This is a genomic window from Mycolicibacterium pyrenivorans (assembly GCF_025821625.1).
In the GTDB taxonomy this organism is placed as follows: domain Bacteria; phylum Actinomycetota; class Actinomycetes; order Mycobacteriales; family Mycobacteriaceae; genus Mycobacterium; species Mycobacterium pyrenivorans.
Genome location: NZ_JACKSH010000151.1, coordinates 1 through 115,343, shown reverse-complemented (window position 1 = coordinate 115,343; position 115,343 = coordinate 1). Strand labels below are relative to the sequence as shown.

105 protein-coding genes and 3 pseudogenes (1 of these 108 running past the window's edge) are annotated in these 115,343 nt (G+C 68.1%); 31 read left to right on the top strand and 77 right to left on the bottom strand.

Going from position 1 to position 115,343, the window contains the following annotated elements; all coding sequences use genetic code 11:
• The 11 genes from H7I57_RS18635 to H7I57_RS18585 all read right to left on the bottom strand — a co-directional run.
• Nucleotides 1–483 carry the beginning of a glutamate synthase subunit beta gene (locus H7I57_RS18635; RefSeq protein ID WP_264025209.1) on the bottom strand. 1,026 nt of this gene lie to the left of the window's left edge, so the window shows 483 of its 1,509 coding nt (coding positions 1–483); it begins with the start codon at nt 481–483; its stop codon lies off the left edge, out of view.
• Nucleotides 476–5,023, bottom strand: a complete 4,548-nt coding sequence (gene gltB, locus H7I57_RS18630) for a glutamate synthase large subunit (RefSeq protein WP_264025277.1) — start codon at nt 5,021–5,023, stop codon at nt 476–478. Before gltB ends, H7I57_RS18635 begins: the two co-directional genes overlap by 8 nt.
• An 83-nt stretch (nt 5,024–5,106) precedes the next feature.
• Nucleotides 5,107–5,514 (bottom strand): DUF2752 domain-containing protein, encoded by a 408-nt coding sequence (locus H7I57_RS18625; protein WP_264025208.1) that lies wholly within the window; start codon nt 5,512–5,514, stop codon nt 5,107–5,109.
• Complete coding sequence (locus tag H7I57_RS18620) at nt 5,504–5,926, bottom strand: TM2 domain-containing protein (protein WP_264025206.1); 423 nt, start codon at nt 5,924–5,926, stop codon at nt 5,504–5,506. The genes H7I57_RS18625 and H7I57_RS18620 overlap by 11 nt, the downstream gene beginning before the upstream one ends.
• A gap of 28 nt (nt 5,927–5,954) precedes the next feature.
• A complete protein-coding gene (locus H7I57_RS18615; protein ID WP_264025205.1) occupies nt 5,955–6,218 on the bottom strand; it encodes a hypothetical protein in 264 nt (87 codons plus the stop codon).
• A 21-nt stretch (nt 6,219–6,239) separates the two neighbouring features.
• Nucleotides 6,240–8,519 carry a prolipoprotein diacylglyceryl transferase gene (lgt, locus tag H7I57_RS18610; RefSeq protein ID WP_264025204.1) on the bottom strand — a complete coding sequence of 760 codons (2,280 nt, stop codon included), beginning with the start codon at nt 8,517–8,519 and terminating at the stop codon, nt 6,240–6,242.
• Nucleotides 8,516–9,304 carry a tryptophan synthase subunit alpha gene (trpA, locus tag H7I57_RS18605; RefSeq protein WP_275081399.1) on the bottom strand — a complete coding sequence of 263 codons (789 nt, stop codon included), beginning with the start codon at nt 9,302–9,304 and terminating at the stop codon, nt 8,516–8,518. The genes lgt and trpA overlap by 4 nt, the downstream gene beginning before the upstream one ends.
• On the bottom strand, nt 9,301–10,563 hold the full coding sequence (gene trpB, locus H7I57_RS18600) for a tryptophan synthase subunit beta (protein WP_264025202.1): 1,263 nt from the start codon (nt 10,561–10,563) through the stop codon (nt 9,301–9,303). Before trpB ends, trpA begins: the two co-directional genes overlap by 4 nt.
• On the bottom strand, nt 10,564–11,382 hold the full coding sequence (trpC, locus tag H7I57_RS18595; RefSeq protein ID WP_264025201.1) for an indole-3-glycerol phosphate synthase TrpC: 819 nt from the start codon (nt 11,380–11,382) through the stop codon (nt 10,564–10,566).
• Nucleotides 11,383–11,454: 72 nt separating this feature from the next.
• Nucleotides 11,455–12,036 carry a TIGR02234 family membrane protein gene (locus H7I57_RS18590; protein ID WP_264025199.1) on the bottom strand — a complete coding sequence of 194 codons (582 nt, stop codon included), beginning with the start codon at nt 12,034–12,036 and terminating at the stop codon, nt 11,455–11,457.
• Nucleotides 12,033–13,559, bottom strand: a complete 1,527-nt coding sequence (locus H7I57_RS18585) for an anthranilate synthase component I (protein ID WP_264025276.1) — start codon at nt 13,557–13,559, stop codon at nt 12,033–12,035. The genes H7I57_RS18590 and H7I57_RS18585 overlap by 4 nt, the downstream gene beginning before the upstream one ends.
• 32 nt (nt 13,560–13,591) lie before the next feature.
• On the opposite strand from H7I57_RS18585, the gene H7I57_RS18580 reads away from it, so the two are divergent.
• Entirely contained in the window at nt 13,592–14,065 is a 474-nt protein-coding gene (locus tag H7I57_RS18580) for a peroxiredoxin (RefSeq protein ID WP_264025198.1), read from the top strand.
• 97 nt (nt 14,066–14,162) lie between these two features.
• Here the strand turns inward: H7I57_RS18580 and hisI are convergent, their stop codons facing one another.
• The 8 genes from hisI to hisD are packed head-to-tail and all read right to left on the bottom strand — an operon-like array spanning nt 14,163 to nt 20,623.
• Nucleotides 14,163–14,510 (bottom strand): phosphoribosyl-AMP cyclohydrolase, encoded by a 348-nt coding sequence (gene hisI, locus H7I57_RS18575; RefSeq protein WP_264025197.1) that lies wholly within the window; start codon nt 14,508–14,510, stop codon nt 14,163–14,165.
• Complete coding sequence (gene hisF / locus H7I57_RS18570) at nt 14,507–15,292, bottom strand: imidazole glycerol phosphate synthase subunit HisF (protein WP_264025196.1); 786 nt, start codon at nt 15,290–15,292, stop codon at nt 14,507–14,509. Before hisF ends, hisI begins: the two co-directional genes overlap by 4 nt.
• The gene (locus tag H7I57_RS18565; RefSeq protein WP_264025195.1) at nt 15,289–16,107 is read right to left on the bottom strand and encodes an inositol monophosphatase family protein; all 819 of its coding nucleotides are present in this window, start codon (nt 16,105–16,107) and stop codon (nt 15,289–15,291) included. The genes hisF and H7I57_RS18565 overlap by 4 nt, the downstream gene beginning before the upstream one ends.
• Nucleotides 16,104–16,832 (bottom strand): bifunctional 1-(5-phosphoribosyl)-5-((5-phosphoribosylamino)methylideneamino)imidazole-4-carboxamide isomerase/phosphoribosylanthranilate isomerase PriA, encoded by a 729-nt coding sequence (gene priA / locus H7I57_RS18560; RefSeq protein WP_264025275.1) that lies wholly within the window; start codon nt 16,830–16,832, stop codon nt 16,104–16,106. The genes H7I57_RS18565 and priA overlap by 4 nt, the downstream gene beginning before the upstream one ends.
• Nucleotides 16,833–16,873: 41 nt before the next feature.
• Complete coding sequence (gene hisH / locus H7I57_RS18555) at nt 16,874–17,494, bottom strand: imidazole glycerol phosphate synthase subunit HisH (protein WP_264025193.1); 621 nt, start codon at nt 17,492–17,494, stop codon at nt 16,874–16,876.
• Nucleotides 17,491–18,117 carry an imidazoleglycerol-phosphate dehydratase HisB gene (gene hisB, locus H7I57_RS18550; protein ID WP_264025274.1) on the bottom strand — a complete coding sequence of 209 codons (627 nt, stop codon included), beginning with the start codon at nt 18,115–18,117 and terminating at the stop codon, nt 17,491–17,493. Before hisB ends, hisH begins: the two co-directional genes overlap by 4 nt.
• A gap of 8 nt (nt 18,118–18,125) precedes the next feature.
• A complete protein-coding gene (locus H7I57_RS18545) occupies nt 18,126–19,253 on the bottom strand; it encodes a histidinol-phosphate transaminase (RefSeq protein WP_264025192.1) in 1,128 nt (375 codons plus the stop codon).
• Nucleotides 19,250–20,623: a histidinol dehydrogenase gene (gene hisD, locus H7I57_RS18540; protein ID WP_264025191.1), complete on the bottom strand. Its 1,374-nt coding sequence runs from the start codon at nt 20,621–20,623 to the stop codon at nt 19,250–19,252. Before hisD ends, H7I57_RS18545 begins: the two co-directional genes overlap by 4 nt.
• 35 nt (nt 20,624–20,658) lie before the next feature.
• Here hisD and H7I57_RS18535 point away from each other — a divergent pair, with 35 nt between their 5' ends.
• A complete protein-coding gene (locus H7I57_RS18535) occupies nt 20,659–21,042 on the top strand; it encodes a nitroreductase family deazaflavin-dependent oxidoreductase (RefSeq protein ID WP_264025188.1) in 384 nt (127 codons plus the stop codon).
• 13 nt (nt 21,043–21,055) lie between these two features.
• Nucleotides 21,056–21,694, top strand: a complete 639-nt coding sequence (locus tag H7I57_RS18530; protein WP_264025187.1) for a LysE family transporter — start codon at nt 21,056–21,058, stop codon at nt 21,692–21,694.
• Here H7I57_RS18530 and H7I57_RS18525 read toward each other — a convergent pair whose 3' ends face one another.
• The 4 genes from H7I57_RS18525 to nadA are packed head-to-tail and all read right to left on the bottom strand — an operon-like array spanning nt 21,695 to nt 25,695.
• Nucleotides 21,695–22,168: a hypothetical protein gene (locus H7I57_RS18525; RefSeq protein WP_264025186.1), complete on the bottom strand. Its 474-nt coding sequence runs from the start codon at nt 22,166–22,168 to the stop codon at nt 21,695–21,697.
• Nucleotide 22,169: 1 nt separating this feature from the next.
• The gene (nadC, locus tag H7I57_RS18520; protein WP_264025185.1) at nt 22,170–23,027 is read right to left on the bottom strand and encodes a carboxylating nicotinate-nucleotide diphosphorylase; all 858 of its coding nucleotides are present in this window, start codon (nt 23,025–23,027) and stop codon (nt 22,170–22,172) included.
• Nucleotides 23,027–24,655 (bottom strand): L-aspartate oxidase, encoded by a 1,629-nt coding sequence (locus H7I57_RS18515; protein WP_264025184.1) that lies wholly within the window; start codon nt 24,653–24,655, stop codon nt 23,027–23,029. The genes nadC and H7I57_RS18515 overlap by 1 nt, the downstream gene beginning before the upstream one ends.
• Nucleotides 24,652–25,695, bottom strand: a complete 1,044-nt coding sequence (nadA, locus tag H7I57_RS18510; protein WP_264025183.1) for a quinolinate synthase NadA — start codon at nt 25,693–25,695, stop codon at nt 24,652–24,654. Before nadA ends, H7I57_RS18515 begins: the two co-directional genes overlap by 4 nt.
• Nucleotides 25,696–25,769: 74 nt before the next feature.
• Here nadA and H7I57_RS18505 point away from each other — a divergent pair, with 74 nt between their 5' ends.
• Together H7I57_RS18505 and H7I57_RS18500 are read left to right on the top strand one after the other, a co-directional pair.
• Nucleotides 25,770–26,447, top strand: coding sequence for an NUDIX hydrolase (locus tag H7I57_RS18505; RefSeq protein WP_308204381.1), 678 nt, complete (start codon nt 25,770–25,772; stop codon nt 26,445–26,447).
• A gap of 42 nt (nt 26,448–26,489) precedes the next feature.
• Nucleotides 26,490–27,842, top strand: coding sequence for a lipase family protein (locus H7I57_RS18500; protein WP_264025181.1), 1,353 nt, complete (start codon nt 26,490–26,492; stop codon nt 27,840–27,842).
• Here H7I57_RS18500 and H7I57_RS18495 read toward each other — a convergent pair.
• The 3 genes from H7I57_RS18495 to bioB are packed head-to-tail and all read right to left on the bottom strand — an operon-like array spanning nt 27,778 to nt 29,709.
• Nucleotides 27,778–28,434: a DUF2567 domain-containing protein gene (locus H7I57_RS18495; RefSeq protein WP_264025180.1), complete on the bottom strand. Its 657-nt coding sequence runs from the start codon at nt 28,432–28,434 to the stop codon at nt 27,778–27,780. The two genes, H7I57_RS18500 and H7I57_RS18495, sit on opposite strands and share 65 nt — an antisense overlap.
• Nucleotides 28,431–28,703, bottom strand: coding sequence for a biotin synthase auxiliary protein BsaP (bsaP, locus tag H7I57_RS18490; protein WP_264025178.1), 273 nt, complete (start codon nt 28,701–28,703; stop codon nt 28,431–28,433). The genes H7I57_RS18495 and bsaP overlap by 4 nt, the downstream gene beginning before the upstream one ends.
• 10 nt (nt 28,704–28,713) lie before the next feature.
• Entirely contained in the window at nt 28,714–29,709 is a 996-nt protein-coding gene (gene bioB / locus H7I57_RS18485) for a biotin synthase BioB (protein ID WP_264025177.1), read from the bottom strand.
• Nucleotides 29,710–29,807: 98 nt separating this feature from the next.
• On the opposite strand from bioB, the gene H7I57_RS18480 reads away from it, so the two are divergent.
• Nucleotides 29,808–30,380 (top strand): TetR/AcrR family transcriptional regulator C-terminal domain-containing protein, encoded by a 573-nt coding sequence (locus H7I57_RS18480; protein ID WP_264025176.1) that lies wholly within the window; start codon nt 29,808–29,810, stop codon nt 30,378–30,380.
• 4 nt (nt 30,381–30,384) lie between these two features.
• Here the strand turns inward: H7I57_RS18480 and H7I57_RS18475 are convergent, their stop codons facing one another.
• From H7I57_RS18475 to H7I57_RS18460, 4 genes are all read right to left on the bottom strand, one after another.
• Nucleotides 30,385–30,906, bottom strand: a complete 522-nt coding sequence (locus H7I57_RS18475) for a 2'-5' RNA ligase family protein (RefSeq protein WP_264025175.1) — start codon at nt 30,904–30,906, stop codon at nt 30,385–30,387.
• Nucleotides 30,906–31,586, bottom strand: coding sequence for a dethiobiotin synthase (gene bioD, locus H7I57_RS18470; protein ID WP_264025174.1), 681 nt, complete (start codon nt 31,584–31,586; stop codon nt 30,906–30,908). The genes H7I57_RS18475 and bioD overlap by 1 nt, the downstream gene beginning before the upstream one ends.
• Nucleotides 31,583–32,725: an 8-amino-7-oxononanoate synthase gene (locus H7I57_RS18465; RefSeq protein ID WP_264025173.1), complete on the bottom strand. Its 1,143-nt coding sequence runs from the start codon at nt 32,723–32,725 to the stop codon at nt 31,583–31,585. Before H7I57_RS18465 ends, bioD begins: the two co-directional genes overlap by 4 nt.
• 112 nt (nt 32,726–32,837) lie before the next feature.
• The gene (locus H7I57_RS18460) at nt 32,838–34,139 is read right to left on the bottom strand and encodes an adenosylmethionine--8-amino-7-oxononanoate transaminase (RefSeq protein ID WP_264025172.1); all 1,302 of its coding nucleotides are present in this window, start codon (nt 34,137–34,139) and stop codon (nt 32,838–32,840) included.
• Nucleotides 34,140–34,162: 23 nt separating this feature from the next.
• Here H7I57_RS18460 and sucT point away from each other — a divergent pair, with 23 nt between their 5' ends.
• The 4 genes from sucT to treZ are packed head-to-tail and all read left to right on the top strand — an operon-like array spanning nt 34,163 to nt 42,538.
• Nucleotides 34,163–36,355: an acetyltransferase SucT gene (gene sucT, locus H7I57_RS18455; RefSeq protein ID WP_264025171.1), complete on the top strand. Its 2,193-nt coding sequence runs from the start codon at nt 34,163–34,165 to the stop codon at nt 36,353–36,355.
• Complete coding sequence (glgX, locus tag H7I57_RS18450; protein WP_264025170.1) at nt 36,355–38,505, top strand: glycogen debranching protein GlgX; 2,151 nt, start codon at nt 36,355–36,357, stop codon at nt 38,503–38,505. The genes sucT and glgX overlap by 1 nt, the downstream gene beginning before the upstream one ends.
• A 3-nt stretch (nt 38,506–38,508) precedes the next feature.
• The gene (gene treY, locus H7I57_RS18445; protein ID WP_264025168.1) at nt 38,509–40,815 is read left to right on the top strand and encodes a malto-oligosyltrehalose synthase; all 2,307 of its coding nucleotides are present in this window, start codon (nt 38,509–38,511) and stop codon (nt 40,813–40,815) included.
• Nucleotides 40,808–42,538, top strand: a complete 1,731-nt coding sequence (gene treZ, locus H7I57_RS18440; protein ID WP_264025167.1) for a malto-oligosyltrehalose trehalohydrolase — start codon at nt 40,808–40,810, stop codon at nt 42,536–42,538. Before treY ends, treZ begins: the two co-directional genes overlap by 8 nt.
• Nucleotides 42,539–42,591: 53 nt before the next feature.
• Here treZ and ilvA read toward each other — a convergent pair whose 3' ends face one another.
• The gene (gene ilvA / locus H7I57_RS18435) at nt 42,592–43,881 is read right to left on the bottom strand and encodes a threonine ammonia-lyase IlvA (RefSeq protein ID WP_264025165.1); all 1,290 of its coding nucleotides are present in this window, start codon (nt 43,879–43,881) and stop codon (nt 42,592–42,594) included.
• A gap of 42 nt (nt 43,882–43,923) precedes the next feature.
• Nucleotides 43,924–44,361 carry a nitroreductase family deazaflavin-dependent oxidoreductase gene (locus H7I57_RS18430; protein WP_264025163.1) on the bottom strand — a complete coding sequence of 146 codons (438 nt, stop codon included), beginning with the start codon at nt 44,359–44,361 and terminating at the stop codon, nt 43,924–43,926.
• An 80-nt stretch (nt 44,362–44,441) separates the two neighbouring features.
• On the opposite strand from H7I57_RS18430, the gene H7I57_RS18425 reads away from it, so the two are divergent.
• Nucleotides 44,442–44,669 (top strand): hypothetical protein, encoded by a 228-nt coding sequence (locus H7I57_RS18425; RefSeq protein ID WP_264025162.1) that lies wholly within the window; start codon nt 44,442–44,444, stop codon nt 44,667–44,669.
• A 10-nt stretch (nt 44,670–44,679) separates the two neighbouring features.
• Here the strand turns inward: H7I57_RS18425 and H7I57_RS18420 are convergent, their stop codons facing one another.
• The 6 genes and pseudogenes from H7I57_RS18420 to lspA form a co-directional block, all read right to left on the bottom strand.
• Entirely contained in the window at nt 44,680–45,876 is a 1,197-nt protein-coding gene (locus H7I57_RS18420; RefSeq protein ID WP_264025161.1) for an MFS transporter, read from the bottom strand.
• Complete coding sequence (gene dnaE, locus H7I57_RS18415; RefSeq protein WP_264025160.1) at nt 45,873–49,424, bottom strand: DNA polymerase III subunit alpha; 3,552 nt, start codon at nt 49,422–49,424, stop codon at nt 45,873–45,875. Before dnaE ends, H7I57_RS18420 begins: the two co-directional genes overlap by 4 nt.
• A 71-nt stretch (nt 49,425–49,495) precedes the next feature.
• Nucleotides 49,496–50,158, bottom strand: a complete 663-nt coding sequence (locus H7I57_RS18410) for a TetR/AcrR family transcriptional regulator (protein ID WP_264025159.1) — start codon at nt 50,156–50,158, stop codon at nt 49,496–49,498.
• Nucleotides 50,159–50,212: 54 nt separating this feature from the next.
• Complete coding sequence (gene rarD / locus H7I57_RS18405; protein ID WP_264025158.1) at nt 50,213–51,103, bottom strand: EamA family transporter RarD; 891 nt, start codon at nt 51,101–51,103, stop codon at nt 50,213–50,215.
• On the bottom strand, nt 51,100–52,029 hold the full coding sequence (locus H7I57_RS18400) for an RluA family pseudouridine synthase (protein WP_264025157.1): 930 nt from the start codon (nt 52,027–52,029) through the stop codon (nt 51,100–51,102). Before H7I57_RS18400 ends, rarD begins: the two co-directional genes overlap by 4 nt.
• Nucleotides 52,029–52,744, bottom strand: a pseudogene (gene lspA / locus H7I57_RS18395) (signal peptidase II). Before lspA ends, H7I57_RS18400 begins: the two are co-directional and overlap by 1 nt.
• A gap of 42 nt (nt 52,745–52,786) precedes the next feature.
• Here lspA and H7I57_RS18390 point away from each other — a divergent pair.
• Nucleotides 52,787–53,689 (top strand): asparaginase, encoded by a 903-nt coding sequence (locus tag H7I57_RS18390; protein ID WP_264025156.1) that lies wholly within the window; start codon nt 52,787–52,789, stop codon nt 53,687–53,689.
• Here H7I57_RS18390 and H7I57_RS18385 read toward each other — a convergent pair whose 3' ends face one another.
• Nucleotides 53,690–55,057 (bottom strand): DNA polymerase IV, encoded by a 1,368-nt coding sequence (locus tag H7I57_RS18385; RefSeq protein ID WP_264025155.1) that lies wholly within the window; start codon nt 55,055–55,057, stop codon nt 53,690–53,692. It abuts the gene before it with no gap.
• A gap of 39 nt (nt 55,058–55,096) precedes the next feature.
• On the opposite strand from H7I57_RS18385, the gene H7I57_RS18380 reads away from it, so the two are divergent.
• Nucleotides 55,097–55,330 carry an RNA-binding S4 domain-containing protein gene (locus H7I57_RS18380; RefSeq protein ID WP_264025154.1) on the top strand — a complete coding sequence of 78 codons (234 nt, stop codon included), beginning with the start codon at nt 55,097–55,099 and terminating at the stop codon, nt 55,328–55,330.
• An 8-nt stretch (nt 55,331–55,338) separates the two neighbouring features.
• Here H7I57_RS18380 and ileS read toward each other — a convergent pair whose 3' ends face one another.
• Both ileS and H7I57_RS18370 read right to left on the bottom strand, forming a co-directional pair.
• Nucleotides 55,339–58,515 (bottom strand): isoleucine--tRNA ligase, encoded by a 3,177-nt coding sequence (gene ileS, locus H7I57_RS18375; RefSeq protein ID WP_264025153.1) that lies wholly within the window; start codon nt 58,513–58,515, stop codon nt 55,339–55,341.
• Nucleotides 58,516–58,773: 258 nt separating this feature from the next.
• A complete protein-coding gene (locus H7I57_RS18370; protein WP_264025152.1) occupies nt 58,774–59,376 on the bottom strand; it encodes a hypothetical protein in 603 nt (200 codons plus the stop codon).
• Nucleotides 59,377–59,511: 135 nt separating this feature from the next.
• On the opposite strand from H7I57_RS18370, the gene H7I57_RS18365 reads away from it, so the two are divergent.
• Together H7I57_RS18365 and H7I57_RS18360 are read left to right on the top strand one after the other, a co-directional pair.
• Nucleotides 59,512–59,886 carry a helix-turn-helix domain-containing protein gene (locus tag H7I57_RS18365; RefSeq protein ID WP_264025151.1) on the top strand — a complete coding sequence of 125 codons (375 nt, stop codon included), beginning with the start codon at nt 59,512–59,514 and terminating at the stop codon, nt 59,884–59,886.
• 15 nt (nt 59,887–59,901) lie between these two features.
• The gene (locus H7I57_RS18360) at nt 59,902–60,636 is read left to right on the top strand and encodes a hypothetical protein (RefSeq protein WP_264025149.1); all 735 of its coding nucleotides are present in this window, start codon (nt 59,902–59,904) and stop codon (nt 60,634–60,636) included.
• 3 nt (nt 60,637–60,639) lie between these two features.
• Here the strand turns inward: H7I57_RS18360 and lipL are convergent, their stop codons facing one another.
• The 4 genes from lipL to mutA are packed head-to-tail and all read right to left on the bottom strand — an operon-like array spanning nt 60,640 to nt 67,141.
• Complete coding sequence (gene lipL, locus H7I57_RS18355; protein WP_308204377.1) at nt 60,640–61,935, bottom strand: esterase/beta-lactamase LipL; 1,296 nt, start codon at nt 61,933–61,935, stop codon at nt 60,640–60,642.
• 51 nt (nt 61,936–61,986) lie between these two features.
• Complete coding sequence (gene meaB / locus H7I57_RS18350) at nt 61,987–63,006, bottom strand: methylmalonyl Co-A mutase-associated GTPase MeaB (protein ID WP_264025148.1); 1,020 nt, start codon at nt 63,004–63,006, stop codon at nt 61,987–61,989.
• Nucleotides 63,007–65,259: a methylmalonyl-CoA mutase gene (gene scpA / locus H7I57_RS18345; RefSeq protein ID WP_264025146.1), complete on the bottom strand. Its 2,253-nt coding sequence runs from the start codon at nt 65,257–65,259 to the stop codon at nt 63,007–63,009. It abuts the gene before it with no gap.
• A 1-nt stretch (nt 65,260) separates the two neighbouring features.
• Nucleotides 65,261–67,141 carry a methylmalonyl-CoA mutase small subunit gene (mutA, locus tag H7I57_RS18340; protein ID WP_264025145.1) on the bottom strand — a complete coding sequence of 627 codons (1,881 nt, stop codon included), beginning with the start codon at nt 67,139–67,141 and terminating at the stop codon, nt 65,261–65,263.
• A 110-nt stretch (nt 67,142–67,251) separates the two neighbouring features.
• Here mutA and H7I57_RS18335 point away from each other — a divergent pair, with 110 nt between their 5' ends.
• Complete coding sequence (locus H7I57_RS18335; protein WP_264025144.1) at nt 67,252–67,989, top strand: TVP38/TMEM64 family protein; 738 nt, start codon at nt 67,252–67,254, stop codon at nt 67,987–67,989.
• Here H7I57_RS18335 and H7I57_RS18330 read toward each other — a convergent pair.
• From H7I57_RS18330 to H7I57_RS18320, 3 genes are read right to left on the bottom strand one after another with little or no spacing between them, the layout of a single operon-like run.
• Nucleotides 67,976–68,338 (bottom strand): DoxX family protein, encoded by a 363-nt coding sequence (locus tag H7I57_RS18330; RefSeq protein WP_264025142.1) that lies wholly within the window; start codon nt 68,336–68,338, stop codon nt 67,976–67,978. The genes H7I57_RS18335 and H7I57_RS18330 overlap by 14 nt on opposite strands.
• On the bottom strand, nt 68,335–69,555 hold the full coding sequence (locus H7I57_RS18325; protein ID WP_264025141.1) for an SPFH domain-containing protein: 1,221 nt from the start codon (nt 69,553–69,555) through the stop codon (nt 68,335–68,337). Before H7I57_RS18325 ends, H7I57_RS18330 begins: the two co-directional genes overlap by 4 nt.
• Before the next feature lie 14 nt (nt 69,556–69,569).
• On the bottom strand, nt 69,570–70,004 hold the full coding sequence (locus H7I57_RS18320; protein WP_264025139.1) for an NfeD family protein: 435 nt from the start codon (nt 70,002–70,004) through the stop codon (nt 69,570–69,572).
• Nucleotides 70,005–70,063: 59 nt separating this feature from the next.
• On the opposite strand from H7I57_RS18320, the gene H7I57_RS18315 reads away from it, so the two are divergent.
• On the top strand, nt 70,064–70,921 hold the full coding sequence (locus H7I57_RS18315) for an Rv1486c family protein (protein ID WP_264025138.1): 858 nt from the start codon (nt 70,064–70,066) through the stop codon (nt 70,919–70,921).
• Between the two features lie 4 nt (nt 70,922–70,925).
• On the opposite strand, the gene H7I57_RS18310 is transcribed toward H7I57_RS18315, so the two are convergent.
• From H7I57_RS18310 to H7I57_RS18270, 9 genes are all read right to left on the bottom strand, one after another.
• Nucleotides 70,926–71,948: a ferrochelatase gene (locus H7I57_RS18310; protein ID WP_264025137.1), complete on the bottom strand. Its 1,023-nt coding sequence runs from the start codon at nt 71,946–71,948 to the stop codon at nt 70,926–70,928.
• Nucleotides 71,945–72,754, bottom strand: coding sequence for an NADH-dependent enoyl-ACP reductase InhA (inhA, locus tag H7I57_RS18305; RefSeq protein WP_264025136.1), 810 nt, complete (start codon nt 72,752–72,754; stop codon nt 71,945–71,947). The genes H7I57_RS18310 and inhA overlap by 4 nt, the downstream gene beginning before the upstream one ends.
• A gap of 18 nt (nt 72,755–72,772) precedes the next feature.
• Entirely contained in the window at nt 72,773–73,540 is a 768-nt protein-coding gene (gene fabG1 / locus H7I57_RS18300) for a 3-oxoacyl-ACP reductase FabG1 (RefSeq protein ID WP_264025135.1), read from the bottom strand.
• Nucleotides 73,541–73,611: 71 nt separating this feature from the next.
• Nucleotides 73,612–74,619 carry a VWA domain-containing protein gene (locus H7I57_RS18295; protein ID WP_264025134.1) on the bottom strand — a complete coding sequence of 336 codons (1,008 nt, stop codon included), beginning with the start codon at nt 74,617–74,619 and terminating at the stop codon, nt 73,612–73,614.
• 49 nt (nt 74,620–74,668) lie between these two features.
• Entirely contained in the window at nt 74,669–75,577 is a 909-nt protein-coding gene (locus tag H7I57_RS18290) for a DUF58 domain-containing protein (protein ID WP_264025272.1), read from the bottom strand.
• A gap of 82 nt (nt 75,578–75,659) precedes the next feature.
• Nucleotides 75,660–76,829: a chaperone MoxR1 gene (gene moxR1, locus H7I57_RS18285; RefSeq protein ID WP_264025132.1), complete on the bottom strand. Its 1,170-nt coding sequence runs from the start codon at nt 76,827–76,829 to the stop codon at nt 75,660–75,662.
• Nucleotides 76,830–77,003: 174 nt separating this feature from the next.
• On the bottom strand, nt 77,004–77,693 hold the full coding sequence (gene ripB, locus H7I57_RS18280) for an NlpC/P60 family peptidoglycan endopeptidase RipB (protein WP_264025271.1): 690 nt from the start codon (nt 77,691–77,693) through the stop codon (nt 77,004–77,006).
• Nucleotides 77,693–79,120, bottom strand: a complete 1,428-nt coding sequence (gene ripA / locus H7I57_RS18275) for an NlpC/P60 family peptidoglycan endopeptidase RipA (RefSeq protein ID WP_264025131.1) — start codon at nt 79,118–79,120, stop codon at nt 77,693–77,695. Before ripA ends, ripB begins: the two co-directional genes overlap by 1 nt.
• 218 nt (nt 79,121–79,338) lie before the next feature.
• Nucleotides 79,339–79,902 (bottom strand): Rv1476 family membrane protein, encoded by a 564-nt coding sequence (locus tag H7I57_RS18270; RefSeq protein WP_372510271.1) that lies wholly within the window; start codon nt 79,900–79,902, stop codon nt 79,339–79,341.
• 173 nt (nt 79,903–80,075) lie between these two features.
• Here H7I57_RS18270 and acnA point away from each other — a divergent pair, with 173 nt between their 5' ends.
• Nucleotides 80,076–82,904 (top strand): aconitate hydratase AcnA, encoded by a 2,829-nt coding sequence (acnA, locus tag H7I57_RS18265; protein ID WP_372510270.1) that lies wholly within the window; start codon nt 80,076–80,078, stop codon nt 82,902–82,904.
• 4 nt (nt 82,905–82,908) lie between these two features.
• Nucleotides 82,909–83,472 carry a TetR/AcrR family transcriptional regulator gene (locus H7I57_RS18260; RefSeq protein WP_264025128.1) on the top strand — a complete coding sequence of 188 codons (564 nt, stop codon included), beginning with the start codon at nt 82,909–82,911 and terminating at the stop codon, nt 83,470–83,472.
• Between the two features lie 4 nt (nt 83,473–83,476).
• Here H7I57_RS18260 and H7I57_RS18255 read toward each other — a convergent pair whose 3' ends face one another.
• The 14 genes and pseudogenes from H7I57_RS18255 to H7I57_RS18190 all read right to left on the bottom strand — a co-directional run bounded on the left by H7I57_RS18255 (nt 83,477) and on the right by H7I57_RS18190 (nt 96,748).
• Entirely contained in the window at nt 83,477–83,665 is a 189-nt protein-coding gene (locus tag H7I57_RS18255; RefSeq protein ID WP_264025127.1) for a helix-turn-helix domain-containing protein, read from the bottom strand.
• Nucleotides 83,666–83,785: 120 nt separating this feature from the next.
• Nucleotides 83,786–85,423, bottom strand: a complete 1,638-nt coding sequence (locus H7I57_RS18250) for an ABC-F family ATP-binding cassette domain-containing protein (RefSeq protein ID WP_264025126.1) — start codon at nt 85,421–85,423, stop codon at nt 83,786–83,788.
• A 15-nt stretch (nt 85,424–85,438) separates the two neighbouring features.
• Nucleotides 85,439–86,269, bottom strand: a complete 831-nt coding sequence (locus H7I57_RS18245) for an enoyl-CoA hydratase (protein WP_264025125.1) — start codon at nt 86,267–86,269, stop codon at nt 85,439–85,441.
• Between the two features lie 29 nt (nt 86,270–86,298).
• A complete protein-coding gene (gene trxA / locus H7I57_RS18240; RefSeq protein ID WP_264025124.1) occupies nt 86,299–86,673 on the bottom strand; it encodes a thioredoxin in 375 nt (124 codons plus the stop codon).
• 78 nt (nt 86,674–86,751) lie between these two features.
• On the bottom strand, nt 86,752–88,335 hold the full coding sequence (locus tag H7I57_RS18235) for a glycoside hydrolase family 16 protein (RefSeq protein ID WP_264025123.1): 1,584 nt from the start codon (nt 88,333–88,335) through the stop codon (nt 86,752–86,754).
• Between the two features lie 536 nt (nt 88,336–88,871).
• Nucleotides 88,872–89,408, bottom strand: coding sequence for a hypothetical protein (locus H7I57_RS18230; protein WP_264025122.1), 537 nt, complete (start codon nt 89,406–89,408; stop codon nt 88,872–88,874).
• 24 nt (nt 89,409–89,432) lie between these two features.
• Nucleotides 89,433–90,149 carry a flavodoxin family protein gene (locus H7I57_RS18225; protein ID WP_264025121.1) on the bottom strand — a complete coding sequence of 239 codons (717 nt, stop codon included), beginning with the start codon at nt 90,147–90,149 and terminating at the stop codon, nt 89,433–89,435.
• Nucleotides 90,150–90,258: 109 nt separating this feature from the next.
• Entirely contained in the window at nt 90,259–90,606 is a 348-nt protein-coding gene (locus tag H7I57_RS18220) for a metal-sulfur cluster assembly factor (protein ID WP_264025120.1), read from the bottom strand.
• A 146-nt stretch (nt 90,607–90,752) separates the two neighbouring features.
• Nucleotides 90,753–91,187, bottom strand: a pseudogene (gene sufU, locus H7I57_RS18215) (Fe-S cluster assembly sulfur transfer protein SufU); the annotation flags it as partial.
• Between the two features lie 3 nt (nt 91,188–91,190).
• On the bottom strand, nt 91,191–92,474 hold the full coding sequence (locus H7I57_RS18210; protein WP_264025117.1) for a cysteine desulfurase: 1,284 nt from the start codon (nt 92,472–92,474) through the stop codon (nt 91,191–91,193).
• 14 nt (nt 92,475–92,488) lie between these two features.
• Entirely contained in the window at nt 92,489–93,259 is a 771-nt protein-coding gene (gene sufC, locus H7I57_RS18205) for a Fe-S cluster assembly ATPase SufC (RefSeq protein WP_264025116.1), read from the bottom strand.
• 2 nt (nt 93,260–93,261) lie between these two features.
• A complete protein-coding gene (gene sufD / locus H7I57_RS18200) occupies nt 93,262–94,437 on the bottom strand; it encodes a Fe-S cluster assembly protein SufD (RefSeq protein ID WP_264025269.1) in 1,176 nt (391 codons plus the stop codon).
• Nucleotides 94,438–94,442: 5 nt separating this feature from the next.
• On the bottom strand, nt 94,443–95,882 hold the full coding sequence (sufB, locus tag H7I57_RS18195) for a Fe-S cluster assembly protein SufB (protein ID WP_264025114.1): 1,440 nt from the start codon (nt 95,880–95,882) through the stop codon (nt 94,443–94,445).
• A 68-nt stretch (nt 95,883–95,950) separates the two neighbouring features.
• Nucleotides 95,951–96,748, bottom strand: coding sequence for a helix-turn-helix transcriptional regulator (locus tag H7I57_RS18190; protein ID WP_264025112.1), 798 nt, complete (start codon nt 96,746–96,748; stop codon nt 95,951–95,953).
• Between the two features lie 81 nt (nt 96,749–96,829).
• Between H7I57_RS18190 and mptB the strand changes: the two genes are divergently transcribed.
• Genes mptB through H7I57_RS18175 form a run of 3 tightly spaced genes read left to right on the top strand, consistent with a single transcriptional unit; the run spans nt 96,830 to nt 100,262 of the window.
• The gene (gene mptB, locus H7I57_RS18185; protein ID WP_264025111.1) at nt 96,830–98,548 is read left to right on the top strand and encodes a polyprenol phosphomannose-dependent alpha 1,6 mannosyltransferase MptB; all 1,719 of its coding nucleotides are present in this window, start codon (nt 96,830–96,832) and stop codon (nt 98,546–98,548) included.
• A complete protein-coding gene (locus tag H7I57_RS18180) occupies nt 98,545–99,483 on the top strand; it encodes an ABC transporter ATP-binding protein (RefSeq protein ID WP_264025109.1) in 939 nt (312 codons plus the stop codon). Before mptB ends, H7I57_RS18180 begins: the two co-directional genes overlap by 4 nt.
• Nucleotides 99,480–100,262, top strand: coding sequence for an ABC transporter permease (locus H7I57_RS18175; RefSeq protein WP_264025108.1), 783 nt, complete (start codon nt 99,480–99,482; stop codon nt 100,260–100,262). The genes H7I57_RS18180 and H7I57_RS18175 overlap by 4 nt, the downstream gene beginning before the upstream one ends.
• Here H7I57_RS18175 and H7I57_RS18170 read toward each other — a convergent pair.
• Nucleotides 100,176–100,862 carry a hypothetical protein gene (locus H7I57_RS18170; protein WP_264025107.1) on the bottom strand — a complete coding sequence of 229 codons (687 nt, stop codon included), beginning with the start codon at nt 100,860–100,862 and terminating at the stop codon, nt 100,176–100,178. The genes H7I57_RS18175 and H7I57_RS18170 overlap by 87 nt on opposite strands.
• A gap of 204 nt (nt 100,863–101,066) precedes the next feature.
• On the opposite strand from H7I57_RS18170, the gene H7I57_RS18165 reads away from it, so the two are divergent.
• Nucleotides 101,067–101,648 (top strand): TetR/AcrR family transcriptional regulator, encoded by a 582-nt coding sequence (locus H7I57_RS18165; protein WP_264025106.1) that lies wholly within the window; start codon nt 101,067–101,069, stop codon nt 101,646–101,648.
• Between the two features lie 20 nt (nt 101,649–101,668).
• Nucleotides 101,669–102,637 (top strand): COX15/CtaA family protein, encoded by a 969-nt coding sequence (locus tag H7I57_RS18160; protein WP_264025104.1) that lies wholly within the window; start codon nt 101,669–101,671, stop codon nt 102,635–102,637.
• Here the strand turns inward: H7I57_RS18160 and H7I57_RS18155 are convergent.
• Nucleotides 102,587–103,525 carry an ATP-grasp domain-containing protein gene (locus H7I57_RS18155; RefSeq protein ID WP_264025103.1) on the bottom strand — a complete coding sequence of 313 codons (939 nt, stop codon included), beginning with the start codon at nt 103,523–103,525 and terminating at the stop codon, nt 102,587–102,589. The two genes, H7I57_RS18160 and H7I57_RS18155, sit on opposite strands and share 51 nt — an antisense overlap.
• A 56-nt stretch (nt 103,526–103,581) precedes the next feature.
• Between H7I57_RS18155 and H7I57_RS18150 the strand changes: the two genes are divergently transcribed.
• Complete coding sequence (locus H7I57_RS18150; RefSeq protein ID WP_264025102.1) at nt 103,582–104,556, top strand: quinone oxidoreductase family protein; 975 nt, start codon at nt 103,582–103,584, stop codon at nt 104,554–104,556.
• On the opposite strand, the pseudogene H7I57_RS18145 reads toward H7I57_RS18150, so the two are convergent.
• From H7I57_RS18145 to H7I57_RS18135, 3 genes and pseudogenes are all read right to left on the bottom strand, one after another.
• Nucleotides 104,557–104,715 (bottom strand): annotated as a pseudogene (locus H7I57_RS18145) (dicarboxylate/amino acid:cation symporter); the annotation flags it as partial. It lies immediately after the preceding gene.
• 88 nt (nt 104,716–104,803) lie between these two features.
• On the bottom strand, nt 104,804–105,751 hold the full coding sequence (locus H7I57_RS18140; RefSeq protein WP_264025100.1) for a DUF1254 domain-containing protein: 948 nt from the start codon (nt 105,749–105,751) through the stop codon (nt 104,804–104,806).
• Between the two features lie 2 nt (nt 105,752–105,753).
• A complete protein-coding gene (locus tag H7I57_RS18135; RefSeq protein WP_308204376.1) occupies nt 105,754–106,695 on the bottom strand; it encodes a heme o synthase in 942 nt (313 codons plus the stop codon).
• Nucleotides 106,696–106,891: 196 nt separating this feature from the next.
• Between H7I57_RS18135 and tkt the strand changes: the two genes are divergently transcribed.
• Genes tkt through pgl form a run of 5 tightly spaced genes read left to right on the top strand, consistent with a single transcriptional unit; the run spans nt 106,892 to nt 113,300 of the window.
• Complete coding sequence (tkt, locus tag H7I57_RS18130; protein ID WP_264025099.1) at nt 106,892–108,985, top strand: transketolase; 2,094 nt, start codon at nt 106,892–106,894, stop codon at nt 108,983–108,985.
• 24 nt (nt 108,986–109,009) lie between these two features.
• Nucleotides 109,010–110,125, top strand: coding sequence for a transaldolase (gene tal, locus H7I57_RS18125; protein ID WP_264025097.1), 1,116 nt, complete (start codon nt 109,010–109,012; stop codon nt 110,123–110,125).
• A gap of 9 nt (nt 110,126–110,134) precedes the next feature.
• Complete coding sequence (zwf, locus tag H7I57_RS18120) at nt 110,135–111,664, top strand: glucose-6-phosphate dehydrogenase (RefSeq protein ID WP_264025096.1); 1,530 nt, start codon at nt 110,135–110,137, stop codon at nt 111,662–111,664.
• The gene (gene opcA / locus H7I57_RS18115; RefSeq protein WP_264025095.1) at nt 111,661–112,572 is read left to right on the top strand and encodes a glucose-6-phosphate dehydrogenase assembly protein OpcA; all 912 of its coding nucleotides are present in this window, start codon (nt 111,661–111,663) and stop codon (nt 112,570–112,572) included. The genes zwf and opcA overlap by 4 nt, the downstream gene beginning before the upstream one ends.
• The gene (pgl, locus tag H7I57_RS18110) at nt 112,569–113,300 is read left to right on the top strand and encodes a 6-phosphogluconolactonase (RefSeq protein WP_264025094.1); all 732 of its coding nucleotides are present in this window, start codon (nt 112,569–112,571) and stop codon (nt 113,298–113,300) included. The genes opcA and pgl overlap by 4 nt, the downstream gene beginning before the upstream one ends.
• Here the strand turns inward: pgl and H7I57_RS18105 are convergent.
• Nucleotides 113,268–113,666, bottom strand: coding sequence for a DUF6632 domain-containing protein (locus H7I57_RS18105; RefSeq protein WP_264025093.1), 399 nt, complete (start codon nt 113,664–113,666; stop codon nt 113,268–113,270). The genes pgl and H7I57_RS18105 overlap by 33 nt on opposite strands.
• Nucleotides 113,667–114,092: 426 nt before the next feature.
• On the opposite strand from H7I57_RS18105, the gene H7I57_RS18100 reads away from it, so the two are divergent.
• Nucleotides 114,093–115,316 carry an ISL3 family transposase gene (locus tag H7I57_RS18100; protein WP_443678336.1) on the top strand — a complete coding sequence of 408 codons (1,224 nt, stop codon included), beginning with the start codon at nt 114,093–114,095 and terminating at the stop codon, nt 115,314–115,316.
• Nucleotides 115,317–115,343 lie beyond the last annotated feature (27 nt).

Sequence of the window (115,343 nt, the reverse complement as noted above, 5' to 3'; positions counted from 1 at the left end):
GCCGACGACCGCGACACGCTTGCCGGTCGAGATGGCCGCGGGCTGCGGCTCGATGATCCCGTCCATCCACGCCTGGTCGGCGATCGTCTGCTCGATGCGCTTGATCGTCACGGCGCCGCCGGTCTGCTCCTCGGCGATCGACAACACGCACGCCGCCTCGCAGGGGGCCGGGCACAGCCGGCCGGTGAACTCCGGGAAGTTGTTGGTCGCGTGCAGCCGGTCGCTGGCCGCATCCCACCTGCCCCGACGGACCAGGTCGTTCCACTCCGGGATCAGGTTGCCCAGCGGGCAGCCCGCAGTCCCGGAGTGGCAGAACGGGATTCCGCAGTCCATGCAGCGGCGGGCCTGCTGGGAGACCTCACCGGCCCGTTGATGAGGATCCTGCTGCTCGTAGACCTCCCGCCAGTCCCCGACACGTTCGTCGACGGGACGTTTGGTGGCCTCGACCCGGTGCACCTCGAGAAATCCATGTGGATCAGCCACGGCTTGCCTCCATGATCGCTGCGTCGACGTCGCGCCCCTCGGCCTTGGCCATCCGGGTCGCCTGCAGTACGCGTTGGTAGTCGCGCGGCATCACCTTGGTGAACTGCGCGCTGCGCCTGGGCCAGTCGGAGAGCACCGATGTCGCGACTGTGCTGCCGGTGTGGTGCGCGTGCCTGGCGACGACGTCGCGCAGCCACACCAGGTCCTCGGGGTCGAGGCGCTGCAGTTCCACCATGTCGGTGTTGACCCGCTTGGGGTCGAGGCCCAGGACGAACGCGATACCGCCCGACATGCCCGCCGCCATGTTGCGGCCGACCTTGCCGAGCACCACGACGCGCCCGCCCGTCATGTATTCGCAGGCGTGGTCCCCCACGCCCTCGACGACCGCAAGCGCGCCGGAATTGCGGGCGGCGAACCGTTCGCCCGTCCGCCCGCGCAGGTAGACCTCACCCGACGTCGCGCCGTAGAGCAGCGTGTTGCCTGCGATGACGTTGTCCTCGGGCAGGAACAGCACATCATCCTGTGGCTTCACGATCACTTTCCCGCCCGAAAGCCCCTTGCCCACATAGTCGTTGGCATCACCGATGAGTTCCAGCGTGATGCCGGGGGGCAGGAACGCACCGAGCGACTGGCCCGCAGAGCCGGTGAGGTTGACATGGATGGTGTCCTCGGGCAGGCCCTGGGCCCCGTACCGTCGGGTCACCTCGCTGCCCAGCAGCGTTCCGACCGTGCGGTTGACATTGCGCACCGGCAGTTCCAGCCGGACCGGGTGCGCGTCTTCCAACGCACCTTCGGCGAGCTGGATCAGGGTCCGGTCGAGCGCGTGGTCGAGGCCGTGGTCCTGACCCCGCATCCGCCTGCGATGCGTCACGTCCGCGCCGTGGGCGTCGGTGGGCACGGCGAAGATCGGTGTCAGGTCGAGCCCCTTGCTCTTCCAGTGCGCGACCCCCGTGGCGGTGTCGAGCACCTCGGCGTGCCCGACTGCTTCGTCGAGGCTGCGGAAACCGAGCTCGGCCAGGTACCTGCGGATGTCCTCGGCGATGAACTGGAAGAAGTTCTCGACGAATTCGGGCTTGCCGTTGAACCGCGCCCTCAGCTCGGGGTTCTGCGTCGCCACACCCACCGGGCAGGTGTCGAGATGGCACACCCGCATCATGATGCAACCGGCGACCACCAGGGGCGCGGTGGCGAAGCCGAACTCCTCGGCGCCCAGCAGCGCCGCCACGATCACGTCACGGGCGGTGCGCATGCCGCCGTCGCACTGGACGGTGATCCGGTCGCGCAGACCGTTGAGCACCAGCGTCTGCTGGGTGTCGGCCAGGCCGATCTCCCAGGGCGCCCCGGCGTGTTTGAGGCTGGTCAGCGGCGCCGCGCCGGTGCCGCCGTCGTAGCCGGAGATGAGCACCACGTCGGCGTGCGCCTTGGAGACCCCGGCCGCGACGGTGCCCACGCCCACCGAGCTCACCAGCTTGACGTGGATGCGGGCGTCGGAGTTGGCGTTCTTGAGGTCGTGGATCAGTTGCGCGAGATCCTCGATCGAGTAGATGTCGTGGTGCGGCGGCGGGGAGATGAGCCCGACGCCCGGGGTCGAGTGCCGCGTCTTGGCGATGTTGGGATACACCTTGTAACCCGGAAGCTGGCCGCCTTCACCGGGTTTGGCGCCCTGAGCCATCTTGATCTGGATGTCGGAGGCATTCACCAGGTAGTCGCTGGTCACGCCGAAACGGCCCGAGGCGACCTGCTTGACGGCGCTCCGCCGCTTCGGGTCGTACAGCCGGTCCACATCCTCCCCGCCTTCGCCGCTGTTCGATCTGCCGCCGAGCTTGTTCATCGCGACAGCCATCGTCTCGTGCGCTTCGGCGGAGATCGACCCGTAGCTCATCGCCCCGGTGTTGAACCTCGTTACGATGGACTCGACCGACTCGACCTCCTCCAACGGCACCGGAGGGCGGAGGTCCTTCTTGAACTCGAAGAGTCCGCGCAGTGCGCCGCCCTCGCGGGCCAGGCGGTTCACCTCGTCGGAGTAGTTCTGGAATACCTCGTAGCGACCGGTACGGGTGGCATGCTGCAGCAGGAAGACCACTTCCGGTGTGAACAAATGCAATTCGCCCTCCCGACGGAAGGCGTACTCACCGCCGACCTCGAGACGCCGGTGCACCCGTTCGGTGGGGTTCTCCGGGTAGGCGCGGCGGTGCCGCAACTTGACCTCTTCGGCGATCACGTCCAGACCGATCCCACCCAGCTGGGTGGGGGTGCCGGTGAAGTACTCGTCGATGACCTCCCTGTCGATCCCCACCGCCTCGAAGGCCTGTGCGGCGGTGTAGGAGGCGACCGTGGAGATGCCCATCTTGCTCATCACCTTCATGACGCCCTTACCGAGCGCGTTGAGGTAGTTACGCATCGCCGTGGCCGCTTCGATGCCGGTGAGTTCGCCTTCGCGGATCAGGTCCTCGATGGACTCGAAGGCCAGGTACGGGTTGACCGCGGCGGCGCCGAAGCCGATGAGCATCGCGATGTGGTGGACCTCGCGGGCGTCACCACTTTCGACGACGAGAGCCACCGTGGTGCGTTCCTTGGTGCGAACCAGATGGTGGTGAACCGCCGACACGGCGAGCAGCGAGGGAATCGGGGCCCTGGTGTGATCGGAGTCGCGGTCGGAGAGGACCAGTGTCCGTGCACCTTTGGCGATGGCTTCGCAGGCCCGCAGCCTCAGGTCCTCGAGTGCTTCTGCCAGTCCGTCACCGCCGCGTTCGACGTCGTAGAGGGCCCGCAGGACCGCGGTGCGCAGCCCGGGCTGTTCGCCGTCGTCGTTGATGTGGACGATCTTGTTGAGTTCGTCGTTGTCGAGAACCGGCCAGCGCAGCACGATCTGGCGGCACGAGGCCGCGGTGGGTTCGAGGAGGTTCTGCTCGGGACCCATGACGCGCGACATCGAGGTCACCACTTCCTCGCGGATGGCGTCCAGGGGCGGGTTGGTCACCTGGGCGAAGAGTTCGACGAAGTAGTCGTACAGCAGCTTCGACCGCTGTGACAGCACGGCCGCAGGGGTGTCGGTGCCCATCGACCCCAGGGGTTCGGTCCCCGAGGCCGCCATCGGGGTGAGGAGGATCCGCAGGTCCTCCTCGGTGTAGCCGAAGGCGACCTGGCGGCGGACCACCGACTCGTGGTTGGGCTGAACCCGCGCGCGGTCGGGCAGCGTCTTGAGGTCGAGAAGACCCGCGTGCAGCCATTCGCCGTAGGGTTCGGCTCCGGCGAGCTGCTCTTTCACCTCGTCGTCGGACACGATGCGTCCCGCCGCCGTGTCGATCAGGAACATCTTGCCCGGCTGTAGGCGCCCCTTGGCCACGATCTGGGCCGAGGGCACGTCGAGCACGCCGCTCTCGCTGGCAAGGATGATCCGGTCGTCGATCGTACGCCACCAGCGTCCCGGCCGTAATCCGTTGCGGTCCAGAACCGCTCCGACCAGGGTTCCGTCGGTGAAGGTGACGCAGGCGGGTCCGTCCCACGGCTCCATCAGCGAGGCGTGGAACTGCCAGAACGCCCGCTCGGCGGGGTCCATGGTGGTGTTGTTCTCCCACGCCTCGGGGATCATCATCAACACGGCGTGGGGCAGGCTGCGGCCACCGAGATGTAGTAGCTCCAGCACTTCGTCGAACGACGCCGAGTCGGAGGCCTCCGGCGTGCAGATGGGCGAAAGTCTGCTCAGGTCACCGGGAATCCGTGTGCTGCCGAGCATGGCTTCGCGGGCGTGCATGCGGTTGCGGTTGCCTCGCACCGTGTTGATCTCGCCGTTGTGGGCGACGAATCGGAACGGGTGGGCCAGCGGCCAGGACGGGAACGTGTTCGTCGAGAACCGGCTGTGCACGATCGCGATGGCGCTGACGCAGCGGTCGTCGCGGACATCCGGAAAGTACTGCGGCAGCTGCATTGTCGTGAGCATGCCCTTGTAGACCATGGTGCGGCTCGATAGCGACGGGAAGTACACCCCGGTGCGCTCGGCACGCTTGCGCACCGGATACACGCGGCGGTCGAGATCGATGCCTCCGAGCTTGCGGTCGGGCGCGGCGACGAACAGTTGGGACATGAAGGGCATGCAACCGAGCGCGGTGGTGCCCACCTCGGCGCCGTCGGGGTCGACGGGAACGTCGCGCCAGCCCAGCACCTCCAGGCCCTCTTTTTCGGCGATGGCTGCGACGGACCCTCGTGCGGCGGCGCGGGCGCCGGGCTCCATTGGCAGGAAGCAGATGCCGGCGGCGAAGGTGTTGGCGCCTTCGGCGGTGGGGGCCGGGAGGTCGAAGTCGACGACCGCGCGCAGCAGGTCGACGGGCAACTGGATGAGAATGCCTGCCCCGTCACCGCTGTTGGGTTCGGCTCCCGCCGCTCCGCGGTGTTCCAGGTGCTCCAGTGCGATCAGACCGTCCGCGACGATGGAGTGCGAACGCCGACCTTGGATGTCGACGACCATGGCGACACCGCACGAATCCGACTCGTTGTCGGGGTCGTACAGGCCTTGGCGTTCGGGCAATGCCGAAAACAGCATGGACATGGGCCTCCGCAGTCCTGAAATTCCTGTTCAGGGACTGCATCGGCCCGTTGATCGAGTGTATCAGCGCAGGTCGGCGGCTACCCGTCGAGAACGGTGGGGACCAGGGGAAACCCAGGGAGATTTCGCACAACCGTCCACGTCACGGCTGCGGCGATGATCACAACGAACGCCGAGGTGTTCAGCACCGGTCTGCCGCCCTTGTTGCGCACGAGCACCCAGGTCAACAGCAGCGGCAGGCCGATGAGGAGGAAGGCGTTGTCGACGAACGCGGCGGCCAGGTCGCCGTGGAGGAGGTCGTGGGTCATCCGCAGACCGCCGCATGCCGGACAGTTCCAGCCGGTGAGGGCCTGGAAGGGACACGGCGGAAAAATGAAGCTCGGACTGTGCGGGTTCCCGATGCCGACGTAGGCGAGCCCGCCCACCACCACCGCGCCCGCACCGAGCGCGCCGGCCAGTCGCTTGTTGGTTGTGCGGTTAGGTGCCATCGCGCAGGGGACGTCCGTCCGGATCCCGCACCTTGTCGGTGAGGATCAGAACGGCGTCGATGATCCCCCAGATGACGGCGCCGATACCGCAGGTGATCAGCCCGACGACGAGTTGCGCGATGCCCAGGCCGGTATAGCCGAGGTAGATGCGCCCGATGCCGACCAGGCCGAGCAGCCCGAGCAGCTGAAGGAGCCCGCCGACCACCTTGGACTTCTCCGAGAACGGTTCACCGGTCATGGGGTGACGGCCATACGGCGCCATCGGATCCGAGTAGGCGGGCGGGTACTGGCCCACGGGCGGCGGAAACTGCCCGGGCGCCGGGTACTGGCCTGGCGGCGGATAACCCGACTGCTGCGGCGGGGGCGGGTAGGAACCCTCTCCCTCGTTGCCACTGAACTGGGGCTCGGTCATTCCCACAGCATGCCAGACCACGAACCGCTCAGAAAGGAGGCGGCTCATAGGTGGCGGCTAGCCAGGCTTGGTGTTGGCGTTCGAGTTCGGCGTTGATGTCGAGACGTCGCTGGCGTTCCCGCTGAATGCGGGCACCTCGGTCCTGACCGCGGGTGCGTCGCCGGGTCGGCATCCTCATCGCCGGCTTCGACGACACCCTCGCCGCGGTAGTTGCTGTGGCGGCCGAGGCCTCACCGGTGGGCTGGCCCAATGCCGGGAACAGCGTCGCGCCGTGCGCCTCGCTGACATCCACCCCGCGGGCGAGGACCTCGCGTCAGCGGTTCCGTCGGCGGCGCAACCATTGGCGGACCTTACCGCCGGACTGCAAAACGCTGCTGCTGAACGCAGATTCGGGGCTGCTCTCGGAACCAGGCTTGGCGGCGGAGGTCTCGGATTGTTCCGGCCGGACTCCGCTGTCGGCGGCGTTCTCGTCGGACTCGGCTTCTGCAGCGGGTACCTCGGCCGCCGGGGCACCGTCGGCCGCCACCTCGTCATCCTCAGAGTCATCGCCATCCGCGCTGACAGCGGCCTCAGTATCGTCGACTTCCTCGGCAACGGAATCGGAGTCCTCGTCGTCGCCTCCGGGCTCTTCAACCTCAGCAGCCAGCGCCTCGGCCACCGACGCACCTTCAGCCGCCACCTCATGCGCCTCCGGCGCGTCCGCGACGGCCTCAGCCACCTCATCACCCTCTACAGAGCCCAGGCCCTCAGCATCGGTATCAGCCTCCGCAGTCTCGGACTCATCGGCATCCCCGGTGACGGCTTCGTCCTCCGTGTCGTCGACTTCCTCGGCAACGGAATCGGAGTCCTCGTCGTCGCCTCCGGGCTCTTCAACCTCAGCAGCCAGCGCCTCGGCCACCGACGCACCCTCAGCCGCCACCTCATGCGCCTCCGGCGCATCCGCGACGGCCTCAGCCACCTCATCACCCTCGACAGAGCCCAAGCCCTCAGCATCGGTATCAGCGCCTTCGGCTTCGGGCTCTTCGGCGTCGGGTTCTTCGGCTTCGGCTTCTTCGGCCCCGACGTCGGTGGCCAGCGCCTCCGCTGCCACCTCTCCCTCGACTGCCACCTCATGCGCGACCGACGCATCCTCGGCCGCCTCTGCCGCCTCATCGCCATCGACCGCGCCGAGGCCCGCAGGCTCGGTCTCCGGCTCCTCGGTCACCTCCGAGTCGACGTGGGCCGACGCGGCAGCAGCCTCGTCCACGACGACCGAGTCATGAGCGACCGACGCTCCCTCGGCCGCCTCGACTGCCTCGTCACCCTCGACCGAACCGAGACCGCCCGCTTCGGTCGCCAACTCGGGTGGAGCGCCCTCAGCCGGTTCGGCGGATTCGGCGGCTTCGTCGACCTCGACCTCGGACGCCTCGGGCTCGACCTCGACCGCAGCGGCCAGTGCTTTGGCGTCGGCCTCGCCCATGACGGCGGCATCGTGAGCAGCCGACGCACCGTCGGCAGCCTCGACCGCTTCGTCACCCTCGACCGAACCGAGGCCGCCAACCTCATGCCCAGACTCAGCAGGCTCCTCGACATCCGCCGTCAGAGTTTCGGCCTCAGCCGCCTCGACGACCGACCTCTCGTCATCCTCGCCCGCAACCTTGGCAGCGGCGACGACACCGGTCGTCGACGCGCCGACAGCCAATCCCTTGACGAAGTCCTCGACTTCGCCTGCCTCGCCGGCCTCGGCGTCTCGGCGACCCTTGAGCGTCGCCGGATCCTCGCGACCCTTGGGCGCAACCATGATGTACACGACCGCACCGATGAACACGAACGTCGACGTGAACGAATTGACCCGAACGCCTGCCAACAGCGTCGCGGCGTCGCTGCGCATCAGCTCGATCCAGAACCGCCCCACGCAGTAGCCCGCCACATACAGTGCGAACAGCCGGCCGTGCCCGATCCTGAATTTGCGGTCGACGATGATCAGCACCGCGAAAACCAGCAGATTCCACAGCAATTCGTACAGGAACGTCGGATGGACAACCTCGATCAGCTGACCCGTCGACACCCCGTTGAGTGTGTCCAGGACGCCGGCGGCATTGCGTCGCTCGTAGATCTCCAAACCCCACGGCAGCGTCGTCGGCCTGCCGAAGAGCTCCTGGTTGAAATAGTTGCCGAGCCGTCCGATCGCCTGCGCGAGAATGATCCCCGGCGCGATCGCATCGCCGAATGCAGGCAGCGGTATCCCGTGCCGCCGGCACGCGATCCACGCCCCGATGCCGCCCAGCGCGACAGCACCCCAGATGCCGAGGCCGCCGTCCCAAATCCTCAGGGCGGCGGCGAAACCGGCTCCGTCATCACCGAAATAGGTGCTCCAGTCGGTCAGGACGTGATAGACGCGGCCGCCGATCAGGCCGAAAGGCACCGCCCACAGCGCGACGTCGTAGATGACGCCGGGTTCACCGCCCCTGGCCACCCATCGCCGATCACCGATCACCATCGCGGCGATGATCCCGACGATGATGAACAGCGCGTATGCGCGCAGCGGCACACCGAAGAACTCCCAGACACCCTGGGAAGGGCTCGGGATGTATGCCAGAACCGTGGTCGTCACGCAGTGATCCTCTGACGCACCCCGTCAGCGAGTTCCTCGGTCAAGGACCGAAGCGCGGGGATGCCGTCCTTGAGCGCGGACACCAGCGCCGAGCCGACGATGACGCCGTCTGCGTAGGCGCCGATCTCTGCCGCCTGCTCGCGGGACCGCACCCCGAGTCCGACGCCAACCGGGATGTCCGAGATCGCCCTGACCCGGCTCACGAGCTCAGGTGCGGCGTTCGACACCGCGTCCCGCGCGCCGGTGACCCCCATGGTCGACGCCGCGTAGACGAACCCGCGCGACGCCTGCACCGTCTCGGCCAGTCGCTGCGGTGTCGACGACGGCGCGACGAGGAAGATCCTGTCCAGGTCGTGCGCCTCCGAGGCGGCCAGCCATTCGTCGGCCTCATCCGGAATCAGATCCGGGGTGATCATCCCGAGCCCGCCGGCCGATGCCAGGTCGCGCGCGAAAGCGTCAACGCCCTTGCGTAACACCAGGTTCCAATAAGTCATCACGACGGCACGGCCGCCGGCGTTGCTGATCACCTCCACCGCGGTGAGCGTATCGCGCACCCGCACACCGCCGGCCAGTGCAGCTTCGGTGGCCGCGGCGATGGTGGGACCATCCATGCCCGGATCGGAGTACGCGATGCCCACCTCGACCAGATCGCAACCGGATTCGACCAGCGCGGTCATCGCCGAGATGGAAGTCTTGACGTCGGGAAAGCCCGTGGGCAGGTAGCCGATCAGCGCCGAACGGTCCTCGCGGCGGCACGAATCGAACAGACCTGCCAGCCTGCTCATACCGGACCGCCTTCGAGCAGACCGAACCATCTGGCTGCCGTCTCGACGTCCTTGTCCCCGCGGCCCGACAGGTTCACCAGGATGATCGAACCCGCGCCGAGCTCGACACCCAGCTTCAACGCACCCGCAACGGCGTGCGCAGACTCGATGGCCGGGATGATCCCCTCTGCGCGGCTCAGCAGCGACAGCGCGTCCATCGCCTCGGTGTCGGTGATCGGTTCGTAGCGCGCCCGGCCCACGTCCTTCAGCAGCGCGTGCTCTGGGCCGACGCCCGGATAGTCCAAACCCGCAGAGATGGAATGTGATTCGACGGTCTGGCCATCCTCGTCCTGCAACAGGTACGAGTAGGACCCTTGGAACGCCCCCGGGGATCCGCCGGTGAACGTCGCTGCATGACGACCGGTTTCGACGCCGTCGCCCGCCGCTTCGTAACCGACCAGGCGCACGCCGGGATCGTCGATGAAGGCGTGGAACACGCCGATGGCGTTGGAGCCGCCGCCGACACATGCGACCACCGCATCGGGAAGCCGGCCCGCCTGATCCAGGATCTGAGCCCGGGCTTCGAGGCCGATGACCCGCTGAAAATCGCGCACCATCATCGGGAACGGATGCGGGCCCGCCGCCGTGCCGAAGCAGTAGTAGGTGTCGTCGGCGTTGGTGACCCAATCCCGGAACGTCTCGTTGATGGCGTCCTTCAGGGTTTTGGACCCCGACTCGACCGGCACCACCGTCGCACCCAGAAGCCGCATCCGGGCCACGTTGAGCGCCTGCCGCGCGGTGTCGACGGCACCCATGTAGATCACGCATTCCAGACCCATCAGCGCGCACGCGGTGGCCGTCGCCACCCCGTGCTGGCCGGCGCCCGTCTCGGCGATCACCCGGGTCTTGCCCATCTGCCGGGCAAGCAGGGCCTGGCCCAGCACATTGTTGATCTTGTGAGATCCGGTGTGGTTGAGGTCTTCTCGCTTCAGGAAGATCCTGGCGCCCCCAGCGTGCTCGCTGAGCCGCTCGGCCTCGTAGAGCGGCGACGGCCGTCCGGTGTAGTGCCGCTGGAGGCGATCGAGCTCGTCGAGGAAGGTCTGGTCACCGCGCGCCTTCTCGTATGCGGCGGTCACCTCTTCGATGACGGCCATCAGCGCCTCGGGGACATACCGTCCGCCGTACACACCGAAGTGCCCACGGGCGTCCGGGTCGTGGGCGGTGGGTTCGGCGACCGCCGCACTGGCGCGCGGGAGTTCGGGGCCGGGGTTGTTGACCACTTAACGCGAGGGTTTCGGGCACGACGGATGCGTGCCGGCAGTGACCAGGTCGGCGACGGCGCTACGGGGGTCACCGCTGGTGACCAGTCCCTCACCCACGAGGACCGCGTCGGCGCCCGCACCCGCGTAGGCGAGCAGGTCGGCAGTGCCGCGCACCCCCGACTCCGCGATCCGGATGACGTTGCTCGGCAGTCCCGGCGCGATCCGGGCGAAGCTGTCCCTGTCCACCTCGAGGGTCTTGAGGTCGCGCGCGTTCACCCCGATCACCGACGCACCGGCCTGCAGAGCCCGGTCGGCCTCTTCCTCGGTGTGCACCTCGACCAGCGCGGTCATGCCCAGCGATTCGGTGCGCTCGAGCAGCGACACCAACACCGGCTGCTCCAGCGCCGCGACGATCAGCAGAAGCATGTCGGCGCCGTGCGCCCTTGCCTCGTGGATCTGGTACGGCCAGATAATAAAGTCCTTGCGTAGCACCGGGATCGACACCGCGGAGCGCACCGCGTCCAGGTCGTCGAGTGACCCGCTGAAGCGGCGCTCCTCGGTCAGCACGCTGATGATGCGCGCACCGCCGCTCTCGTAGGCGCGGGCGAGTTCCGCGGGGTCACCGATCGGAGCCAGCTCGCCGCGTGACGGACTGGCCCGCTTCACCTCGGCGATCACCCCGATACCGGGCGCGCGCAGTGCGGCCATGACGTCCAACGGCTTGCGTGCGCGCTTGGCCTGCTCTTTGACCTCGGCCAGGCTGACGACGGCTTCGCGAGCGGCAACGTCGGCACGGACTCCCTCGAGGATGGAGTCGAGCACCGTCGCCGAACCCATAGGTGTCGCTTCCCTTCCCCTGACGGCCGCTTGATTCTTAACGAAGGGTAGTCGCCACCATGCCACTGTCGATCACCGCCCCTTGTTGTCCGGGTTGGTCGGGTCCCGGCCCTCGTCGAGGGCATCCCAGAGCATCCGCTCCGACATCGCGGCCGCGGGCGCGTCGGTCTCCGCCGCGGGACGACGGGTGTAGCGGGCGGCGTTGGAGCGCGCCCCGGTCGCCGAACGCATGAGCAGCACAGAACCGGTCAGCGACACGATCGCGGCGACCAACGTCAGGGCGGCGCCGACGTAGTGCCGCTCGGTGTCCAGCAGGTCGGCCACCGGCACGTCCGCCAGCTGGGCGGCACGGACAGCGACGTCGGCGACGACCCACAGGCTGATCGCCAGGTACCCCATTCCGGCACTGGCCGCCGCCACCAGGAGCGCGAGGATCCGCAGCGGCCAACCGTGCACTGCCAGCGCCGCCACCGCGGCCGCCGCCACCAGCAGCGCCAGCGGGATCAGGGCTGTCGACCAGGTGGCACCCGACAGGTCGGCGGTCTTGGGCTGCCCCAGGCCGTCGAACGAACTGATCTGGACCCACGTCAGCCGCGACGCCACCCACAGGCCCGCCGCGGCGAGCACGAGGCACAGTTGCGCGAGACGGATCACGGCTCGCTCAGCGTCTCGGCCGCCGCGATCGCGCTGAGCACGGCACGGGCCTTGTTCGCGGCCTCGTTGTATTCGTACGGCCCGTTGGAGTCGGCGACGACGCCGCCGCCGGCCTGGACGTAGGCCGTTCCGTCGCGCATCAGCGCGGTGCGGATCGCGATCGCGAAGTCGGCGTTGCCCGCGAAGTCGAGATACCCCAGAACCCCGCCGTAGAGGCCGCGGCGCGTCTTCTCGACCTCCTCGATCAATTCCATCGCCCGCACCTTCGGCGCCCCCGACAGCGTCCCGGCCGGGAAGCACGCGGTCACCGCATCAAGCGCGGATCTGCCGTCGGCGAGCAGCCCCGTCACCGTGGACACCAGGTGCATGACGTGGCTGTAGCGCTCGATGTGGCTGTAGTCCTCGACGCGCACCGTGCCGGGCGTGCAGACCCGGCCCAGATCGTTGCGCCCGAGGTCGACGAGCATCAGGTGCTCCGCGCGCTCCTTCTCGTCGGACAGCAGCTCCTTTTCGAGCAGCAGGTCCTCCTCTTCGGTATCGCCCCGCCAGCGGGTGCCGGCGATCGGGTGCGTGGTGGCACGCCCCTCCTTGACAGTGACGAGCGCCTCCGGGCTCGACCCGACGATCGAGAAGTCCAGTCCCCCAGCATGATCGGGAACGTTGAGCAGGTACATGTAAGGGCTGGGGTTGGTGACCCGCAGCATCCGGTAGACATCGAGGGGATCAGCGTCGGTGTCCATCTCGAAGCGCTGCGACGGCACCACCTGGAACGCCTCGCCCGCCTCGATGTCACCGACCAGCTTGTCGACGATCGCGGTGTATTCCTCGACGGTGCGCTGGGAGCGGTGCAGCGGAGCCGGCCTGCTGAACGTCGCCACCGTCGAGGTCAGCGGCGCCGCCAGCGCGGTCGTCATCACGTCGAGCCTGGCCACCGCGTCGTCGTAGGCCCAGTCGACGCGTTCGTCGGTGCCGTTCCAGTTGACGGCGTTGGCGATCAACGTGATGGTGCCCTCGTGGTGGTCGACCGCGGCGATGTCGGTGGCCAGCAGCAGCAGCATGTCGGGCAGACCCAGGTCGTCGGTGGTCAGCTCGGGCAACCGCTCCAGCCGGCGCACGAAGTCGTAGGCGAAGAAGCCGACCAGCCCGGAGGACAGCGGCGGCAGCCCCGGCAGCGCCGCGGTCTCCAACAACGCCAGCGTCGTCCGCAGCGCGTCCAGCGGGTCACCGCCCGCGGGCGCGTCCTGCGGGGTGACACCCAGCCACACCGCCTCGCCGTCGCGCACCGTCAACGCCGACGGGGCACCCGCCCCGATGAACGACCAGCGCGACCAGGACCTGCCGTTCTCGGCCGACTCGAGGAGGAACGTGCCCGGTCGGTTCGCGGCCAACTTGCGGTACGCCGACAGCGGTGTCTCGCTGTCGGCGAGCACCTTGCGAGTCACCGGAACCACCCGGTGCTCGGCGGCCAGCGCCCGGAAATCCTCACGCGACGTCGTCACGGAGAGGTTGGCGGTCGTCTGCACCCCGTCATCCTCCCAGAAGTACGGTTGTCCCCATGACACAGGTCAAACGTGGTGATCGGGTGGCGGAGTTCGAACTACCGGACCAGACAGGGACGACGAGGACGCTGACCGAACTGCTCGCCGGCGGACCGATCGTGCTGTTCTTCTACCCTGCGGCGATGACGCCGGGGTGCACCAAGGAGGCGTGCCACTTCCGGGATCTGGCCGGCGAGTTCACCGCCGTGGGCGCCGGCCGGGTGGGCATCAGCGCCGATCCGGTCGACAAGCAGGCGAAGTTCGCCGATCAGCAGCAGTTCGACTATCCCCTGCTGTCCGATACCGAAGGTGCGGTGGCCACGCAATTCGGGGTCAAGCGGGGCCTGCTCGGCAAGCTGATGCCGGTCAAGCGGACGACGTTCGTCATCGACACCGACCGCACCGTGCTCGAGGTGATCGCCAGCGAGTTCAGCATGGACACCCACGCCGACAAGGCACTGGAGGTGCTGCGCCGGCGTCAGTCGGCGTAGGAGCATCGCCGCATCACCTGGTCCGGCGAAACTGAACTTGTTGCTTGTTTTCCGGGGCACGATTTGAGCAACAACATCAGATTCGCCGGAGGGTCGGTCAGGACTCCGGGCTCAGCAGCAGGTCCGCGTCGAAGCAGGTGTGATTACCGGTGTGGCAGGCGGCGCCGACCTGGTCGACCTCGATCAGCACCGTGTCGCCGTCGCAGTCCAGGCGCACCGAGTGCACATGCTGCGTGTGCCCGGAGGTCGCCCCCTTGATCCACTGCTCCCCGCGGGAACGCGAATAGTAGGTCGCCTCACGGGTTTCCAACGTGCGGGCCAGTGCGTCGTCGTCCATCCAGGCGACCATCAGCACCTGTCCGGTGGCACGCTCCTGCACCACGGCGGTGAACAGGCCGTCGGCATTGCGCTTGAGCCGCGCAGCGATCGCCGGGTTCAGTGTCACCTCACCACGATCCCTTCCGCCGCCATCGCCGCCTTCACCTGCCCGATGGTCAGCTCCCGGAAGTGGAACACGCTGGCCGCCAACACGGCGTCGGCACCTGCGAGCACCGCGGGGGCGAAATCCTCCACCTTGCCGGCGCCGCCGCTGGCGATGACCGGCACCGACACCGCTCCGCGCACCGCACGCAGCATCTTCAGGTCGAATCCCGCCTTGGTGCCGTCGTAGTCCATCGAGTTGAGCAGGATCTCGCCCACCCCGAGTTCGGCGCCACGCGCCGCCCATTCGACCGCGTCGATGCCGGTGCCCTGGCGGCCCCCGTGGGTGGTCACCTCCCAGCCCGACGTGGTGGGCTCGGCCCCTTCGGGAACGGTCCGGGCGTCGACCGACAACACGATGCACTGCGAGCCGAACTGCCGCGACAACTCCGAGAGCAATTCGGGGCGCGCGATCGCGGCGGTGTTGACCGCGACCTTGTCGGCCCCGGCGCGCAGCAGGACATCCACGTCGGCCACCGAGCGCACCCCGCCGCCGACCGTGAGGGGGATGAACACCTGCTCGGCGGTTCGCCTGACCACTTCCAGCATCGTGGCGCGACCCGACGAGGACGCCGTCACATCGAGGAACGTCAGCTCGTCGGCGCCCTCGGCGTCGTAGGCCGCGGCGAGCTCGACGGGATCACCTGCATCGCGCAGGTTCTCGAAGTTGACCCCCTTGACCACCCGTCCGTCGTCGACGTCCAGGCAGGGGATCACGCGGGTGGCGACGTCGCTGCTGGGCCTCACAGGTAGTCCTTCGGATCACCTGCGGACCTGACGATCTCCAGCATCTGCTCGTGCACGCCGGGCGCGGCCACCAGCGCCGACGGCGAGCTGACGGTCCAGGGCTCGCCCGCGAGGTCGGTGACGACGCCACCGGCGGCGCGCACCAACGCCACTCCGGCGGCGTGATCCCAGACATGGTGGCCGTAACTTATTGCACCGCCCAGGATTCCGGCAGCCACATAGGCGAGGTCGACCCCGGTGGCGCCGTGCATCCGCAACCGCGAACACTCGCGACTCAACCCCTCCAGGACCGCCACCCGGTAGGGGCCGGGATAGCGACCCCGCGACTCGATGTTGAAGGTGCCGATCCCGATGACGGAGTCCGAGAGCGCCGTCGGTTGCAGCTTCGCCAGCACCTCGCCGTTGCACCGCACCGGACCGCCGACCATGGCGGTGTAGCGCTGCCCCGTGAACGGCAGCCAGGTCAGCCCGAGAAGCGGCTCGCCGTCGGCCAGCAGCCCCAACAGCATGGCCGCCGTCGGCAGGCCGGCGGCATAGTTGAACGTGCCGTCGATCGGGTCCAGCACCCACACCAACTCCGCGTCCAACGGTTCACCGCCGAACTCCTCGCCGTGCACCCCGATGCCGGTCAGCCGCGTCAGCTCGGCCACCACCCGGCGTTCGATCGCCAGATCCACCTCAGTGGCGAAGTCGTTGCCCTTCTTGGCGACCGCGGAATCGGCGCGATGACCCGCGACGAACTGTGTCGAGGCGGCGTCCAGCACCCCGGCCGCGGTGGTGAGCAGCTCGGCCAGCTGCTGCGGTTCGACGGTCACGAGTTGACCGCGGCGAGTGCCTGCGGCAGCGTGAACCTCTCGGCGTACAACGCCTTTCCGACGATCGCACCCTCCACGCCGCGGTCGGTGAGTGTCGCGATGGCGCGCAGATCGTCGAGACTCGACACCCCGCCGGAGGCGATGACGGGCGCGTCGGTGCGTTCACAGACCTCGGCCAGCAGCTCCAGGTTCGGTCCGTTGAGGGTGCCGTCCTTGGTGACGTCGGTGACCACGAACCGCGAACACCGTTCGCCGTCAAGACGTTCCAGCACGGTCCACAGGTCGCCGCCGTCGGTCTCCCACCCGCGGCCGCGCAGGCGGTACTGACCGTCCTCGATCTTGACGTCGAGGCCGACCGCGATCTTCTCGCCGTGCTCGGACACGACCTCGGCGCACCACCGCGGATTCTCCAGCGCCGCGGTGCCCAGGTTGACCCGCGCGCAGCCGGTGGCCAGTGCCGCGGCCAGCGACTCGTCGTCGCGAATCCCGCCGGACAGCTCGACCTTGACGTCCAGCTTGCCGACGACCTCGGCGAGCAGTTCCCGGTTGGACCCGCGGCCGAAAGCCGCGTCGAGGTCCACGAGGTGGATCCACTCGGCGCCGTCGCGCTGCCACGCCATCGCCGCGTCGAGGGCCGAGCCGTACTCGGTCTCACTGCCTGCCTGTCCCTGCACCAGGCGCACCGCGCGCCCCTCGACGACGTCGACGGCGGGCAACAGGATCAGCTTCGGCGAGGTCGAATTCACCTGGGTGGCATTCACGCTGGTCAATTTAGCGCCCCCACCCAGTTCGACAGCAATTCGGCACCGGCATCGCCGCTCTTCTCGGGATGGAACTGGGTGGCCGACAGCGGGCCGTCCTCGACCGCCGCCAGGAACGGCACCTCGTGGGTCGCCCAGGTCAGCAGCGCGTCGGGATCGCCCTCCCACTGCTGTGCGGCATAGGAGTGCACGAAGTAGAAGCGGGTGTCGGGATCCATCCCGCGAAACAGCACGCTCTCGGCGGGAGCGTCGACGACGTTCCATCCCATGTGCGGGATCACCGGTGCGTCCAGGCGCACGACCGCACCCGGCCATTGGCCGCAGCCCGTCGTCTCGATCCCGAACTCGACGCCCCGCGCGAAGAGGATCTGCATGCCCACACAGACCCCGAGGACCTGCCGCCCGGCGTCCAACCGGTCGGCGATGATCTTGTCCCCGCCGATCTTGCGCAGGCCGGTCATGCACGCCTCGAATGCCCCGACCCCGGGGACCACGAGTCCGTCGGCGGCCATCGCTGCCGATGGATCGGCGGTGACCTCGACGTCGGCTCCGACCCGCTCGAGCGCGCGCTGCGCCGAGCGCAGATTGCCCGACCCGTAGTCCAGAACGACCAGCTTCTTTGTCACAACGTCCCTTTGGTGGACGGCACGCCGGTGACCCTCGGGTCGTACTCGACCGCCTGACGCAGCGCCCTCGCGACGGCCTTGTACTGCGCCTCGGTGATGTGGTGCGGGTCGCGGCCGTAGAGGGTGCGCACGTGCAGGGCGATCCGCGCGTTGAACGCCAGCGACTCGAACACGTGCCGGTTGACGACGGTGTGGTACGGCGCCTGGGATCCCGCGATGGTGAACTCCACCATGTAGTCCGGTTCCCCGGTGTGCACGAAATACGGTCTGCCGGAGACGTCGACGGCGGCGTGGGCCAGCGATTCGTCCATCGGGATGAACGCGTCGCCGAAGCGGCGGATGCCCTTCTTGTCGCCGAGCGCCTGTCCCAGCGCCTGACCGAGCACGATCGCGGTGTCCTCGATGGTGTGGTGGCCCTCGATCTCGATGTCGCCCTTGGCCTTCACCGTCAGGTCGAAGCTGGCGTGGCTGCCCAGCGAGGTCAGCATGTGATCGAAGAACGGCACGCCCGTCTCCACGCTGACCTGCCCGGTGCCGTCGAGGTCGAGCTCGACGGTGATGTCGGACTCCTTGGTCGTGCGCTCGATCTTGGCTCGGCGGGTGGGCCGAACCGGGTCGCCGATGTCACTGGTCACGATGCTCCTATCCGGGCGCTGGCTGCCAGCAGCGCGTCGTTCTCGTCGGCCAGGCCGATGGTGGTGCGCAGGTAGCCGGGGATCCCGACGTCGCGGATCAGCACGCCGTCGTCCAGGTAGCGCTGCCAGGTGGCGGGCGCGTCGGCGAACTCGCCGAACAGCACGAAGTTCGCATCACTCGGTATCACCCGGAAGCCCATGGCGCTCAACGCCTCTGACACCCTGTTGCGCTCGGAGATCAGGGTGGCGACGCTGGCCAGGGTGTCGTCGGCGTGGCGCAGCGCGGCGCGCGCGGCGGCCTGAGTCACCGAGGACAGGTGGTAGGGCAGCCGCACCAGCAGCATCGCGTCGATCACCGCGGGCGCGGCGATCAGATACCCCAACCGGCCACCGGCGAACGCGAACGCCTTGCTCATGGTGCGGGTCACGACGAGCCGGGTCGGGTATTCGGCGAGCAGGCCGATCGCGCTGGGCTGGGACGAGAACTCGCCGTAGGCCTCGTCGACGATCAGGAGGCCTTTGCTCTGCGAAGACACAGCATCGAGCAGCTGTCGCAGATCATCGGGGGAAGCACTCTGGCCCGACGGGTTGTTGGGACTGGCGACGAACACGACGTCGGGAGTGTGCTCCTTGATCGCCCGCGCGGCCACGCCGGCGTCGAGGCCGAAGTCCTCGGCGCGGTTGGCGACCAGCCAGGCGGTCTGGGTGCCGTCGGAGATGATCGGATGCATCGAGTAGGACGGCACGAACCCGATCGCGCTGCGGCCCGGCCCGCCGAAGGCCTGCAACAGCTGCTGCAGGATCTCGTTGGAACCGTTGGCGGCCCAGACGTTCTCGACGCCGACCCGGGTGCCGGTCTGGGCAGTCAGGTAGGCCGCCAGGTCGGTGCGCAGCGCCACCGCGTCGCGGTCGGGATAGCGGTGCAATTCGGCAGCGATCTCGCGCACCGACGCGGCGACGTCGTCGATCAGTGCCCGGGTGGGCGGATGCGGATTCTCGTTGGTGTTCAGCCGCACCGGCACGGCGAGTTGCGGTGCGCCGTAGGGCGACTTGCCGCGCAGGTCCTCGCGCAACGGCAGATCGTCCAGGGTCACCGCGGCGCCTGGGATGTCGCCTGCCGTCATCTCTCGAACCTCCGGCGCACGGCCTCACCGTGGCTGGGCAGGTTCTCCGCCTGCGCCAGGGTGATCACGTACCCCGACACGTCCTTGAGCGCCGCCTCTGTGTAGTCCACGACGTGGATGCCCCGCAGGAACGTCTGCACCGACAGGCCGCTGGAGTGCCTCGCGCACCCGGCGGTGGGCAGTACGTGATTGGAACCCGCGCAGTAGTCGCCCAGGCTTACCGGAGACCACGGCCCGACGAAAATCGCACCGGCCGAACGGATCCGGGCAGCGACGTCGCCGGCGTCGGCGGTCTGAATCTCGAGGTGCTCGGCGGCGTAGGCATTGACGGTGCGCACCCCGGCGTCGATGTCGTCGACCAGGACGATCGCCGACTGCTGCCCGCTGAGCGCGGCCGTCACGCGCGCGCGGTGCACCGTCGTCTCCACCTGCGCGGCGAGTTCCCGGTCGGTGGCGTCGGCGAGCTCGGCGCTGTCGGTGACGAGCACGCTCGCCGCCATCTCGTCGTGCTCGGCCTGACTGATCAGGTCCGCGGCGACGTGCGCCGGGTCGGCGGTGACGTCGGCCAGGATCGCGATCTCGGTCGGGCCGGCTTCGGCGTCGATGCCGACCGCCGACCGGCAGATCCGCTTGGCGGCGGTGACGTAGATGTTGCCGGGGCCGGTGATCATGTCGACCGGTGCGAGCTCGCTGCCATTTCCCGGCGCTCCGCTTGCCCCCACGCCATCGGTGTCGGTGCCGCCGTAAGCCAGCAGCGCGACGGCCTGCGCCCCGCCGACGGCCCACACTTCTTCGACCCCGAGCAGCGCGGCGGCCGCCAGGATCGTGGGGTGCGGCAGACCGTCATAGTCGGCCTGCGGAGGGCTTGCGATCACCAGCGAGTCCACGCCGGCCGTCTGCGCGGGCACGACGTTCATCACGACGCTCGACGGGTAGACGGCGTTGCCGCCGGGGACGTAGAGACCGACCCGCTCCACGGGCACCCAGCGCTCGGTGACCGTCGCACCGGGGGCCAGCGTGGTCGTGGTGTCGGTGCGGCGCTGCTCGGCGTGCACCGCGCGGGTCCGGTCGATCGCCACCTCGAGGGCGGTCCGCACAGCGGGGTCGAGTTCGGCGAGCGCCGCGGTCAGCCGCTCGGCGGGCACCCGGACATGGTCGGGCCGGACCCCGTCGAACGAGGCGCCGTACTCCAGGGCCGCCGCCGCGCCCCGCTCTGCGACCGCATCGACGATGGGCCTGACCTTCGGCACGACGGAGTCGACGTCGACTCCGCCGCGTGGCAGAGCGGTGCGGAGTCGGGCCGCCGACAGCGTGGCACCACGCAGATCGATGCGCCGCAGGAGCCCTGGCGATACATTCACGCTGTCCATTGTCCCAGAGCAGGCCAAATCGATTTGGAGGCGTCATGTCCGACTTGCCGCGGATGTTCCCGGAATGGCTGGACCGGATCCAGATCAAGTACCTCAACCCGGTGATCAAGCCGTTCGGGGGCCGGGTGCCCGGGCTTTCCGTCGTCAAACACCGAGGTCGTGCGTCCGGTCGCCCGTACGAGACGCTGGTGACCGCCTACCGCAAGGACAACGAGCTGGCCGTCGTGCTGGGACACGGCAAGACGGACTGGGCCAAGAACGTGCTGGCCGCGGGTGAGGCCGACGTCCGGCTGTTCCGTGACGAAGTGCACGTCGTGAACCCGCGAATCGTGCCGAACGGCGACGGCGTCGCCGCACTTCCCGGGTTCGCGCGCCGTCAGGCGAAGAAGATCGCGGTGTTTGTCGCCGATATCGCCTGACACACTGATCGCCATGACCTGGCAGATGTGGCTCGCCTTCTTCGGTGCGGCCATCGCGATCGCGGTGTCGCCCGGCGCGGGCGCCATCCAGTCGATGGCCACCGGCCTGACGCACGGCGTCAAGCGCGGCTACTGGAGCATTCTGGGGCTCGAGGTGGGGCTGATGCTGCAGCTGGCGCTGGTCGCAGCCGGGCTGGGCGCAGCGGTCGCCAACTCGATCCTGGCGTTCACGATCATCAAGTGGATCGGCGTGGCCTACCTGCTCTACCTGGCGTTCCGGCAGTGGCGTGCCGCGGCTGTCGACCTGAACCTCCAGGTGGACAGCGTCGTGGCAGGCGGACGGATGGCGCTGACGGTGCACGGCTTCCTCGTCAACGCCACCAACCCGAAGGGCCTGCTGTTCTTCCTGGCCGTGATGCCGCAGTTCGTCGTGCCGACCGCGCCACTGCTGCCTCAGTATCTGGCCATCGGGGCCACGATGGTCGCGGTGGATCTGGTGGTGATGGGCCTCTACACCGGGTTGGCGGTGCGCCTGCTGGCATGGCTGCGGACTCCGCGCCAGCAGACCGTCCTCAACCGCGTGTTCTCCGGGCTGTTCGCCGCCGCCGCGGTGGTGCTGGCGCTCATCCGCCGGGGTCCTGCCACCGCGTGACTATCCGCACAGCCCGGTGATGGCGGTGCCGGCAGCCTGCGCGTCCTCGAGCCTGCCTGCCTGCACGGGATCGGTGTTGGGCACTCCGGCCGTCGCCGCGGCACCGATGTCCATCAGCAGGTTGCCGAACCTCTCGATCTCACCTGCGAGGTCGCCGGGGGTGGCGGGGTCGAGACGTGCGAGCAGGTACTGCCCGCCGTCGAAGAGCGCCACCCGCGCATTGGCCGCGACCGCCAGCGCGCCCGCGATGTCATCGGATCCGCCCGGCGGCGCCACGTTGGTGTTGGTCGCCACCCCGGTGCGGACGGTGTCGAAGGCGGCGCAGATCGCGGCTTTGGCGTCGCTGCGCTCGGCCTCGGTGTGGTCCGGCCCGACGGTCGGCCTGATCAGCGCGAACGCGGCGACACCGAGGGACAGCACGGCCAGCACCAGAGCGGTGTAGAGCAGGCCGCTTCGTGGCGACGGATCGGTCACGCTACAGATCCAACCCCAGATCGAGCACCTGCACCGAGTGGGTGAGCGCTCCGACCGCGAGGTAGTCCACCCCGGTGCCCGCATACTCCGCCGCGCTGCCCAGCGACAGGCCTCCCGAGGACTCCAGCTTCGTGCCGGGAGATCGCGCGTCGCGGCGCTGCACCGCGATCTGCGTCTGCCACACCGGGAAGTTGTCGAGCAGCACCAGCTCCACGCCCTCGGCCAGCACCTCGTCGAGCTGCTCGAGCGAATCGACCTCGACCTCGCATGGCAGATCCGGTGCCGCCGAGCGCACTTCACGCAGGGCGGCCAGCACCGAGCCGGCCGCGGCCACATGATTGTCCTTGATCAGCGCCGCATCGCCGAGACCCAGGCGATGGTTCACGCCGCCGCCCACCCGCACCGCGTACTTCTGCAGCGCGCGCAGCCCGGGCAGCGTCTTGCGGGTGTCCCTGATCTGGGCCCCGGTGCCCGCGACGGCTTCGACCCAGGCCGCGGTGGCGGTGGCGATGCCCGACAGATGGCACACCAGGTTGAGCATCGTGCGTTCGGCGGTGAGCAGCCCACGCGTCGGCGCCTCGACGACCAGCGCAACGCCGCCGGCATCGAGGCGCGTGCCGTCGGCGACCCGGTGCTCGATGCGGTACCCGCCGTCGCCCAGAACCGCGTCGAGGACCAGCAACGCGACGTCGGAGCCTGCGAGCACACCGGGTTCACGGGTCACCATCGACGCGGTCGTCGAAGCGTCGGCGGGCACGGTGGCCAACGTGGTCACGTCAGGCCCGTACCGCAGGTCCTCGTCGAGCGCGCGGGCGATGACGGCACGAGCCTCGGTGAGCTCGTCCTCGGTGAGCCCCATCAGCAACTCACCGCGGCCGGGGTGATGCCTGCGCCAGCGCGCGTGCTACTGAAGGCCTGTGCCGGGTCGGTGTCGGGGAAGTCCGAGCGGTGGTGGCAGCCGCGCGATTCCGTGCGGGCCGAGGCCGCGGCGGCCACCGCACCCGCGACGGCGGTCAGTGCCGCATCTTCGAAATCGTTGCGGGACCTGATGACTCGTGGGGTTGCGGCGTCGAGCTGGTCGATCAGTTGCCGCAGGCCCTCCCCGCTTCGCACGACCGACGCGTGCCGGGTCATGGCACGCTGCAGGTCGGCGCGGGCCACGGCGGGCCACACCGGCAGCGCCGGGGTGACGATCTCGCTCGGGCCCGCGGTCTCGGCGTGCCGGGCGGCCGCATCGCCCGCGCGCCGACCGACGACGAGTCCCTCGAGCAGGCTGTTGGAGGCCAGCCGGTTGGCGCCGTGCATCCCGGTCCGCGCCACCTCCCCCGCCGCGAAAAGCCCTGCGACGTCGGTCCGCCCATGCACATCCGTCAGCACACCGCCGCAGCTGTAGTGGGCGCCGGGCACCACCGGGATGGGTTGGCGCGTGGGATCGATGCCCGCCCGCAGGCAGGCCGCCGTGACGGTCGGGAACCGCGAGGCGAAGTCGGTGATCTCGCGTGCGTCGAGATACACGCACCGCTCTCCGCTCGCCGCCAGCCGAGCCTCGACCGCGGCCGCAACCACGTCGCGGGGCGCCAGGTCGCCCATCGGATGCACCCCGGCGGTGACGGGATCACCTTGGGCATCAACCAGTTTGGCGCCTTCACCACGCAGCGCCTCGGTGATCAGCGGGCGGCGGCCACCGCTGTGGCCGCCGAAGAGCATGGTCGGGTGGAACTGGACGAACTCCAGGTCGGCCACCGGTAGCCCGGCCCACATCGCCAGCGCCACACCATCTCCGGTCGATCCGTCCGGGTTGGTGGTGGCCTCGTAGAGGTGACCGAGCCCGCCGGTCGCGAGGATGACCGACGGCGCGTGGATCACGCCGGGGCCGTCGTCGCTGAGCACCAGCACGCCGGTCACGGCGCCCGCTTCCACCAACAACTCCAGGGCGACATGGTTGCGCCGGATGTCGAGGTTGGCCGCCGCGGAATCCAGCGCGCGCTGCACCTCGGCGCCGGTGGCGTCCCCGCCCGAGTGGATGATGCGCCGCCGGGTGTGCCCGCCCTCCCGGGTCAGGGCCCACCGCCCGGGTGCCGACTCGTCGAAACGTGCCCCGTCGGCAACCAGTTCGGCCACCGCACGGTAGCCGTCGGCCACGATCGAGCGGACCGCGTCCGGATCGCAGAGCCCGCCCCCTGCGGCCAGCGTGTCGGCGACATGGGCGTCGATCGAGTCTCCGTCGTCGTGGAAGGAGTCAGGCAGGACGACGGCGATGCCGCCCTGTGCGTAGAACGTGGCGGTCTCGCCGACCTTGCTCAGCAGCACGACCTTGCGCCCACGCCGGTGGGCCGCCAGCGCGGCGGCGAGGCCGGCCACGCCGGTGCCGATGACGACGACGTCCGCGCGTTGCCTCCACAGGCCACTGCCGCCGCAGGCGGAGGACGGGCTCCTGCCGCCGCAGGCGGCGGACGGGCTCCTGCCGCCGCACGCGGGTGCGTTCATTCGCCGCCGCCGGGCTGCCCGATCTCGATCATCCGTTGCACGCTGAGGCGCGCCTTCGCGGCCGTCTCCAGGTCCACGTGGACCTCGTCGGCGCCTTCGACCAGGCAGCGCAGCATCGCCGCGGGCGTGATCATCTTCATGAAACGGCACGACGCCCGGTCGTTGACCGCACGGAAGTCCACGTCGGGGGCCGCGCGGCGCAGTTGGTGCAGCATGCCGACCTCGGTGGCCACCAGGACCTGACGGGCTCCGGTCTCGCGGGCGGCGTCGAGCATGCCGCCCGTGGACAGGATCTTGACCCGATCCGCCGGGAAGGATCCCTCGCCGGCGAGGTAGAGCGCCGACGTGGCGCAACCGCATTCGGGATGGACGAACAGTTCGGCGTCGGGGTGGGCGCGGGCCTGGTCGGCGAGCTCGTCGCCGTTGATGCCGGCGTGCACGTGGCACTCGCCCGCCCACACGTGCAGGTTCTTCCTGCCGGTCACCCGACGGACGTGGGCGCCGAGGAACTGGTCCGGGCAGAACAGGACCTCGCGGTCCTCGGGGATCGAGTTCACGACCTCGACGGCGTTGGACGAGGTGCAGCAGATGTCGGTCTCCGCCTTCACCGCGGCGGTGGTGTTGACGTAGGACACCACGACGGCGCCGGGATGCTCGGCCTTCCACGCGCGCAGTTCGTCGGCGTTGATCGAGTCGGCCAGCGAGCAGCCGGCCCGCTGGTCGGGGATCAGCACCGTCTTCTCCGGCGACAGGATCTTGGCGGTCTCGGCCATGAAGTGCACCCCGGCGAACACGATGGTGTCCTCGGGGGCGTCGGCGGCAAGCCGCGACAACGCCAGCGAGTCCCCGACGTGGTCGGCGACATCCTGGATGGCAGGCAGCTGGTAGTTGTGTGCCAGCAGTGTCGCGCCGCGGAGCTTCAGCAGTCGGCGCACCTCAGCGGCCCATTCCGCATCGCCGTCGACTCCGGAGAACCCGCCCGGACCATCGACGATCCGGTCCATCAGATGGTTAGCGGGCATCTGATCCAGCACCGTCATCGCCGCCTCCTTCACTCGGTCGAGGTTTTCGACTTACAATCGAAAACATGGTTCATATTAGCACTGACCACGAAGTGCTGGCCGCGGTGTTCCAGGTACGCCAGAGCGAGCCGCCGGCCACCGGCCGTAAACCCGCACTTCACGTGCTGTTGTGGCAACGCGCACTCAGCCCGGAGCGCGGAAAGTGGTCGCTGCCCGGCGGCCACCTGGGTGGCGACGAGGACATGACGAGCTCGGTGCGCCGCCAGCTCGCCGAGAAGGTCGACCTGCGTGAGCTCGCCCACCTCGAGCAGCTCGCCGTGTTCTCCGACCCGCAACGCGTGCCCGGCCCGCGCACGATCGCGTCGACGTTCCTGGGGCTGGTGCCCTCCCCCGCCACCCCGGAGTTGCCGTCGGACACCCGCTGGCACCCGGTCAGCGACCTTCCGCCGATGGCCTTCGACCACGGCCCGATGGTCGAGCACGCCCGCAACCGCCTGGTCGCCAAGCTGTCCTACACCAACATCGGATTCGCCTTGGCACCAGACGAATTCGCACTCTCCACGTTGCGCGACATCTACAGCGCGGCGCTGGGGCACCCCGTCGACGCCACCAACCTGCAGCGGGTGCTCGAGCGCCGCCACGTGATCACCAGGACCGGCACCACCGCGCGGTCGGGCCGCAGCGGGGGCCGCCCGGCCGCCCTGTACCGGTTCACCGATTCGCGTTACCGGGTCACCGACGAATTCGCCGCGTTGCGTCCGCCAGGGTGAGTCGGCTGGCTTCTTAACGCATTCTTAAGTAACTTGGCCTGGATGGACCTTGGCAGCGTGGCGCGGTCGACCGGACCCCAGTGGATCGGCCAGGCTCCGCACGAGCCCCTCCGACCCAAGGCACGCCCGGTCGTTCCCGCCTACGACTCCTTCTACAAGCCTCCCGCCGGCTACGAACACGCGCTTCCCGGCACGGTGCTGCGCTCCCGCGAGGTCGAACTGGCGTTCCTCGGGGTGATCCCGCAGAAATTCAACGCAACCCAGCTGCTCTACCGCACCACCGATCTCAACGGCGAGCCGCAGGCCACCGTCACCACCGTGGTGGTCCCCACCGAGAAGGCCTCCTCCGGACCACTGCCGGTCGTCTCCTACCAGTGCGCGATCGACGCCGTGGCCGGACGGTGCTTCCCGTCCTACGCGCTGCGGCGGGGCGCCAAAGCCGTCGGCGCCGTCGCGCAGTTCGAGTTCCTGCTCGTCGCTGCCGCGCTGGCCGAGGGCTGGGCGGTCTCGGTTCCCGATCACGAGGGCACCGCCGGCATGTGGGGCGCCCCCCTTGAACCCGGCTACCACGTCCTCGACGGGGTTCGCGCCGCGATCAACCACGACCCGCTCGGCCTGAGCCCGGAGTCGCCCGTCGGCCTGTGGGGCTACTCCGGCGGTGGGCTGGCCTCGGCCTGGGCGGCCGAGGTCCAGGGCGCCTACGCGCCGGAACTCAAGCTCGTCGGCGCGGTGCTCGGCTCCCCCGTCGGCGACCTCGGCCACGCCTTCAAGCGCCTCAACGGCAGCGTCTACTCGGGCCTGCCTGCGATGGTGGTGGCCGCTCTGACACACATCTACCCGGATCTGGATCGCATCATCTCCGAGCACGCCACCGACGAGGGCAAGGCGATGCTCGCCCGCATCGAGAAGATGACGACCGCGCACGCGATGCTGCGCCTCGCGGGCAAGGACATGGCCCACCTGATCGACCGGCCGCTCGAGGAGATCCTGCTGACCCCCGAGGTGCAGCACGTCTTCGACAGCATCAAGCTCGGCACCTGCGCGCCGACGGCGCCGGTCCTCATCGTGCAGGCCGTGCACGACCGGATCATCTCCGTCGACGACATCGACGAACTGACCGAGACCTACACCAACGCCGGCGCCAGCGTCACCTACCACCGCGACATGTTCAGCGAGCATCTGCTGCTGCACCCGATGTCGGCGCCGATGACACTGCGCTGGCTGCGGGACCGGTTCGCCGGGCGGCCGCTGCGCGCCCACATCGCGCGGACCAAGTGGCCGACGCTGCTCAACCCGTCGACCTACCGGGGCATGCTGACCCTGGCCGTGATCACGGCAAAGGTGATGACGGGGCGACGGGTGGAACGTCAGCCACTGTCTGAGTTCGACCAGTAGTCGGCCCGGGGTACTCGACCGGCGGCCAGGCGCAGAGATCGTCACGGGGGGTCGCGGTGACGGCCAGCAGGTACACCAGCGCCGCGACCGCCGCGGGAAGCAGCACCGTGGCGGCGATCTGCAGTGGCGAGTGGCCGAAGAACACGGCGGGCGCCTCGACTACGTAGTGCACCCGCTGCGCTTCCGAGACCGGCGCCGCTGCCACGTCGATGACCCCGTAGCGCCACCGTGCGACCAGCGCTCCGACTCCTGCGGCGACAGCCCCGGCGGCGGTGCCGCCGACCGCGAGCGCCGCCACCATCACCGGCCCGCGGTGCGCACGCCACTGCCACACCAGAACCGCCGCGACGACCGCCATCGCAGCGAGCATGCCGACCACCAGGAACGCGGACGTGAACCAGTGATCCGACTCGTTGCCCAGGTACGCCCTGATCCGGTCACCGCCGCGCGTCAACGCGACCACCCCGCGAACCGGCGGCGCCAACCACGCCCACAGCGCTCCGACGACGGCACCCGACACCGCCAGACCGACGACGACGGTCAGCGCGGCCCGCACCCGCGAAACCCGCGGCTGTTCGCCCGGCAGGCTCATCGGTACAGCTCCAGGTCCTTGGAGTCGACCAGCCCGTGCCGCGAGCATTTCGCCCACCAGCCATCCGGGCGGACCTGCACGATCATCCGGCGGCCGCATGCGGCGCAGAATCGGGGCGGTTCGAGCCCCAACTGGGCCGCGGTCGGGACGGTGCTGCCCGCGGCCGCGCCCGTGTACACGTTGAAGACCCCCGCGCCGACCGGCACGGGGAGGCCCGACTCGTGCGACACGTCCGTGCCGTCGTTGACCATCAATCTCTTTACGACCATCACCACCTGTCTACAGGCTGGCGTTGAGCGCCTTGATCGGCATCTGCAGATCGTCGAGCAGCTCGAGGTCCGCCTCGGCGGGCCGTCCCAACGTGGTCAGGTAGTTGCCGACGATGACGGCGTTGATGCCGCCCAGGATGCCCTTCTTGGCACCGAGGTCGCCCAGCGTGATCTCGCGGCCACCGGCGAAGCGCAGCATGGTGCGCGGCAGTGCCAGGCGGAACGCCGCCACCGCCTTGAGCGCCTCGGTGGCAGGCAGCACGTCGAGGTCACCGAACGGGGTGCCCGGGCGCGGGTTGAGGAAGTTCAGCGGCACCTCGTGCGGGTCCAGCTCGGCGAGGTTGGCGGCGAACTCGGCGCGCTGCTCGAGCGTCTCACCCATGCCGAGGATGCCGCCGCAGCACACCTCCATGCCCGCCTCGCGAACCATTTGCAGTGTGCCCCAACGCTCTTCCCATGAGTGCGTGGTCACGACGTTGGTGAAGAACGAGCGGGCGGTCTCGAGGTTGTGGTTGTAGCGGTGCACGCCCATCGCGGACAGCCGCTCGACCTGATCGGAGGTGAGCATGCCCAGCGAACAGGCGATCTGGATGTCGACCTCGTTGCGGATCGCCTCGATGCCCGCTGCCACCTGGGAGAGCAGTCGCTCGTCGGGGCCACGGACCGCGGCGACGATGCAGAACTCGGTCGCCCCGGTCTTGGCCGTCTGCTTGGCCGCTTCCACCAGGCTGGGGATGTCCAGCCATGCGCTGCGCACCGGGGAGGCGAAAAGCCCTGACTGCGAACAGAAGTGGCAGTCCTCGGGGCAGCCGCCGGTCTTTAGGCTGATGATGCCCTCGACCTCGACGTCGGGACCGCACCACGCCATCCGCACCTCGTGCGCCAGCGCGAGCAGGTCGTCGAGGCGGTCGTCCGGCAGCTGCAGCACCTGCAGGGTCTGGTCCTGGTCGAGGCCCTCGCCCCGCTCGAGCACCTGCTCGCGTGCCACCGCCAGAATGTCGCTCACCCGTATGTCTCCTCGTGGCTTGAACACGTCGGTGGTACCGACAATTGAACACGTCGGTGGTACCGACAATTGAACACCGTTCAGGTTAGGGTACTGCCGTGCAGCTCCACAAACGCGACGTGGTCGAGGCGGCCACCTCACTGCTGGACGAGTACGGAATCGCCGACCTGTCGATGCGCCGCCTCGCCCGCGAGCTCGACGTCACTCCCGGCGCCCTGTACTGGCATTTCGCCAACAAACAACAGCTGCTCGGCGCCGTCGCCGACCGGATACTGCAGCCAGTCGGCACTGCCGAGGGTGACTGGCGCGCCCGGATCGTGGGCAACTGCGCGCGGTTGCGCGAGGCCCTGCTGTCACACACCGACGGCGCCGAACTGGTATCGGCCAGCTTCGCCTCAGGGCAGTCGGAGGCAATGAGCGCCGTGCTGGCCCAGCTGAGCGCCGCGGCCACCGACGCGGGCGTTGCACCCGCCAACGCCGACCTGGCCGCCCGCACCGTCGTGTATTACGTGCTCGGCTTCACCGCAGACGAGCAGTCGCGGATGCAGTGGGATGCGGCAGGCGCCGACGTGGTGCAGAGCGTGTGGACCGAGAACCCCAGCGCACGATTCTCCTTCGGGCTGCAACTGCTCGTCGACGGGATCGCCGCACACAGTCGCGCCGACGCCTGAGCGGTCAGCCGACCGGGTGCACGACCTGCGCGTTGCCATCCCAGTGCCGCAGCCCCGTGATGCGACCACGAACCTCCCGAACGACCGATCGTGACCCCAGCGCCTGCGGCAGCTGATCGGGCGCCAGTCGCCGCGCCAACGTGACGTGCGGTGTCCACCCACCCGGTTCGGCATGCGCAAGCGGACCGTCCGGCATGTGCGCCAGGCAGATCCGGTGCACTTCGGCGTGAAGCGACAGCAACTCGACCGTCGGCACCACCAGGCGAACCAGCGTGACGGAGCGGCCGCCGAACACCATCGGTGCGCCGATCCGGCAGTCCAGCGGCAACCGCGCCGGCACCGGCGCCAGCGCGCCGGTCACGGCGTCGTCCATCCGTTCGGCGACGGTGAGCGTGACGTGGGGGCGATTGCTGGGCGAGGTGTGGGCGGCCTGGCTGCGCACACCCGCGGCCGTCAGGGCGTCCCACATCCCGCGCACCGCCGCCTCGGTCTCGGCGTCGAACAGCAACTCGACGGAGTGGACCATCAACCGACGAGGCTTTCGACCCACGATCGCTCGAACGCGCCGGCGCTCATCGACTCGAACATCTCCACCGACAGCGACCCTGCCAATGCGGGCAGAACCGCGCGAACGGGCGCCAAGCGGGCCAACGCCTCGCGATTCCCCGCCTCGGCCACTCCCGGCTCGGCCGGCCACGCGCCGATGACCAGGCCGGCGCTGCGAATCCGTCGGCCCGCCAGCGCCTCCAGCGTCAGCGCGGTGTGGTTCAGCGTGCCGAGGCCTGCCGTGACCACGGTGAGCACCGGCGCGCCGAGATCCCCGGCGATGTCACGCAGCGTGACGCCGTCGGCACCGATCTCGACCAGCAGACCACCTGCTCCTTCGACGAGGGTGAGCCTGCCCGGCCGGTCCACCGCGGCCACCAACTCGAGGAACGCCGCCCTCGTCGGCAACTGTGCTCCCACCCGCTCGGCGGCCGCCGACGGCGCGAGCGGCTCGGGAAACCTTGCCAAGGAATGCAGTTCGTGCACGCCGGAAAGGCGAGCCACTTCGGCGAGATCGTCGTCGCCGTCCCGGGTGCCCGTCTGCACCGGCTTGCACGCCGCGACGTCGATCCCCGCCGACCTGGCGTGGCAGGCCAGGGCCGCGGTGGCGACGGTCTTGCCGACGCCCGTGCCGGTCCCGGTGACGACCAGGACGCTCACGCCGGGGACAGCACGTCGGTGAGCACCTCGCGCGCCAGCGCCATCTCCTCGTCGGTCAGCGACGCCCGGGCGGTCAGCCGCAGCCGCGACGTACCGGCGGGCACCGTGGGCGGCCGGAAGCACCCGACCCGCACCCCGCGCTCCAGGCAGGCTGCGGCGGCGGCCAGCGCGACCTCCGGCTCACCGAGGATCACCGACACCACCGCCGAGGGCGGAACCTCGGCGACGTCACACAGCGTCGCCAGCGTCGCGGCGTGGTCGAGCACCCGCTGGGCTCGCCAAGGCTCGTCGATGAGCACGCCGAGCGCGGCCTGCGCTGCCCCGACCGCGGCGGGTGCCAGACCGGTGTCGAAGATGAACGGCCGTGCCGCATCGATCAGGTGGGCGCGAACCGCCGCCGGGCCGAGAACCACCCCGCCCTGGCTGCCCAGTGCCTTCGACAATGTCGTCGTCATCACCACGTCCGGCGCGCCGGCCAGGCCCACTTCGTGCAGGAGTCCCCTGCCGCCGCTGCCACGGACCCCCAGCCCGTGAGCCTCGTCGACGATGAGCAGCGCGCCGTGCCTGCGGCACACGTCGTGCAGCGCCCGCAGCGGTGCCAGGTCGCCGTCGGCGGAGAACACCGAGTCCGTCACCACCACGGCGCGATCCTCGGCCCGTCCGGCCAGTGCCGTCGCGACGGCGGAGACGTCGGAGTGCGGCGTCACGACCACCCGCGCCCGGGACAACCGGCACGCGTCGACCAGGGACGCATGCGTGAAGGCGTCCGATACCAGCAGTGAACCGGGCCCCGACAACGCCACCACCGCACCGAGATTGGCGGTATACCCCGACGAGAAGACCAGCGCCGACGCCGCGCCGACGAACTCGGCCAGATCGTCCTCGAACGCCTCGTGCAACTCGGTGTTGCCCGTGACCAGGCGTGAGCCGGTCGAACCGGCACCCCACGTGCGCAGTGCGGCCACACCGCCGTCGAGCACCCGCGGGTGCTGCGACAACCCCAGGTAGTCGTTGGACGCCAGGTCCAACTCGGCGCCGACCGGAGGACGGGCCCGCAGCGAACGTCGCAGCCCGCCCGCGCGGCGCTGCGTCTCGACCTCGTCGAGCCAGGCCAGCGGGGAAAGACCGACGCGGTTCACACGTGCTCCTCTCGGCGAACCGACAATTGAACGCGTCGGTCGAACCGACGATTGAACGCGTCGGTCGAACCGACGATTGAACGCGTCGGTCGAACCGACGATTGAACACCGTTCAGGTTAGAGCACCGGCGACGCCGACCATCGCCGAGGTGATCTGTGCGACCTCGTCGGCGGTGCAGATGTACGGGGGCATGGCGTAGATCAGGTTGCGGAACGGGCGCAGCCACACCCCGCGCTCCACCGCCGCGGGCGTGGCGATGCGCAGGTCGACCTGCCGATCCAGCTCGATCACCCCGATCGCGCCCAGCACCCGGACGTCGGCCACATGGGGCATCGATTGTGCCGGGGCCAGCCCCTCGGTCAGCCCGGTCTCGATCGCGCGCACCTGCGGCCGCCAGTCACCGGAGAGCAGCAACTCCACCGACGCCACGCTCACCGCACAGGCCAGCGCGTTCGCCATGAACGTCGGCCCGTGCATGAGCGCCCCGGGAGGGTTGCCGCTGATCGTGTCCGCGATGTCGCGCGTGCACAGCGTCGCCGCCAGCGTGAGGTAGCCGCCGGTGAGCGCCTTTCCGACACACATGATGTCGGGGCTGACACCGGCATGGTCGGCGGCGAACATCGCCCCCGTCCGGCCGAATCCGGTCGCGATCTCGTCGAAGATCAGCAGCACGCCGTGCTTGTCACACGCCTCCCGCAGGTCGGTGAGGTACCGCGGGTCGTGGAAGCGCATGCCGCCGGCACCCTGCACCACGGGCTCGACGATGACCGCCGCGAGCTCATCGGCGTGCTCGGCGAGCTGCTCTGCGAACGCCGCGCTGTACCCGGGGTCGTAGGCCGCGGGCACCGGCGGGGCGAAGACCTGATCGGCCAGCAGCGAGTTCTTCCCCGTCCACAGCTCGTGCATGCCGCCCTGTGGGTCACACACGCTCATCGGGGTGAACGTGTCACCGTGGTAGCCGCCCCGCCACGTCATCAGCCGACTCTTGAGGCCACGGCCCGTGCTGCGCCAGTACTGCAGCGCCATCTTGACGGCGACCTCGACCGACACCGAACCCGAGTCGCTGAAGAACACCGTCTCCAGACCGGCCGGGGTGACCTGCACCAGCAGCTGGGCCAGCCGCGCGGCCGGCTCGTGGGTGAGCCCGCCGAACATGACGTGGTTCATCGTCGCGAGCTGGTCGGTGATCGCCGCGTCGAGGACCGGGTGGCCGTGCCCGTGAACCGCCGTCCACCACGAGGCCATCGCATCGAGCACCTCGACCGGGCGGCCCTGGTGAACAAGGGTCAGCCACGCACCACGCGCAGCCACCGCCACCATCGGCGGCAGCGCGTCTTTCCCGATGGGGCTGTACGGATGCCAGATGTGGGCGGCGTCGACCGCGCTTATCTCGGCGGGCGTCAACGCAGACACCTTCGGTAGATTAACCGTCGACCATGATGACCCTTGCCCCTGCCCGGCCGGCGTCTCGCAGCACTCCGGGCGTGCCCCCGGCTGCCGCGACACCCCGGATGGGGACGCGCACGTCTGGGTTCTATCGCCATGACCTCGACGGACTGCGCGGGATCGCGATCGCCCTGGTGGCGGTATTCCACGTGTGGTTCGGGCGGGTGTCCGGCGGAGTCGACGTCTTCCTGGTCCTGTCGGGCTTCTTCTTCGGCGGACGGCTGCTGCGCGGCGCCCTGACCCCGGGGGCGGCGCTGCGCCCCGTCCCCGAGATCACCCGGCTGATCCGCCGATTGCTGCCCGCGCTGGTCGTGGTGCTGGCCGTGTCCGCGGTGCTGACGATCCTGATCCAGCCGGAGACACGATGGGAGACGTTCGCCGACCAGAGCCTGGCCAGCCTGGGCTACTACCAGAACTGGGAGCTCGCCCGCTCCGCATCGGACTATCTGCGCGCCGGGGAATCGGTCAGTTCACTGCAGCACATCTGGTCGATGTCGGTGCAGGGCCAGTTCTACATCGCCTTCCTGGTGTTGATCCTGTTGTCCGCGTATCTCTTCCGGCGCGTCCTCGGCAGGCACATGCGGGTCGCGTTCGTGATCCTGCTCGGCGCACTGGCCGTCGCCTCGTTCTGGTACGCGATCGTCGCGCACAACGCCGATCAGGCCACGGCGTACTACAACAGCTTCGCGCGGGCGTGGGAGCTGCTGCTCGGCGCGCTGGTGGGGGCACTGGTCCCGTATGTGCGCTGGCCCATGTGGTTACGCACCGTGCTCGCGGTAGTGGCGCTGGCCGCGATCCTGTCCTGCGGCGCCCTGATCGACGGCGTCAAGGAGTTCCCCGGGCCGTGGGCGCTGGTCCCGGTGGGAGCCACGCTGGTGTTCATCCTGTCGGCCGCCAACCGGCACGCCGATCCCCGCACCAACGGCCGCATCCCCGCACCCAACCGATTGCTGGCCACCGCGCCGTTCGTGGCCCTGGGCGCCATGGCGTACTCGCTGTACCTGTGGCACTGGCCGCTGCTGATCTTCTACCTCGCCCACTCCGGCGGCACCGGCGTCAACTTCATCGAGGGCGCCGCCATCCTGGCGGTCTCAGGTCTGCTGGCGTGGCTGACGACGCGGTTCGTCGAGGAACCGCTGCGGGCGCGCAGCCTGTCCGGCGACGCTCAGCTGACCGCCGTGTCCTCGGTGCCGTTGCGTACCCGGCTGCGCAGGCCGACGATCGTGCTGGGGTCGACCGTGGCCCTGCTCGGGGTGGCCCTGACCGCGACATCGTTCACCTGGCGCGAACACGTCACCGTCCTGCGCGCGAACGGCAAGGAGCTCTCCGGCCTGTCCTCGCGTGACTATCCCGGTGCACGAGCGCTGATCAACAAGGCCAGGGTGCCCAAACTGCCGATGCGCCCGACGGTGCTCGAAGCCGAGGACGACATCCCCGAAACCACCACCGCCGGCTGTATCAGCGATTTCGACAACGTCGGTGTGATCAACTGCACCTACGGCGACAAGTCGGCCAGCCGCACCATCGCGTTGGCCGGCGGGTCGCACGCCGAACACTGGATCACCGCGCTGGACCTGCTCGGCCGGATGCACCATTTCAAGGTCGTCACCTACCTCAAGATGGGGTGCCCGCTGACGACCGAGAAAAAGCCACTGGTGATGGGCGACAACCGCGAATACCCGAAGTGCCGTCAATGGAACGAGCGGGTGATGCCCAACATCATCGCCGACCGCCCCGATTACGTCTTCACGACATCGACCCGCCCGTGGAATATCAAGCCCGGCGATGTCATGCCGTCCAGTTATCTCGGCATCTGGCAGACCCTGTCCGACAACGGCATTCCCATCCTGGCCATGCGGGACACCCCGTGGCTGGTGCGCGACGGCGAGCCGTTCTTCCCGGCCGACTGCCTTGCCGACGGCGGCGACGCCAAATCGTGCGGGATCGAGAGATCAGAAGTACTGTCTGACCACAACCCGACACTCGACTACGTGGCGGAGTTCCCGCTGCTCAAGCCGCTCGACATGAGCAATGCGGTGTGTCGCCCGGACCACTGCCGAGCCGTGGAGGGAAACGTGTTGCTGTATCACGACTCTCACCACTTCACGAGCACTTATATGCGCACCATGGTCGGTGAGCTGGGCCGTCAGATCGCCGCCGTCACCCGCTGGTGGTCGGCCTGATGTCGTCCGCCGAGCCGGCACCGCTACCCACCGTCTGGCCGGGAGCGGCCTATCCCCTCGGCGCCACCTATGACGGTGCAGGGACCAACTTCTCGCTGTTCTCCGAGGTCGCCGAACGGGTCGAACTGTGCCTGATCGCCAAGGACGGCAGCGAGCAGCCCATCGAGCTCGACGAGGTCGACGGCTTCGTGTGGCACTGCTATCTGCCGACGGTGACCCCCGGTCAACGCTACGGCTTCCGGGTCCACGGCCCGTGGAGCCCGTCGTCGGGGCATCGGTGTGACCCGAGCAAGCTCCTGCTGGACCCGTACGGCAAGTCCTTTCACGGTGAGTTCGACTTCTCCCAGGCGTTGTATTCCTACGACCTCGAGGCCGACGACCTCGCCAGCGGCGGCGAGCCGCCACGGATCGACTCGCTCGGCCACACCATGACCAGCGTCGTGATCAACCCGTTCTTCCAGTGGGGCTCGGATCGCGCTCCGCGCACGCCGTATCACGAGACGGTCATCTACGAGGCCCATGTCAAGGGCATGACCCAGTCGCATCCCGGCATCCCCGAGGAACTGCGCGGCACCTACTCCGGGCTCGCGCACCCGGTGATCATCGACCACCTGAAATCGCTGAACGTCACCGCGATCGAGTTGATGCCGGTCCATCAGTTCCTGCACGACCACCGGCTGCGGGACCTGGGACTGCAGAATTACTGGGGCTACAACACTTTCGGGTTCTTCGCGCCCCATTACCAGTACGCGGCCAGCAAGCACGCCGGCGGCGCGGTCGCCGAGTTCAAGACGATGGTGCGGGCTTTCCACGAAGCCGGCATCGAAGTGATCCTCGATGTGGTCTACAACCACACCGCGGAGGGCAACCACCTCGGGCCGACCCTCAACTTCCGGGGCATCGACAACGCCGCCTATTACCGGCTGCTCGACGGTGACAACAGGTACTACAAGGACTTCACGGGCACGGGCAACAGCCTCAACGCCCGCCACCCGCACACCCTGCAGCTGATCATGGATTCGCTGCGGTACTGGGTGCTCGACATGCACGTCGACGGCTTCCGGTTCGACCTGGCCGCGACGCTGGCGCGCGAGTTCTACGACGTGGACCGGTTGTCGGCGTTCTTCGACCTCGTCCAGCAGGACCCGGTGGTCAGCCAGGTCAAGCTGATCGCCGAACCGTGGGACATCGGCGAAGGTGGTTACCAGGTCGGGAACTTCCCAGGTTTGTGGACGGAATGGAACGGGAAGTATCGCGACACTGTGCGTGATTACTGGCGGGGAGAACCCGCGACACTAGGCGAGTTCGCGTCCCGGCTAACCGGGTCGTCGGACCTCTACGAGGCGACGGGCCGACGCCCGAGCGCCAGCATCAACTTCGTGACGTGCCATGACGGCTTCACGCTCAACGACCTCGTCTCCTACAACGAGAAGCACAACGAGGCCAACGGCGAGGACAATCAGGACGGGGAGAGCCACAACCGGTCGTGGAACTGCGGGGTGGAGGGACCCACCGACGACCCGCAGATCCTGGCGCTGCGCGGCAAGCAGATGCGCAACATCATGGCCACCCTGATGTTGTCCCAAGGCACCCCGATGATCGCGCACGGCGACGAGATCGGCCGCACCCAGCGCGGCAACAACAACGTCTACTGCCAGGACTCCGAGCTGTCCTGGATGGACTGGTCGCTGTGCCAGACCAACGGCGACCTACTCGAATTCACCCGCAAGGTGGTCAAGTTGCGCAAGGACCACCCGGTGTTCCGGCGCAGGCGGTTCTTCGAGGGCAAGCCGATCCGAACCGGCCACCAGGTTCGTGACATCGCCTGGCTCACCCCGGCAGGCAAGGAGATGGACCCGCAGGACTGGGAAGCCGGACTCGGACAGTGCGTGGCGGTCTTCCTCAACGGCCGGGCGATCCCGACGCCCGACGAACGCGGCGAGCGGGTCGTCGACGACTCGTTCCTGCTGTGCTTCAACTCCCACGACGAGGTCGAGGATTTTGTTGCGCCGCAAGTCGATTACGCGCAGCAGTGGACCGCCGACCTGGACACCGCCGACCCTACGGGCAGCACCGACCTCGTGGTGTCCGCCGGCGAGAAGATCTCCCTGCAGCCGCGGTCGGTTCTCGTTCTGCGTAAGACCGCCTGACCCATGAACGTGCTGTCCACCTACCGGCTGCAGATGCGCGGTCCCGCCAGCGGCGAAGCCTTCACGTTCGCCGACGCCGAGAACCTGATCGACTACTTCGCCGACCTCGGCGTCTCCCACCTCTACCTGTCCCCGATCCTCACCGCGGGCGAGGGTTCCAGCCACGGCTACGACGTCACCGATCCCACCACCGTGTCCGCCGAAATCGGTGGGCCAGAGGGTTTCGAGCGGCTCGCGAAGGCGGCTCAGGCCGCGGGACTCGGCTTGATCGTTGACATCGTGCCCAACCACGTCGGCGTGGACGTCCCCCGGCAGAACCCGTGGTGGTGGGATGTGCTGACCCACGGCCGGGATTCGTCGTACTCCTCGTATTTCGACATCGACTGGGACGTGGATGCCGACGGGCGAATCCTGTTGCCCGTCCTGGGATCCGATGACGACGTGGCCGACCTCATCGTCGACGGCGGAGTCGACGGTGACGTACTTCGGCTCGGTGACCTGCAGTACCCGATCCGTCCGGGGACCGGCGCGGGAACCGGCGCAGAGGTGCACGACCGGCAGCACTACCGGCTGGTCGGCTGGCGCAACGGCACGTGCGGTTACCGGCGGTTCTTCTCGATCACGTCGCTGGCGGGCCTGCGCCAGGAAGTCCGCGCCGTGTTCGAGGCCTCTCACGCCGAGGTCCGCCGATGGTTCAGCGAGAACCTGGTCGACGGGATCCGCATCGACCATCCGGACGGATTGTCCGATCCCGCAGGCTATCTGGCCTGGCTGCGAGAACTCGCCGGACCCGACGCGTGGATCGTCATCGAAAAGATCCTCGCGTTCGACGAGCCGCTGGATCCCACCCTGCCCGTGGCGGGCACCACCGGGTACGACGCGCTGCGCGAGACCGGCGGGATCTTCGTCGACCCCACCGGAGCGGAATCGCTCACCGGGCTCATCGAGTCGGCGGGTGTCGATTACTCGGCGAGTCCCGCGATCGCGCGCGGCCTCAAGGTGCAGGCCGTCACCCAGACGCTGGCCAGTGAGCTGCGCCGGTTGTGTCGCGCCGCCGTGACCGCGACCGGTCGCGATCACGAACTGCTGCCCGACGCGGTGGCCGCCCTGCTCAGCCATATCGGGGTCTATCGGTCGGACTACCTCACGCTGTCCTCGGTGCTGCCCGTGGCCATCGCCGAGACCACTGCCGCGCAGCCCGAACTGGCCGATCCGCTCGCGCTGCTGACGACGGCCCTGAATACGCACCCCGAGGTGGGTGTGCGGCTCCAGCAACTGTGCGGTGCGGCCACCGCCAAGTCGATGGAGGACTGCCTGTTCTACCGGGACGCCCGGCTGGTGTCGCTCAACGAAGTCGGCGGCGAGCCGGAGCATTTCGGAGTCAGCGCCGCGGAGTTCCATCGACGCGCCGCAGACCGGGCGGCGCTGTGGCCGCATGCGATGACGACGTTGACCACGCACGACACCAAGCGCGGGGAGGATGTCCGGGCCCGCATCGGGGTGCTGTCGCAGGTGCCGTCACTGTGGGCCGAACTCGTCAAGGGTTGGGAACGCATCACCCCCTCCCCTGATCTGTTGACCGGACTCTTCCTGTGGCAGAACATCTTCGGCGTATGGCCGACCGAGGGCACAGTGAGCACCGAACTGCGCGAGCGGCTGCACGGCTATACCGAGAAGGCCATCAGGGAGGCCGGGCTGCACACCACCTGGAACGATCCTGCAGCGGACTTCGAGGCGGCGGTGCACACATGGCTGGACGCGGTGCTCGACGGTCCCGTCGCCGCTGAGCTGACCGCGACCGTCGCCAGGCTCGCCGAACACGCCCACGCCGACGCCCTTGGCCAGAAGCTCATCGCGCTGACCGCGCCCGGAATCCCGGATGTCTACCAGGGCACCGAACTGTGGGAGGACAGCCTGGTCGATCCGGACAACCGGCGCCCCGTCGACTACGCGGCCCGCCGCGAGGTGCTCGCCGCAGGTTCACACCCCAAGATGCGGGTGGTACGCGCGGCACTGCAGCTGCGACGGCGGCGTCCCGACACCTTCGTGGCCGGCGGCTACCGTCCGGTGCTGGCCGAGGGCGACGCGTCAGAACACATCGTGGCCTTCCTGCGCGGCCGAGACGTGCTGGTCGCCGTCAGCCGGTGGTCGGTCCGGTTGGCCGACAGCGGGTGGGGCGACACCACCGTCACGCTTCCCGAGGGTTCCTGGACCGACATTCTGACCGGCGCCGGCCACGCCAACCGTGTCCGGGCAGACGAGCTGTTCGGCGAGCTGCCCGTCGCACTGCTGGAGCGCACGGATGCCTGAGCACGAGTTCGCGGTGTGGGCGCCGCGACCCGAACGCGTCCGGCTCGACGTCGACGGCACCCTGCACCCGATGACCCGCACCGACGGCGCGTGGTGGCGCGCCGTCCTGGACGTGGCACCGGAGGCCCGCTACGGGTTCGTCCTCGATGACGACCCCAAGGTGCTGCCCGATCCGCGCTCCGCGCGCCAGCCCGAGGGTGTGCACGAGCGCTCGCAGTTGTGGCGTCCGGACCCCGGCGCCTGGACCGACGGCGACTGGCGGGGTCGCTCCATCGAGGGCGCCGTGATCTACGAGCTGCACGTCGGGACGTTCACCGCCGCCGGCACATTCGACTCCGCGATCGCGCGACTCGATCACCTGGTCGACCTCGGAGTCGACTTCGTCGAGTTGATGCCCGTCAACGCCTTCGGCGGCACGCACGGCTGGGGCTACGACGGAGTGCTCTGGTACGCGGTACACGAACCGTACGGCGGTCCCGACGCACTCGTCCGCCTCGTCGACGCATGCCATTCCCGTGGCCTCGGCGTGCTGATCGATGCGGTGTTCAACCACCTCGGCCCGTCCGGGAACTACCTGCCCAAGTTCGGGCCCTACCTGTCCACCGGCAGCAACCCGTGGGGTGAGTCGGTCAACATCGCCGACGCAGGAGCCGACCAGGTGCGTCGCTACATCCTGGATTGCGCGCTGCGCTGGATGCGTGACTTCCACGCCGACGGGCTGCGGTTGGACGCCGTCCACGCCCTGGTGGATACCACGGCCATCCACATCCTCGAAGAACTCTCGGCCGAAACCGACACCCTGGCAGCCGAAGTCGGACGCCCGCTGTCGCTGATCGCCGAGAGCGACATGAACGACCCTCGGCTGATCACGCCGCGGGACCGCGGCGGCCTCGGCATGACCGCACAGTGGGACGACGACATCCACCACGCCATCCACGCCGCGGTCTCCGGGGAACGGCAGGGCTATTACGGAGATTTCGGGACGCTCGAGACGCTGGCGGAGACGTTGCGGCAAGGGTATTTCCATGCGGGCACCTACTCGTCGTTCCGCCGGCGTCGGCACGGCCGGCCACTGGACACCGCGACCATCCCCGCGACCCGACTGCTGGCCTACACACTGACCCACGATCAGGTGGGAAACCGGGCGATCGGCGACCGGCCCTCCCAGAACCTGACCGCGGGCCAGCTCGCGATCAAGGCGGCACTCGCTCTCGGATCCCCCTACACCACAATGCTTTTCATGGGAGAGGAATGGGCGTCGTCGTCGCCGTTCCAGTTCTTCAGCTCCCATCCCGAACCCGAACTGGCCCGTGCGACCGCAGAAGGTCGCAAGAAGGAGTTCGCCGACCACGGGTGGGACGCCGACGAGATCCCCGACCCGCAGGACCCTGCGACGTTCGAGCGCTCGAAGCTGAACTGGGACGAGATCGGCGACGACGACCACGGCCGGATGCTCGCCTTCTACCGAGACCTGATCGCCCTGCGCCACGCCGAACCGGACCTTCGCGACCCGTGGCTGGATCACCTGCGGATCGACTTCGACGAGGATCAACGGTGGTTGGCGATGCACCGCGGTTCGCTGTCGATCGTGTGCAACCTCGGCGACCGACCCGTCGCCGTCCCCGTCAGCGGGGACGTCGTGCTGGCCTGGGGCGAGCCGGCTGTGGACGGCGTCGCCACCCGGCTGGGCGGGCACTCCGTCGCGATTCTGCGGCGAAACTGAGCTCACGATCGAACATTCCGCAGAAGCTCGCCAACAAGTTCACTTCGGCGGAATCAGGTCAGGTAGCGGTAGGTGGGCGACCCCGGCTCGAGCAACTCGACGTGGCATTCAGAGGTCTGCATCCGCGCCATCAGCCCCTCCAGGTCCGACGCCGACCCCATCTCGATGCCGACGAGCGCCTCGCCCGTCTCACGGTTGTTGCGCTTGACGTACTCGAACAGCGTGATGTCGTCGTTGGGGCCGAGCACCTCGTCGAGGAAGCGGCGCAGGGCACCGGGCTCCTGCGGGAAGTCCACGAGGAAGTAGTGCTTGAGCCCCAGGTGCACCAGCGAGCGTTCCAGGACCTCGCCGTAGCGGGAGACGTCGTTGTTGCCGCCCGAGATCAGGCAGACCACGGTCGACCCGGGTTCGACGTCGGCGTCCAGCAACGCAGCGACAGACAGCGCGCCCGCCGGCTCGGCGATGATCCCCTCGTTCTGGTACAGGTCGAGCATCGCGGTGCAGACCGCGCCCTCGTCGACCGTGGTGATCGACACCATGTCCCCCGCAGCTGACAGCGCCGCGAACGGCAGCGTTCCCACCCGCGCGACGGCGGCGCCGTCGACGAACTGGTCGACGTCATCGAGGGTCACGGGTGCTCCGTGGGCCAGCGCGGCCACCAGTGCCGCCGCACCGGCGGGTTCCACACCGAGCACCGATGTCGAGGTGGTGCGCTCAGCCAGGTAGGTGGTCATGCCGCTGATGCACCCACCCCCGCCGACCGGAACGATCACCAGATCCGGTTCGGCACCGAGTTGATCGAGGATCTCCACCGCGATCGTGCCCTGCCCGGCCATCGTGCGGACATCGTCGTACGGAGGCACCAACGTGGCACCGGTACGTGCAACGTCGTCGAGGGCGGCCTGCGCCGCCATGTCGTAGGTCTTGCCGCCGACGATCAACTCGATGAAGTCGCCGCCGTGGTACCGGATCCGGTTGCGTTTCTGCTTCGGCGTCTTGGCGGGCACATAGACACGCCCGTGGATACCCATCGACCGGCACGCCAGCGCGAAACCCTGGGCGTGGTTGCCGGCCGAGGAACACACCACCCCGGCGGCCTTCTCGTCGGGGCTCAGTTGCATCAGCAGGTTGTAGGCACCACGCAGCTTGTAGGACCGGACCGCCTGCAGGTCCTCGCGCTTGAGGTAGACCTGCGCGCCGGTGATGGCCGACAACCGCTCGCTCAACTGCAGGGGTGTCTTCGACACCACACCCGAGATTCGCCGAGCAGCGTCGTCGATGTCCGCGGCGCGCAACGGCGCCGCGGGATCGATACGGATGCTATGACTCAGCTCAGCGGACACCGCACAATGGTGCCACCGCAGGCCACCGCATCAAAAACGTATTCAGCGGACCGGCGTCAGCACGAACACCGGAATCTGGCGATCCGTCTTGTTCTGGTAGTCGTCATAGTCGGGCCAGGCCGCCACGGCGCGCTCCCACCAGAGGGCTTTCTCCTCGCCGAATACCTCGCGGGCCTCGTAGTCGCCGCTGTCCGGGCCGTCCTGCAGCTCGACGCGCGGGTTGGCCTTGATGTTGTAGTACCAGACCGGGTTCTTCGGGGCTCCACCCAGCGATGCCACGACGGCGTAATCACCGTCATGTTCGACCCGCATCAGCGGCGTCTTGCGGATCTTGCCGGTCTTCGCGCCGATCGTCGTCAGCAGGATGACCGGCCTGCCCTTGAGTTCTGTGCCTCTGGTGCCACCAGACTCCATGTACTCTTCGGCGTTTTCCCGGGCCCAATCCGACGTGCTGGGTTCATAATCTCCAGTAAGAGGCATCTAGCCAGACTAGCGAAATCGATCGCCCTCAATCCGTGTTTCGGCTGTCCGAAAACTTTCCTACGAGTTATCGTGAACCCATGACCACCGCCGAACACTTCCGCGACGCCGTAGCCCGGCCGGCCGCGACGGTGTCGATCGCCGGTGTTCCCTGGCCCACCTACAAGGCGGTTGCCCTCCTGATCGGCTTGGTGGTGTTCGCGATCGTCGCGGTCGTGACCACCACTGCGGCCCCCGCCGTCCTCGGCGGCGCCGCAGCCGCGACCACCGTCTGGCTGGTCGCGGGCCTCACCGGCCGCACCCGCTGACTCGACCCGCTCACCTGGTCTGCCGACGCACCAACGGCAGAGTGGCCATTGCGGCGACCTGCACACCGATCACCACCGCGATCAACGACATCACCGAATACGAGTACAGGAGCCCGGTGAGCGCTCCTCCCACAGCGGCCGCGACACCGATGACCGCGGCGTACACGCCGTACGCCGTTGCCCTGCGGGCCGGCTCGACGAGGTCGGCGACCACCGCGCGCAGGGTCGATTCCTGGATGCCGACCGCCGCCCCCCACACCACCGCCCCGGCGACGACCAGCGCGATGCGGTCGGTGAAGGCCAGCACCGGCACCAGGGCTGCCAGCACCGGAAGCGCGCCGAGAACCACCGCGCCGATCCGGTCATACGCCCACCCGGTGACGAGCGCCGCGACGGCATCGGCCGCCATCGCGGCGGCGTAGATCACCGGTACCACCGCGACCGCCACGATTCCCTCACTGACCTGGTGGAAGGACAGCACCCCGAACGTCGTGAACCCGACCATGGTGGCGGCCGAGAAACTCGAATACGTCCAGAAGGATCTCGGCAGCGAACGCAGAAAGCTTTGTGCAACAACAGGTTTTACTTCTGGAGCGGAGGCGGTCTCGTAGCGGGCAGGCTCCGGGACACGGGCCCGCAGCCACCCCAGAAGCACGAGGACACCCATCCCCGGGATGGCGAGCAGACCCAGCGTCGGCCCGTAGTCACCGCCGAACACGACCAGCATCGCCGCCACCGCCAGCGGCCCGGCGAACGCCCCGATCTGATCCATGGCCTCGTGGACGGCGAAACCGCGCCCGCGGCCGGTGACCGCGGTCGCGTGCGACAGCAGCGTGTCCTTGGCCGGGCTGCGCACCGCCTTGCCGACCCGTTCGGCGATGACAAGCGCCGCCGCCGCCCACAGCACGCCAACCACGCCGAGCAACGGCACAGTGATCACCGTCAGGAAGTAGCCGGCGATGGCCCACGTCCAGAATCGGCCCGTGCGGTCGGTCAGCGGCCCCGACACGACCCGCAGCAGCAGGGCCGCGGCCTCACCGACACCGGTGACGACTCCCACCACGACGGCGGTGGCGCCCAGCGAGGCGAGCAGCGGGCCGGTGATGGAGCGGGCGCCCTCGTAGACGATGTCGGCGAGCAGGCTGATGACACCGAACGTGGTGACGAATCGCCACGCGCTCAACCCCGCGGCCGGCCGGGTGTTCATCCGCCCAGGCAGCCGGGACCCAACAACTCCTTCAGATCACCCATCAACGCCGAGGACGGGGTCACCCGGAGCGACTGATCCAACTCCAGCGTGGTGATGCGCTCCCCGCTGATCAGCCGCAGATGCACCTGAGCGGTGCCCGGGTGCCGCGCCAGCACCTGCTTGAGCGCGCTGACCTTGTCGACCGTGCACTGCCGCGTCGGCAGGCTCACCGCGACCGGCCGGTTCGTCTGCGCGCTCGAAAAGTCAGGAACCACAAGCTCGTTGGCGATCAACGAGATCCGGTCGTCACGGATTGCGACCCTGGCACCGACCAGCACGACGACGTCGTCGGCGATCTCGGCCCCGAACATCGAGTAGGTCTGCGGGAAGAACAGCACCTCGATACCACCGGTGAGGTCCTCCACCTGCGCCGACGCCCACGGCAGCCCGTTCTTGTTGACCCGGCGGTTCACCGACGCGAGGATCCCGCCGATCCGGACCTGGGTCTCGTTGGCGACGTCGCCGTCGAGGATCGCCGGGATCTGCGTGTCGACCTGCGCGGCCAGCAGATGCGCGATGCCGTTGAGCGGATGCCCGGACACGTACAGCCCCAGCATCTCGCGCTCGAGGGCGAGCTTGTGCTTGTCCTCCCACTCCTCGTCGGGCACCTTGATGGTGAACACCGCATCGGTGGCGGAGTCGGCGCCGCCGAACAGGTCGAACTGACCCATCGCCTCGGCCTTCTTGGTGCCGAGCACCGAATCGACCGCGTCGGTGTGCACCAGGAACAGCCCTTTGCGGGGGTGCCCCAGTGAGTCGAACGCCCCCGCCTTGATCAGCGACTCGGTGACCTTCTTGTTGCACGGCCCGATGTCGATCTTGTTGAGGTAGTCCGAGAAATCGGTGAACTTGCCCTTCGCGGTGCGCGTGTTGATCAGCGACGCAACGACGTTCGCGCCGACGTTGCGGACCGCGCCGAGCCCGAATCTGATGTCGGTGCCCACCGAGGCGAAGTTCTGCGCCGACTCGTTGACGTCGGGCGGCAGCACCGTGATCCCGAGACGGCGACAGTCGGCCAGGTAAACCGCGGCCTTGTCCTTGTCGTCACCGACAGACGTGAGCAGCCCCGCCATGTACTCGGCGGGGTAATTGGCCTTGAGATAGGCCGTCCAGTACGACACCAGGCCGTAGCCCGCGGCGTGGGACTTGTTGAACGCGTAGTCGGCGAACGGCAGCACCGTGTCCCACAGGGCCTTTACGGCCGCGGCGGAGAAGCCGTTGGCTTTCATCCCCTCGGAGAAGCCCTCGAACTCCTTCTCCAGCACGTCGCGCTTCTTCTTGCCCATCGCCTTGCGCAGAATGTCGGCTCGGGCCAGTGAGAAACCGGCCACCTTCTGTGCGATGCGCATGATCTGCTCTTGGTAGACGATCAGGCCGTAAGTCTCGGCCAGGATCTCGCGCAGCGGCTCCTCGAGTTCCGGGTGGATCGGCTTGATGTTCTGGCGGTTGTTCTTGCGGTCGGCGTAGTCGTTGTGGGCGTTCATGCCCATCGGTCCGGGACGGTACAGCGCGATGACGGCGACGACGTCCTCGAAACCGGTGGGCTGCATACGGCGCAGCAGGTCGCGCATCGGCCCGCCGTCGAGCTGGAAAACGCCCAGGGTGTCTCCGCGGCCGAGCAATTCGTAGGCGGCCGGGTCGTCCAGCGGGACCGTCTCCAGGTCGAGGTCGATGCCCCGGTTGGCCTTGATGTTCTCGATGCAGTCCCCGATGATCGTCAGGTTCCGCAGACCGAGGAAGTCCATCTTCAGCAGGCCGATGGCCTCGCACGACGGGTAGTCCCATCCGGTGATGACCGCGCCGTCCTGCGGGCGACGCCACAGCGGGATCGAGTCGATGAGCGGCTCGGAGCTCATGATCACCGCGCAGGCGTGCACGCCCGCGTTGCGGACCAGGCCCTCGAGGCCGCGCGCCGTCTCGTAGATGGTGCGGACGTCGGGATCGGTGTCGATCAGGCCGCGGACCTCGGCGGCCTCCCTGTACCGGTCATGGGCCGGGTCGGTGATCCCCGACAGTGGGATGTCCTTGGCCATGATGGGCGGCGGCAGCGCCTTGGTGATCCGGTCGGCGATGGCGAAGCCGGGTTGGCCGTAGTGTACCCGAGCCGAATCCTTAAGCGCCGCTTTGGTTTTGATGGTGCCGAACGTGATGACCTGGGCCACCCGGTCGCTGCCCCATCTGTTGGCGGCGTAGCGCAGCATCTCGCCGCGGCGACGGTCGTCGAAGTCGATGTCGATGTCGGGCATCGATACGCGCTCGGGGTTGAGGAACCGCTCGAACAGCAGCCCGTAGGTGATGGGGTCGATGTTGGTGATGCCCATCGCGTAGGCCACCAGCGAGCCGGCGGCCGACCCACGGCCCGGGCCGACCCGGATGTCCACCGAGCGCGCGTAGTTGATCAGGTCCGCGACGATCAGGAAGTAGGACGGATAGCCCTTCTCGCAGATGACCTTGATCTCGAAATCGGCGCGGTCGGTGTACTCCTGAGGCACGCCGGTGGAGAATCGGCGCTCCAACCCGGCCGCGACCTCGCGCCGCAGCCAGCTCTCCTGGGTGTGCCCCTCGGGCACCGGGAAGACCGGCATCCGATCGACCGGCTTCCACAGATCGGCGTAGGACTGGACCCGCTCGGCGATGAGCAGCGTCGAATCGCAGGCGCCGGGCACCTGGCCGTCCCACAACGCGCGCATCTCCGCGGCACTCTTGAGGAAGTAGCCGTCGCCGTCGAACTTGAAGCGCGTCGGGTCCGACAGCGTCTTGCCCGTCTGAATGCACAGCAGCGCCTCGTGGTTCTGGGAGGCGTCGCGCGTGACGTAGTGGCAGTCGTTGGTCGCCAGCGGCGGGATGCTGAGCTTGCGGCCGATCTCGATCAGCCCCTCGCGCACCCGGCGCTCGATGTCGAGGCCGTGGTCCATCAACTCGAGGAAGAAGTTCTCCGGACCGAAGATCTCCCGCCACTTGGCCGCCGCCTCCAGCGCCTCCCGCTCGTGACCGAGGCGAAGTCGTGTCTGCACCTCACCCGACGGGCAGCCGGTGGTGGCGATGATGCCTGCGGCGTGCTCGGCGATGATCTCGGCGTCCATTCGGGACCACTTGCCCAGTTGCCCCTCGAACGACGCCAGCGACGACAGCTTGAACAGGTTCCTCAACCCGGTGGCGTTCTCGGCGACCATCGTCATGTGGGTGTAGGACCCGCTGCCGGAGACGTCGTCGCTCTTCTGGCTCGGGTCCCCCCACAGGATGCGCTTGGTCTCGAAGCGCGAGGCGGGAGCGATGTAGGCCTCCACACCGATGATCGGCTTGATGCCCGCCTCGGTCGCCTTGTTGTAGAACTCGCTGGCGCCGAACATGTTTCCGTGATCGGTCATACCGACTGCCGGCATCCCCAGCCGCTGGGCCTCGGCCAGCATCGGGCTGATCTTCGCGGCACCGTCCAGCATCGAATACTCGGTGTGGTTGTGCAGGTGAACAAAAGACCCTGAGGACCGCAAGTCTGAACCGCTCATAGGGACGCCAGTCTATGACCGGGCACCGACGGCGGTCGGCGTGTCGCGGTGCGTGTCTCGCGATGTTCGGATCAGGCTTCGACCGACGCGCCGACCCGCTCGTTCAGCAACCCGACCTCGATCACGCGGAGTAATTGCCTGGCAACCGCGGCGGCCTCGCCGGCGTCGACGAAACCGGCGTGGAAACCCATGCCCCAGAACACCGCCGCCAGCATGTCGGCCACCGCAAGGGCATCGACGTCCGGCGCCAGCTCCCCGTGTGCGATGGCCTGCACCACGATCGAGTGATAGAAGCCGTGCACCGTGGCTACGACGGCGTCCGCCGCGTCGCTGCGCCGCCCGCCCCGGTGGTGCTCCAGCCTGGCGGTCACCAGGAACCTCACCGTCGCCGTGTCGGAGATGTTCAGCTGCTGCATGGCCAGGACGAACACGGCCAACTGGTCGCGCAGGCCGTGTTCACGCTGCGCCGCGACCGCACACTCGGCCACCCGCGAGTAGGCATCCCTGAGCAGGATCTCGTAAAGCTGCTCACGGGTGGAGAAGTAGTAGTGCAGGGTGGGCCGGCTCACGCCCGCGCGCAGCGCGATCTTCTGGAATGTCGCCGCGCCGTAACCGCGTTCGACGATGACCTCGCGGGCCGCATCGAGGATGTTCCGCCGGGTGGTCTCGGCGTCGGCACCCACCGGGCGACCGCGTCCCCGGCCTTCGGGCGGGGTCAGCGGCTCGGTCTCCACGAGCAAACGTTATGGCATAGCTAACAGCTGGTCAATCAGTAACGGCGCAAATCCTCACATCGGCGCAGGCACGGCGGTGCGCCGATCGACACGCGCGCGGCGCACCGCGTCGACGGTGAACACCGCGAGCGCCACCCAGATCAACGCGAAGCCCAGCCACCGCGCCGGCGGCATCGCCTCGTGGCCGACCAGCACACCCCACGTCAGCTGCATCGCCGGCGTCATGTAGAACAGCAGGCCGAGCGAGACCATCGCCAACCGCTGCGCCGCGGCGGCGAACAGCAACAGCGGCAGCGCGGTGAGCACCCCCGACAGGACCATCAACGCGACGTGCCCGGCTCCGTGACCGGTGAACGTCGCGTGGCCGGTGACCTGCAACACGACCACATAGGCCAGCGCGAACGGCGTAGCGATCGCCGCTTCGATCCCCACGCTGACCCGCGGATCGGTGGGCACCAACTTCTTCACCGCGCCGTAGAGGCCGAAGGACAGCGCGAGGCCGAGCCCGATCACCGGCGGCGCTCCCACGTTCACCGTCAGGACCACGACCGCCACCACCGCGATCACCAGGGCGCCGAGCTGCCACCGGTTCAACGTCTCCCTGAATATCAGCAACCCGAGCGCGATCGACACCAGCGGGTTGATGAAGTACCCGAGCGCCGCGTCGACGACATGGCCGTTATTCACCGCATAGACGTAGATCACCCAGTTGACGGAGATCAGCGCCGCGGCCGCCGTCAGCAGCAGCCAGGTGCGGCCGGTGATCGCCTTGAGGTCGCCGAGCCGACGGACCGCGACGACCACGACGACCATCAGGACGAAGCTCCAGATGATGCGGTGCGCGAGCACTTCGACTGCGCCCGCGGGCTTCAACAGCGGGAAGAACGCCGGGAACAACCCCCACATGCCGTAGGCGCCGACCCCGAACAGCAGCCCCGATCTCACAGGTCGTGATTGCGCAGGACATCCAGCGCGTCCTGCAGGTCGGCCGGGTACGGGCTGGTGATCTCGACGCGCCGCCCGTCGGCGGGGTGCGTGAACGCCAGCGACCTGGCGTGCAGCCACTGGCGTTCCAGGCCGAGACGTCGCGCCAACGTGGGATCGGCCCCGTAGGTCAGGTCGCCACAGCACGGATGGTGCAGCGCGGCGAAGTGCACCCTGATCTGGTGCGTGCGGCCGGTCTCGAGCTCGATGTCGAGCAGGCTCGCGGCCTGGTGGGCCTCCAACGTGTCGTAATGGGTCACGCTGTTCCTGCCGCCTTCGACGACTGCGAACTTCCAGTCGTGGCCGCGGTGGCGGCCGATGGGGGCGTCGATGGTTCCGCTGGACGGGTCCGGGTGGCCCTGAACGAGCGCGTGGTAGCGCTTCTCGACAGTGCGCTGCTTGAACGCCCGCTTGAGCACGGTGTAGGCCCGCTCGGACAGTGCCACCACCATGACGCCGGAGGTGCCCACATCAAGCCGGTGAACGATCCCCTGGCGCTCGTGGATTCCCGACGTGCTGATCCGGAAGCCTGCGGCCGCCAGGCCACCCAGCACCGTCGGACCGTGCCAGCCCACGGTCGCGTGCGCAGCGACCCCGGGGGGTTTGTCGACCGCGACGATGTCGTCGTCGGAGTACAGGATCGCCATACCCTCGATGTCGACCGGCGTGTTCTCCACCGGCGCAGGCGCTTCCGGCAGCCGCACCTCCAGCCACGCCCCGGCGACCAGCTTGTCGGACTTGCCCGCGCGGGCACCGTCGAGTTCGACGCCGCCCTCCTCGGCCAGCGCCGCCGCCGCCGTGCGTGACAGCCCGAGCAGCCGGGCCAGACCGGCATCGATCCGCATCCCCGCCAGCCCCTCGGGAACCGGCATCGAACGGGTGGTCATCAGGTGCCGGACTCGTCGTCCGGCTGGCGCCTCCCGACCGGACCTTCGCCGTCGTCCGGCTGACGCCTCCCGACCGGTCGTCCGGCTGNCGCCTCCCGACCGGACCTTCGCCGTCGTCCGGCTGACGCCTCCCGACCGGACCTTCGCCGTCGTCCGGCTGACGCCTCCCGACGGTGTCGAAGTCGAATCCGAACAGCGACAAGCCCACCAGCAGGATCGCTCCGCCCACCACCGACGGATCGGCGACGTTGAACACCGGCCACCACCCGATGGACAGGAAGTCCACGACGTGGCCCCGCAGCGGGCCCGGAGACCGGAAGAACCGGTCGACGAGGTTGCCCATCGCGCCACCGAGGATCATCCCGAGACCGAGTGCCCACCACGGAGACACCAGCCGACGACCCATCCAGATGATGCCGAAGACCACACCCGTGGCGACCAGCGTGAGCACCCACGTGTATCCGGTGGCCATCGAGAACGCCGCACCCGAGTTGCGCACCAACGTCCAGGTCACGGTGTCACCGATGATCGATACCGGCTGACCGGGCGTCAGCAGCCGCACGGCGAGCACCTTGGTGACGATGTCCAGGACGAGCACCACCCCCGCGATGGTCAGCAGCAGGCGCAGCTGGCGCGGCGGCGGCCCGCCCGCCGCCGGACCCGCGGCGCTGTCGCCGGTCGTCGGCTCGACCGGGCTCGATGATTCATCAGTCACGCACCCATCATCGCAAAGCGGCGGTGGTGAACAATTCCACCCATGGGTCGCCTCGTCGTCATAGCCACCGGTGGGACGATCTCGACGAGCGTCGACCACCACGGCGTGAAGCGTCCGACCCGGTCCGCAGCCGACCTCACCGAGGGGCTCGACGTCGAGGTCGTCGACGCGATGTCGGTGGACAGTTCACAGTTGACCCCTCCGGACTGGGACCGGATCGCCGCCGCCGTCCGGACGGCGGCCGTCGACCACGGCGCCGACGGCGTCGTCGTCACGCACGGAACCGACACGATGGAGGAGACCGCGCTGTGGCTCGAGCTCACCTATGACGGTGTGCCGCCGGTGGTGCTGACCGGCGCCCAGCGCAGCGCCGACGCGCCCGACGCCGACGGGCCGTCGAACCTGCGCGACGCGCTCGGCGTCGCCGCCGACCCGGACACCCGCGGCATCGGAGTCGTCGTGTGTTTCGCGGGCACGGTGTTCGAACCGCTTGGTCTGCACAAGGTGGCCACCGCCGACCTGCAGGGTTTCGCGGGCCGCACGCTGGGTCCGGTCAAGGACCGCCCGTTCCTCGGCGACCTCGTCGCCGCCGAGGCACCGCGGGTGGACATCGTGCCCGCCTACCCGGGCGCCGACTCCGTCGCACTCGACGCGTGCGTGGCCGCAGGCGCCCGCGGCATCGTCCTGGAGGCGCTGGGCTCTGGTAACGCCGGCGCGGCGCTCATCGAGGGCGTACGCAGGCACTGCGCTGACGGCGTCGCGGTCGCAGTGTCGACGCGGGTTCCCGGCGGACCCGTCAGCCCCGGGTACGGGCCGGGGCGTGCCCTCGCCGACGCCGGTGCGTTCGTGGTGCGGCAGCTGCGGCCACCGCAGGCGCGGGTGCTGCTGATGGCCGCACTGGCCGCCGGGTCACCGGCGAGGGACGTCTTCGAACGCTGGGGCTGATCACGGCGCGCTCTTCAACCGCGCCAGCTCATCGACGAAATCCGGCCAGTCCAGACTGTCCACCGGATTGGCGTGGGTGACCGCAGGGTCGGTGTCGGGAAAGGTGCGCGCATGCCCGGGGCCGGTGCTGCGCGTCTCGAATCGCACGGTCATGACGCCGTGGCCGGCACCCTGGATCCACCCGTGTCCGTGCTCGGCGTGCACCACGTCGTCGCCGACGCGCCATGCCGGTTTCGCCGGTGAAGCATCGGCGGGTGTCTGCGGTGCACCGGTGCGTGCCACCTCCTCGGTCGCCATCAACTCCAGAGCCGGGAAAAGCGACTCCTGCTGATCCTCGGAGAGACCGGAAAAGCCAACGCCGACAAGCCGAATCGGTCCGATCTCGACGGGGTCGAGGAGAAGTCTGCGCGCCGTCGCGGTCAAGGTTGCCAAATCCGTCGTCGCATACGGCAGGGTCGCCGACCTGGTGAGCGTGCTCATGTCGGACTTCTTCAACTTGACGGTGACGGTCCTGGCCCCGCGGCCGTCCTTGAGCAGGCGCCGATGGGCGTGCTCGCCGATCGGACCGGCGGCGTCACGGAGCTGGTCGAGCGTCGTCAGGTCCTCGGGGAACGTCGACTCGGCGCTGATCTGTTTCGCCGGCGCGTTCTCGGCGACCGGACGGTCGTCGATGCCTCGCGCCAGCCGGTGCAGCGCGGGACCCACTGTCGGCCCGAGGATGTTGGCGACCTCGGCATCCGACAGGGAGGCGAAGCCACCGATGGTGTCGATGCCGAGCCGGTGCAGCTTCTCCTCGGCGACAGGCCCGATTCCCCACAGCTTGCGGACCGGCAGCCTGTCGAGCAACACGTGTTCCTCGTCGCGGGAAACGACTGTGATGCCGTTGGGTTTGGCCAGACCGGAGGCGATCTTGGCGGTCTGCTTGCCCGATCCCGCACCCACCGAGGCGACCAATCCGGTCACGGCGGCCACCTCCGCCCGGAGCCTCTCGCAGAACGAGGCCACCTCGGCTGACGAGGCGCCGACGAGTTCGGCGGGCTCGCCGAACGCCTCGTCAAAGGACAGCTGTTCGAGGACCGGCACCATCGTGCGCACCGTCTCGAAGACGCGGCGGCTGGCCAGCCCGTACACGACGCCGCGCGGGGGCAGTACGACCGCGCCCGCGCCGACAAGGCGACGCGCCTGATGCATCGGCATCGCCGACCTGGCCCCGAAGACCCGCGACTCGTAGCTGGCACCCGCCACCACGCCGCGTCCGCCCAATCCACCGACGAGCACCGGCCGGCCCCGCAGGGTCGGCCGGGTCAGCTGCTCCACGGATGCGAAGAACGCATCCATGTCCAGGTGCAGGACCCATCGCGCGGCCACACCCGCCGATGCTAGGCGGTGCCGGTTAGCCTGACCTGCATGCCACACCTAAGCGCCGAGACCTCAGACGTCCCGATCCGGGATGCCTCGATCCGGCTCGGGCAGTTCCTGAAGCTGGCCGGCCTCATCGACTCCGGCGCCGATGCCAAGTCCGTGATCGCCGACGGGCTGGTCAGCGTCAACGATGACGTCGAAACCCGGCGGGGCAGACAGCTTCGCCCCGGCGACGTCGTCGTGTTCTCCGGCCGGGGCGCCCGCGTCACGCCGGGGTGAGATTCCCGTCAGGCCTTGGCGATCGCGACCCGGACGCCGTCGCCGATCTCCTGGGTGCCGGCGCCGTCGGGCTCGCCGAACTCGAAGCTGGTGGCCAGGATCTCGCCTGCGATCAGATCCCGGTGGGTGCGCGCCCATGACTCGTGCTCGCCGGGCACCGAGATCACCACCGAGATCCGGTCGGAGACATCCAGTCCCGTCGATTTCCGCAACTCCTGCAGCTCACGGATGCGGTCCTTGGCCCAGCCCTCGGCCTCCAGCTCGGGGGTGACGGTGCCGTCCAGCACCACCAGACCCGCTCCGTCGGGCAGGGCGGCGGTCCAATCGGGATCGGCCGCAACCAGTTTGGAGCTGAATTCCGCGGGCAGCAGGACGGCAGGCCCGGCCTTCAGGGTGCCGTCGCTTCTGAGCACACCCTCCCCCGCCTTGACGGCCTTGATCGCCGCCTGAACGTCCTTGCCGATGCGCGGGCCCGCGGCACGGGCGTTCACCGCGAGCTCGAAACGACCATGCGCTGCGATGTCGTCGGTGAGCTCCACGGACTTCACGTTGAGTTCGTCGGCGATCAGGTCCCGATAGGGCTCCAGACGCTGTGGATCATTAACGGCCACAGTCAATTTCAACAGCGGCAGGCGAACGCGCAGCTTCTTCGCCTTACGCAGCGAGGATCCCGTCGAGGCCACCTCGCGCACCAGGTCCATGTCGGCGACCAGTCGGGGGTCCGCGGGCAGTGTGTCGGCGTCCGGCCAGTCGGTCAGGTGCACCGACCGTTCGCCGGTGATTCCCCGCCAGATCACCTCGGAGATCAGCGGCAGCAGCGGGGCGGCCAGCCTGCTGGTCACCTCAAGCACGGTGTGCAGCGTGTCGATGGCGTCGCGGTCCTCCTCCCAGAACCGCGACCGCGACCGGCGCACGTACCAATTCGTGAGGGCCTCGGTGAACTGGCGCAACTGGTCGCATGCCACCGAGATGTCGCAGACGTCCAGCGACGCGGTCAGCCCGTCGCGCAGCGCGGCGAGCTTGGCCAGGATGTAGCGGTCCAGCACGTGGGTCGAGTCGGTGCGCCAGGTGCCCTTGCTCGGTGCGTAGAGCGCCAGGAAGGTGTAAGCGTTCCACAGCGGCAGCAGCACCTGCCGGACACCCTCTCGGATGCCCTGCTCGGTGACCACCAGGTTGCCGCCGCGCAGGATCGGCGAGGCCATCAGGAACCAGCGCATGGCGTCGGAGCCGTCCCGATCGAACACCTCGGTGACGTCGGGATAGTTGCGCAGCGACTTGCTCATCTTCTGGCCGTCGTTGCCCAGCACGATGCCGTGCGAGACGCACGTCCGGAACGCCGGTCTGTCGAACAACGCCGTCGCCAGGATGTGCAGCGTGTAGAACCAGCCGCGGGTCTGCCCGATGTACTCCACGATGAAATCGCCCGGGAAATGCGCCTCTTCGCCTTCGGAGGCTCCGGCCTCTCCCGCCACCCCACCTGCGAACCACTGCCGGTTCTCGAACGGATAGTGCACCTGGGCATACGGCATCGAGCCGGAGTCGAACCAGACGTCGAGGACATCCTCGATGCGCCGCATCGTCGACCGGCCGGTCGGATCGTCGGGGTTCGGCCGGGTCAGCTCGTCGATGAACGGCCTATGCAGGTTGTCCGGTCGCACCCCGAAGTCGCGTTCGAGTTCGTCGAGGCTTCCGTAGACGTCGATCCGCGGATAGGCCGGGTCGTCGGACCGCCACACCGGTATCGGGGTGCCCCAGTAGCGGTTTCGTGAGATGGACCAGTCCCGCGCGCCCTGGAGCCACTTTCCGAACTGCCCGTCCTTGACGTGCTCGGGGTACCAGGTGATCTCCTGGTTGAGCTCGACCATCCGGTCCCGGATCTGGGTGACCTTGATGAACCACGACGACACCGCCCGGTAGATCAGCGGGTTCCGGCAGCGCCAACAGTGCGGGTAGGAGTGCTCGTAGGTGTCGTGGCGCAGCAATACCGCGCCGTTCGCCGCCGCCGCGCCCGAACCGTTCTTCAGGTCGCGGATGATCTGGGGGTTCGCGTCGAACACGTGCTGGCCCGCGTAGTCGGGAACCGTGCCGTCGAACCGTCCCTTGGCGTCGACGGGCGTGACCGCCTCGATGTCCGCCGCCTGCGCGGTGGCCATGTCGTCCTCGCCGTACGCCGGCGCCAGATGAACCAGTCCGGTGCCGTCCTCGGTGCTGACGAACTCGGCGCTGAGCACCCGAAATGCGTTGGGCGAGTCCATGAAGTACGGAAACGGGGGCGCGTAACGCACACCGAGCAGGTCACGGCCGGCGTAGGTGGCCACGATCTGCGGCTCTTCACCCAGTTCGCGGGCGTAGGCGCTCACGCGGGCCGCGGCCAGCACATAGCGCCGCCCGTCGGGCGCCTCGGCGACGACGTAGTCGACCTCGGGGTTGACCGCCACGGCCTGGTTCGACGGCAGTGTCCACGGAGTCGTCGTCCAGATCAGCAGGTAGGCACCGACCAGATCCTCTGCGCCGGTGGGGGCGCCGCCCTCAACCCGGTAGCCGACGGTCAGCGCCGGATCCTGCCGGCTCTGGTACACGTCGTCGTCCATGCGCAGCTCATGGGACGACAGGGGGGTCTCGTCGTTCCAGCAGTACGGCAGCACCCGGTTGCCTTCGTAGGCCAGGCCCTTGTCCCACAGCTGCTTGAACGCCCAGATCACCGACTCCATGAAGCCGAGATCCAGTGTCTTGTAATCGTTGTCGAAGTCGACCCAGCGCGCCTGGCGGGTGACGTACGAGCGCCACTCGTCGGTGTACTTGAGCACCGACGCCCGGCAGGCGTCGTTGAACTTCTCGATACCCATCTGCTCGATCTGGGCTTTGTCGGTGATGCCCAACTGTCGCTGCACCTCGAGTTCGGCGGGCAGGCCGTGGGTGTCCCAGCCGAAGCGGCGCTCGACCTTGTATCCGCGCATCGTGCGGTAGCGCGGCACGATGTCCTTGACATATCCGGTGAGCAGATGGCCATAGTGCGGAAGCCCGTTGGCGAACGGCGGCCCGTCGTAGAACACGTACTCCGGGGCCTCGTCGCGGCGTTCGATGCTCGCGCGAAAGGTGTCGTCGCCGGCCCAGTAGTCGAGAACCTCGGCTTCGAGCGCCGGGAATCTGGGCGCCCCGGCGCCAGGCTTCGGGTAGGCGGTCACGTGCGTACGTCTCCTGTGCCAAGTGTCGTTCAGGCACGGGGACGACGTCGCGCAGGTGCGCGAGCGCCGCGGTACCACCCCGCTTGCGCACCCGGGGTGCGCCGCTCGAAGGAAGGCGATGACGGGCCAACCCGTTCGGGTCTACTGGGCGCGGGCCGGAGCGACCTGCCCTGCGCTGTTCTTCCGAAAGCTCCCCGGTGATGGCCGGATCGACGCTGGTGACCCACAGTCTAGCGGGCCTGCCGGGTCACCCCGGAATCACAGGGGCGCCGCGGCGTCCGAGGTGATCTCGATCAGGGCCAGCGGGAACTGCTCGGCCAACTCCTCGACGCTGTAGTCGTCGAATCTGGTGGCGTCATAGCGCCAGTCGAGGTGGAGCAACCCGCCGGTGCGGTGCACCCGCAACTCCAGGAGGTGGCCGCCGTCCGTGCCGTCCTGCTCGGCGGCGACGTTCAGCGATACCTCCGCCTGCCCGGTCGGCCGTCCCGGCGCGGCCGACAGCGCGGTGTGGGCGCCCTGGAGCATCTCCGTCGGGCCCATCGGTGGCACGTCGGAACAGATCAGCGACACGGTGTGGAACAACCACCGGTGCGCGCCCGTCACGTCGACGGTCACGGCGCCCTCGCCGCGAGTGCGGCCTAGCGCCCGACCCAGCGCGGCGAGCAGGATCTCCTCGACCCTCACGCCGAGCCACTCGGTGGCGCCGTCGAGTTCAGCCGCCAATTCGCTCGTCGGTGGAATTCTCAATATTTCGAAACGCGGCGCAATTGCCTCTTCGGCGGGGCGATCAGCCACCTGCAGCGGCGCCGGGACCGGTGTGACGAAGGGCCTGACCTCGTCGGCCATGTATGGAGCGACCATGAAGGCAACGGTACAGCGAATGTCCCAGAATTGGGAGAGCACTCCCAAAACCGTGACGGCTGTGTCAATTAATGGTCGGTCGACTGTTTGCCGGCAGGGCTGCCCCGGGGCGGGAATTCGGTTTATGGTGGTCAAGTGCCACGCACCGATGAGAACGGCAGACAGCTCAAGGCCCTGCTCGATTACCTCCTCGACGGAGAGATCGATGCCAAGGACCTCTTCGATGCGCTAGGCGTCTCGAGCAGCACCTACTACCGGCGCATCAAGGAGAGCGACTACCCGAACGCCGAAGAGTTGCGCCGGGTGGCGGACCGCTTCGATCTGAGCTATCCCGACCTGCAGATCCAGTTCGGGTTGATGAGCAGGCAGGAAGTGCTCAACTACGTCAGGGCCACCGAATCCACCGATCTCACCGTGGCGACCCTGCGGGAAATCACCACGAAACCCTCCGTCAGGCACAGGCCCAAGCTGTCTGAGCTGACACCACGACTCGACGCTCCACCCCTCTAGACCAGGCGACCCCTCATGGCTTTGGCAACACTCATCGCGATCACGCTCCTGTGCATCATGTGGAGTTTGTGGATTCGCCGTGTCACCTGGTCATGCAGATGGGAGGTGGCAGCCACCCTCAACATCGCGCTGCAGGGTATCGCGGTGCTGTTGATGTCGCCGCTGGCCTCCGAAACGCTCGGTCAGTGGTTGTACTCGCTGACCGGCAAGTGGAACCTCGAGGACTACCTCGGTCACGACGCCTACATCGTCGCCGCATCAGCGGTGGTCTACAACACGCTGGGCCGACTCGAACAAGATCATGCGATGCATCGTCGGTTCAAGCAGTTCGTCGAGCGGCCCGCGACGCTGTGCATCCCGCTGCTACTGGGGGCGTTCTGGCTGGGTAACGGGGCGGCGATCTATCGTCCCGACTTCTTCGATGTGCCCACCGACTTCTGGCTGAACACCTACTGGCTGCTGCTCTGCGGGATGCTGATCTACCTTCTCGTCTACGGGTCGCGGGCATTGCTGGTGCTGCGCACCGATCCGCGGTCGCGTCAGGTCGCCAACGTCTACCTGTTCGCCTGCGCCATGGGGATCGCGGCCTGCGTGGTGCGCATCATCACCGCGTTCGTCACGCCGCTGCAGACCGTCCAGGGCAGCACGCTGGTGTGGGTCTTCGCCTGTGCGTGCGGCGCAGGCTTCGCGCTGACGTCGGCATATTCCTGGCGTATCAAGACGAAGTGGTTCACCCGCGCCAGCAGCTGACCGTCAGACCGCGGTGCGGGTGAGGTCCTCATACGGCGAGCCGAACTCCCGCACCGGCCGGTAGCCCTTCTTGCGCGCCCGCGTCACGCCCCGGCGGATCAGTGCGGCTGTCGCCACGAAACCGGCCTGGTCCGTGACGACGAACGGCGTGAGCAGCCGGTTGTGCACGAAGCCGAACGCGAGGCCGGACTGCGGGTCGGCCCAGCCCAGCGAGCCGCCGAGCCCGACGTGGCCGAATCCGGGCAGCACGCCGGGGAACGGCAGACCGTGATACCCGAGATGGAACGACAGCGGCATCACCATGGTGTGGTCGGGCCGCAGGCTCGGCCGGCCGACCAGCGCGGCGGCTGTTTCGCTCGACAGGTACTGGGTGCCATCGATGCGGCCGCCGTTGGCGATCGCTCCGTACATGCGGGCCAACGCACGGGCGGTGGCCACGCCGTTGGCCGCGGGAATCTCGCTGTCGAGCATCGGGATGTCGCCCTGTACGAACGCCTTGACCCCGGGGAAGTACATCGCGCCGAACCCGGCGGAGATCGGCAGCGCCGCCAACCGAGGTGCGACCAGGTTGAAGACCGGGTTCTGCAGTGCGCTTTGTGGGCCGATGATCTGCGCGGCGTGCGTGGGTGCCTCTGCGGGAGGACGGCCGAGGTGCAGCCCGTCGGTGTTCAGCGGCGCGGCCACCTCGGTGCGGATCAGCTCGCGCATCCCCTTTCCGGTGACCGCCCGGGCCAGGCCGGACAACAGCCAGCCGAAGGTCAGCGCGTGGTAGGCGGGCCTGCCGTGCAGCCAGCTGCGGGGCGCCGCGGCCAGGCGCTCCTCCATCCGCAGGTGGTCGACCAGATCACCCTTCGCCGCGCCGTTGAGCTGTGACAGGCCGGCCCGGTGACGCAGCGCGTCACGCACGGTGATCGTCGACTTTCCGTTCGCCCCGAACGCCTGCCAGTACTCGGCTACGGGTGCGTCGTAGTCGATCAGACCACGGTCGGCCAGCCTGTGGATGACGGTCGCGGCGACACCTTTCGTCGCCGAGAACACCATGGTGCCGGTGTCGGCATCCCAGTGCGTGGCGCCCCGCCTGTCGGACCAGCCCGTCCAGACGTCGACGACGGGTTCTCCGTCGAGGTAGACGGCCAGCGCGCCGCCGCCGAAGCGACGCCACGGGAACATCTGGGCGAACGCGCGCACTGCGCAGATGAAATTCTCGTCCGCGGCACCCTGCACGCCGCGCGGCAGGGCAGCGCCGTCGCTTCCGTCGGGGAGCTCGACGCTGTGCTCCCAGTTGCCGACTGCCGTCACAATTTGAATTTACTCCGGCGCGCGGCAAAGAAAACAGGCGTTACCGATTTGTTAACCAGCGGCCGTGGACGGCGCGTCCGCGGCCTCGAGGATCTGCTGCGCAGCAAGCGCCGGCGTCAGCTCACCGTCGCGCACCCGGCGCTCGACGTCGGCCCGGATCCGGCGGACACCGGGGCTGGACAGCACGCGGTCGAGCACGGTGTCGCGGACCATCGACCAGGTCCAATCCACCTGCTGCTTGCGTCTGCGGGCGTCGAACTCCCCTGCCTCGGTGAGCACATCGCGATGCTTGAGCACGGTGTCCCAGAGCTCGCTCAGCCCGGTGCCGTGCAGCGCACTCATCGTCAGAACCGGCGGGCGCCAGAGGGTTTCGCGCGGATAGATCAGGCGGATGGCGCCGGCGAGCTCCCGGGCCGCCGCCTTGGCCTCGACGGCGTGTTCGCCGTCGGCCTTGTTGACGACGACGATGTCGGCGAGTTCGAGCACGCCCTTCTTGATTCCCTGCAGTTGATCGCCGGTACGGGCCAGCGTGAGGAACACGAAGGTGTCCACCATGTTGGCAACCGCCACTTCGGACTGCCCCACCCCGACCGTCTCCACCAGGATGACGTCGTAGCCCGCGGCCTCCAGCAACACGATCGTCTCGCGTGTCGCCTTCGCGACGCCGCCGAGTGTCCCCGAAGTCGGCGAGGGCCGGATGTAGGCGTCATCGTGAACCGCCAAGCGTGCCATCCGGGTCTTGTCGCCGAGGATCGAGCCACCGGTGCGGGTGGACGACGGGTCGACGGCAAGGACCGCGACCCGGTGCCCCCGCTCGATCAGGTGCATCCCGAGCGCCTCGATGCTGGTCGACTTGCCCACTCCGGGCACACCGGTGATGCCGACGTGCAGCGCAGTGCCTGCATCCGGCTGGGGGGACCTCCCGCGTGCGGGGGAGAGCTCGAGCAGCAGTTCCTGAGCTTGCTGCCGGTGGTCGGCACGGGTGGACTCCACCAGCGTGATCGCCCGCGCCAGAGCCGAGCGATCGCCGTCGCGGACGGCGGCCGCCAGCTCCCTGACCGGTTGGCTCATCTAGCTCAGCGTGTAGCCGAGGCGCTCGGCCAGCTTGCCCAGCAGGCCGATCGCCGCGTCGGCGATGACGGTGCCCGGGGGGAAGATCGCCGTCGCACCCGCGGCATAGAGCTCGTCGAAGTCACCCGGGGGGATGACGCCACCGACCACGATCATGATGTCCGGCCTGCCGACCTCGGCGAGCGCGTCCCGCAACGCGGGGACCAAGGTCAGGTGGCCCGCCGCCAGAGACGACACCCCGACGACGTGCACGTCGTTGTCGGCGGCCTGGCGGGCCACCTCCTCGGGCGTCGAGAACAGCGAACCGACGTCGACGTCGAAGCCGATGTCGGCGAACGCGGTCGCGATCACCTTCTGCCCGCGGTCGTGTCCGTCCTGACCCATCTTCGCCACCAGGATCCTGGGCCTGCGGCCGTCGGCCTCGGCGAATTTCTCGACCAGTTCGGTTGCGCCGCTGACATTGCTCGCCATGCCCACCTCGTCTCGGTACACACCGGCGATGGTCCGGATCTCGGCCTGATGGCGGCCGTACACCTTCTCCAACGCATCGGAGATCTCCCCGACCGTTGCCTTGGCGCGGGCCGCGTTGATGGCCAGGGCCAGCAGATTGTTGCCGAGACCGTCGTCACCCGCGGGTCCGGAAGCGGCGGCCGCGCGGGTCAATTCGGCCAGCGCGGCCTGCGTAACGGCGTCGTCGCGATCGGCGCGCAGCCGCTCCAGCTTGGCGATCTGCTCGGCGCGCACCCGGCTGTTCTCTACCTTGAGCACCTCGATCTCGTGGTCCTCGGCCACCTGGTACTTGTTCACGCCGATCACGGTCTGCTGGCCGGAGTCGATTCGTGCCTGGGTGCGCGCGGCGGCTTCCTCGATCCGCAGCTTGGGGATGCCTTCGTCGATGGCCTGGGCCATGCCGCCGTGTTCGGCGATCTCCTGGATATGCGCCCGGGCGCGCTGCGCCAGCCGATGGGTCAGCCACTCCACGTAGTAGGACCCACCCCACGGGTCGATCGGCCGGGTGGTTCCCGACTCCTGCTGCAACAGCAGCTGGGTGTTGCGAGCGATGCGGGCCGAGAAGTCGGTCGGCAGCGCCAGCGCCTCGTCGAGCGCGTTGGTGTGCAGCGACTGCGTGTGCCCCTGGGTGGCCGCCATCGCCTCGATGCACGTCCGTGCGACGTTGTTGAACGCGTCCTGCGCGGTCAACGACCAACCCGACGTCTGCGAATGGGTGCGCAACGACCTGGATTTTGCGCTCTTGGGGTCGAACTGTGCGACGAGCTCGCTCCACAGCAGCCGGCCGGCGCGCAGCTTGGCGACCTCCATGAAGAAGTTCATCCCGATACCCCAGAAGAACGACAGCCGGGGTGCGAACTTGTCGATGTCCAGACCCGCGTCCAGCCCCGCCTTGATGTACTCGACACCGTCAGCCAGCGTGTAGCCGAGCTCCAGGTCGGCGGTCGCGCCGGCCTCCTGGATGTGGTAGCCGGAGATCGAAATGCTGTTGTACTTCGGCATTTTCACGCTGGTGTAGCCGAAGATGTCGGAGATGATCCGCATCGAGGGCTTCGGCGGATAGATGTAGGTGTTGCGGACCATGAACTCTTTGAGGATGTCGTTCTGGATGGTCCCGGCGAGCTTCTCCGGCGGCACACCCTGCTCCTCGGCGGCCGCGACGTACAGCGCGAGGATGGGCAGCACCGCGCCGTTCATGGTCATCGACACCGACACCGCGGACAGGTCGATGCCGTCGAACAGCTGGCGCATGTCGAGGATGGAATCGATGGCCACGCCTGCCATTCCGACGTCGCCGGCCACCCGTGGGTGATCGGAGTCGTAACCGCGGTGCGTGGCAAGGTCGAAGGCCACCGACAGACCCTTCTGGCCCGCGGCGAGGTTGCGCCGGTAGAACGCATTGGATTCCGCGGCGGTCGAGAACCCGGCGTACTGGCGGATCGTCCAGGGCTGGTTGACGTACATCGTCGGGTACGGACCGCGCACGAAGGGCGGCTCCCCGGGCAGGCTGGCCAGCGGGTAGCCCTGCCCGACGACCTCGTCGCGGTCGGCCGCGATGTAGACGGGTTTGACGTCGATGCCCTCGGGGGTGGCCCAGTCGAGTTGGTCGGCGCTGTACCCGTGGGCGGCGGCGGTCGCCGATATGTGGTCGGCGACGTCGGCGGGGGTGGGCGCCTCAGTGGTGTGGTCACCGCGCAGGGGCACGTCGGCGAAGCTTTGGATGGTGGGCTTCGTGGCAGTCATCTCATGCACCCAATCGGTTGAGCAGGTCCGACAACGCTTCGACCGCGTCGATCTTGGCGGTCAGGTAGCCGTCGGGCTTCGAATCGGCTTCTGCGACCGCCTTCTCGGGTCCGGCGAGCAGGATGTGGGGCACACCGGCCCGGCGGGCCGCCTCGACCGCGGCGGAGGCCTCGTTCGCGTAGCGGGCGTCGGTCCCGCAGATCACCGCGATCGCGGTGCCGCCTGCGTCCGACACCGCCGTTCCGACACCGGCGGCGTCAAGCGGACCGGGATTGATCGCCTCGATCCCGCCGGAGGCCAGCAGGTTGGCGGCGAACGTGGTGCGGATGTTGTGTTCGGCGAGCGGACCGAGCGGCAGGAGCAGCGCCTGCGGCCTTGCGCCCGTCTTCTCCAGATGAACGTCCGAGCGGTCCCGCAGCGCTTCGAAACCCGAGGCGTAGCGCCGAACCGAGGGCAGCACCTCGCCGGGCGGCAGCGGGACTTCGGCGAGGTTCGGGTATTCGTTGACACCGGTCAGGGCGGTCCTGCGGTGCGCGATGTCCGCCGCACGGCGCTCGGCGACCCCTGCGATGCGTCCGCTGATGTGGTCTCCGGCGGCTTCGAAACCGTCCTTGGCCTCGATCTCCTGGAAGTGTCCCCAGGCCTGCTCGGCCAGTTCACGGGTGAGGTCCTCGACGAACCAAGAGCCGGCGGACGGGTCGAGTACCCGGCCGACGTGGGACTCCTCGAGCAGCAGCAACTGAGTGTTGCGCGCGATGCGCCGCGCGAAACTGCGTGCGGTGCCGGGGAATCCACCCGGAATAGCGACGTCGAACGGATGCACCAGCACGGTGTCGGCGCCCCCGACGCCTGCCGAGAACGCTGCCACAGTGGTGCGCAACATGTTCACCCAGGGATCGCGCTGCGCCATCATGGCAAGCGAGGTCGTCGCGTGCACCGTCGCCGCGCCCGCGTCGGGCTCCCCCACCACGTCGGCCACCCGCGCCCAGAGTTGGCGCGCGGCACGGAGTTTCGCGATGGTCATGAACTGGTCGTCGTCCGCCGCGAACCGGAAGCTGATCTGCCCGAGAGCGGTGGCGGCAGGCAGTCCGGCGTCGACCAGCAGGCGCAGGTAGGCCACGCCCGCGGCGATCGCGGCACCGAGTTCCCACGACGCGTTGGCACCGAGGTTGTGGAACGCCGGTCCGTCGACGGTGATCGCCCGCACGTGTCCTTCGTATCCAGCGATCTTCTCCGCGGTCGCCACCACGTCGCCGAGCGCGGGAGCGGACCGTCCCGCCAGCGGCGCCGTCAACGGGTCGGCGCCGAGATCCACCGACAGCCGGGACCGCTGGTCGTCGTCGAGTCCGGTCAGCAGGGCGAGCAGCGCATCGGCGGCCGCCAGGTAGGTCTCACCGTCTCCCGTGATCTCCAGCACCACGGGTACGAGGTCGAGGAAGACCCCGTCGAGCAACCGGTCCAGGGCGGCCGGGGGCAGCGCGCCCTCGTCGCCGCCGACCCGCAGCACCAGCGCGCTGACGCCCTCGGTCAGCGCGAGCAGCACCGAGCCGTTGCCGTCGTCGGCCGTCGACCCTTCGGTGGGAAAGGCCTCGGCGACCCTCCATCCCGCCTTGACGTCACGCACGGCGTCACCGCCGCGCACGAAGGGCCACCAGCCCGGCAACTCGGGCTCGGCGAGCTCATCGACGCCGGTGTACAGGGGCCGGATAGCGAAGCCGTCATAGGTCTGCGAATCCAGCAGCCGTTCCGGCTCTGCGGGCAGATCTGCGGGGTCGCGCCGGCTGGACTTCGCCAGGACTTCCGCCACAGCGGACCGCCATCGGTCGAGATCGGAATCGACTACACCCCCGGCAGCGCCGGCGCTGGGATTCTGCACAGCCATCAGGCTAAATGATGCCCGTCACGCCGGAGTGCCCCGGTCGGGCTGATGTTCTCCGTGGCCACGCCTGTCAGACAACAGGCGTTCGCCGCGGCCCCGTACTGTTGGGAGACGTGAAGTCCGTCGTCAGCACGCTGCGCACCGTCGGTGCCGCGACGACCGCTACCTTGCGAACTCTTCCCCCGCGCCGGTTCGCAGCCATTCTGACCGCCATTGTGATCCTCATCGCAGTTGCGGTCCTCGTACCGCTGCCGACCGCGATCCAGCTGCGGGACTGGGCCACGTCGGTGGGCCCGTGGTTCCCACTCGCCTTCGTGGCCGCCCACCTCGTCGTCACGGTGTTCCCGTTTCCGCGCACCATGTTCACACTGGCCGCGGGCCTGCTGTTCGGTCCGTACCTGGGGGTCCCGATGGCGGTGCTCGCCAGCACCGCGAGCGCCTTGATCGCGCTCCTGCTGATTCGCGCGGCGGGCTGGCGCATGGACCGACTGGTCACCCACCCACGCCTGGATGCGGTCAATGCGCGGCTGGCCGAACGCGGCTGGCCGACCGTGCTGTCGATGCGGATGATTCCCGCCGTCCCGTTCTCGGTGCTGAACTACGCGGCGGGCTCGTCGGCGGTCCGGGTGCTGCCGTACACGCTGGCGACCTTCGTGGGCCTGCTCCCCGGCACCGCGGCGATCGTCATTCTCGGCGACGCCCTCACGGGCAATGTCAGCCCCCTGCTGTTCCTGGTGTCGCTGTGCACGGCGAGCGTCGGCGTCGCCGGGCTGGTCTACGAGTTCCGGTCACAGCGCAGTACCTCCGGCGACGAACCGGCCGAGCCCGCCGAACGGATCACCGCCGGTTGACCGACGGCCCCTTCACCGTCATCGCCCCGTACAGGCCGAGGAACGACGACGCCGCCACCAGCCCCGGGCTCCAGTCCCTGGCCTTGATGTGAAAGCCGACCGCCAGCACGAAGTAGACGGTCAGCATGAACGTGGTGAGCCGCGCCAACCCCGGGAACCGGTACACCGACAACAGTCCGATGGCTGCGGCCGCCTTGACGAACGGGATGACCGGCCGCAGTTCCGGTGCGAGCCCGACGTCGTCGAAGGCCTTCTCGATCGGGGCGATCGGCACCGCGCACGCCACGGCGTCGCCTGCCTGCAACGCGGCCAGTGTCGCGTAGGTCCTCGTCGAGGTCAGCACTGTCATTCGCCCGGAGCACCGTGGCGCGGCGCCGGGGCCTGCAGGTTGGTGTAGTCGGTCGCGTCCGGCTGCGACTGTTGCGTCAGCGGCGGGTACTGCCGCGGCCCGTCGAGGCCGGCCACCGGGGTGCGCGCCTCGGCCACCGCCTCGGCGACCGCCTGAGCGATCTCCGGGTCGGTCTGGGTGTTGAACCAGTCGGCCACCTCGGCCGAGTCGTCCTCCGGCTTGGGCAGATTCTCCTCGACCGGCGACGGCGTGTAGCGGAACACCCCGTCCTCACCCGGCGCGCCCAGCAGCTTGGTGAAGCCCTGCAGCGCCGCGCCGAAATCGCTGGGCACCAGCCACACCTTGTTCGCCTCGCCCTTGGCCATCTGCGGCAACGTCTGCAGGTACTGGTAGGCCAGCATCTCCGGGGTGGGGCGACCGGCCTTGATGGCGGCGAAGGTCTTCTCGATCGCCTTGGCCTGACCCTGGGCCTGGAGGTAGGAGGCGGCGCGCTCACCCTGGGCCCGCAACATGCGCGACTGCCGGTCGGCCTCGGCGGTGAGGATGGCGGCCTGCTTCGCGCCTTCTGCCGCCAGGATCTGGGACTGTTTCTGCCCCTCCGCCTGCTTGATGGACGCCTCCCGGTGGCCCTCCGCGGTCAGGATCATCGCGCGCTTCTCCCGGTCGGCGCGCATCTGCTTCTCCATCGAGTCCTGGATCGACGGCGGCGGATCGATGCTGCGCAGTTCGACCCGGGCCACCCGCAGACCCCATCGGTTGGTGGCCTCGTCGAGCACCCCGCGGAGCTGGCCGTTGATCGAGTCACGAGAGGTCAGTGTCTGTTCCAGCGTCATGCCGCCCACCACGTTGCGCAGTGTGGTGGTGGTCAGTTGCTCGACGCCGACGATGTAGTTGCTGATCTGGTAGACCGCCGCCTGCGGGTTGGTGACCTGGAAGTAGACGACCGTGTCGATGTTCACCGTCAGGTTGTCCTCGGTGATCACCGGCTGCGGGGGGAACGACACCACCCGCTCGCGCAGGTCGACCCGCGCCCGGATCTTGTCGATGAAGGGCAGCAGCAGCGTCAGCTGCCCTGACACCGTCTTGCTGTAGCGGCCCAGGCGTTCGATCACCGCGGCCTCCGCCTGGGGTACCAGCGCCACCGATTTCGCCACGACGATCACGGCGAACACCACCAATACGGCCAGCAGGACCAACCCTGCGACAGCACCGTCCACAACAGACTCCTTCTCTAGACGATCTTGGCGACCACCGCGGTGGCCCCGTCGATGTGAACGACGGTCACCTGGTCACCGGCTTCGTAGACATCGGTCTCGACGTGGGGCCGCGCCGTCCAGATCTCCCCGTCGAGCTTGACCTGACCTTCGTGGCGCGCCACCCGGTCGAGCACCAGCGCGCTCTTGCCTTCGAGGGCTTTGGCCGGATCCAGCAGACCCTTGCCCGACTGCACCCGCCGCTTGATCGCCGGGCGGACCCCCACCAGCAGCAGGACCGATACCAGCAGGAACACCAAACCGTCGGCCCAGACGGGCCACGCGAGCAGCCAGCTGGTACCAGCTGCGGCCAGCGCCCCGCCGCTGAGCATCAGCAGGAACAGGTCACCGGTGAGCGCCTCGGCGCCCGCGAGGGCCAGTGCTGCGATCAGCCAGATCAGCGGAACAGGCATGACCCGAGCCTAGCGCGCAGCCGACCCGATGCGCGGGTAACAACTACACTGCCTGCATCATGTGGTGCCCCAGTGTTTCGTTGTCGGTTTGGGCCAATGCCTGGTTGGCAGGCGCGGCCGCGCCCGACGATGTCTTGGATGCGTTATCTCAATGGACGCCAAGACATTCGGTCACGGCATACGACTCCGCCGCCGCCGACCGCACTGGCCTGCCCTGGCCGGATCTCGACGACGCGGGCGCGGTGTCGCTGCTCCAGACCATGCGCACCGCGGCCCGGGCAGCCATGGCCCAGCCCGCCATCGCGCTGGCTCTACCGGTCCCCGGAGACGTCCGGGGCCTACCTCCGGGCACCCAGTTCGGCCGCGACGCCATCACGGCAGGCGAGGCGATCATCGTCGGGCCTGCGGACTCCCCCGTCGGGCTCGTGCCCGAATTCGAATACCCCGACGCCTCCGACGCCGACGACGGGTTCGAGTTCGAGCCCGAGTTGTGTGCGCTGTCGTGGACGGTGTACTCGCTGGCCTCCAGCCCGGTGCCCGAGCAGCTCGACCTCGGCGCAGAGGAGTACGCGCTGCGCGATGCGGTACGCGCTGCGGCGGACGCCCTGGGGGCGCTGCGAGCAGGCGCCCCAGGAGGTGAGGTGGCCGATCCACGTCGGCTGGTCGAGCAGGTTCTCGACTCCACCAGTGCCCACCGGATTCCCGACCACGCACCGGCACGCGCGGTGCGTGTCCTCGAGAACGCGGCGCACGTCGACGCGATCATCACCGTCAGCGCCGGGCTCATCCCGAGCGGCCTGCAGAGTTCCTCGGAGGTTCAGCTCGCCAGCGATGCGCTGCGTCCGTTGAATTCGGTCGTGCGCTCCGCACGCCTGGCTGCGGTCAGTTCGATACTCGAATCTGCCTGGCGCGGCTAGCCTTTCAGATGGAACAGGCCGGGGTGCACAGGTCGCCGTTGCGGCTTTGACCGTAGCCGGGGACCGCGCCGGCTCCGGCGACCCGTGCCGCGGGCAGACCGAGGCGCAACTCGTCGACCAGATCCACGACCAGCGCAGCGAACCGGGGCTGCGCATTGGGCGTGGACGCCCGGGCGAACGCGATCCCCGCCTCGGCGGCCTGCTCGGCCAGTTCGTTGTCGAGGTCCCACACCACCTCGATGTGGTCGGCGACGAAGCCGACCGGGCAGACGATCACCGCCTCGGTACCGGCCCGCGCCAGCGTTTCGAGGTGATCGCCGACGTCGGGCTCTAGCCACGGCACCTGCGGCGGCCCGGAACGCGACTGCCATACCTGGTCGTACTCGCGGTAACCGGCCGCCGCGGCCACCAACGCGGAGGTGTAACCGACCTGACGCTCGTAGAGGTCCGGCCCACACCGCGACGCGGCACGCAACGGAATCGAATGCGCGGTGAAGACCAGCCGGGCACCGCCGCGCAACGGTTCGGGCAGCGTCGCGGCGGCATCACGGATGGCGTCGGCGAACATCTCGATCAGCAGCGGGTGATCGAAGTACTGCCGCAGCTTGGTCAGCTGCGGCGCGTCGGGACCGGCCGCCATCCTTCCCCGTGCGATGTCCTCCTGATACTGCGTGCAGCCGGAGTAACCACCCCATGCCGACGTCGAGAAGACCGCGGCATTGCGAACACCGTTGTCCCGCATCCGCGCAACCGTGTCCTCGACGTACGGTTCCCAGTTGCGGTTGCCGAAGTAGACGGGCAGATCCGTGCCGCGTCGCGCCAGCTCCGTCTCGATCGCCGCGATCAGCTCGCGGTTGATGCCGTTGATCGGCGACACGCCGCCGAAGTGCAGGTAGTGCTCCGCGACGGCAGCCAGCCGCTCAGAAGGGATGCCCCGTCCCCGCGTGACGTTCTCCAGGAACGGCATCACCTGCTCGGGGCCCTCGGGGCCGCCGAACGACAACAACAGCAGGGCGTCGAACTTCACAGAAGCTGGGTGCTCGCTCCGCCGTCGGCGTAGATGATGGTGCCCGTCGTCGCAGGCAGCCAGTCGGACATCAGCGCACACACCGTCTTGGCGACCGGCGTCGGATCCTTCATGTTCCAGCCCAACGGCGCGCGCTGATCCCAGCCCTCTTCGAGCAGCTGCATCTGCGCGCCGGCTTCGTCGCCCAGTGCGCCGCCGACGATCGCACTCATCGCCAGAGTCCGGATCGGCCCTGCGGCAACGAGGTTCGAGCGCACACCGACCTTGCCGGCTTCGCGGGCCACGAACCGGTTGACCGATTCCAGTGCGCTCTTGGCGACTGTCATCCAGTTGTAGGCGGGCATCGCGCGGGTCGGGTCGAAGTCCATGCCGACGATGCCGCCGCCTGGGTTCATGATCGGCAGCACGGCCTTGGCCAGCGAGGCGTAGGAGTACGCCGAGATGTGGATGCCCTTGGCGACATCCTCGTAGGGCGCGTCGAAGAACGGGTTGATGCCCATCCCGGTCTGCGGCATGAACCCGATCGAGTGCACGACGCCGTCGAGCTTGTTGCCCTCACCGATCACCTCGGTCACCCGGCCTGCCAGAGAGTCCAGGTGTTCCTCGTTCTGCACGTCGAGTTCCAGCAGCGGCGCCGGATTCGGCAACCGGTCGGCGATACGCTGGATCAGCTTCATCCGGTCGAACCCGGTCAGCACCAGCTCGGCGCCGGCCTCCTGGGCGACCTTGGCGATGTGGAACGCGATCGAGCTGTCGGTGATGATCCCGGTGACCAGGATCCGTTTGCCTTGAAGAAACCCTGTCATTATTCGTTTCCTATCCGCTCAGTGGCCCATACCCAGGCCGCCATCGACCGGGATCACCGCGCCGGTGATGTATGCGGCGTCCTCCGACGCCAGGAAGCTGATGACGCCGGCCACCTCTTCCACCTTGCCGATGCGCCCCTGCGGGATGGCCTGCAACGCCGTCTCCTGCATCTTGTCGTCGAGCGCGCGGGTCATGTCGGTGTCGATGAATCCCGGCGCAACGACGTTCGCGGTGATCGAGCGCGACCCCAGCTCGCGGCTCAGGGACCGCGCCATCCCGATCAGCCCCGCCTTGGAGGCCGAGTAGTTCGCCTGGCCGGGCAGCCCGATGGAACCGGCCACCGAGCCCATGAAGATCATCCGGCCGAACCGCTTCTTGATCATGTTGCGCGACGCCCGCTTGGCCACCCGGAACACGCCGGTGAGGTTGGCGTCGATCACCTTCGTGAAGTTCTCTTCACTCATCCGCATGATCAGCATGTCGGCGGTCACGCCCGCGTTGGCGACCAGCACCTCGACAGGTCCCTGATGTTCCTCGACTTCTTTGAAGGCACGGTCGACGGCCTCGCTGTCCGTGACGTCACACTGCACCCCGAAAAGGCCCTCGGGCGCGCCGGAGCCGCGGTGGGTGACGGCGACCTTGTGGCCGTCGGCGGCGAGCCGACGTGCGACGGCCAGCCCGATCCCCCGGTTTCCGCCGGTCACCAGCACCGAACGGGACACGAAAGGAGGCCGGCCGCCCGCGGTTTCACCGGCCGTTTCGGCGGGGTTCTCGGTCACAGTCATGCCCGTCAACTTAGTGGGTACGGCGGGTTTCTAAGAAATCGCCTTACGGTGCGAATCGACACGGGAACGCGTCAGTTCGGCAGGCGCCGGTTGATCAGCAGCGCGCCCAGCGCCGCGGCGGCCAGCACCAGGGCGCCCAGCCGTAGCCATCCCACGCTGGCGTCACCCTTGATGGTCTCGTAGCCGATCTGCTCCTGGAGGTTGGTGAACACTTCCTTGAGCTGCTCGAGGCTGGACGCCGTGAACGCCTCACCACCTGAGAGGTCGGCGATCTTCTTGAGCATATCGTCGTCCACCGGGACCGGCTGACGCTGCTCGTTGATCTCGACATAGCCGTAGGGCGTTCCGAACGACACGGTCGAGATGGGCACGCCCTGGTCTTTGGCCGTCCGCGCGGCCGTGTAGGCGCCCTTGGGATTGTCCGGGTTGGACGGGACGGTCTCCTTGCCGTCGGACATCAGCACGATCCGCGCCGGCGGCGGCTCGTCGCCGCCACCGATCACCGCGCCGACCGTCGCGACGGCCTGCAGCGCGGTGAAGATGCCCTCACCGGTCGCGGTGCGGTCGGCCAGCTGCAGCTTGTCGATCGCGTTCTTGGTCGCCTCCCGATTCGTGGTCGGCGAGACCAGCACGGTGGCGGTGCCCGCATAGGCGATCAGTCCCAGGTTGATGCCGGCCGTCAGCTGATCGGCGAACTGCTTGGCCGCCTCCTGCGCGGCCACCAGCCGGTTCGGTGCGACGTCGGTGGCCCGCATCGACTGGGACACGTCGATCACCAGCATCACCACCGCGCGGTTGCGGGGAATGCGGACGTCGTGGGTCGGACCCGCCATCGCGACGGTGAACAGCACCATCGACAGGATCAGCAGGGTGGCCGGGAGGTGGCGCCACCGACTGGGCCGCTTCGGGGCGACGCTTTCCAGCAGCTCCATGTTCGCGAAGCGCAGGACCCGCCTCTGGCGGGCCATCTGCACGACGACGTAGAGCCCGATCAGCCCGAGGACGACCAGGAAGAACAGGAAGAACCAAGGGGTCTTGAAGCCCGACAACGACATCGGTCCGAGCAACGGTAAAGTCATGTGCTACTTGTCATTTCGTTGTTGTCCGTGCCTTGACTTGGTTATCTGCTCATCGCCCGGCCAGCGCGCCACGGCGCCGACTCGCGACGAACCTGACCACGTCGGCGATCCAGTCCCGGTCGGTGCGCAGGCTCAGCAGCGGCGCGTCGCAGCGCCGCAGCGTGCGCGCCACCTCTGCCCGGTGCGCGGCGGCGGCCTTCTCGAAATCAGTGCGCAACTGCTCGTCGATGGTGAACTCGCGGGTGCGACCGGTCTCGGTGTCCTGCAGGACGACGTCTCCGATGGTCGGCAACTCGATGTCCCGCGGGTCGAGGATCTCGATGCCGAGGACCTCGTGCCGCCCGGCGATGGCCCGCAGCGGCCGCATCCAGTTGATCGGGCCGAGGAAGTCGCTGATGATGACCGCCATGCCGCGGCGCCGCTCGGGCCTGCGCAGCGAGTCGATCGCCGCGGCCAGGTCGCCGCGGACCCCGACCGGCGCCCGCGGGGTGGTCGCGATCGCGCGGAGCAACTCCTGCTCGTGCATCCGGCCCGACAGCGCAGGCACCCGACGGGTGGTCTCGCCGTTGGAGATGATCGCGCCGATCCGGTTGCCGCCGCCGCTGTTGAGGAACGCGATCGACGCGGCAGCGGCCACGGCGAGGTCGCGCTTCTCGCATCCGGCCGTGCCGAAGTCGAGGCTGGCCGACATGTCGACCACCAGCCAGGTCTCCAACTCACGGTCGGCGATCATCTGCCGCACGTGCGGATGGGTGGTACGGGCGGTGACCGACCAGTCCATCCGGCGAACATCGTCGCCGGGCTGGTAGATCCGCGACTCCCCTGGCTCCGATCCCGGGCCGGGCAGCAACCCGAGATGATCGCCGTGCAGCACGCCGTCCAGCTTCCGCCGAACCGTCAACTCGAGCTTGCGCAGCGCCGCGGTCAGCGCGGGGTCACGGATCTCCCCGCGCTTCATCGACGGCAGGTCGACCGTGCGGCTGGATCGTTTGGCGTCTGTGGGATCTGACGGAGCAGTCACTTAGTCAGCACTTACCGGGTCAGCGACCGCCGGCCGCGGCCGAGGCGGCCGGGACGGGCGGAACCGAATGACCTTGCTGCGGAATCGCGTTCACCTGAGGCAGCGCCACCGTCTGCATGATGCGGTTGACGACGGTGTCGGACGAGATCTCGTCGGCCAGCGCGTCGTAGGTCAGCACCAGGCGGTGCCGCAGCACGTCGGGGATGACCTCGACGACATCCTGCGGGATCACGTAGTCGCGGCCGCGCACCAAAGCCAGTGCACGGGACGCGGCGATGATGCCGAGCGACGCACGCGGGGAGGCACCGTAGGCGATCCACGCCTTGGCATCGGGCATCCCGAACTTCTCGGGCTCGCGGGTGGCGGTGACGATCCGCACCACATAGTCGACCAGGGCGTGATGGACGAAGTTGTTCGCCGCCACCTCCTGCAGTCGCAGCAGATCGCCGGTGTTGAGAATCGCCTTGGGCTCCGGCGGCTTCACACCCATCCGGTAGATGATCTCGCGCTCTTCCTCGGGCGTCGGGTAGTCGACGTTCAGCTTGAACAGGAAGCGGTCGCGCTGGGCTTCCGGCAGCTGGTACACGCCCTCCTGCTCGATGGGGTTCTGCGTCGCCATGACCAGGAACGGGCTGGGCAACGGGAACGTCTTGCCGCCGATGGAGATCTTGCGCTCGGCCATCACCTCGAGCAGCGCCGACTGCACCTTCGCCGGGGCGCGGTTGATCTCGTCGGCGAGCAGGAAGTTCACCACCACCGGGCCGAGCTCGATGTCGAACTCCTCCTTGCCCGCCCGGTAGATGCGGGTGCCGACGATGTCGGTGGGAACCAGGTCCGGGGTGAACTGGATACGGGCGAAGGTTCCGCCGACGACCTTGGCGAACGTCTCCACCGCCAGGGTCTTGGCCACGCCGGGAACACCCTCGAGGAGTACGTGGCCCTTGGCCAGCAGGCCGACCAGCATGCGCTCGACGAGCAGGTCCTGGCCGACGATGATCCGCTTGACCTCGAAGATCGCGCGCTCGAGGGTGTGCACCTCCTGCTGCAGACCGCCGTTGGACAGCGCAGAACCCGACGCCCCCGGGGCCGAAGAACCCGAGGCGGCGTGCGCACCTGCGGAGTAGCCCTGTGCCGGCGCCTGCCCGGGAAATCCTCCAGCGCCCTGCGGCGGCCCACTCGGTGAGGTCATCAATGTTCCTTCCACATGCGCAGTACATGCTGGTCCGTGCGGCGCGGGCCGGTTCTGGCCACGCGCTCGCCGTCAACTATTCCAGTTGGTTCGAAATCCGTCGACGTTGCCCGGGGTGAGCGGCGCTGCGCAGCGGTATTCACCACTGGTGCTCAGGTTTAACTCAGGCAACACTCAGGATTCGATAATCCGCGCCACGTACGGCTGCAGACCCGAGGTGCGCAGCGGACTGACGGTGACCTTGCCTGCGCTGCTCGCCGATTCGAGCATCTTGCCGCCGCCCAGATAGATCGCGACGTGCTGGGTGCCCCCGGGACCCCAGAACAGGAGGTCCCCTCGCTTGGCCTGCGACGTGGGAACCTTGCGGCCGGTGTTGTACTGGTCGCCGGAGTACTTCGGGATCAGTACGCCGACTCCCGCGAAAGAGAACTGCGTGAAACCGGAGCAGTCGTAGCCGACGGTGTTGGCGCCGGAGTCGACGCCCGTGCTCGGCCCGGTGGGCTTGCCGCCACCCCAGGAGTACGGGGTGCCGATCTGGGACCCACCGCGCCGGATCACGTACTCGATGGCCGCCGGCCCGCGGACCAGTCCCGGCGCCACGGTGGCCGGCGCGTCTGCCGGGGCCAGCCCGATGGTCTGCAGGAACTTGCGACCGAGGTTCATGGTGACCTGCGTGGCCTGGGCGGTGGCGGCCAGGGAGGCGTTGGCGATGGCCAGCGGATCACCGGGCGCACCTGCGCTGAGAAGCTTGGGAAGCGTTGGATCCCACTGCCCTTCGGCAGGCTGCGCAGAGGCTGGGGCGACCAGCCCGAGCAGCAGTGAGCCGGTGGCGATCAGGACGAAGACGATGCGGCGCAGAGCGATCACCACTCGATCATTCGGGTGACGAACGGCGTCATACCGCTGGTGCGCACCGGCGAGATCTTGACCACCGAGCCCGTGTAGGGCGCCTCGAGCATCTGCCCGTTTCCGAGGTACATCGCGACGTGCTGACTGGCGTTGGGGCCGTAGAAGATCATGTCGCCGCGGCGCATCTGCGACGACGGCACCTTGCGGCCCGCGTTGTACTGGGACCCGGAGTAGTGGTCGAGCTTGATGCCCACGCCGGCGAACATGTAGAGCATCAGGCCCGAGCAGTCGAACCCGACGGTGCCCGCACCCTGGTCGATGCCACGGCTCGGTCCTGCGGCGTTGCCGCCGCCCCACGAGTACGGCACACCCAGTTGCGACATACCGCGTTTGATCACGAACTCGGTGGCCTGCGGACCGGCCACCGCGGGGATCGCGCCGTTGGTGACACCCGTCGGGGTCGGAAGCAGCCCGATACTCTGCAGGAACTTGCGGCCCAGGTTGGCGGTGACCTCGTAGGACGTCGTGATGATCTTGATCACCGCGTTGATGATCTGGATCGGATCGCCGCTGACGAAGGCGCTCGGGATCTGGGGCAGGGTCATGTCCCAGGCGGTGTCCCGGTTTCCGGTGGACGGGTCGACATCCCAGTCGGCCTGGGGGCCACGGCCCGAGCCGGCAGTGCCGCCAGGGGCGGCCGCAGGCTGAGCCGGGGCGCCCGCGGGAGCCTGGGCCTGCCCGCCCGCGGCGGCGGCCAGGGTACGTGCCTGAGCCAGCTTGGCCTGGGCGGTCGCCCGCTCGCTGGCCAGCCGGTCGAGCTCGACCTGCTGCGCTTTGAACGTCTGCTGCGCTTCGGCCAGTGCCGACACCGCGGTCTGCTGGCTGGCCTCGGCGGCCTTGACCGCCTCATCGGCCTGCTGCTTGGCCAGCCTGGCGGCCGACTCCTTGTTGACCTGCTCGGTGCGGGCACGTTGGAGGTTCGCGATCACCTGCTGGGAACTGATGGACAGCGTCTGCCCGGCGGCGGCGGTGTTGAGGATGTCCACCGGATCCGACGCGGTCAGGTACGAACTCGACGGCCCGCTGACGTACATCGCGGCGGCGAACTTGTCGAACCGCTGCTGGGCGGCGGCGATCGCGGTGTTGGCGTCCTTGACGCGCAGCGCGCTGGCGTCTACCTCCTTCTGGGCGGCCGCCGCGTCGTCGCGCGCGGTCTTCACATCCAGGATCGCCTTGTTCACGCTCTCCTGTTGGGTCTGGATCGCGGCCCCGAGATCCTGCAGTTTCTGGTTGACATTGGCGACCGTGGTCACCAGCGTCGCCAGCGTGTCGGGATTGGCGGGTTCCGCTTGGGCGAGGTGCGGCGTCGTCATCACCATGCCGAACGCCAGGGACACCGCGCACAGCCGCGAAGCGGAGGCGCCGCCAGGGATGCGTCTCATTCGACTCAAATCTCCTAAGGCTCCACGCGAACGTGTCGGCACATTCTCGGGCGCCTCAGCTCAGAAGTCACATTAAGCACATCCGCAACATCAGGCCCCGATTGCACCGTACGTCACATCTGACGCTAAGGAAACTTTAGTCACAAATTACAACAATGTAATTGCAATCGGTGTTATCAAACAGTGATGTTTGAATTTGCGCGAGTGGCGGCAATCCCTCAATCGGAGCTGGTGGACGCCGTGCCCGAAACGGTTGCGCGTTTGCTTCGTATCTGCAGCAATCGGGCCCCAACGGCCGCGAGAGCGACCACTAAAACAACGACAATGGTGAATGGCGTCCAGGGAAAGTGCGGGGTCGTCAACTCGCCGACGAAATTCTTCGACGACTGCACCGGATCGCCCGTCCTGGCGAGATCCTGGCCGGCTTCCAGCGTCACCCGATCGAACGCCGGACTGTAGGTGCCCGCGAACGTCGGACTCAGCGCCAGCACCGTGGCCCCCGGGTTCGCCTGCCCCACCTCGGTCGCGATGTCACGCAGCGGGGTCTCGATCGGCGGGTTGACGTCGATGACGACGATCTTCAGATCGATACCGTCGCCGCGGGCGTCCTCGACGACCTGGCGCAGCGCGGGCACGGTGGCCTGCTGGGCAGGCGGCACGCTGACCCCGTCGTCGGCCACGTCGGATTTCACCTGCGTCATGTCGATCTCCGGCGGGACGTACGACGGCAGGATCGGGACCCGGAGAGGGCCCCAGAGAGGGACGGTGTGCGGTCCGGTCACAGCAGCACGGTACATCGTGGGTACCCCACCCGGGTGGCACCACGGGCGCGCGGAGACAAGACTGAGATCCTACGAGCCGAATACCCGTCCTGCCTTGCAGGACAAGCGTACTGTTAAGATGCGAAGCGCCGCTGACACAGCCCGTCGCGGCGATGATCGAAGCGGGAGTTGATGTGAGCAGCAAGAATTCGTTCGGAGCGCAGGACACGCTCAAGGTGGGAGACAAGAGCTACGAGATCTACCGCCTCGACGCGGTATCCGGTACCGAGAAGCTCCCCTACAGCCTCAAGGTGCTCGCCGAGAACCTGCTGCGCACCGAGGACGGCGCCAACATCACCAAGGAGCACATCGAGGCGATCGCCAACTGGGATCCGAGCGCCGACCCCAGCGTCGAGATCCAGTTCACCCCGGCGCGGGTGATCATGCAGGACTTCACGGGCGTGCCGTGCATCGTCGACCTCGCCACCATGCGCGAGGCGGTCGGTGAACTCGGCGGGGACCCGCAGAAGGTCAACCCGCTGGCGCCCGCCGACCTCGTCATCGACCACTCCGTGATCGCCGACCTCTTCGGCACCGCCAACGCCTTCGAGCGCAACGTCGAGATCGAGTACGAGCGCAACGGCGAGCGCTACCAGTTCCTGCGCTGGGGACAGGGCGCCTTCGACGACTTCAAGGTGGTGCCGCCCGGCACCGGCATCGTGCACCAGGTCAACATCGAGTACCTGGCCAGCGTGGTCATGGAACGGGATCGGGCGGGCGAAGCTGGGGGGGAGACGGTCACGGTGGCCTACCCGGACACCTGCGTGGGCACCGACAGTCACACCACCATGGAGAACGGCCTCGGCGTGCTGGGCTGGGGCGTCGGCGGCGTCGAGGCCGAGGCGGCCATGCTCGGCCAGCCCGTGTCGATGCTCATCCCCCGTGTCGTCGGCTTCAAGCTGACCGGGGAGCGCCGCGCCGGCGTCACCGCCACCGACGTCGTACTGACCGTCACGGAGATGCTGCGCAAGCACGGTGTGGTCGGCAAGTTCGTCGAGTTCTACGGCGAGGGCGTGGCGGAGGTGCCGCTGGCCAACCGCGCCACGCTGGGCAACATGAGCCCCGAGTTCGGTTCCACCGCGGCGATCTTCCCGATCGACGACGTGACAATCGAGTACCTGCGCCTGACGGGCCGCAGCGACGAGCAGTTGGCACTGGTCGAGGCCTACGCCAAGGAACAGGGCATGTGGCACGACCCGAGCCGCGAGCCGAAGTTCTCCGAGTACATCGAGCTGGACCTGTCCGACGTCGTGCCGTCGATCGCCGGGCCGAAGCGCCCGCAGGACCGCATCGCCCTTGACGACGCCAAGTCGGCCTTCCGTAAGGACATCCACAATTACGTGGAGAACGGCACCGCCGTCGCGCACTCGAACGTCGACGAGGCCGTCGAGGAGACCTTCCCCGGCAGCGATCCGGTGTCGCTGTCGTTTGCCGAGGAGGACTCGGTCGAGGTGGCCTCCGCGGCGAACGGGGCCGAGGGCAGGCCCACCAAGCCCGTCACCGTGAAATCCGACGAGCGCGGCGAGTTCGTGATCGATCACGGTGCGGTGGTGATCGCGGCGATCACGTCGTGCACCAACACCTCCAACCCAGAGGTGATGATCGGCGCGGCCCTGCTGGCCAAGAACGCCGTCGACAGGGGCCTGACGTCCAAGCCGTGGGTCAAGACCACCATGGCGCCCGGGTCGCAGGTCGTCACCGACTATTACAACAAGGCGGGGCTGTGGCCGTACCTGGAGAAGCTCGGCTTCTTCCTCGTCGGCTACGGCTGCACCACCTGCATCGGCAACAGCGGCCCGCTTCCCGAGGAGATCAGCGCGGCGATCAACGAGAACGACCTGTCGGTCAGCGCGGTGCTGTCCGGCAACCGCAACTTCGAGGGCCGCATCAACCCCGACGTGAAGATGAACTACCTGGCCTCGCCGCCGCTGGTGATCGCCTACGCGCTGGCGGGGACGATGGACTTCGACTTCGAGGCCGAACCACTCGGTAGGGACGACACAGGCACCGACGTCTACCTCAAGGACATCTGGCCGACGCAGAAGGACATCTCCGACACCATCGCCTCGGCGATCAGCCAGGACATGTTCACCAAGAACTACGCCGACGTGTTCAAGGGCGACGACCGGTGGCGCAACCTGCCGACCCCCAGCGGCGACACCTTCGAGTGGGACGCCAACTCGACGTACGTGCGCAAGCCACCGTACTTCGACGGGATGCCGGCCGACCCTCAGCCGGTGACCGACATCGCCGGCGCCAGAGTGCTTGCGCTGCTGGGCGATTCGGTGACCACCGACCACATCTCCCCCGCGGGCAGCATCAAGCCGGGCACGCCGGCAGCGCAGTACCTCGAGGAACACGGCGTGGAGAAGAAGGATTACAACTCCTACGGCTCGCGTCGCGGCAACCACGAGGTGATGATCCGCGGCACCTTCGCCAACATCCGGCTGAAGAACCAACTGCTCGACGACGTGTCGGGCGGGTACACGCGGGACTTCACCAACGGTGGCGAGCAGGCGTTCATCTACGACGCCGCGCAGAACTACGCGGAGCAGAACATCCCGCTGGTGGTGCTAGGCGGTAAAGAGTACGGATCGGGTTCGTCCCGCGACTGGGCGGCCAAGGGCACCAGCCTGCTCGGGGTACGCGCCGTGATCACCGAGTCGTTCGAGCGCATCCACCGGTCGAACCTGATCGGTATGGGAGTGATCCCGCTGCAGTTCCCCGAGGGGGAATCGGCGTCGGGTCTCAACCTCGACGGCACCGAGACGTTCGACATCACCGGCATCGAGGCGCTCAACGACGGCGAGACGCCGAGGACCGTCAAGGTAGCGGCGACCAAACAGGACGGATCGACGGTGGAGTTCGACGCCGTGGTGCGCATCGACACCCCCGGCGAAGCGGACTACTACCGCAACGGCGGCATCCTTCAGTACGTGCTGCGCAACATGCTGAAGTCCTGAGAAGGTGCCACGGGTAACCGACGATCATCTGGCGGCGCGTCGTCGCCAGATCCTCGACGGCGCCCGGCGCTGCTTCGCCGAGCACGGCTACGACCGGGCCACCGTTCGGCGCCTCGAGCAGACGATCGGGCTCTCGCGCGGCGCGATCTTCCATCATTTCCGCGACAAGGACACGCTGTTCTTCGAACTGGCGCGTGAGGACGCGGAACGGATGGCCGACGTCGCGACACGCGAGGGCCTGATCCAGGTGATGCGTGAAATGCTGGCAGCCCCGGATCAATTCGACTGGCTGTCGACCCGGTTGGAGATCGCGCGCAAGCTGCGCAACGACCCCGCATTCAGCAAGGGCTGGGCCGAACGCTCGGCGGAGCTGTCAGCAGCCACCACCGAACGACTGCGCCGTCAGAAGCAGGCAGGCCGGCTGCGCGACGACGTGCCCGACGAAGTGCTGCGCACCTATCTCGAGCTCGTCCTCGACGGCCTGGTGGCACGGCTGGCGTCCGGCGATGACCCCGAAAGGCTCAGTGCGGTACTGGACCTCGTCGAGGCGTCGGTGCGGCAGCGGTGAGGCCTCAGCGCCGGCCGCGGTGGTTGGGGCCGCCGCGGCTGCGCATCGCCGCGCCGGCCTCGCGCAGCATGCTGTGGATCGAACCGTACGAATGACCGGTCGATGCCACCAGTGAGCGGATGCTCGCCCCGCGCTCGTACTCGTTGCGCAGTTCGCTGACCAACTGGTCCCGGTCCTTATTGTCTTTCTTCATCGACACTGTCTTTCTTCATCGACGCCTCCCCGCGCTTGGTCACGGTGGCATACCCCGCGCAGGAACCGTTGACACGGCCGAAGCCGAATTCGTAAGAAGTGTTTCGCGCGACCCCGCGGATCAGGCGAGTTCGATGAGGTCGCGGTAGTCGTTGGACCAGAAGTCCTCGGTGCCGTCGGGCAGCAGCACGACCCGCTGCGGATCCAGCGCCTCGGCCGCCCCGGGATCGTGAGTCACCAGGACCACCGCCCCCAGATAGCTGCGCAGTGCGTCGAGGACCTGTTCCCGCGACGCGGGGTCGAGGTTGTTCGTCGGCTCGTCGAGCAGCAGCACGTTGGCCGTCGAGGCGACGAGCCCGGCCAGTGCCAGCCGCGTCTTCTCGCCACCCGACAGGGTGCCCGCAGGCTGGTCGAGCTGGGCACCCGTGAACATGAACGCGCCGAGCAAGCCACGAAGCTCCTGCTCACCGGTGTCAGGGGCGGCGTGCCGGATGTTCTCCCAGACCGTCGCGTTGTTGTCGAGGGTGTCGTGCTCCTGGGCGAAGTAGCCGATCTTGCAACCATGCCCGGGCTCCAGGCCGCCGGCATCGGGGATCTCGGTTCCGGCGAGCAGCCGAAGCAGCGTCGTCTTTCCCGCGCCGTTGAGTCCGAGCACCACCACGCGCGACCCGCGGTCGATCGCGAGGTCGACGCCGCTGAACACCTCCAGTGACCCGTACATCTTCGTCAACCCCTTGGCGACCAACGGGGTTCGCCCACAGGGCGCGGGCGTCGGGAACTTGATCCTGGCCACCTTGTCGGCCACCCGCTCGTCGTCCAGGGACGCCAGCATACGGTCTGCGCGTCGCAGCATATTCTGGGCGGCAACGGCTTTGGTGGCCTTGGCACCCATCTTGGCGGCCTGCGAACGCAGCGCCGTGGCCTTGCGTTCGGCGTTGGCCCGCTCGCGGCGGCGCCGCTGTTCGTCGGTGGCGCGGGCGTCCAGGTACTTGTGCCACCCCATGTTGTAGACGTCGACTTCGCCGCGGACGGCGTCGAGGAACCACACCCGGTTGACCACGTCGGCGAGGAGTTCGACATTGTGACTGATGACCACGAGGCCGCCGGTGTGGTTCTGCAGGAAGGTGCGCAGCCAGCCGATCGAGTCGGCATCCAGGTGGTTGGTGGGTTCGTCGAGCAGCAGCGTGGTGCTGGAACTGGCTCCGCCTGCCCCGCCCTCGCTGGCGGCGAACAGGATGCGCGCCAACTCCACCCGTCGGCGCTGGCCGCCGGAAAGGGTCCGAAGGGGCTGGGTGAGAACCCGGTCGGGCAGACCGAGGCTCGCACAGATACGGCCCGCGTCGCTCTCCGCGGCGTAACCGCCGAGGGCGGCGAACCTCTCCTCGAGCTGACCGTAACGACGCACGGCCTTGTCGCGGGCGGCGTCGTCGGCCACCTCCGCCATCAGGACCTGCTGCTTCTCCAGGTCGGTCAGCAAGGTGTCGAGGCCACGCGCCGAGAGCACCCGGTCGCGGGCCAGCATGTCGAGATCACCTTCCCTGGGATCCTGTGGCAGGTAACCGATCTCACCGGTCCGGGTGACGGAGCCCGCGTACGGCTCGCCCTCACCGGCGAGAATGCGCATCGTCGTGGTCTTGCCTGCGCCGTTGCGGCCGACCAGGCCGATGCGGTCGCCTGGCTGCACGCGCAGCGCGGAGCCCTCGACCGAGAGCAATGTGCGCGCCCCGGCGCGGACCTCGAGGTCCGTTGCGGTGATCACGCTCGCCTCTCCTACCTACTTGTCGTCGGTGAAGACCGGGGCGCGTTGTTGAGCGCGCGCTGCGACCGCTTCTTCGAAGTTGCCGGTGAGCAAACGAACGTAAAGCTGTCCCAGACCCTCGGCCTGCATGTGCCCTTCCAGGCTAGTGGCGTCCAGTCCACTCCACAGTGTGCGTTTGGTCAACTCGATACCCGGCCGGGAGAACGAGGCGATCCGCTCGGCCATGTCGAAGCAAACGTCGAGCAGCTCGGTGCGCTCGACCGCGCGCGACACCAGCCCGATCCGTTCGGCTTCCTCGGCGGCCACGTCACGCCCGGTCAGCATCAACTCGAAGGCCCGCGACGTGCCGATGGCCCGCGGCAGCAGAAAGGAGAGACCCAACTCACTCGCGGTCAGACCGTTGTTGATGCCCGCCGCCCGGAAGTAGGCGTCGGCCGCGGCGACGCGGATGTCGCAGGCGAGCGCCAGACACAGTCCCCCGCCGATGGCCGCTCCGTTGACCGCCGCGATGACCGGCTGGTGCATCCTGCGCAGCGCGAGGATGACGTCGTCGAGCACCTCCATGGAGCGCAGCGCGAAGGTCGCCCTGGTCAGGCCGTCGACGTGGGGCACCGAACCGGCGGATTTGTGATCGGCACCCGACGAGAATCCGCGCCCCGCGCCGGTCAGGACGATGGCGCGCACCGCGTTGTCGTGGTTCAACTCGTCGAGAACCTTCTTGAGCGGCACCATCACGTCGAAGGCCATCGAGTTCATCCGCTCTGGCCGGTTGAGCGTGACCAGCGCGACATTGGGGCGCGGTCGCTCCACCAGGACGAACTGGGCAGGCTGATCTTGCGAGGTCACGCCTGCACGGTAGCGCGTCCGATCAGGCGCTACGCCTGGCCGGGCGCCTCACCGTTGTCCTGAGCGGCGACCGCGGCGTCGATGTCGAAGTCCTTGACCTTCTGCACCAGGTCCTCCAACGCCGCAGGCGGAAGCGCACCGGCCTGGTTGAACACCAGCTTGCCCTTCTTGAACGCCATCAGGGTGGGGATGGAGCGGATATCCGCCGCGGCGGCCAACTGCTGCTCGGCCTCGGTATCGACCTTCGCGTACACGACGTCGGGGTGCTTTTCCGACGACGCGGAGAAGGTCGGGGCAAATTGCTTACACGGGCCGCACCACGACGCCCAGAAATCGACAAGCACGATCTCGTTGTCGTTGATGGTGTCGTTGAACTGTTCGGCGGTGAGGTCTTGGGTAGCCACGTCTTCCCTAACGTCGTGAGGATTTGCTCTGTTCCCAAGCATGTACCCGCCGAGCGGTGGATCGCCACATGAGGCCCGCTACAACGCGTAGGCCTTGACCCAGTCGACCTTCATCTGCGCCTCGAACGGCGCCGACGGGCTGGGATCGCCGGTCCACGGGTTGCCGACGGCGACGTTGAGGATCAGGTAATGCTCCCAGGCGCCCGAGAAGGGGGTCCAGTCGCCGCCGAGCGCCTCGTACTGGGCCTTGGTCACCCGTCCGACCTCCACACCGTCCACGTGCCAGACGATGCGGTCGGCGTACCAGTCCATGCCGTACTCGTGGAAGCCCTGCGACACGTCCACCCCGAGGTCTGCGTCGACGCCGTGCAGTTTGACGTCGACGGTGTTGTCGGCGGCCGCGGGTCCGTGGATGTTGCCGGTCCACCACCTGCGTGACGCGGGGGTACCCATACCCGGGATCTCGACAATGTCGATCTCGCCCTGCCGCGGCCAGTCGTATTCGTGGCCGGGTTCCAGGCCGACGGACCAGAACGCCGGCAGCGTGCCCTGGGTGACGGGCATCTGGATGCGGGCCACCACCCGGGTGCCCACGCCGATGGACTGCTTCCCGAACGTCACCACGCGCGCGGACGTGTAGTTGTCAGGTGTGCCGAGCCCATCCGGGGTGGCGTCCCTGCGCGCTTCGATGACGAGGTTGCCTTGGGCGTCGACGTACACGTTGTCGCCGTCGGTGTAGTACTGGTTCTCCCCCGCAGACTGACCCCACCGTCCGGTCTGCAGACCCCAGTACGTGAGTGCCTCGTTGAGGTCGGTGAAGTTCGTCTCCCACAGCAACGGACCCTGACCGGGGGCTGAGGGCCCACTGGGATCGCTCGGTTGGGGAATCACCACATCCCGGTAGATGCGGGCGCGCTTGACCAGCCACCGAGCTGCCGTGTACTTGGAGACCGGGATGTTCAGGAAGTCGGTGCCCATCTTGTTGCTGCGGATACCGATGGAGTACAGCCAGTCGACGACCATCGACCCGACGGTCACATCGGTGCTCGTCGCCGCGGCGATCAGGACCGGATCGGTTTCGACGGTGGCGGTCACGGCGGTCGTCGTCCGCAACGTCACTGCCGCGGTTGCCTGTTCGACGCTGCGTTGCGGTTTCGCCGAAATCGGTTCGGGACTCTTCTCGACCATGTCGTCATCATCACCGGCACGCGGGGCGTCGGTGTCGCTGTCGGCGGTGGTGACGGGGACCTCGGGTTCGTCAGCAGCGGGAACGTCGGCGTCCTCGCCCCTGACAGCGACCTCGCCGCCGGAGTCGGTGTCGTCACTGGAGTCGGTGTCGTCTTCGGCGTCGTCGCTGGAGTCGGCGTCGTCTTCGGCGTCGTCTGGCAGCTGAGCAGTTTCCCCGACCTCGGTGTCTGCGGAGTCGTCTTGCGAGTCAGGTTCTGGCCCTGCGCTTGTCGAGGATGTCTGGGACGAACGTACCGATTCCGCGGTGTTGGGGTTCGTCGAGGTGGACGACCCCGTATCCGCGTCGCCCGGACTGGCGCCGGCGGTCGCGGCACCAACGATGACCGCTGCACCCAATCCGGCAGCCACCACGCCACCCGCCAGCCAGCCTTTGCTCCCGGTCCCGCGGGTGCCACTTCGTCGACTGTTGACCATCACTACATCCATTTCTTCCGCTGGTGATGAGCAGGAATACCGAGAATGAATTCGGCACCGATCATCTGCTGCGCGGAGCGAACACAATTAATGGGAAGGAAAGGCTGTGAGCCACTGTCTGCCCGGAGCCACTATCAGTGATGACGCAGTGATGAACGACCTGAGTCCAGCTCCTCTCCCCGACAGCGAAGCGTATGCAGCAAACGCTAACCAATCCGCGCCGAACCCGCTTGTTTTCGTCGAAAAAGCCGAAAAGCGAACGAGCACCCGCTTATTCGCCGCACCGGTCAGCAACAATCTAATACGCGATAATCGCAATTTCAGCGCATGGCCTTTGATTTGCTGTATCCGCTAGCGTGGGAGCTTCGACAATTGATGACCGCGTGTGCGAACAGCTTTGGCACGCAGATGGCCGAACTTCTTGTCGGCGTCGAAATTGCCGGATTTCGAACGAGCAAAATGTGGGGTCCCCGCCGCTCCGTGCAGCCCTGGATCCGTTCCCGCCGAACAGAACCCGCAGCGCCGACACCGAATCGTCAAAGACTCAGGGCCGCTGCCCGGTCCGCACCGGCCAGGAGCGCGGCCTGACGCTTTGGCCACCAGAACAACTCCGCGATCAGCGCGACCAGATACAGAGCGGACGCAATGGCGCTGCCCCACGACCCGAACGCCGCGTCCCAGATCGCGGTGATCACAGCGACGACGAGGATCAAGGGAGGAAGCCACCGCCACGGTCGCGCCGCCTCGGCCGCGGCGTGCAGGCCGCGGGCGTAGTCGACGACCGACTGGGCAAGTGACTCATCCTCGATGCCCCGGCCGCATCGGGCGGCGCGAACCACCGTCATCCGTTGGGCACCGGTGAGCCTCGCCGACTCCGGCCAGAACCGCGCCATCCGGCGAGACATCCAGAGACCGTAGATACCACCGGCCACGGCGAACACGACTGCACCGACGACAGGGAGCCCCGAATCAAGCCACGCCAGAACGCCGAGACACAGCCCCACACTGCCGCCGATGGTCAACGCGCGGCGCACAGGGCCGCCTCGCCACGCCACCGCGGGAATCGTGACCACACGTCGATTGTGCGATCACGGGTGTCAGCGGTACTCGGGATTGGCGAAGTCGTAGCGACAGCCCGCATCCCAGCCCGACCGGATGTTGCCGTAGGCGGGTATCCCTCCCCCTGACTTCAACATGCGCGCCAGGTGCATCAGGTTCCAGGTCATGAACGTCGTGTTCCGATTGGTGAAGTCGTTCTCAGGGCCGCCCGATCCGGGGTCGAGGTAGGACGGCCCCGGCCCCGCCTCGCCGATCCAGCCGGCGTCGGCCTGCGGCGGAATCGTGTAGCCGATGTGCTGGAGCGTGTAGAGCACATTCTGCGCACAGTGTTTGACGCCGTCTTCGTTGCCGGTGATGAGGCACCCGCCGACGCGGCCGTAATAGAGGTACTGGCCGGCATCATTGAGCAGATGCGAGCCGCCGTACAGCCGTTCGTGCACCTTCTTCATCACCGAACTGTTGTCGCCCAACCAGATCGGGCCGGCGAGGACAAGGATGTGGGCGCCGAGCACCTTGTCGAAGATCGCCGGCCAGTCGTCGGTGTCCCAGCCGTGCTCGCGCATGTCCGGCCACACGCCGGTGGCGATGTCGTGGTCGACGGCGCGCACGACATCGACGACGACCCCATGCTTCTCCATGATGGCCGTGCTGATTCCGATCAGGCCCTGGGTGTGGCTCGGCTCCGGGGAGCGCTTGAGCGTGCAATTGATGAACAGCGCCCGAAGGCCTGAGAAGTCCAGATCGACGTCGCTCACGAGTGCAACTCCTTACGGCCCGTTCCGGCCACCCGGTGGGGTGGCGGAATCGACTGCAAGCGTTACACGCCGTCGCTGCGCCCGTACGGAGATTCCCGCGTCGGCGGACCTACACCGTGAATCCGAGAGCTCTGAGCTGCTCGCGGCCGTCCTCGGTGATCTTGTCCGGACCCCACGGCGGATTCCACACCCAGTTGATCTTGATCTCGTTCACCAGTCCGGCGCCGACCAGCGCGGTGCGCGACTGGTCCTCGATGACGTCGGTCAACGGGCACGCTGCCGAGGTGAGGGTCATGTCGATCAGCGCCACCTGCCCGGCGTCGCCCTCCTCGACACCAACGCCGTAGACAAGGCCGAGATCGACGACGTTGATCCCGAGTTCGGGGTCGACGACGTCACGCATCGCCTCCTCGATGTCGGCGAGCAGCTCGTCGTTTGGTACTGCCGTATCACTCATCAGTTCTCCTCAGGACTCTCCGATGTGCGGGCCCGCGCCAGCGCTCCATCTTCTGCGCTGGCCTGCGCCAGCGCTCCATCTTCTGCGCTGGCCTGCGCCAGCGCTCCATCTTCTGCGCTGGCCTGCGCCAGCGCTCCGTCTTCTGCGCTGGCCTGCGCCAGCGCGGCCTTGAACGCTGTCCAGCCCAGTAACGCACACTTGACCCGCGCGGGGTATTTCGAGACGCCGGCGAACGCGATGCCGTCGCCGAGCACCTCCTCGTCTCCCTCGATCCTGCCCCGTGACGACACCATCTCCGAGAACGCGGCAACCGTCTTGAGCGCGTCGCCGACGGTCTGACCGATCACCTGATCGGTCAGCACCGACGTCGACGCCTGGCTGATCGAGCAGCCCTGGCCGTCGTACGAGATGTCGGTGACGGTCTCCCCGTCGTCGGACAACGCCACCCGCAACGTGATCTCATCCCCGCACGTGGGGTTGACGTGCCGGACCTCCGCGCCGTACGGCTCCCGGAGACCGCGGTGGTGCGGATGCTTGTAGTGGTCCAGGATCACTTCCTGGTAGATCTGCTCGAGCCGCACGGCTCACGCCCTACCGAAGAAGTCCACAGCCCGACGAACACCCGCCACCAGCCGGTCCACCTCGTCGAGCGTGTTGTACACCGCGAAGGAGGCCCGCGCCGTCGCGGCGATCCCGAACCGGCGGTGCAACGGCCACGCGCAGTGATGGCCGACCCGGACGGCCACCCCGTCGTCGTCGAGCACCTGGCCCACGTCGTGCGCGTGCACACCGTCGACCACGAACGACACCGGGGAACCACGATCCACCATCGATGTGGGGCCGACGATCCGGACGCCGTCGATACCCGACAGCCCGGCGAGTGCGGCAGCCACCAGCTCGGCCTCGTGATGCTCGACGACGGTCATGCCGATGTCCTGCAGATACCGCGCGGCCGCACCGAGCCCGACGACCTGTGACGTCATCGGGGTGCCCGCCTCGAACCGCTGCGGCGCCGGAGCGTAGGTGGTGACCTCCATGGTGACCGTCTCGATCATCGACCCGCCGGTGAGGAAGGGCGGCAGCGCGTTGAGAAGCTCGCTTCGGCCGTACAGCACGCCGATGCCGGTGGGGCCCAACATCTTGTGGCCGGAGAACGCGGCGAAGTCGACGTCCAGGTCGTGGAAGTCCACCGGTTGGTGCGGCACCGACTGGCAGGCGTCCAGCAGGGTCAGCGCGCCGACCGCCGTGGCCCGCCGCACCAGCTCGCCCACCGGGGCAATCGCCCCGGTCACATTCGAATGATGGCTGAAGGCAACAAGTTTCACTCGCTCATCGAGCCTGAGCGAATCCAGATCGATACGTCCGGCTTCAGGCCCCTCGGAAATAACCGAGTACCAGCGCAGCTCCGCGCCGGTCCGCCTGCACAGCTCCTGCCATGGAATCAGGTTCGCGTGGTGCTCCAGCTCGGTCGTCACGATCACATCACCGGGGCCGATCGCCCGGTCGAATCTGTCGTCGCCGATGGCATATGACACGAGATTGATGGCCTCGGTGGCGTTCTTGGTGAACACCAACTCGTCGGGGTCGACGCCCACGAACGCCGCGACATCGGCGCGGCCCTGCTCGTAGGCGTCGGTGGACTCCTCCATCAGCTGATGGGCGCCGCGGTGAACAGCCCCGTTCGAATGGACCAGGAAGGCACGTTCGGCGTCGAGCACCTGCAGGGGCCGCTGCGAGGTTGCCCCGGAATCCAGGTATGCCAGTTGACATCCGCCGCGCATCACCCGGTTCAGGATGGGAAAGTCTGCCCGGATTCGGGCAATCCCCTCCAGATCCAGCGGTGCGTTACGGACATCAGACACGGACATCTCTGACTCCTTCTCTAGGAGGTCGATGCGGCCTGCGTGAAGCGTTCGTAGCCGTTCTCTTCGAGCTCGTCGGCCAGCTCGGGACCACCGGACTCGATGATCCGGCCGTCGAAGAACACGTGCACGAACTGCGGCTGGATGTAGCGAAGGATGCGGGTGTAGTGCGTGATCAACAGAACGCCTGCGTGCTCGGCCTCGGCGTAGCGGTTGACGCCCTCGCTGACGACCCGCAGCGCGTCGACGTCGAGACCCGAGTCGGTCTCGTCGAGGATCGCGATCTTGGGCTTGAGCAGGCCCAGCTGCAGGATTTCGTGGCGCTTCTTCTCGCCGCCGGAGAAGCCTTCGTTGACGCTTCGTTCGGAGAACGCCGGATCGATGTCGAGGTCGCTCATCGCGGCCTTGACCTCCTTGACCCAGTGCCGCAGCTTGGGGGCCTCACCGCGGACCGCGGTCGCCGCGGTGCGCAGAAAGTTCGACATCGACACACCGGGAACCTCGATGGGGTACTGCATGGCGAGGAACAGACCGGCGCGGGCGCGCTCGTCGATGCTCATCGCGAGGACGTCCTCGCCGTCGAGGGTGATCGAACCGGACGTCACCGTGTACTTCGGATGACCCGCGATCGCGTAGGACAACGTGGACTTTCCGGATCCGTTGGGGCCCATCACCGCATGGGTCTCCCCCGACTTCACGGTGAGGTTGACGCCCTTGAGGATCGGGATGTCGGTCCCGTCCTCGGCGGACACGACGCTGACGTGGAGGTCCTTGACTTCAAGTGTGGTCATGATCAGTTGCTTCTCGATTCGGTGATGGCCAGCTCTTTTTCGATGGCGTCGGTGAGGCGCTCACGCACGGCGGGCACGGCGATCTTGGCGATGATCTCGTTGAAGAAGCCGCGCACCACCAGCCTGCGGGCCTGCGCCTCCGGGATGCCCCGGGCACGCAGGTAGAACAGCTGCTCGTCGTCGAAACGCCCGGTGGCACTGGCGTGCCCGGCGCCGACGATCTCACCGGTCTCGATCTCCAGGTTGGGTACCGAGTCGGCGCGGGCGCCGTCGGTGAGCACCAGGTTGCGGTTCACCTCGAAGGTGTCGGTTCCGGTGGCCGCCGCACGGATCAACACGTCGCCGATCCACACGGTGTGCGCATCGGGCTTGTCCGAATCCGGATCACCTTGCAGCGCACCATTGTACAACACATCCGACTTGCAGTTGGGCTGCGCGTGGTCGACCAGCAACCTCGATTCGAAGTGCTGGCCGTCGTCGGCGAAGTAGGTGCCGAGCATCTGGGCGTCGCCACCGGGACCGGTGAACCGAACCGTTGCCGTGGTGCGCACGACATCGCCGCCGAGGGTGACGTTGACGTGCCCAAGGACGGCGTCCTTGCCGAGACGAGCGTGGTGCGCGCTGACGTGCACCATGTCATCGGCCCAGTCGGCGATCCAGATGACCCCCAGGCCGGCGGAGTCACCGACGATGATCTCGACGTTGTCGGCGTAGGTTCCGCTGCCGCGGAGGTCCACGACGACGATGGCCCTGGCCAGTTCCTCGACGCGGATCTGCAGGTGCCCGTAAGCCACCGCACCCTCGCCAGGGCCGTCGATCGAGATCTGGATGGGTTCGGCGACCTCGGTCTCGCGCGCCACCGTCACCACGGTCGCGGAGTTGAACGCCGAGAATGCCTGGGCCGCAACGCGGTCGGTGGGAGCACCGCCCTCGCCGAGTCGCTTGTCGCCACGGCGTACCGTCTCGACGGTAACACCGGGCTGTTCTGCGACCTCGATGTGCGCGTTTCCCGTCGCGGGCGCGGAGCCGTCGTGCAGGCCGCGGAGCCGCTTCAGCGGGGTGAACCGCCACAGTTCGTCGCGGCCGCGGGGCACCTCGAAGGCATCGACGTCGAACGAGGAGAAGAGTTCGCCCTTGTTCTTGATGATTCCTTCGGCAGCCTCAGTGAGATTGTTCAGTGCCACTAGCCGACCGCGCCTTCCATCTGCAGCTCGATCAGCCGGTTGAGCTCCAGCGCGTACTCCATGGGCAGCTCCTTGGCGATCGGCTCCACGAACCCGCGCACCACCATCGCCATGGCCTCGTCCTCTGTCAGGCCGCGGCTCATCAGGTAGAACAACTGGTCGGCGCTGACCTTCGACACCGTCGCCTCGTGCCCCATCGTGACGTCGTCCTCGCGGATGTCGACGTACGGGTAGGTGTCGGAGCGGCTGATCGTGTCGACCAGCAGCGCATCGCATTTCACGCTGGACCGCGAGCCGTGCGCGCCCTTGTTGATCTGAACCAGGCCACGGTAGGACGCCCGCCCGCCGCCGCGGGCCACCGACTTCGACACGATGTTGGACGACGTGTTCGGCGCCAGGTGCAGCATCTTGGCGCCGGTGTCCTGGTGTTGCCCTTCGCCGGCGAATGCCACGGAGAGCACTTCACCCCTGGCGTGCTCACCGGTCATCCACACCGCCGGGTACTTCATCGTGACCTTGGAGCCGATGTTTCCGTCGACCCACTCCATGGTGGCGCCGGCTTCCGCGCGCGCCCGCTTGGTGACCAGGTTGTAGACGTTGTTCGACCAGTTCTGGATGGTGGTGTAGCGGCAGCGCCCACCGGGCTTGACGATGATCTCGACGACCGCCGAGTGCAGCGAGTCGCTCTTGTAGATGGGCGCGGTGCAGCCTTCGACGTAGTGCACGTAGGCGTCTTCGTCGACGATGATCAGCGTCCGCTCGAACTGGCCCATGTTCTCGGTGTTGATGCGGAAGTAGGCCTGCAACGGGATGTCGACGTGCACGCCCTTCGGCACGTAGATGAACGAGCCGCCGGACCACACCGCGGTGTTGAGCGCGGAGAACTTGTTGTCACCGGCCGGGATCACCGTGCCGAAGTACTCCTTGAACAGCTCGGGGTGCTCCTTGAGCGCGGTGTCGGTGTCGAGGAAGATCACGCCCAACGCCTCGAGGTCCTCGCGGATCGAGTGGTAGACGACCTCCGACTCGTACTGCGCGGCGACGCCGGAGACGAGGCGCTGCTTCTCCGCCTCCGGGATGCCGAGCTTGTCGTAGGTGTTCTTGATGTCGGCGGGCAGGTCGTCCCAGGTGGCGGCCTGCTTCTCGCTCGAGCGCACGAAGTACTTGATGTTGTCGAAGTGGATGCCATCGAGGTCGGAGCCCCAGTTCGGCATCGGCTTCTTGTCGAAGGTGCGCAACGCCTTCAGGCGGATGTCGAGCATCCACTCGGGCTCGCTCTTCTTGGCCGAGATGTCGCGGACCACGGCTTCGGACAGCCCCCGCTGCGCGCTGGCACCTGCGACGTCGGAATCAGCCCAGCCGTAGCCGTACTTGCCCAGGGAGGCGATCGTCTCCTCCTGGGTCAACGCCTCGGGCTTAACCTCCGGTGTGAGTGTCATTGCGACGCACTCCTTTTGCTCTTGTCGGTGGCTTCGGCGCGGGCTGTGTGCCGAAGCGGTAGCGCTGTCTAATGACCGGCCGGACTCAGCGGGACATGGGTAGTGCAGGCACAGTCGCCGTTGACGATGGTGGCCAGTCGTTGAACGTGAGTACCCAGGACTTCGGCCATCGCTTGCTGCTCGGCCTCGCACAGCTCGGGGAACTCCTCGGCCACATGCGACACCGGACAGTGATGCTGACAGATCTGGACGCCGTGCACGGGCCCGCCCACCCGTGTGGTGGTGGTCGCGTACCCGGCGCCGGTCAGGGCGTCGGCGATCCGGTCGGCCGCCGCCTCGACGTCGCCCTCGGCGTCCGCTCCTGCGACCGGCTCGACACCGGCCAGGATGGCGTCGATGCGCCTACGGGCGAACGTCCGGACGGCGTCGTCGCCGCCGATCTCCCGTAGTTGGCGCATCGCGGCCGAGGCGAGGTCGTCGTAGGTGTGCTCAAGCTTGGCCCGGCCGGCCGCGGTCAGCTGATAGCGCTTGGCGGGACGGCCCCGCCCCTCCTGCTGCCACGCTGCTGCGGCGTTGGCCCGGGCGTCGCCCGCATCGATGAGGGCATCGAGGTGCCTGCGCACGCCTGCGGCGGACAGTCCGAGACGCTCACCGATGCTGCTCGCGGTGATGGGGCCGGACTCCAGGAGCAAGCGGATGACCGCGCCCCTGGTGTCTCCATGGGTATCTCCGTCAGCATGCGCAGGCCCCGACTGCGGGGCAGCCGAGTACGCGACCTGCGGACGGATTTTCACAACACCAGTGTGACGCAATTCCGGAACCGGGTCCAGGAAGGGCACCCTTATAAGCACTGTTGCGATACTCACAACGACTTGCGGTGCCTTCTGCTCTTCACGCGAGCGTTCATCGCCGCTTTACCCGGAATACCCGACCGCTACGCTGCCATCGTGGCAGGCCGCCTACGTTCCCTCAGCACGTCGATCGCCGGCTGGCACGGTGACGAGCGGACCGTCGGCAGTCCACTCAACGACGCCGAGCTGATGGCGATGCGCCGGACCCGCCTGTTCGGGGCGACCGGCACGGTGCTCATGGCGATCGGCGCCCTCGGTGCCGGTGCGCGCCCCGTGGTCCAGGACCCGACGTTCGGCGTCCGGCTGCTCAACCTGCCCTCCCGCATCCAGACGGTCTCGCTGACGATGACCACCACAGGTGCGGTGATGATGGCCCTGGCCTGGCTGATGCTCGGCCGGTTCGCGCTGGGCAAGCGGAAGATGACACGCAGCGACCTCGACCGCACCCTGCTGCTGTGGGCGGTGCCGCTGCTGATCGCGCCGCCGATGTACAGCAAGGACGTCTACTCCTACCTGGCGCAGAGCGAGATATCGCTGCAGGGCAACGACCCCTATCGGGTCGGGCCCGCCCCGGGGCTCGGCCTCGACCACGTGTTCACGCTGTCGGTTCCGAGTCTGTGGCGGGAGACACCGGCCCCATACGGCCCGCTGTTCCTGTGGATCGGTCGTGGCATCTCGGCGCTGACCGGGGAGAACATCGTCGAAGCGGTGCTGTTTCACCGGGTGGTGGTGCTGCTCGGCGTCGGGATGATCGTGTGGGCCACCCCCCGGCTGGCGCGTCGGTGCGGGGTGGCCGAGGTCAGCGCACTATGGCTGGGTCCGGCGAACCCGTTGCTGTTCATGCACCTTGTTGCCGGTATCCACAACGAGGCGCTGATGCTGGGGATGATGCTGGCGGGCACCGAGTTCGCGCTGCGCGGTATCGATGCCGCCAGACCACTGGTTCCACGACCGTTGGCCTGGCCGCGCGACCGCGCACAGTGGGGCCGCTGGTATCCGATGACGATGCTGATCGCCGGAGCCGCGCTGATCACCATGTCATCGCAGGTGAAGCTCCCGTCGCTGCTGGCGCTGGGATTCGTGGCGATGGCGCTGGCCTGCCGGTGGGGCGGCACGGTCAAGGCGTTCTTCATCGCGGGCGGATCGCTGGCGGCGGTGGCGTTGGCGGTGATGACGCTCATCGGCTGGGCGAGCGGGCTCGGGTTCGGGTGGCTGTTCACCCTCGGCACCGCCAACGTGGTGCGAAGCTGGATGTCGCCGCCGACGCTGTTGGCGCTGGGCACCGGACAGGTCGGCATCCTGCTGGGTCTCGGCGACCATACGACCGCGGTGCTGGCGCTGACGCGCGCCATCGGCGTCAGCCTGATCGCCGTGATCGTGACCTGGCTGCTGTTCGCGGTGCTCCGCGGCCGTCTGCACCCGGTCGGCGGGCTCGGCGTCGCGCTCGGCGCCACCGTCCTGCTGTTCCCCGTCGTGCAGCCCTGGTACCTGCTGTGGGCGATCATCCCGCTTGCCGCGTGGGCGACCAGGCCGGGATTCCGCGCGACGGCGATCACCGCCACCCTCGTCGTCGGGATCTTCGGCCCGACGGCGAACGGCGACCGATTCGCGCTGTTCCAGATCGCGCTGGCGGTGCTCGCGAGCACCCTGATCGTGCTGATCCTCATCGCGCTGACCTACCGGAAGCTGCCCTGGCGGCCGCTTCCCGAGCCCACCCCGACCGGTGCGGCGGAGACGGACTCGGCACCAGCGCAGGATCCGCCGCCACCGGATACACCGACCGCCAAGTCCGACGCCTACGCTGAGTCTCCGTGACCTCGCGCTCGTCGGACGCAGTACCCGTGCTGCTGCGTGGGGTCAGCAAGCGGTATGGGTCGACGACCGCGGTGTCAGAGCTCGACCTCGACGTCCAGACCGCCGAGGTGTTCGCCCTGCTGGGTCCCAACGGTGCAGGCAAGACGACCACGGTGGAGATGTGCGAGGGCTTCCTCAAACCCGATGAAGGCCGGATCGAGATCCTCGGTCTCGATCCCGTGGTCGACAACGCCGAGGTACGCGCGCGCGTCGGGGTGATGTTGCAGGGCGGTGGCGCGTATCCGGCCGCTCGCGCGGGTGAGATGCTCGACCTGGTGGCGTCCTACGCCGCCGACCCGCTGGATCCGAAATGGCTGCTCGACACGCTCGGGCTGGCCGAATCGGCGCGCACCACCTACCGGCGGCTGTCGGGCGGGCAGCAGCAGCGGCTCGCACTGGCCTGCGCCGTCGTCGGGCGTCCCGAGTTGGTGTTCCTCGACGAACCCACCGCGGGAATGGATGCGCACGCGCGAATCGTGGTGTGGGAGTTGATCGATGCGCTCCGGCGGGACGGAGTGACGGTGGTGCTGACGACACACCAGCTCACCGAGGCCGAGGAGCTCGCCGACCGGATCCTGATCATCGACCACGGCGTGGCCGTCGCCACCGGCACTCCGGCGGAGCTGATGCGCAGCGGCGCGGAGAACCAGCTTCGGTTCCGCGCCCCGCGGATGCTGGACCTGACCCTGCTCGTCTCGGCGCTGCCGGAGGACTACCGGGCAGCGGAGACCGCGCCGGGAGAGTATCTCGTCGAAGGCCACATCGATCCGCAGGTGCTCGCGACCGTCACCGCATGGTGTGCCCGGCTCGACGTCCTGGCGACCGACATGCGTGTCGAGAAGCGCAGCCTCGAGGACGTGTTCCTCGAACTCACGGGTCGCGAGTTACGGAAATGACCGCCGCCACCAATCGTTTCGCCCCGGGAACGTTCACCCCGGATCCCCGGCCCGCGGCAGTGGCGCAGATGCTGGGCGCGCAGTTCGGACTGGAACTGCGCCTGTTGCTGCGCAACGGTGAGCAGCTACTGCTGACGATGTTCATCCCGATCACGTTGTTGGTCGGGCTGACGCTGCTGCCGCTGGGCTCGTTCGGGGACAACCGGGCTGCAACGTTCGTCCCGGCCATCATGGCGCTGGCGGTCATCTCCACCGCGTTCACCGGACAGGCGATCGCCGTGGCGTTCGACCGCCGGTACGGGGCCCTCAAGAGGCTGGGGGCCACCGCTCTGCCCGTCTGGGGCATCATCGCCGGGAAATCCCTCGCCGTGGTCGCCGTCGTGTTCCTGCAGTCGATCCTGTTCGGCGCCATCGGTTTTGCCCTCGGTTGGCGGCCACCGATCGCCGGGCTGGCGCTGGGTGCCGTGCTCATCGCTCTCGGCACCGCGGTCTTCGCCGCGCTCGGCCTGTTGCTCGGCGGCACGCTGCGCGCCGAGATCGTGCTGGCCATCGCGAACCTGTTGTGGTTCGTGTTCGCGGGTTTGGGCGCTCTCACGTTGGAGGGCGGCATGGTCCCCGGCGGGCTGCGATGGGTGGCGCGGCTGACGCCGTCGGGTGCGCTGACCGAGGCGCTGTCAGACGCGATGACGCTCTCAGTGAACTGGTTCGGCCTCGCGGTCCTCGCGGTGTGGGGTGCCATCGCCTCGCTCTGCGCGCTGCGCTGGTTCCGCTTCACCTGAGGACCCCAGTTGCGGGAGCAGGTGTTCCAGTTGGCCGACTTCCTCGATGTTGTGCTTGACCCAGGCCTGCGCCATCGACGGAGGAAACCTGCGCAACAGCACCACGTTGACCGGCGCCAGCAACCGCGAGCGTGCCCCGATGTCCATGACGCTCACGTAGTGGGTCCCCTCGGAGCCCGCCGACCACGTGTGTTCCAGCTGAAAAACCGGGACGCCGCCGATCCGTTGCACCAACCGGATTCCGGTCTCGTCGAGCTTCTCCACCGCGTCGACGACGTCGACCCTGAACTCCGGTCGAGCCCCGAACGCCTCCACGATGTGGAAGCGTGCCCCCTCCGCGGCGCCGCCGTCTGGGGCGGGCCGGTCGAGCCCCCATCGGATGTGGTCGATCGGATGCCAGGCGCGGTAGCGGTCGACCGTCCGCCCGCCGTACGTCATCGTGCCGCCGAGGTGGGTGAACCAGTCCAGCAGCATCGTCGGCGTGACGCCCGCGAGCGGGCGGTGGTCGATGGTGATCCGGCGGCGGCGATGGGGGAACTCGGCGAACGCGACGGTCGCGGTGTCGACCGTCCTCAGCGGATAGAGCACAGGCAGAGACATGTCGACCTCCAAGATACGTTTGCGTTTCTTAAAGGGTACGATGACGAGATAAGATACGCAAGAGTTTCTTCAGCACTGCTGGCCGCGCGCCGAACGTACGGTTTCTGCGCGAATGCGGGCGGCGGATTCCATCAGAAACCGTCCATTCGCCGGACGGTCGGCCGGCCCGATCGACCGACTGTCCGACGAGGAGAGGAGCCCGGGATGGGTAGACGCCGCGGCGCGGAGCTCGACACCGCCATCCGATCGGCGGTGCTCGCGCTTCTCGGCGAACACGGCCCCGACGGCGTCACGATGGAGGCCGTCGCGGCAGCCGCGCACACCAGCAAACCCGTGCTGTACCGGCGCTGGCCAGACCGGCGCGCGCTGCTGCGCGACACCCTGCTCGGCATCGCCGTGACCGCCATCCCGAACGACGACACGGGCAGCTTCCGCGAGGACATGCTCGCGGTGCTGCGCGGCTGGGCCGAACTCTTCACCGGCGAAGGCGCGGCCCTGATGCGGTCCGTCATCGTCGCGGTGGCCGCCGACCCCGACCTGGCGTCGACCTTCCGCGCCGACGTGATCGGGTGGCGCAAAGACGAGATGAACGCATTGCTGGCGCGCGGCGTCGAACGCGGCCAGGTCCGCCCCGACATCCCCGTCGACGTGGTCCGCGAACTCGGTCAGAGCGTGCTGTGGCACCGCCTGCTGATCACCGGGGACCCGATCACCGACGAGTTGGTGGTGCAGCTCGTCGACGAGATCCTGGTGCCCGTCTGCGCCCCTACTACGATATGTAGTTAGGCAGCCTCTACCATCGGAGAGTGCCCGTCGGAGGATTCCTACCACGCTGGTTCGGCAGGCTCGTCGATCTCCTTCCCGAGCCGAGCCTGCGCGTACAGCGCATCGTCGCCGCGGCTGTGATCCTGACCCAGGGCGGCATCGCCGTCACCGGGGCGATCGTGCGCGTCACCGCCTCCGGTCTCGGGTGCCCCACCTGGCCGCAGTGCTTCCCCGGCAGCTTCACCCCGGTACCCGTCGCCGAGGTGCACCTGGTCCATCAGGTCGTCGAGTTCGGCAACCGGCTGTTGACCTTCCTGGTGGTCCTCACCGCGGCCGCCGCGGTGCTGGTGCTCACCCGTGCGCGGCGCAGGCGCGAGGTGCTGATCTACGCCTGGCTGATGCCGGCATCCACCGTGGTGCAGGCCGTCATCGGGGGCGTCACCGTCCTGACCGGGCTGCTGTGGTGGACGGTGGCCATCCACCTGCTGGCGTCGATGACGATGGTGTGGGTCGCCGTGCTCCTCTACGTCAAGGTCGGCGAACCCGACACCGGCGTGGTCGTGACACGCGTACCGAAGCCACTGCGCCAGCTGACGATCCTCAGCGCACTCACCCTCGCGGCGGTTCTGGTGACCGGCACGCTCGTCACGGGCGCGGGACCGCACGCCGGGGACAAGAGCGTCGAGCAACCGGTGCCACGGCTGCAGGTCGAGATCACCACGCTGGTGCACGGGCACTCCTCGCTGCTGGTGGCGTACCTGTCGCTGCTGGTGGGCCTCGGGTTCGCACTGCTGGCCGTGCGCGCGCCCAAGGAGGTGCTGAGGCGCCTCGGCGTCGTCGTGGCGCTGGTGACGGCCCAGGGGCTCCTCGGCACCGTGCAGTTCTTCACCGGTGTCCCCCCCGCACTGGTGGCCTTGCACGTGGCGGGCGCGGCCGCATGTACCGCGGCGACCGCGGCGCTATGGGCGTCGATGCGAGAGCGGACCGAGGCCGAACCCGTCGAGGGCTGATTCGACACCGAGGACGAACTGGCGCTGCCTGCGCCGCCGTTCGGCGTCGTCGAGCTGGCGCCAGCCCAGCGACGGTTCGACCAGTTCGAGCTCCAGCAGCCGTGGCGCATCCGCTCCGCCGAGGACGTCGACGCGGGCGTAGAGCAGGTCGGCGGGCGTGATGTGGAGGTGGCCGGCCGCCGCCGCGAGAGCGGCATAGCCGACGTCCCAGATCTCGAAGTCCGGCTCGGCGGGCCGCAGGCTCTCCTCGGCGTAGGTCCCCGACTCGTCGAACACCGGTGACTCGCCGGGCGGCGGCAGCAGCGGCGCCTTGGTGAACGCGTGTGACTGCTCCCCGCGCAGGAACACCAGCGCGGTCTCGCCGTCGCTCACCCGCGGGTCGTAGGGCTGCACGACGACCGTCTGTCCGTGGGCCTGCAGCGACGCGGCGTGGGCGGACGCCGCGGTCGCGTCGGAGAACCGCAGTGCGCCAACCGAACCCGCGCCGACCGCAGACTTGACGACGACTTCGCCGCGCGGGATGTGCACCCGCTCCCCCGGCGCGAAGAACGCGCTGGGAACCGTCGGCACACCCGCGGCGGCGAGGTCGGCGAGGTACCTCTTGTCGGTGTTCCACGCCACCACCTGCGGCGGGTTCAGCAGCCGCGGCACCTTCCAGGTCCAGGCGAGGAACTCCTCGAGCCGGTCGGTGTAGTCCCACGTCGCCCGCAGGATCACCAGGTCCGCGGCCAGGGTGGCCGGGTCGTCCCAGGACATCCAGCGGGCATACAGACCGCGCCCGCGCAGCGCCCTCACCAGGCCCGCGTCGTCACCGTCCCCCTCGGGCAGCGCCGGACACCCGGCGAGCACGATCCGGGGGTGGAAGAGGTCGGGGCGGGCGAGCTTCATGGCGGGATCGACTTTACCGACGGGGACGGCTTCACCGATGAGGGCATGATGGCTCTATGTACGCCATTGAAGTCGCCCAGACCGGTGGACCCGAAGTCCTGTCCTACGTCGACAAGCCGCAGCCCGCCCCGGGCCCCGGACAGGTGCTGATCAAAGCCGAGGCGATCGGCGTCAACTTCATCGACACGTACTTCCGGTCGGGCATGTACCCGCGCGAGGTGCCGTTCATCGTGGGCACCGAGGTGTGCGGGACCATCGAGGCCGTCGGCGACGACGTCGCCGCGCTGACCGTCGGCGACCGGGTGGTCACCGCGCAGTCGCTGGGCGCTTACGCCGAATACTGCTTGGCGCCCGCAGATTTCGTCGCCTATGTGCCCGACGGGGTGGCGCCGGACGTGGCCGCGTCGGCACTGCTGAAAGGCATGACCGCGCACTATCTGATCAAGTCGACCTATCCGGTGCAGCAGGGCGACACGGTGCTGCTGCACGCGGGCGCGGGCGGTGTCGGCCTGATCCTCACGCAGTGGGCGACCAGCCTCGCCGCGTCGGTGATCACGACGGTGTCGACTCCCGACAAGGCCGAGTTGTCCCGGCAGGCCGGTGCGGTGGAGGTGCTCGACTACCCCGACGATCCGAAGGAGTTCGGGGATCGGATCCGTGAGTTGACCGACGGCAACGGGGTTGCCGCGGTGTACGACGGCGTGGGGGCCTCGACGTTCGAGGCCAGCCTCGCCAGCCTCGCCGTGCGCGGCACGCTCGCGTTGTTCGGCGCGGCCAGCGGCCCGGTGCCGCCCCTGGACCCGCAGCGGCTCAACGCCGCGGGGTCGGTCTTCCTCACCCGGCCCAACCTGGCACACCACACCCGCACCCCGGATGAATTCTCCTGGCGCGCAGGCGAACTACTCACCGCCATCTCGGACGGCACGCTGACCGTCACCGTCAGCAACCGTTATCCCCTGCGTCACGCCGAGCAGGCCCACCGCGATCTGCAGGGCCGCAAGACCGTCGGATCGGTGGTGCTGGTCCCGTAGTCAGTCAGCCTGGTCGGCCCGCACCATCACATCCCGGTACTGGTCGAGGTCGATCTCCTCGGCCGTGACCACCTTGGTGCCGTTGTAGACCTCTCGATCGATCTCGTCGTCGGCGTTGGCCACCAGCATCGCCACGAACGTGTCCCCGTTGACGTTGAGGTGAACAGCAGGTCACCGACGAACTTCAGGTTGGCTGCCCATTCACCGACCAGCAGGCCGAACACGATTCCTGCCGATTGCGCCCCTGTTACACCGGCCGGGCGGCCGGGAACACCCAGGAGCCGTCGAGGATCTCCGGCCGCGGCCGGTACAGCCGCACCAGATAGTTCCAGCCCGGCGTGACGGGCAGACAGTTCGCAGCCGCGCCGTCGCAGCCGCCGAACTGGATCGTCACCGTTCCGTCGTCGCCTCTGGCGGCGGTGACGCTGTTGACCGAGTACGCGTCGGCCGCGTTGGGTGTGAAGTAGCCGTCGGCGTTGTAGACGGTGACGGACCAGAAGGCGTCCACCGGCACGTCCCCGACCGTCAGGCGGTGCACGATGGCGCCGTCGTTAACGTCCGGGTTCACGGTCAGATACAGGGCGTCGCGCTCGGGGTTGCCTCCCCACGCTGCGGCGGCGCCGATAAGCCGCCGCACCGGGTCTACCTCATCGACCGGCCCGAACATGTGCCTGGAGTCGGGCAGCGTCGCGAACAGCGTGATCAGCGCGTCGCGAACAATCTTCTGGCTGACGGGATCCCAGTCGGGTATCTCGAAACTGCCCTGCGCGGCCTGCTCGACGGCGACGCCTTCCTGCAGCGCGTGCACGGTGGCGAGATCGGCCGGATCGGTCGGGTCGACGAGGACGCGCAGCACCAACATGACGTAACGGTTGCCGATGCCGTCCCGATCGAAGGTGTGACGACCGGCGGTGTAGATCACCTCGGGTACGTGGTGGTCCTCGGTGATCACCTGCAGCGAGAAGAACCGGGAACCCGCGTCGGGCAGTGTCACGGCAACGGGCCCGGCGTCGAGGTCGAAGACCGCCACCGAGTACAGGGTGTCGCGGTTCTGCCGGACCACGAGTTGGTTGTCGAGTAGCCCGAAGTCACGAAAGTGTTTGAAGCGCCCGAGCACACCGTCGCGCACCACGTTGCCGAAGTACAGGTCGCTCTCGGCACGGATGAAGTTGTCCGGCGAAACGTGCACGGACATGGTCAGACGGCGAACAAGGTGGGCAGCGCGAGCGCCGAGTCCACCGCAAGTGCCAGGAACACCACCGCGAGGTAGTTGTTCGACTGAAGGAACAGCCGCAGCGGTTTGACCGGTTCACCGCGTCGCACCCCGGAGTACAGCTGGTGGGCCATCACCAGGAACCAGGTGCCGGCCAGGATCGCCACCGTCGTGTACAGCCAGCCTGTGGTCAGCGCCAACGCCAACGTCGCGACGACCGTCAGCCAGGTGTAGATCAGGATCTGCTTGGTGACCTGCCGCTCGGTGGCCACCACGGGCAGCATCGGGACACCCGCCGCCTCGTAGTCGTCCTTGTAGCGCATCGCCAGCGCCCAGGTGTGCGGCGGAGTCCAGAAGAAGATGATCAGGAACATCACCAGCGCGGGCCACTGGATGGTGCCCGTCACCGCCGACCATCCGATCATCACCGGCATGCAGCCGGCGGCGCCGCCCCACACCACGTTCTGCGAGGTGCGTCGTTTGAGCAGCAGCGTGTAGACCAGCACGTAGAAGGCGATGGTGGCGCCCGCCAGGTGCGCCGAGAGCAGGTTCGTCGTCCACCACAACCAGAAGAAGGACGCGACCGACAGCGCCAGACCGAAGATGAGCGCGTGGCTGCGCGGCACGGTGGCGCGGGCCAGCGCGCGGCGCTCGGTGCGCTTCATCTTCTTGTCGATGTCGGCGTCGGCGACACAGTTCAGCGTGTTGGCGCCCGCGGCGGCGAGCAGGCCGCCGACCAGCGTGTTGAGGATCAGCAGCGGGTCGACGGTGCCGCGGTCGGCGAGAAGCATCGCCGGGATGGTCGTGACCAGAAGCAGCTCGATGACGCGAGGCTTGGTCAGCCCGATGTAGCCCGCCAGCCGGGTGCGGAATCCGATCGGCCCCTCGGCGGTGTCGCTGACGAGGTGGCCTTCGCGAATCCTCACGCAACCAACTCCTCAGACACAGCGTGCGACGCCCCGGGCTTCTACTACAGACGATGGTAGACCGCAGCGTCCGACAGCCGTAATCGCAGGGTCGGTTCCCAGAAGACCGGGGATGACCTCTGCGTCATCGCCGCGTTCCCCATTAGGGTGGTTGATGCGGATCGACACGCCCCCGCCTATCCAAGGAGTGCGCCTCGTGACCACACTCGAAGAGATCTCTTCGCTGACCCGACCCAACCATCCCGACGACTGGACGGACGTGGATTCCCAGGCGGTCGACACCGTGCGGGTGCTGGCCGCCGACGCGGTACAGAAGGTCGGCAACGGTCACCCGGGCACCGCGATGAGCCTGGCGCCGCTGGCGTACACGCTCTTTCAACGGCAGATGCGGCATGACCCGAGCGACGTGCACTGGCTCGGCCGCGACCGCTTCATCCTGTCGTGCGGTCACTCCAGCCTGACGCTCTACATCCAGCTCTATCTAGGCGGCTTCGGCCTCGAGATCGATGACATCGAGGCGCTGCGGACATTCAAGTCCAAGACGCCGGGACACCCCGAATTCCGGCACACCAAGGGCGTCGAGATCACCACCGGGCCGCTCGGCCAGGGCCTGGCCTCGGCGGTCGGCATGGCGATGGCGGCCCGCTACGAACGGGGCCTCTTCGACCCGGACGCCGCACCCGGCACCAGCCCGTTCGACCACTACATCTACGTGATCGCCTCCGATGGCGACATCGAGGAGGGGGTCACCAGCGAGGCGTCGTCTCTGGCGGGCACCCAGCAGCTCGGCAACCTGATCGTGTTCTACGACAAGAACCAGATCTCCATCGAGCACGACACCGACATCGCGCTCTCCGAGGACGTCGCGGCGCGGTACCGCGCCTACGGCTGGCACGTGCAGGAGGTCGAGGGCGGCGAGAACGTCGTCGGCATCGAACAAGCCATCGCCGAGGCCAAGAAAGTCACCGACAAGCCGTCGTTCATCGCGCTGCGCACCATCATCGGCTATCCCGCCCCGAACAAGATGAACACCGGTGGCGTGCACGGCTCGGCGCTGGGCGACGACGAGGTCGCGGCAGTCAAGAACATCCTCGGCTTCGACCCGGACAAGACGTTCGAGGTCCGCGACGAGGTCATCGAGCACACCCGCAAGCTGGTCGATCGGGGCCGTGAGGCGCACCAGAAGTGGCAGCCGGAGTTCGACGCATGGGCCGAACGCGAGCCCGAGCGCAAGAAGCTGCTCGACCGGTTGCTGGCGCAGGAACTCCCGGACGGCTGGGACGCCGACCTGACGTACTGGGAACCGGGCAGCAAGGCGGTCGCCACCCGGGCGGCGTTCGGTCAGGTGCTCAACGACGTCGCGCCGAAGCTGCCCGAGCTGTGGGGCGGCTCGGCCGACCTCGCGGGCAGCAACAACACCACCATCAAGGGCGCGAAATCCTTTGGGCCGCCGTCGATATCCACCGAGGATTTCACCGCGGACTGGTACGGAAGGGTGCTGCACTTCGGCATCCGCGAGCACGCCATGGGCTCGATCCTGTCGGGCATCGTGCTGCACGGCCCGACCCGGGCCTTCGGGGGCACGTTCCTGCAGTTCTCCGATTACATGCGCCCCGCGGTGCGGCTGGCGTCGCTGATGGACATCGACACCATCTACATCTGGACCCACGACTCCATCGGCCTCGGCGAGGACGGCCCCACCCACCAGCCGATCGAGCATCTCGCCGCGCTGCGGGCGATCCCGAACCTGTCGGTGGTCCGGCCGGGCGACCCCAACGAGACCGCCTACGCGTGGCGCAGCATCATCGCCCGCGGCAATGGGAGCGGGCCGGTCGGGTTCATTCTGACCCGTCAGGGGGTTCCCGTGCTCGAGGGCACCAGCGCCGAGGGTGTGGCCCGTGGCGGCTACGTGCTCGGCGGCGGCACGCCCGCCGAGGACGCCGACGTGATCCTGATCGCTACCGGATCTGAGCTGCAACTGGCGGTCGAGGCGCAAAAGACTCTGCGGGACAAGAACATCTCGACGTACGTCGTGTCGATGCCGTGCGTCGAGTGGTTCGAGTCGCAGCCCAAGGAGTACCGCGACAGCGTGTTGCCTCCGCGGGTTTCGGCCCGCGTCGCCATCGAGGCAGCGGTCGCACAGAGCTGGTACAAGCTCGTCGGCGACACCGGCGAGATCATCTCCATCGAGCACTACGGCGAATCCGCCGACGACAAGACGTTGTTCCGCGAGTTCGGGTTCACCCCAGAAGCAGTGGTGGCCGCCGCGGAGCGCACGATCGCCAACTAGAGCTAATGAAACTGGAGAACTGCTATGACCCAGAACCCGAATCTGGCCGCGCTGGCCGCCGCAGGAGTATCGGTGTGGCTGGACGACCTGTCCCGTGACCGCCTGCAGACCGGCAATCTGCAGGAGCTGATCGACACCAAGTCGGTGGTCGGTGTGACGACCAACCCGTCGATCTTCCAGGCGGCGCTGTCCAAGGGCAACGCCTACGACGCGCAGGTCAAGGAGCTCGCCGAGCGGGGCGCCGACGTCGACGCGACGATCCGCACGGTGACCACCGACGACGTCCGCAACGCCTGCGATCTGCTGGCCAAGCAGTACGAGCTCTCCGACGGCGTGGACGGCCGGGTGTCCATCGAGGTCGACCCGCGCCTGGCCCACGACACCGACAAGACGATTCTGCAGGCGATCGAACTGTGGAAGATCGTCGACCGGCCCAACCTGCTGATCAAGATCCCGGCCACCGAGGCGGGCCTGCCGGCCATCACGGCGGTCATCGCCGAGGGCATCTCGGTGAACGTGACGTTGATCTTCTCCGTCGAGCGGCACCGCCTGGTGATGGACGCCTACCTCGCCGGACTGGAGAAGGCCGGGGAAGCCGGCCATGACCTGTCCCGAATCCACTCCGTGGCTTCGTTCTTCGTGTCCCGCGTGGACACCGAGATCGACAAGCGACTCGAGAAGATCGGCACTGAGGACGCTCTGGCGTTGCGCGGCAAGGCCGGAGTCGCGAACGCGCGCCTCGCCTATGCCGCCTACGAAGAGGTGTTCCTCGGCGGCGATCGATTCGAGGCGCTGAAGTCCGCCGGGGCCCGGGTGCAGCGACCGCTGTGGGCCTCCACGGGGGTGAAGAACCCGGACTACTCGGACACCCTCTACGTCACCGAGCTGGTCGCCCCCAACACCGTCAACACCATGCCGGAGAAGACGATGGACGCCGTCGCCGACCACGGCGTCATCACCGGGGACACCATCACCGGTCGCGGCGACGAATCGCAGGCGATCTTCGACCAGCTGTCGTCGATCGGCATCGATCTCACCGACGTCTTCCTGGTGCTGGAGAACGAGGGCGTCGACAAGTTCGAGAAGTCGTGGCAGGAACTGCTCGATGCCACCCAGGGCCAGCTCGACGAAAAGAAGTGACGCGCAGCTATGAGCCAGCCGTGGCATAACCCGTTGCGGGACAAGCGCGACAAGCGCATGCCCCGCATCGCAGGGCCGTGCAGCGTCGTGATCTTCGGCGTCACGGGCGACCTCGCCCGCAAGAAGTTGATGCCGGCGATCTACGACCTGGCCAACCGCGGGCTGCTCCCACCGTCGTTCGCGCTGGTGGGTTTCGCCCGTCGAGACTGGGTTGACGAAGATTTCGGCCAGGTGGTGTACGAAGCCGTCAAGCAGCACGCGCGAACCCCGTTCCGCCAGGAGGTGTGGGACCGCCTGGCCGAGGGAACCCGATTCGTCCAAGGAACGTTCGACGACGACGACGCCTTCGCCCGGTTGGCGGAGACCCTGGACAAGCTCGACGCCGAACGCGGCACCGGCGGCAATCATGCGTTCTACCTGTCGATTCCGCCGAAGGCGTTCCCCGTGGTATGTGAGCAGCTGCAGAAGTCGGGCCTGACCCGCCAGCACGACGGCAGCTGGAGCCGGGTGGTCATCGAGAAGCCGTTCGGGCATGATCTGGCCAGCGCGCGCGAGCTCAACGCCGTGGTCAACAACGTGTTTCCCGAGGAGTCGGTGTTCCGCATCGACCACTACCTGGGCAAGGAGACGGTCCAGAACATCCTGGCGCTGCGCTTCGCGAACGAACTCTACGAACCCATCTGGAACGCGCACTACGTCGACCATGTGCAGATCACGATGGCCGAGGACATCGGATTGGGCGGCCGGGCAGGCTATTACGACGGTATCGGCGCCGCCCGCGACGTCATCCAGAACCACCTGATCCAGCTGCTGGCGCTGACCGCGATGGAGGAGCCCGTCAGCTTCAACCCGCATGAGCTTCAGGCCGAGAAGATCAAGGTGCTCTCTGCGACGCGGCCGCTGCAGCCGTTGGACAAGACGACCGCACGCGGTCAGTACGCGGCGGGCTGGCAGGGCAGCGAGAAGGTGCCCGGCCTGCTCGAGGAGGACGGCTTCGCCGAGGACTCCACCACCGAGACGTTCGCCGCGATCACGCTGGAGGTCGACACAAGGCGCTGGGCCGGGGTTCCGTTCTTCCTGCGCACCGGGAAACGGTTGCCCCGCAGGGTGACCGAGGTGGCACTGGTGTTCAAGCGGGCTCCGCACCTGCCGTTCGACAGCACGATGACCGAGGAACTCGGCAAGAACGCCCTGGTGCTACGGATCCAACCCGACGAGGGCATCACGACGCGGTTCGGTTCCAAGGTGCCGGGGAGCGCGATGGAGGTTCGCGACGTCAACATGGACTTCTCCTACGGCTCGGCGTTCGCCGAGGACTCGCCGGAGGCCTACGAGCGGTTGATCCTCGACGTGCTACTCGGTGAGCCGTCGCTGTTCCCCGTCAACGCCGAGGTCGAATTGTCCTGGGAGATACTCGATCCGGTTCTGGAGAACTGGGCCTCCCACGGAAAGCCGGAACCGTACAGGTCCGGCACGTGGGGCCCGCCGTCGGCATACGACATGGTGCATCGGCTGGACCGTGAGTGGAGGCGGCCGTGATCGTCGAGCTTTCCGATACGACGACCAACGAGATCAACAAGAAGATCATCAGCCTGCGTGAGGAAGGTGGGGCGCTCACCCTCGGCCGCGTGTTGACGCTGGTGATCGCCGTCGAGAACGAGGCCACTCTCGAGGGCGCGGTCGAGGCGGCGACGTTCGCCAGCCGCGAGCACCCCTGCCGGGTGATCGTCGCGCTGCCCGGTGAGCGTGACGCCGCCGCGCCGCGCCTCGACGCCGAACTCCGGGTCGGCCGCGACGCGGGCGCGGGCGAGGTCGTGGTGCTGCGGCTACACGGCGAACTCGCCGAGCACGCCGACAGCGTGGTCTTGCCGTTCCTGCTGCCCGACACGCCCGTGGTGGCCTGGTGGCCCACCCTCGCACCCGACGTTCCCGCCCAGGACCCGTTGGGGAAGCTGGCCCTTCGGCGGATCACCGATGCCACCCGGGCAGCCGACCCGCTGGCGGCGATCAAGGGCAGGCTGCCCGGATACTCCTCAGGCGACACGGACATCTCATGGAGCCGCATCACGTACTGGCGCGCCTTGCTCGCCTCGGCCATCGATGAGCCACCCCGTGAGCCGATCGAGTCCGCCCTGGTCTCGGGCCTGCAGGCGGAGCCCGCACTGGACATCCTGGCGGGCTGGCTGGCAAGCAGGATCGACGGCCCGGTGACGCGTGCGGTGGGCACGTTGAAGGTGGAACTGCATCGCGCCGGCGAGACCGTGACGCTCAGTCGCCCCCAGGAGGGACGGACCGCGACGTTGAGCCGCACGTCCCGCCCCGTGGCGCTGGTTCCGTTGGCGCGCAGGGACACGCCGGAGTGCCTCGCCGAGGAGCTGCGTCGGCTCGACGCCGATGAGATCTACCACGAGGCACTGGCTGGCATCGACAAGGTGGTCTACCGATGAAGCCGATCGTCGAAACCTATTCCGACACAGCGGCGTTGGTCGCAGCTGCCGGGGACCGGCTGGTGGGCGCGATCGCCGATGCGATCGCCGAGCGGGGTGAAGCCTCTGTCGTGCTGACCGGCGGCGGGACCGGCATCGGCCTGCTCAAGCGCGTCGGTGAGCGCAGCGACGAGGTCGATTGGCAGAAGGTCCACGTGTACTGGGGCGACGAACGCTTCGTGCCCCACGATGACGACGAGCGCAACGACAAGCAGGCGCGCGAGGCGTTGTTGGACCACGTCGAGATCCCGGACGCCAATGTGCATGCGATGGCTGCCAGCGACGGTGAGTTCGGCGACGACCTCGACGCCGCTTCCGCCGCGTATGCAGAACTGCTGACCGCCACCCTCGACGCACCGGAACCCGAGTTCGACGTGCATCTACTGGGGATGGGCCCCGAGGGGCACATCAACTCGTTGTTCCCGGACACCTCAGCCGTGCGCGAGACCGAGCGCCTGGTCGTCGGGGTCACCGACTCCCCCAAGCCCCCGCCACGGCGGATCACGTTGACGCTGCCCGCGGTTCAGCGCTCGCGGGAGGTCTGGCTGGTGGTGTCGGGAGCCGGGAAGTCCGAGGCGGTGGCCGCCGCGATCAACGGCGCGGCGCCGGTCGACGTCCCCGCCGCCGGCGCGGTGGGCCGGGAGGCCACCGTCTGGCTACTCGACGAGGGTGCCGCGTCGAAGCTCTGATCGACTGACGAGCACCGCCAGCACGACCGCCACCAGCAGCAGCGCGGGCACATCGCCCCACAGGTGCCCCCGATGTTGGGGATCGCCGAGGGATTGCACCGCCATGATCACCGCGTGGACGACGCTCGACCACACCGTGAACCAGATCAGGCTGACGTTGGCCTCGGGACGCCGCGCCGCGTTGCAGAGAAATGCTCCCAGTACCGCGTACAGGCCGACGATCATCATGAAGTATTCGGACCCGTACGGCGCGCCGTGATGCCATGCCCACCCCGACGGCCATACCACTGCCAGCGGGTAGAGCAGAAGCATCACGACGCCGAAGACGACGAGCGCGATGCGGAGAAGCCGGTAGCTGACGGTCATTGCATGCTCCAGAACATCATGGCCACCGCTTTCAGGAAGGCCGAACACCGAGATTGGCTCTGCTGTGGTTGAATTCGCGGAATCGGCGCCGTGGATGCAATCTCGGCGATGGTTGTGGATGACGGCGGGATTTGTCACTGTCTGTCGGTAGAGTCGAATATATGTGGCGCTCCTAGTGTTCTAGTGGGTGCCTTTTCGCTGTTCAGCGGTTCTTTTGGTTGAGACTCAAGCGTTCTCGGCGTGTTATTGCGCAGATGAGGTGGCGCTCCTAGTGTTCTAGTGGGTGCCTTTTCGCTGTTCAGCGGTTCTTTTGGTTGAGACTCAAGCGTTCTCGGCGTGTTATTGCGCAGATGAGGGACGCGCACGCGGTGGACCTCTAGGTTTTCGGGGTTACCACACCAACCTCAACCGCAAGGACCGATCCGCGTGCGCGTCAGTACTGCATTTAACCGTCTCCTTCAGATCCCCGGGGCATCGGTGACCGATGTCGCCATCGGAGAGCGCGACGTCGAAGTCACCCTTCGTCCCCACAAGCGGTTGCTGCTCTGCCCGTGCGGCAAACGGCTGCGCGCGGGCTATGACCGGCGTCGGCGGCGCTGGCGGCACCTGGACCTGGCCACGCATCGATTGTGGCTGGTCTACGAGATCCGTCGGCTGAACTGCCCCGACTGCGGGGTGGTCACCGAGCAGGTGCCCTGGAGCCGGCCCGGTGCGCGCCACACGCGTGACTTCGAGGACACCGTGTTGTGGCTGGCTGCCCGCACCGACCGCACCACGGTGGCGACGTTACTGCGCTGCGCGTGGGAAACGGTCACCGCGATCATCAACCGCACCGTCGACGAACTGCTCGACGAGCGCCGCCTCGGTGAGATCTACCGGCTCGGCGTCGATGAGATCTGCTATCGCCATCCGCACAAATATTTGACCATCATCGGCGATCACGCCACCGGCACGGTGATCGACGTGCAACCCGGTCGAGGTGTCGATTCCCTTGCCGCCTTTTACGACCGGCTCACACCCGATCAACGTAGCGACATCGAAGCCGTCTCGATGGACGGAGCCACCGCGTTTCGGGCTGCCACCGAAGCCGCGCTGCCCGACGCCGCGATCTGCTACGACACCTTCCACGTCATGCAGTGGACCAACCGAGCACTCGACGAAGTGTTCTCCGCGGCGGTGGCCACCAACCGCGCCGACTTCGACATGTCCTCGGGGCAATGGCGAAAAGCGCGTACCGCACTGCGGACCGGCGCTGAACGCCTCAACCCCACCCGCCACGATCTGGTCGCCACGATCACCGCCCAGAACCACGACATCGGCACCGCCTGGCGGCTCAAAGAACAACTGCGCGACCTGTTTCGCATCGCCCACCCCGCCCGATCCCCACGACGTCTACGTCGCTGGATTCAACGTGCCCGCGACAGCGGCATCCGCCCCTTCGAACACCTTGCCCGCCGCCTCGAGCAACACTTCGACGGCATCATCAACACCATCAAACTCGGCATCACCAACGGGCTCATCGAGGGCATCAACGCCAAGATCCGCCTCATCAACGCCCGCGGCTACGGCCATCACACCGCCAAATCACTGACCTCGATGATCTACCTCATGCTCGGCGGAATCAGCCCGAAACTCCCCACAACAAGGTGAGGAGTCGCCAACAAGGTGAGGAGTCGC

Coding starts and splice junctions, on each gene's coding strand:
- pgl (WP_264025094.1), top strand. CDS start 112,569: ATGAAGCCGATCGTCGAAACCTATTCCGACACAGCGGCGTTGGTCGCA.
- H7I57_RS18535 (WP_264025188.1), top strand. CDS start 20,659: ATGTCCGACTTGCCGCGGATGTTCCCGGAATGGCTGGACCGGATCCAG.
- dnaE (WP_264025160.1), bottom strand. CDS start 49,424: ATGAGCGGTTCAGACTTGCGGTCCTCAGGGTCTTTTGTTCACCTGCAC.
- H7I57_RS18150 (WP_264025102.1), top strand. CDS start 103,582: ATGTACGCCATTGAAGTCGCCCAGACCGGTGGACCCGAAGTCCTGTCC.
- H7I57_RS18140 (WP_264025100.1), bottom strand. CDS start 105,751: ATGTCCGTGCACGTTTCGCCGGACAACTTCATCCGTGCCGAGAGCGAC.
- H7I57_RS18315 (WP_264025138.1), top strand. CDS start 70,064: ATGTGGTGCCCCAGTGTTTCGTTGTCGGTTTGGGCCAATGCCTGGTTG.
- treZ (WP_264025167.1), top strand. CDS start 40,808: ATGCCTGAGCACGAGTTCGCGGTGTGGGCGCCGCGACCCGAACGCGTC.
- sucT (WP_264025171.1), top strand. CDS start 34,163: ATGATGACCCTTGCCCCTGCCCGGCCGGCGTCTCGCAGCACTCCGGGC.
- H7I57_RS18515 (WP_264025184.1), bottom strand. CDS start 24,655: ATGAACGCACCCGCGTGCGGCGGCAGGAGCCCGTCCGCCGCCTGCGGC.
- H7I57_RS18235 (WP_264025123.1), bottom strand. CDS start 88,335: ATGGTCAACAGTCGACGAAGTGGCACCCGCGGGACCGGGAGCAAAGGC.
- tal (WP_264025097.1), top strand. CDS start 109,010: ATGACCCAGAACCCGAATCTGGCCGCGCTGGCCGCCGCAGGAGTATCG.
- trpC (WP_264025201.1), bottom strand. CDS start 11,382: ATGGGTTCGGCGACGGTGCTCGACTCCATCCTCGAGGGAGTCCGTGCC.
- H7I57_RS18495 (WP_264025180.1), bottom strand. CDS start 28,434: ATGAGCCTGCCGGGCGAACAGCCGCGGGTTTCGCGGGTGCGGGCCGCG.
- H7I57_RS18420 (WP_264025161.1), bottom strand. CDS start 45,876: ATGAACACCCGGCCGGCCGCGGGGTTGAGCGCGTGGCGATTCGTCACC.
- sufB (WP_264025114.1), bottom strand. CDS start 95,882: ATGACACTCACACCGGAGGTTAAGCCCGAGGCGTTGACCCAGGAGGAG.
- H7I57_RS18620 (WP_264025206.1), bottom strand. CDS start 5,926: ATGACCGAGCCCCAGTTCAGTGGCAACGAGGGAGAGGGTTCCTACCCG.
- H7I57_RS18175 (WP_264025108.1), top strand. CDS start 99,480: ATGACCGCCGCCACCAATCGTTTCGCCCCGGGAACGTTCACCCCGGAT.
- hisD (WP_264025191.1), bottom strand. CDS start 20,623: ATGGACAGCGTGAATGTATCGCCAGGGCTCCTGCGGCGCATCGATCTG.
- H7I57_RS18320 (WP_264025139.1), bottom strand. CDS start 70,004: ATGCCTGTTCCGCTGATCTGGCTGATCGCAGCACTGGCCCTCGCGGGC.
- gltB (WP_264025277.1), bottom strand. CDS start 5,023: ATGCTGTTTTCGGCATTGCCCGAACGCCAAGGCCTGTACGACCCCGAC.
- H7I57_RS18545 (WP_264025192.1), bottom strand. CDS start 19,253: ATGACGGCAGGCGACATCCCAGGCGCCGCGGTGACCCTGGACGATCTG.
- H7I57_RS18290 (WP_264025272.1), bottom strand. CDS start 75,577: ATGAAGCGCGGGGAGATCCGTGACCCCGCGCTGACCGCGGCGCTGCGC.
- mutA (WP_264025145.1), bottom strand. CDS start 67,141: ATGGCTGTGCAGAATCCCAGCGCCGGCGCTGCCGGGGGTGTAGTCGAT.
- moxR1 (WP_264025132.1), bottom strand. CDS start 76,829: ATGACCTCACCGAGTGGGCCGCCGCAGGGCGCTGGAGGATTTCCCGGG.
- H7I57_RS18400 (WP_264025157.1), bottom strand. CDS start 52,029: ATGACCACCCGTTCGATGCCGGTTCCCGAGGGGCTGGCGGGGATGCGG.
- H7I57_RS18500 (WP_264025181.1), top strand. CDS start 26,490: ATGGACCTTGGCAGCGTGGCGCGGTCGACCGGACCCCAGTGGATCGGC.
- H7I57_RS18475 (WP_264025175.1), bottom strand. CDS start 30,906: ATGGTCCACTCCGTCGAGTTGCTGTTCGACGCCGAGACCGAGGCGGCG.
- H7I57_RS18255 (WP_264025127.1), bottom strand. CDS start 83,665: ATGAAGAAAGACAATAAGGACCGGGACCAGTTGGTCAGCGAACTGCGC.
- H7I57_RS18625 (WP_264025208.1), bottom strand. CDS start 5,514: ATGGCACCTAACCGCACAACCAACAAGCGACTGGCCGGCGCGCTCGGT.
- H7I57_RS18295 (WP_264025134.1), bottom strand. CDS start 74,619: ATGACTTTACCGTTGCTCGGACCGATGTCGTTGTCGGGCTTCAAGACC.
- fabG1 (WP_264025135.1), bottom strand. CDS start 73,540: ATGACTGTGACCGAGAACCCCGCCGAAACGGCCGGTGAAACCGCGGGC.
- ripA (WP_264025131.1), bottom strand. CDS start 79,120: ATGAGACGCATCCCTGGCGGCGCCTCCGCTTCGCGGCTGTGCGCGGTG.
- H7I57_RS18155 (WP_264025103.1), bottom strand. CDS start 103,525: ATGAAGCTCGCCCGCCCCGACCTCTTCCACCCCCGGATCGTGCTCGCC.
- nadC (WP_264025185.1), bottom strand. CDS start 23,027: ATGGGGCTCACCGAGGACGAGCTCACCGAGGCTCGTGCCGTCATCGCC.
- treY (WP_264025168.1), top strand. CDS start 38,509: ATGAACGTGCTGTCCACCTACCGGCTGCAGATGCGCGGTCCCGCCAGC.
- H7I57_RS18360 (WP_264025149.1), top strand. CDS start 59,902: ATGGCTTTGGCAACACTCATCGCGATCACGCTCCTGTGCATCATGTGG.
- glgX (WP_264025170.1), top strand. CDS start 36,355: ATGTCGTCCGCCGAGCCGGCACCGCTACCCACCGTCTGGCCGGGAGCG.
- trpA (WP_275081399.1), bottom strand. CDS start 9,304: ATGAGCAGGCTGGCAGGTCTGTTCGATTCGTGCCGCCGCGAGGACCGT.
- zwf (WP_264025096.1), top strand. CDS start 110,135: ATGAGCCAGCCGTGGCATAACCCGTTGCGGGACAAGCGCGACAAGCGC.
- H7I57_RS18425 (WP_264025162.1), top strand. CDS start 44,442: ATGACCACCGCCGAACACTTCCGCGACGCCGTAGCCCGGCCGGCCGCG.
- sufC (WP_264025116.1), bottom strand. CDS start 93,259: ATGACCACACTTGAAGTCAAGGACCTCCACGTCAGCGTCGTGTCCGCC.
- H7I57_RS18330 (WP_264025142.1), bottom strand. CDS start 68,338: ATGACAGTGCTGACCTCGACGAGGACCTACGCGACACTGGCCGCGTTG.
- nadA (WP_264025183.1), bottom strand. CDS start 25,695: ATGACGGTGCTGGATCAGATGCCCGCTAACCATCTGATGGACCGGATC.
- H7I57_RS18580 (WP_264025198.1), top strand. CDS start 13,592: ATGACACAGGTCAAACGTGGTGATCGGGTGGCGGAGTTCGAACTACCG.
- H7I57_RS18430 (WP_264025163.1), bottom strand. CDS start 44,361: ATGCCTCTTACTGGAGATTATGAACCCAGCACGTCGGATTGGGCCCGG.
- H7I57_RS18220 (WP_264025120.1), bottom strand. CDS start 90,606: ATGAGTGATACGGCAGTACCAAACGACGAGCTGCTCGCCGACATCGAG.
- H7I57_RS18165 (WP_264025106.1), top strand. CDS start 101,067: ATGGGTAGACGCCGCGGCGCGGAGCTCGACACCGCCATCCGATCGGCG.
- inhA (WP_264025136.1), bottom strand. CDS start 72,754: ATGACAGGGTTTCTTCAAGGCAAACGGATCCTGGTCACCGGGATCATC.
- H7I57_RS18210 (WP_264025117.1), bottom strand. CDS start 92,474: ATGTCCGTGTCTGATGTCCGTAACGCACCGCTGGATCTGGAGGGGATT.
- scpA (WP_264025146.1), bottom strand. CDS start 65,259: ATGACTGCCACGAAGCCCACCATCCAAAGCTTCGCCGACGTGCCCCTG.
- H7I57_RS18390 (WP_264025156.1), top strand. CDS start 52,787: ATGGGTCGCCTCGTCGTCATAGCCACCGGTGGGACGATCTCGACGAGC.
- H7I57_RS18380 (WP_264025154.1), top strand. CDS start 55,097: ATGCCACACCTAAGCGCCGAGACCTCAGACGTCCCGATCCGGGATGCC.
- meaB (WP_264025148.1), bottom strand. CDS start 63,006: ATGAGCCAACCGGTCAGGGAGCTGGCGGCCGCCGTCCGCGACGGCGAT.
- H7I57_RS18530 (WP_264025187.1), top strand. CDS start 21,056: ATGACCTGGCAGATGTGGCTCGCCTTCTTCGGTGCGGCCATCGCGATC.
- H7I57_RS18370 (WP_264025152.1), bottom strand. CDS start 59,376: ATGGTCGCTCCATACATGGCCGACGAGGTCAGGCCCTTCGTCACACCG.
- H7I57_RS18105 (WP_264025093.1), bottom strand. CDS start 113,666: ATGACCGTCAGCTACCGGCTTCTCCGCATCGCGCTCGTCGTCTTCGGC.
- H7I57_RS18170 (WP_264025107.1), bottom strand. CDS start 100,862: ATGTCTCTGCCTGTGCTCTATCCGCTGAGGACGGTCGACACCGCGACC.
- bsaP (WP_264025178.1), bottom strand. CDS start 28,703: ATGGTCGTAAAGAGATTGATGGTCAACGACGGCACGGACGTGTCGCAC.